Origin of the sequence: Priestia endophytica (genome assembly GCF_026790145.1) — a bacterium.
Lineage (GTDB): Bacteria > Bacillota > Bacilli > Bacillales > Bacillaceae_H > Bacillus_I > Bacillus_I endophytica_A.
The window spans coordinates 458-89,217 of record NZ_JALAMS010000034.1; the positions used below are offsets into that span (position 1 = coordinate 458).

The window sequence follows — 88,760 nt, forward strand, 5'->3', positions numbered from 1 at the left end:
CTTCATTCTTGTATGACATTCTCTGATCTTTTCCTGGATATTTTGATCCTCTAACTGTTTGGGAGAAGGGCTTGTTTGTCGTTTGATCCATTTATAATACCCACTCCGAGAGACACGGGCTAGGTCACACAAGAGTTGAACAGGATATTGATGTGCGAGCTCTTGAATTCCCTTATATCTCTCCCGTGCTGATAGTTCTTCCATTCCTCCTTTCATTTTCCTAAGAACTTTTTTAAGAGTGCATTTTCTGCTTCCAATCGTTTCAGTTTGGTCTCTGTTGTTTCAGGTTGAGTAGTTGGTCTTCCCTTACCAACCCCTTTTGCTTTTCCACGTTTTTCTTCGAGACCTTTTAGTCCCTCAGCTTGAAAGTGCTTCACCCATCGATATATGATGGCAACATCAATTTCTAACTTCTTCGCAATCGTTTTATACCCCATTTCTTCTTTCAGATATAAGTCTACTGCTTTTCTCTTCGTTTTTAGGTCATACGTTCTATTAGTTTTACCCATAAAAAAATCCCCTCCGTAGTAGATAGAATAAAAGGCTCTCTTTTTTCTGTCTACTATAAGGGGATCATATCATTAAGTAACAATAAGTTTGCTCCCTTTCTCTTAGGTATACTTTTATGGATAGGTTTCCAGTCTATGTTTCTGTAAAAACTTCTTAAAAAAGAGAACGAAAAGAACTCATGTTATGAAGGCTAAAAGTCCAACCGTTGTATTGTTGTATGATAAAGACTAATTATAGACAAGTAATGATATTCTTTAGATAAATAAAGAGTGAGAGATTGTTAGCTGCATTATATTTTATAATGCTCTCCCCTATTTTAGTTGTGCCTCCTTCCCGCTGATTGTATAATTAATTCTTGTTCCGTTTTAATATCAACAACGTTAGGACGAGATTTCATAGTAACCATATCTTTGAATTTCTTACACCGGCCCCATAATTACTGTTCTTTTGAAATATTATTATTTCTTTTTACTAAGAGCACGATGGCGATGACAAAAGCAATTACACTATATATCCAGGTAAACATAAAAGCTAATCCCAAACCGATATTGGCATCCACATAATGATTGTTCATATCATCTATGACTAAATAGAGAAGTGGTGCGCCTCCAATAATCAGCAAGGGTATTAAGAGAATATTCTTTTTTGTCTTTCTTGTTGTTAGGAAAATGAGCAGGAAAGACGCTAAAAGAAAAAATTCCGAAGCTATTGTCAAAATTAACAGTTTGTTCATACTAAATTTTCTCCTTTTCAATCGACTTATTTATAAAAACATATGGAATGACACAAACTTATTTAAAAGACAGACAAATGAATGATCCCCCTTTATAAGCATTAGACGATGAAATCATTAAATAGGTTTTTCTCTTTTTGAATATATTTTTCAAAAATGCAAATGACATTGCAAAGTAAGTTAACATAAAACATGCTCTAGAAATTCAAAAATTAGTTTCTTTCATTAACGGTTAATTATGACTTAAAGATTCCATATACATTATGAGCAGAAAAAAACCTTGGATTCTCATGGAATCCAAGGGCTTTGTCATATAACTACTTTGTTATATTCCCTCTTTTCTTTACAAACAAAAAGACCTCACTTAAACCGTAGGTAAAGCAAGATAAGGATTATTAAAATAGACAATGAAAGATACTTATATTAAGAGAAATAAAGAATCCTTAATATTTAGTTTATATAAAATCGATAGTAGTCTTTAAACAGTTTTAAAAAACAAGCAGCACTTTTGTCGCACTGCTTGTTTTAGAGAAAATTACTGGTGAATCTTATAGTTTTACTTTCTGTGTAACACTCTTTCGTATATTCATTGTTCTATTTCTAAGTATTGCTTTTGAAACATACACATTCTTATTGCATTATGATAGCTACCGTCAACGAAAAATTCATCTTCTAACTCCCCTTCAACTGAAAAACCAACCTTTTTGTAAATGTGAATAGCCTTAGCATTTTCTTTATCTACAATTAAATATAGTTTATGCATATTTAATACAGAAAAGGCATATTTCATAGCTAATTTAGTAGCAATCATGGCATAACCATAGCCTTGATGCTTAGGATCAATGATAATTTGAAACTCTGATCTCCGATGAATATAATCAATTTCTACTAATTCAACTAGCCCAATCATTTCACCATCTTTTTCGAGTATAAAACGACGCTCACCTTGATCATGAATATGCTTATCATATAAATCCTGTAACTCTACAAAAGCTTCATAAGGCTCTTCAAACCAATAAGACATGATGTTTGCATCATTATTAAGTTCATGCACAAATTTTAAATCTTCGCGTTCCAAAGGACGTAATTTAAGATCCTTACTCATTTTTTATTTAACCTCCATAAATTTGTGGTAACTATAGTTTTTGAATTGCACCCTTCACTCCTGTTCTTCTTATCCTATTCTAACTTTATAAATTCATAGTTATGAAGTCACTCCAAGACCAACAACTCCTATTAAAATAAGAAACAATGATAAGTACTGAAAAATGCTCAATTTCTCTTTAAACCACAGCATCCCAACTAGCGCGATCCCAATACTTCCAATACCTGTCCATACTGCATAAGCAACCCCAGCTGGGATAACTTGCATCGCCTTTGATAGACATAAAAAGGATAAAATAAAACCAACTGACATTGTAAGTATAGCCCATTTTTTTCTTTTTCCATTTATATATTTCATCGCAATCGTCGCTACAACCTCTTCAAGTCCAGCCAATAATAATAAACCCCAAACCATTACTTTTCACCTCTAGCTTCATATGTCTCTTTTCCTGTGAATACTTTCATTCCTATTATCCCCACTAATAAAATAGCTAAAAAAACAAGTTGTTTGATTGAGAAAGAATCTCCTAAAATAATCCCTACAAGATATGTTCCAACTGTCCCCATCCCAACAAACACAGTATAAGCAGCTGCAATAGGAAGTGATTTATACGAATAAATCAGAAGTATAAAGCTTACTAGAATGAGGATAAAAGTCCCACCCCATTGGAATCCTGTTTCAGCATGTTTTAATCCTGAGGCCCATACTACCTCTAAAAGTCCCGCAATAAATACAAATAACCAATTCATATTCTTTCAACTCCTTATAAAAAATGAATGAATGAATGTCATTCATTTTTTGGTTAATAAAAATTATTGGGTATTCCCAATAATTTTTATTCATTAAGTAATAGTAATGATCTCTTAATAAAATTAAACAACTCTGCCTGGTACTTTTCTAGAGATTGATCTTGTTCTTGGCCTATGTAATATCTTTCAGCTGCATTTTCAATAAGATTGATAATCGTTTTGGATGTCCATTTGACGTTTGTTGTACTTCGAATCTCATTTTGTTTAACAGCCTTCTCCATTACATTTCCAAGCCAGCTATAATAAGGTTCATATACTAACTCCCATTTGTCTAAAGAATGATTAAAAGCAAGCCCAGAATAAACAAGCACAATGATATCCTTATGCTTTTCGGTAATCTTAAAAGTATCAGCAATTAGGACTTTCAAAGTATCCCAGAAGCTCTCTCCTTCCTTTACCTCTTCTTGAACGCTTTTCAATGTGAGAGTTAAAAGGTAATCTGCAATAGCAGGTATCAAATCATGTTTTGATTTAAAGTATAAATAAAAAGTTCCTTGTGCAATTCCAGCTTTTTTAGCAATCTCTGATATAGATGCTTTATAAAGACCTTTCTCAGATATAACTTCTATAGAAGCTTGCAAAATTCTTTTGTATTTATCATCTGATTTCTTTTGCATAAGGCAGCTCCCTTCTTAAATGAATGACGTTCATTCATTCTAACACACTATTTATAGAATTTCTAGTAAGCATACCAAAAAATTCAGAGTGATTACATAACATGAATGAAAATCATTTTCATTACTAATACTACAAATCATAAAAGGTAACCAGACTCCTGGTTACCTTTTATAAAATTAATGCTGTGGTTTAAATGTTTTGCAGTCTGTTTCTTCACTATTTGATGCTTCTTCACCCTTATGACTTACTACATAAATCGCGTCTGCCTGACACTTGTTTCCAGAACCCCAATACGTACAATTGCTGACTTCACAAAGAACATCTTGAGCCATCGTTTCCACCTCCTTTTTTGTTATTATTAACAAATATAATATGGTCAATACTATTTGTGTATCTTATACAAATTTAATTACGATAATGTGATTTATCAGAAGTAGCCCATTGAAATTAATGATTACAAAAAATTTTGTATTAAAAATGATAAATACATTTTTTTCTTGCAATTGTGCTGATTATTGAAGAACAAAACGATTGTAGCTAACTCATACAATGTCAATCATTAAAAATATTTTATTGGATATTTAATAACCATTTGAAGCACAATTTAATTATAGAAATGGAGGTAGAGTATTGTGAAAAATAAAAATTCCATAAGTGCATCAGAGATCGGTACCCTTTGGCTTACATATCAAGAAAAAACCATGATCTTAAGAATATTAGAGTATTTCATTGAAAAAGCTGATGATCAACAAGCTAAAAATATAATGGGAGGCTTATGGCAAGAACTAAGTTACTATGTATCGAAGATAAAGAACATTTTTCAAGAGCAAGGTATAACTATACCTATTGGATTTACTGAAGCAGATGTTAATTTAGAAGCCCCTAAGTTATATGACAATGGATTTGATATTATGTTCGTACGTATTTTAAAAGAAATTAGTATGGGCATGTACACACTTAATATGAATATGTCCTATCAAGATGAGGTTATGGAAATTTATGAAGGTTTGACTTCTACCACCCAAAAAATTTATAAATCATCTACTATTTATTTACTCGAAAAAGGGATTCTTATCCGTCCACCTAAAGTGACAATGCCTAAGTCCTCTGAGTTTGTTGAAAGTAAAAACTATCTAAATGGATTTAATCCCTTTAATAAAAAAAGAGCTTTGAATGACATTGAACTAGGTTATCTTCATCATGGAATCGAGACAAATAATATTGGAATGCAATTGATTACTGGATTCGCACAATGTGCAACAAATAAAGAAGTTAAACAATATTTTGTGAAAGGAAAAGAACTGGCTAAAAAACAGATAAAAGTATTTGAAGACATTCTTCTTCAAAATGATGTTCAGTTTTCTGCAACTTCTGGAAGTACTGTAACAACTTCTAAAGAGGCTCCATTTTCACAAAAACTTATGATGTTTTGCATTTACCTTTTAAATGGTTTTGGCCTTGTAGGAAGTAGTTTTGGAACCATTTTCAGTCTGAGAAAAGATGTATCGATGAAAACGGCATTAATTGCAAAGGATATCTACTTCTATGCTGATGATGGAGTTAAAATTATGATTGAAAACGGTTGGTTAGAGGAACCACCACAAATGGAAGATCGAACAAAATTAATGAAGGATTAATCATAACAAAATTAAATCACATATGAATTGAACACTCTAGAAAAATAAAAAATAGAAGTGAAGAAAATGACCAAAAAGGGATTAGAAAGTATTTTTTCGAGCATAGCATTACCAGGCTTTCCTCAACTAATGAATGGAAAACTTATAAAAGGAATTCTATTTATTGGATTAGAAATATTAATCAATGTTCAGGCTAATTTTAATACAGTTATCATATTAAGCTTTCAAGGAGAAATTGAAAAGGCAATTGAGCAAACTCATTACCAATGGTTAATGTTTTACCCCTGTCTTTATTTCTTTGCAATGTGGGATGCTTATAGAGATGCCGAGGGCGAACATTCTCCTTTCATGTTTATCCCCTTCGTCTTCTCCGCCTATTTTGTTACAGTTGGAGTCATTTACTCCTCTACGTTTACGATAAAGAATATATTATTAGGACCAATATGGCTATCTTTTCTTTGTTTACCAATTGGCTTACTCGTTGGAATAACTATAAAGAAAATAATTCTTTGGAAGATAGAAAACTCCACCTCATAAAAAAGAACAGACAGTAAAAATTCTGTCTGTTTCTCAAAATCTAGCATGTATATTAAAACTAAAATGTGGACCTCTTCTTTGTATGATAATCTATTGAACACAATCAAGAACTTTTCGCGTTCTTATTTACATTGCTATCCTTTCCGTTGTTAGATGTGTTAGTTGCTCTCTTTTTACTATTAGAAGATGGAGAATCTTTTGATGATGCAACAATATTATCTGTCCACTCAAACAGCTCATCTAAATCATAATCTCCACCGTGCGATTGGTCCCAAGGCATAGAGAAATCAACATTGAACCCGCTGTTTTCTAATTTTGCTGATAAAAGAGTTGGAACGGCGAGAGAAGTATCATTATCTACTGTGCCCTGACGAATACGCCAATACGAAGAAGTAGTAGTTCCCTTTGCTCCGATATAGTATAGCGGGTTCATCATTTTTATTAGGGAAGCGTCCGCAAGTGTACTGCTCACTGTGCTATTCTCTAAACTATACTGAGTAAAGTGCTGAGCCTTCGTAGTTGACGTACCAAACAGCTCGTTCTCAGCATTGGTTAAATCCAATCCATCAAACGCAGACGGAGTCTTCATTCTGCCGACATATTGGACGTATTGATCAAAATCAAGATTAGTCACTTTTCCATCTTTAATTGTAATCCATGTAAGAGAAGATAAATCGGTCCCGCTGTCTAGTGCTTTTTGCGCGGAATCCATGACAAAGGATTTAACGTACTCTTTAAACGTACCGTTCCCGTTCTTATTTAATGTTAATGGTGTTCCATTAGAGTCGGTAAGCTTTAGACTATTCACATAGTTAGGGAACAGAGCACTTAGTTCGTTCGAGACTTGAATTTGATCTTCGGTCAACGTTCCTTCCACCATTTCTCTTTGAATGTGATAGTCGGTATCACTAGAAATGACAAGCTTCTTATAATCATTAATACCATTAAACAGCCACTCATAGGCCATATCAGCATGATCTAAATCTGTGATTGCAGCGTAGGAAGATACGGCAAAGATGTCGTCGCGCTCATTTGCTGCTCCAAGTTTCTTTAAATAAGAGTCGTAATCCTTACTATTCCCAGTAGCACCAAGCAAAGCAGAGAGTGCACCACCTGCGCTTGTCCCATTTGAAATAATTTTCTCAGCATCACCAGGCATAATTTTATCGTTATAACGTAAATAACGAACTGCAGCTTTTAAGTCCACAATAGCCGCAGGAGCTTTACCTGTATATTCTCCACTTTCATTTTGTGTTGTTCGACCGCGTGCACCAGGCTCTGCTACCACATATCCTTTTGAGAGTGCTACAAGTGCCGCATTTGGTTCCCCACTTCGTTCATCTAGACCAGGACTTCCAGGCTCTGCAGGCATATAACCCCCAACTGTATTTGGAAAGAAGATAGGCGCGGTATCTGCATTGTAGCTACCAATGGATGTTCCCTCATAATACTCTTCAGGCACATAAATATTCATAATTTCATACTTCGTGTCAACAGGATTCTTAACATAAACGATTTTTTCGTAAGCACGATAGGTAATTGTTTTTCCGTCTACTGTTGCCGTCTCTTCTGTGTAGTTATTCGAGTTAAATTTTAAACTGTACTTTGTAGTTGTATTAGTATCTGAATTAGCAGCAGAAACATTCATCAATGGTGCGCTTAGGAACCCACACATCAAAACAGAAGTAAGTATTTTTTTAGCTTTCATTTTTTAATCTCCTTCTTAAAAACTATACTTTTTCCTTTTAAATGGGCTTCCTATATTAGAGGTGTATAGTACACCATCTTTGTACCCTCTAATATAGATAGCTTATATCAAATTTCTCTCCCATCATTACCTGTACTAATAAACATATTGAAGTGAATTTAAATGGAACTAAACAAAAACTCAACTCCCTTCTTTCATGTGAAACAGCACCTCTAGATTTAAAATTTATTGATTACACGTATTATTGCGAATAAACCTTAAGAAAACCTTAAGATTTTTCTGTTAGGAATTGAAAGCAAAATAAAAAATCACGCTCTGCGTGATTTTTTCATCGAACTCTTTGTTTTCGCATCCACTGAGTAGCAACCCATTTTTCTCCTTTAACGACAGGCGCTCCACCGTGAAGGGTGAGTTCATTAAGTTCAGTATTTTCATAAAAATATTCAAAATATAAGGCCATTCCTTTTTTTGGAGATACGGAGAAACCTAGCTTAGGAAAATAAGTTTCCCCTCCCTCTTCAACATCGTTTAAGTACATAATTAATGTACTAATGCGATTGTTTTTAGATGCTTTGCTGGTAGAAGCAAAATAATCATGATGTGCTTTATATTCTTGATCAGGTAAGTATTTTAAAATTTGGAGGCCTTCAGCATGCTCAATAGATGGGCCCATGATATCAGAACTTCTCATTTCAATTGCATGTACAAGTTCGTTTTCGCTTTCTTCAAAAAACATTCCGCTACTTGTTCTCATATTATTTACTTCACGTGCAGCGCCAATTCTTGAACGTTGCATTTTATCTTTCGATAGTTGTATGAGTTCATCACATTCTTCATTACTTAGGACATTCCCTAACACTAGAACAAGAGGCTCTTCTAAACGAGTGATAATATCAATCTCTCTATCTTTTAATTTAATTTTGCTCCCCGCATGGTTAAAAATTGTTTGTTCTTTAGTCATTAAAGATGTATGATTTAGACTCATCTTTCATCGGCTCCTCAAAAGAATTATTTTCCTGAATCTTCACCTAACTATATGTAACCGCTTACCTATATGGATTATATCATAAAAGACAAGTAAATTCTGCTAGTAAAGTAAATAAAAAGACCGCTCTCATTTTAGAAAGCAGCCTGTAATCTACTCATTCATTTTAAAAAAAATCTCTTATAAAACGATTAATTTTTTTCGGTTTCATATGCTGAGGTGCATGTCCTACAAGTAAAGACCTTTATCATCTTATTCACCTACACCAAACCAAAAATTATCCCATATATTCTGTATTCTTGATTCCATCTTTTCAGGACCATAATAGGAAAATTCAATAAATATGCCGTCAATTAAACATAAATAAGACATAATTAGGTTTTCAATATTTCCTGGACGTATTTCTTTCTTTTCAATACCTTCTAAAAAAATAGCATGTAAAATAGATGAAAAAGAAGCTTCAGACGAAAGAAATTTCTCATTTAGAATATGTTTTAGATGCTTTGGTGGAAAAATCATCGCTCTTTTCAAAAAAGTTGATTCATTTTCATGGTGTTTATAATATTTACATGTATCAAAAAGAATGTACTTTAATTTCTCTTTAGGAGATAACTCATGGATCTCTTCTATAAGTTGATTAATGTTATAAATATGCTCTCCAAGAATAGATTCAAAAAGGCATAAATAAAGATCTTCTTTACTCTTAAAATGATTATATATTGATGGCTTCTGGATCCCTACTATCCTCGCAATTTCTGATAAGGTCGTTCCATCATATCCATACTCAGTAAAAAGTTTTAAGGAAACGGCTTTAATTTTATCCTTTGTCATTGTTACCCTCCATAATTTCTGATATCACTATATAAAATTATAAACACGTTTCCCTTCTAAATCTAATCCTTTTCATCTTCTCTCTTATTATAGAGAATTATCATACATTACCTCATTACGAAGATGTTTCAGAAATCGAGACTTCTTTCTTTTCATAAACAATATTTCCATCCTTTATTGTAAGTTGCACTTTAGTCTCAAGAATCTCATGTGTTGGCACTTCAAAAAGATTCCGATCCAAAACGATAATATCAGCAAGTTTTCCTACCTCAATTGTGCCTAACTCATGTTCCCTAAAACATCCATGTGCTGGTCCTGCTGTGTAGGCTTGGAGTGCCTCACCGATAGTCAACCTTTGTTCAGGAAGCCATGTATGATTTGAATCTCCACTATTATCAATTCGTGTAACTGCCGTATATATTTGTCTCATAGGATTTAGTGATATAGAAATGGGATAGTCTGTTCCCAAACATAAGTGAGCTCCAGATCTTAGAAGATTTTTTGCCTGAAAGATATTTCTCTCCCTTTTAGGACCGATAATAGCAGAATACACATCTCTTGATGAAGCGGCCATATGGTCTGGTTGCATAGAAGCCATAACCCCTAACTTTGAAAAACGTTTCGTATCATTAGGATCAAGAACCTCAATATGTTCTATTGTATGCCTAGAATCTCTTTTCCCATTCTTTTTTACAGCCTCTTCAAAGGCATCTAAAGCTAAACGAATTGCAGCATCTCCAATAGCATGAAACCTTATTCTAAAACCGAGTTTGTCTGCCTCGATAACTCTATTAACTAAAATTTCCGCATCTAGAGCTGGGTGTCCATAAGAATCTGGTTGATCAGAATAAGGTTCTAGAAAATAAGCGGTATGTCCTGTTACTGTTCCATCCACAAATTGCTTTAGACCTGAGAATTGAAGGCTTTTTGATTGATATTTATCACGGAGAACCTTTGCTTTCTCTAAGTCACCATCTAATTCAGGTGTAATATGAAATCGAGTTGTTAATTTTCCTTGTTGGTCAAGTTTTTCATAGAGGCTGTAATCTTGAATAAAATCATCTATTGGAGCGTATAGGTCGTTAACAGAGGTAATGCCATATTGAGCAGTCATTTCTAAAAATTTTTTTAGTAACGTTTCTTTTTTGCTTTGCGTTAATTTTAATGTTTCTTTTAGAACTACCTGTTGAGCTTGTTCATATAAAACCCCTGTGAGTAAACCGTTTTCATCTCTTTCAAAGCGACCAAAGCTTGGATCATCTATATCTTCGTTAATTTCTGCTAAACTCATAGCCTTACTGTTTACCCATGTATAATGACCTTCAGCATGAAAGAGAACAACAGGTTGATTTGGAATCATAGAATCAAGGATTTTGTAATGTGGTTCTTGTTTATCATCCCAATAACCAGCATCCCATTGCATCCCTATAATCCATTCACCTTCATCACATTCTTTTGAGAATTCCCAAACCTTTTTAGCTACATCCTCAGCTGACATAGCGTCGGATAGATTAACACTATTTATACTTAATGAACCAAACATAATGTGAAGGTGAAAATCATGAAATCCAGGCATAATGAGTTGGTTTCCATAATTTAATATTTTAGTCTCATTTCCAATAAGATGTTCAATTTCTGTTTTTGGCCCTACCCCTATAATTTTATTATCTAAAACCGCAATTGAGCCTGAAGTTGGTTTCTCCGTAAGTCCTGTAAATAGAGCATCACTTGAAATCACCATATCTGCTTTTTTCATACCCATATAAATTACCTCTTTCCTTATAAAATGATGGATAAATGTCTATATATAGGCTCTACATAGAGCTTATATTTTTGTTTTGCAAATCAAATTCTGGAGGACGCTTTTGAAACATTTTGGTTAAATATAGTAAATAAACAAAGCCAACCAGTAACCAAGTCCCTCCTAATAATAGAGAGTAAATATTTAACTTCGTTATAAACAGCAAAATAATAACAGCACCTATTAGAGGAATGAGTAAATTAAATATGCCACTTCTCAGACTCCTCTGCTTTCCTCTTATAAAATAGTGAACAATTACAGCGATATTCACAAACATAAAAGAGAATAGAGCTCCAAAGTTAATGAGAGAGGTAGCTGTTTCTATACTTAGAAATATGGCACTTAATGCAATACAAGCAATTATTAATAAGTTATAGATTGGTGTTTTAAAGGTTAAAGAAATATAACCAAACACTTTTTTAGGAAGAACATTATCTCTACCCATCGCATACAATATCCTCGCCCCACTAGTCCCTGAGGCTATAGCAGATGAGATAGAAGAGGTTAATACAACAGAAACAAACAGACTGTTCAGAAAATTACCACCAGCATATTTTATAACATCTACTATAGCAGTATCAGGATTTTGAAACGTGCTAAACTTTGGAAATATAGCCTGTGCAAAATAAGTAGCTATGACAAAGAGTAGCCCTCCTATTAAGGTAATAGCGAAAATAGCCTTTGGGAGTGCTTTTTTAGGATTTTTAGTCTCTTCAGCCAACGTAGTAACCGCATCAAATCCAAGAAAACTAAAACATAGGAGAGGAACAACAGATAGAATGTTATTCCAATCAACACTTGAATTATAAAAAGGTTCTCTTGTAAATAGTTCCCCTGCCCCCTTTCCTGACATCAATCCCTGTATACAAAAGAAACTAAAAATGAGAATGAAAGAGATTTGGAAAAAGACAAGAAAGGTATTTACATTTGTGGCAATTTTAATTCCCAAAATGTTAACTATCGTCACAATTATCACAAAAAATACAATGCAAAGTTCGATTGGAACTTTTGGAAAATACGCATTTAGCATAGTTCCAAAAAGTAAGGAACTAATCATAGGGCTAAACATATAATCTAGCAAGATGACCCATCCTACTAGAAAACCAAGATGTGAATTGATCCCTTTCTGAACAAAAGCATAAGCAGAACCAGTCGCAGGATAAACTTTAACCATTTTGGCGTAACTATAAGCTGTGAATAAGATGACCGTTAAAGCAATAATATAAGCTGTTGGCACCATCCCTTTCGTTTGATTAATAGCAATGCCATATGTGCTAAAAACAGTAATAGGGGCCATAAAAGACAGACCAAATAAAACGATATGCCTTGTATTTAACAAAGGTTTCAGCTCAGATGTTTCTTTTGTCATAACACTCTCCTCCTTCATACGGTAATGTCTTTAAATCTATATAAATCTCTTTTTATGTAAAGACTAAAATGACATCCCCATGATTATCAAAACGATGATATTTATTTATATACTACGAAAAAAATGAGAGTTTTTTAATAAGGAAGCTAGAATATGCTTGTTTTTACAGGATAAGATTTTATAAGTAGGTGTATAGGCGTAGATCATCATTTATTTTTGTTCTAGACATAACACCCTACCTCATATTAACTACCGTTAGTTAGTATAGGCAGGATGTTGATTTATGACTAATCACTTAATTGAGTGTCTTTAATTAAGAAATACTATTGTAAGGCATTTAAAGAGAAATACAGCCGGTTGTTTTGCTGTTTTCCATTCCAAGAATAGCATATAGGGATATTTTATGTTGAAATTTGTCATCTTGCCTTACATAGATAAGATGACAAATTAACTTTTAATATGGTTTTTATTTAATAATTTTTCTGAAACGTAGATGCAGGTTGTTGTTGTGTAATACAATGAATATTTCCTCCAGCTATCGGAAGCTCACGCGTATCTATTAAGATGACTTTTCGATCTGGATAAATTTCTTCAAATTTCTTTCGAGCTTTATCATCACTTGGATCATCAAATGAAGGAACAATTACAGCTCCGTTGCATAGATAGCAATTAATATATGTGGCAACAAAAGGCATGCCTTCTTCACGTTTATAACTAGATGAGGCAAAATCGATATTCTCACTTGCTTCTTTTGAGAGAATGAGTTCATTAGGTAATTCAATTTTATGAATGGTTAGAGATCTGCCCTTTGCATCTGTAGCTTCTTTTAGTATTTCATATGCTTCCTGATGAACATGGTATTGGGGATGATTAACATCTTCTGTCCAGCCGATAGCAACTTCTCCTGGACGAACAAAAAAAGCCAAGTCATCTACATGTCCATCTGTTTCATCTCCTATCAGTCCATCTTTAAGCCATATTACTTTTTCAATGTTTAAATACTCCTTTAATTTATCTTCAATTTCACTTTTAGAAAGATGTGGGTTGCGGTTCTTGTTTAATAGACATTGCTCTGTTGTAATTAAAGTTCCTTCTCCGTCTACAGTAATAGATCCACCTTCTAAGATAAATTCTGTACATTCATAACAGTCTTTATTTTCGATTTCAAGAACTTTCTTTTTTACCATTAAATCAAGATCCCATGGAAAGTATAACCCTCCTTGAAGTCCTCCCCAAGCATTAAATCCCCAGTTTATTCCTCTTACCACTCCCTCCTCATTCTTTACAAATGTAGGACCAATATCTCTCATCCAAGCATCATTTGAAGAGATTTCTACAACTCGAACATGATGAGGAAGCATAGCTCTTGCATTTTCGTACTGTTCCGCGTTCACACCTACAGTAACAGGTTCAAACTCAGCGATAGAACTTACTACTTTAGCGAAAACTTGTTGTGCAGGTTTTGCTCCATTGCGCCAAGTATCTGTTCTGACAGGCCATAACATCCATGTACCTGCATGTTGTTCAAACTCTCCAGGCATTCTAAACCCGTCCTTTTTAGGTGTACGATTTGTAATTGATAAACTCACTGTAAATTCCTCCTTAAACCTTTCAGTTTCTGACAGTTATTTATAATGCAAGTTTTGTGCCAATTAATTTTCAATTTAATATTTAGAGATTAGTAAATAAAAAGTTATGAAATATCATATTTTTTCATTCGACGTACAACAGCAGACTGAGTCAAGCCAAGCTTCTCTGCCATTTTACGAGTAGATTTATATTTAGAATAAGCTTTAAAAATCATCTTACGCTCTATACTATCTAAATACTCAGAAAGGCTTTTTCCTTGTAACTCCTCTTCCTCTGCTCCTAATGAAGCTGGTTCATCGTTAGTTTTTAGCATGTGGTATGGCAAGTCATTTTCTAAGATTTTTTCTTGCCTTACTGTAATAACAAGTCTTTCGATAAGATTTTCTAGTTCACGGATATTTCCGGGCCAGTTATAACGATAGAAAAAAGGTTGAACTTCTTTTGATAGTACGACATTTCTTTGATATTTATAGTTATAAGTTTGAAGAAAGTGATGCGCAAGTGGGAGAATGTCTTCTCTTCGTTCTTTAAGGGAAAGAATCTCTATAGGAATGACATTTAACCGATAATACAGATCTTCTCTAAAACGTTTTTCTTTTACAAGCTGTAATAAATCCTGGTTTGTTGCTGTAATTATCCTTGTATCAGAGTGCTGTAAAACTGTAGAACCAATCGGAAGAAACGACTTGTCTTGAAGAAATTGAAGCAGTTTAGGCTGTAGTTCTAGGGGGAATTCACCAATTTCATCTAAAAATAAGGTTCCACCAGATGCTTCTTCAATTAAACCCGTTTTTCCTCTGCTGTTAGCCCCTGTAAAAGCTCCTTTCTTATAACCAAACAATTCTGACTCAATTAAATTAGCTGGAAGAGCTCCACAGTTTACTTGAACAAATGGTTGATTTCTTCGTTCACTTAGAACATGGACTTCTTTTGCAAACACGCTTTTTCCGACTCCTGTTTCTCCTTGTAATAGAATAGTAGCGTCAAAATTAGCGACTCTTCTTAAAAGATCCATTACTTCATTATGAGCGTCACTTGTTCCAATAAGTCGCTTTTCTCCTGTTTTGTCTCTTTTCTCACTTTTCATTTTCTGTATTTCATTCCAGTATTGACTCATAAGAGTTTCTGCTTTTTTAAGTTTAAAAGCATTTTTAACCATCTCAGAAATATCTTTAACATGCACAATTACGTATTCTTCTCCTGTTTCCTCTAATTCAATTAAACTACCTGTAGCTAAATATTGAATTCCTTTTGAAGTTTGAGCTTTCGATATTGTTTTTCTTTTCTTTAGTACAATTTTTGTTACGGAAGGAGTAAATAAATTTCGTGCTTCTAGTTCATCAGCTGTTTTCCCAATAATATCTTTTCGCTTCACACCTAGTTGTTTTTCACTTGTTTGATTAATCCATAATGTTACTCCATTTTTGTTAGCTATATAAATACCATCTTTTAATTGATCAAGCATCATTTTTATTTCTGAGCTTAAAAAGACAGGGCTCATAGCTTTCACTCCAATCTAATCTGAGTCGATATCGATTTGTATTTGAATCATTATCGATTCATTTTAAAATATTATTCTGAAAATTTCAATTAATCCTTAACTTTTTATGTTGGCACGATACTTGCAACTAATTACAGTACGGAGGTGATTTAACAAATATGAATGGCTTAAATATTAATCAACAAAGGCTGCTCCAGTCTATAAAAGAAAGTTCAGCAATTGGAGCAACTCCTAATGGAGGCCTACATCGTTTAGCTTTATCAATAGACGATAAGCAAATGAGGAATCTACTAATCAAGTGGTTTAAAGAAGAAGGATTATCTATTAGAGTAGATGATTTTGGCAATATGTATGGTAGACGTGAAGGAAAATCTCATCACCAAATGCCTGTTGTCATTGGATCACATCTCGATACTCAGCCTTGTGGAGGGCGTTTTGACGGAATTTTAGGTGTATTAGCAGCTTTGGAGGTTGTTCGTTCTTTGAACGAAGCAAATGTACAAACAGATCGTCCAATTGAGATTATTAATTTTACGAATGAAGAAGGAGCAAGATTTGAACCACCAATGCTAGGATCTGGTGGAGTATGTGGTGTATTTGAGAAAGATTTCATTTATTCTCGCCAAGATAGAGACGGAATAAAGTTTCATGATGCACTTTCAAGTATTGGTTATAAAGGACTAAAAGAGAATAGGTTACAAAAAGCTGAATACTTTATAGAACTACATATTGAACAAGGTCCTATTCTTGAAGAAGAACAATTAGAAATTGGAGTTGTCGAAGGAATCCAAGGAATTAGTTGGATTAGTATTACAGTGGAAGGTGAGATGAATCACGCTGGTCCAACACCAATGGAAAACCGTAAAGATGCAGTTGTAGCAGCAGCAAAGATGATAGAAAGCATAGATAAATTAGCACAGGAATATGAAGGTTTAAAAACTACAGTTGGACAATTAAATGTCTATCCTAACGTACCTAATGTTATTTCAGGAAAAGTTGAATTTATTGTTGATATTCGCCATGAAGAAGATGAACAAAGAGAAAGAGCTCTTGAAGTAATGAAACAGCAATTGAGTACAATCTCAGGTTTATGCAATGTAGAGCTAACTTTTCATACCTCATGGGAAAATGATAGCGTTACTTTTTCTGAAAAAGTTATTGAGACAATTAGCAAATGTGCAGAGGAGAGAAATTTATCTACTAAAAGAATGTTTAGCGGGCCTGGGCATGATGCGAAGTATATGGCTGAAATAACTAAAACAGGGATGATATTTGTTCCAAGCCATCGCGGCATTAGTCACAATGAAGAGGAATTTACGAGAGATGATGACTTAGTAAATGGCGCTAATCTTTTGCTAGATGTTGTGTGTCAGTTATCTGGCGCAAAAATCCCAAAAACTATTTAATGAATAGGAGCGATATAAATGAAAAATCAAACGCTTTATACACTAGCTGAATTGGATAAACAACATATTTTACATCCTTCTACGTCCCCTGCTTTTAATCGTAATAATGGACCTACGATTATTTTTGAGCGAGGTGAAGGACTTCATATCTTTGATATGGATAACAACAAATATATTGATGGTGTGTCTATGCTATGGAATGTAAACGTAGGACACGGTAATAAAGAGTTAGCACTAGTTAGCTTCGATCAAATGCAAAAGCTAGCTTACAGCTCAATGTTTTATGGATATTCAAATGAACCGGCCGTAAAACTTGCTGAGAAAATTACTTCGATGACACCGGGTGACTTAGACAGCGTATTTTACACCTCTGGGGGTTCTGAATCTAATGATACAGCTTTTAAATTGGCTCGTTTTTATTGGGAAAGAAAAGGATTAGCAAACAAAAAGAAAATTATTTCATTAAAAAGAGGATATCATGGTGTAACAGTTGCTGCTCAAAGAGCTACAGGTATTGAAGTATATCGTGCATTTTCAGGCTCAGGAGATCCCGACATCATAAATGCAGAACCCCATTTAACTTCTTGTGAACTTGGTGATATTAATCATCCTTCTTATCAAAATAGTATTCGTGGCACTATTGAGCGAGAAGGCGCTAACCATGTAGCAGCTGTTATTATAGAACCTATTCAAGGTGCTGGTGGCGTCCACGTCCCTCCAGAAGATTATTTACAGGCTGTCCGTAAATTGTGTGATGAGCAAAATATTCTCCTTATTGCAGATGAAGTCATTTGTGGATTTGGTCGTACTGGTCGTTCCTTCGGTGTAAATCATTGGGACATTGTTCCTGACTTCATGTCTGTAGCCAAAGGAATCACAAGTGGATATGCTCAACTTGGAGCGGTTGTGATGCGCACCCCTATTATGGATGCTATATGTGAAGTACCAGATATGCTTGCTCACGGATTTACCTATAGTGGTCACCCTACAGCATGCGCAGTTGGTTTGAAAAACCTTGAAATTATTGAAAGGGAAAACCTCATTGATCAAGCTGAGCAAATGGGGAAACTTCTTTTAAAAGGATTTGATTATCTCAGCGATAAATACCAATTCTTTCATAATGGTCGAGGACGAGGGTTGTTAACAGGATTTGATTTAATAAAAGATCCTGAGCAAAATATCACCTTTACACCAGAGGAAGCTGCCGCAATGAGTATTGTTGAAGAATGTAAAAAACGTGGATTGCTTATCAGAGGATTTGATTTCGAACCTGGGATGAACATTGTAGCTATTGCTCCCCCTCTTATCTCACAACAAGAGGATATCGAGACAATTATCTCAATTGTAGATGAATCACTCTCTGCTTATTCAAAACGACTTGGGCTATAAGGAGGAAACACTCGTGTTGAACATAACAAAAGAAGTATTAGATTTCTTAGAAGAACCTAAAACACTTTTTATTAATGGGGAATGGTATTCATCCCCTATGACTGGTACTTTTGAAACATGTAATCCAGCTACCGGAGAACTTCTCGCTCGGGTTGCTGAGGCAACGGAAGAAGATGTAGATCGAGCTGTTTATGCAGCTCGATCTGCATTCGAACACGGAGAATGGGCTCGGATGGATGGTTCAATTCGTGGTCAATATTTATATAAGTTAGCAAACTTAATGGAAAGAGATATTCGTATTTTAGCAGAAATCGATACATTAGATAATGGGAAACCTATCGCAGAAATGCTAGGTAATGACTTACCAAACGCTATTGAGCAGCTTCGTTATTATGCAGGATGGACAACAAAATGGGGTGGACAAACGATTCCTATGTCTCCTCAATATTTCACTTATACACAGCATGAACCAGTCGGCGTTGTAGGACAAATTATCCCTTGGAACTTTCCTATTATGATGGCTATTTGGAAGATTGCACCTGCTTTAGCTACTGGATGTACGGTCGTATTGAAGCCCGCAGAGCAGACTCCCCTTTCAGCTTTATATCTTGCTAAATTAATTGAAGAAGCTGGCTTTCCAAAGGGAGTTGTAAACATTATAAATGGAAAGGGTTCTATCACAGGTGAAGCACTTGTACAGCACCCTGATGTCGATAAGATTGCTTTTACAGGCTCTACCGCCGTCGGGAAAGCAATCATGCAGAAGGCGGCACAAACACTAAAGCGCGTAACATTAGAATTAGGAGGAAAGTCTCCTAACATTATCTTACCTGATGCAGACTTAACAAAAGCTATACCTGGTGTATTTTCCGGAATTATGGCTAATCAAGGGCAAGTTTGTTGTGCCGGGTCTAGAGTCTATGTTCAAAAAGATTCTTATGACCTCGTTGTTCAAGAGTTAAAACATTATGCTGAAAATGTGAAATTAGGAAATGGTTTAGAAGAAGATACGGAGATGGGCCCCTTAGTATCGAAAAAACAACAAGATACAGTTCTTTCCTACATCGAGAAAGGAGTTAATGAAGGCGCAACACTATTAGCTGGTGGCCAAAAGTTAGACAAAGGTTGCTTTATCACTCCTACTGTTTTTACTGACGTAGATGATGAAATGACGATTGCAAAAGAAGAGATATTTGGTCCTGTTGTTGTCGTTATCCCTTATGATACACTAGAAGATGTTGTGTCTAAAGCTAATAACTCAATTTACGGATTAGCAGCTGGAATATGGACAGAAAATGTAAAAAACGCCCACCAATTAGCAAGTAAATTAAAGGCCGGAACCGTATGGGTCAACTGTTATAATCTTACGAATGCAGCTGTTCCTTTTGGAGGTTACAAACAATCAGGATATGGAAGAGAAATGGGATCGTATGCATTAGAGAATTATACAGAAGTTAAAAGTGTTTGGGTAAATTTAGATTAGAGAGGTTATCCTTGGATGAATAATTCAACTAAACAAGTAGCTCCGGAGCGTCAATTGAGGATGAAACATGTAGTAGCAATTGGTTTTGCTTATATGGCTCCTTTTGCCGTATTTGATACTTTTGGTATTGTCTCACATGTTACAACTGGACTTGTTCCCCTTGCTTATTTTATTGTGTTTATCTCCATTTTATTTACAGCTCTTAGTTATCGGAAACTTGTGCAAAAGTATCCAATAGCAGGTTCTGTGTATTTATATACAAAGAGAATTATTCACCCTTATGCCGCAATCCTGGTTGGATGGGTATCCTTTATCGCTTATTTAGCCTTACCTATGATTAACGCTTTACTAGCTAGTGTTTATTTATCATCAGGGTTTCCAAATGTTCCAAAGTGGGTGTGGGTCATTTCATTAATTACTTTTATTACTTTAATGAACTGTGTAGGAATCAAAATAGCGACAACCCTAAATACTTGGCTTGTTATCCTACAATTCATTGTTGTAATAGTTTTTATAGGTCTTTGTCTCAAAGATTTATTAAATACATCAGCTCAATTTATGCCTATTCATGATTTATTGCCAACACCTAATGAATTTCCTACTCTACTTCCTGGAGCAGCTCTCCTTACGTTATCTTTTGTAGGCTTTGATGCCATCACGAATCTATGTGATGAAACAGTTAGGCCAGAAAAAACGATTCCAAAAGCTATTATCTTACTAGCAATAGGTGGACTAGTCTTTTTCGTTACTGTTACCTATCTTATGCAATCTCTTTTTCCTAGTGCTAGTCAGTTTAATAATTATGAAGCAGCTTCTCCCGAAATTGCCGTTCATTTAGGTGGAAACTTGTTTCTTGCTTTCTTTTTAGGAGCAGCTTTATTATCTTGCATTGCTTCTGGGTTAGCATCACAGTTAGTCGCATCAAGATTTTTATATGCAATGGGACGAGATGGGGCATTGCCTAAGAGAGTATTCTCTTATTTGCACCCTCGTTCTAAAACACCTCTTTTTAATATTCTAATAGTAGGATTACTAGCAGCAACTGCACTTTTTTTAGATTTAGAAAAGGCAACAGCACTCGTTAATTTTGGAGCTTTCTCGGCTTTCACTTTTGTTAACATCTGTGTTTTATATGCATATTTTAAGAGGAAAAAGAAACCCGCTTTTTTGGAGAATTTCCTATTCCCTTTCCTTGGCCTAGTTTTTACTGGTTTTCTCTGGATAAGTCTTAATCCTTTTTCTTTACTTATAGGAGGCATTTGGACTTTGTTAGGGGTAGTTTATCTGACTAGTACAACGCGTTTCTTTAAGAAAGCACCTGTTGAGCTTCACTATGATGAACTAAGTGGCATGTAGGATCAATATGTATACATTCTTTAAAATGGGTTTCACATTTAGCTAATGGTGGAGATTCTAAATTACTTGTTATCCAACATCAACAGGTCACTGAAGAACAGCAAAAGGCTTCTGGTGTAAGGCCCTGCCTATCCACTGGTACAGAAGCTAGTGATGATCTCTTATACTTGATTTAAATCAATCGTTAGAACAGCATAAGTAGAGAATACTTCAAAACAGAATGATTGCTTTATTAACTTACGGTGTAAAAAGCAGGCAGTATCTCTAGGAAACTGCCTGCTTTTTCTATTTTATACTGAGGAAGCTTATCAGTTTCCTATTGTGTAAGACATATATTGTTTCACTGTCTTACCCTAGAATTGTAGTCATAACTTGTTTAAGCATTAAGTTAGGATTCACTATTCTCTCTTTTGTGCGCCATGCTACAAAACCATCTGGTCTTATTAATACAGCACCTTGAGAGGAAATATTGTACACTGCTTCCCAATTCCCCTCATACTCAACCAAATCACTCTCTGAACCAATGCCATAAACATCGATACAAATGCCTAGGTGAGAAGCTACATCCTCAGCAGCAGTGCGCCAACATTTATTATCTTCACCCGTTAATAGAACAAAATTTTCACCTATTAAATCTAAGGTAGATATATACTTATCTTGATACTTCAACCACATATGTGGAGCACGTGTACCTGGTTGTCCTTTTAGCTCTAATCGATCCATTCTATGTGTATTAAGTTTTTCCTCACTGATGGCTCCTGAACTATATTTATATCCTACTGTAATTGCAAGATGATCCATATTATTAAGATTGCTTACCCCTTTATTCACAGCACTAAATAACAAATCACTAGCATATTTCGTTGTTTCTTTTACAACATGATATCTTTCATCATGATAGGTTTGGAGCAATCTTGGATGTGCTTGTTTTTGGATGACTGCTGCCAGTTTCCAAGCTAAGTTATGAGCATCTTGAATCCCTGTATTTGAACCAAACCCTCCGGTAGGCGGCATAAGGTGAGCTGCATCTCCAACTAGAAAGACTCGCTTATCCTGAAAACGAGTAGCTGTCCTTTCTACAGCTGCCCAAGGTAAAATACTTAAAATAGCAATATCAAGATTTGAAACTCCTATAGCTTTTGTTATAATCTTATAGCACTCATCTTCAGAAAAATCCTCTGGGCACTGTCCCTTTGAAGGATCATAGGCTACATGGTAAATCCATTCATCACAATTATTAACTGTAATTAGCGCACCAAATACTTCTGGATTTAGAATTTGGTAGAAACCAAACTGGCTACCTTTCAGAAAATGACTTAGATTCGCCCGAAAATGGATATTCATATAATAGCCGCCTATTACACCTCTTCCCGTCGTTGGAATGTTCGTATGTTTACGAATTGTGCTTTTAGCACCATCTGCCGCTACTAAATAATCACTTCGAATTACTTCTTCTGTTCCTGTCTCTCGATCCCTTATAGTCGCGGTAACCCCTAAATCATCCTGTTGGTATTTTATAAGTTCAGTATTAAAGCGTATATGCCCTTTTCTTTGTTCAATAGCTTGAAGAAGGATAGGCTCTATCTCTGTTTGATAACACGATGCTGCCTTTGAAGGGCTAATTTTTTCAATACTTTTAGCTACCCTTTCGTCAGTTGCCTTTTGTACACTCTCTACCTTTTTTAACTTCGCTAGGTCTATATTTTGGAGTGTTTCCACAGCAATCCTTCCACGAATATGATCTAACGGTTTACTAGCAGTACGAATAGCTGACTCTAATCCAAGTTGTCGAAATAACTCCATCGTACGAAACGTAATTCCTCCAGCTTTTGGATGTATAGCCGTACTAGAATGCTTTTCAATGAGTAAATAATCAATGTTATAACGTGCTAAAAAAAGAGCAGAAGTGAGCCCACTGAGACCTCCCCCCACTATTAAAACAGAAGTATTCTTGTGTGTCATAAACATTTTCCTTTCAATCTTATATTTACCCATGGATACCACTGAATTCAGTAATCAAACTATAATATAAAAAAATATGAAATTGTAGACTTTTATTAAAGCATGTTTTATCATATAGATAGAGTACGCCCCAAATAAAGGGTACTTTTTTCATTAGCAAATAATGCTTATATTCTCATAAAAACGTGTAACGAATACATATTCTAGATAAACTACTCAAAAGCGCTGTGAGACATCGACTAGTCACATGAATATCTAAAAATCCCCCCTCCTCCCCCTAAGAAATTTCTTCTTTTTTAGATGTATACCCTCTATGCTTTTAGTTACCATAACCGCGATAATCAGACATGTTATCAAAAAAGCGAATCTGTATGAAAGCTTAAAAGGAGGGCAAACTATGAAAAAATAGTTTTTATACGGAGGAAAAAGAAATTGCAAGAAAATAACCATTTAACATCGGCTGAAATCGCAAATTTGTGGGCCCACTATATCCGTGAAACCTTATCTGCATGTGTAAATAAATATATGCTTCAAACAATCCAGGATCCTGAAATACATCAGCTCTTTCAATTAGCCTTAAAAATTTCATCTCAACATATCAAAACCTTAGAAAATTTATTTAACCAAGAAAAATTCCCAATTCCTAATGGATTTACAGAAGAGGATGTAAATCTAGATGCTCCTCCTCTATTTACAGACGTTCTGTGTCTTAAATACCTTCATATAATGACTACTCATGGCCTTAACGAATATAGTTTATCGTTTACAGCTTCCATACGGGAAGATATCGTCGAATTTTATCAACAATGTAATCTTGATGCGATGGAGATTTATAAAAAAGCGAAAGATCTTCTTATCTCAAAACAACTTTATCAACGACCACCTACATATGTAACACCAAAGAAAGTTAAGATTATAAAAAACTACAAGTATGTCACAAATATCTTAGGTAAACGTAGACCTATGAATTCCATTGAAAGCGGGCATATTTATTATAATTTAAGCAAAGCCATAACTGCAAAGGCCCTAATATTTGCTTTCAAACAAGTCGCTAAAGACCCAACAGTACGTAACCTATTGGAAAAAAGCCTACAAGTAAAAAATAAACATATCGAAGGATTCTCATCGTTACTAATCAAGGACAACCTTCATCTTCCTCAATCATTGGAGACAGAAGTTACAAATTCCACGGCTTCTCCTTTTTCAGACAAACTGATCCTTCTTCAAACTGGGTTCCTTTTTGGTGTAGCCGTAACTTACTATAATACTTCTGTCATTTCAAGCATGAGAGCTGATATTTCAGCACATTGTGAAAAGGCCGGGCTGAATAGTTTATGGATATATAGTCGTATTGGAAAAAGTATGATTGATCATAAGTGGATGGAAGAACCACCTAGAGCAGAAGATCGTAAAAAATTAGAGGATTAAATCTTTTTTTATGTCTAGTACTTTGAGGAAATCCTTCAAGTTGCTATAGGCCATCTTCCTTTACATAGGTGTATACCATTTACAATTTTAGTTCATTTCATGTTGCTTACAGAGAGCTATAAATTAGAAGAGAAGATTACATTTGTAACCTTCTCTTTCTCTCTACCTGAAAATATTTATTACACGCCTCTATCATCATTATTTTTTAACACAGGTATCCATATCTCACTTCTAAAAGTTGGTGACGTTACATCTTTATGTTCATTCCATAAAATTTCTGGTCCTTCTACTTGTTCATAATTTGAGGATGGAAACCATTCAGAATAAATTCGCCCCCATACATCTTGTAATGCCCCTGGGAATGGCCCAACTGCTTCGAACACTACCCATGTTAAAGCAGGTACTTCAAGTCTCGTCAGATTATCTGGACATTCCTTTGTTGTTGCCACACCAATATAATGGTCAAGCTCCCCTTTTTCCTCCATTCGCCCCTCAGAAAAATTCACGGATGCGCTAAGCAGTCCTAATGGTTCGACATTAGAAAGGTTTTTGAGTTTATTTATCGTTTCTTCATTTAAACTTTCCCACATAGCAGCAATATGTGGGTTAACTCCGTGAAATATGATCGGGACTCTTTCCTTAATACCCACTATACAAAATGCCTCTTTTTCTTCAATTCGATAGTTCATTTCATTTCCTCCTTTAATTGATAACTCGAAGGTCATTCGTGGATAGGCTTTAAGTGAATGGCCATTCTTTTTAGCTTCTGAAGGAGTTATCCCATGTAAATTTTGAAAAGCTCTTGTGAAAGAATCCGGTGAATTGTATTGGTATTTTATCGCAATATCAATAACTTTCATGTTACTATTTTTAAGTTCGAATGCTGCAAGAGTAAGGCGTCTTCGGCGAATGTACTCTGACAACGTAATGCCCGCTAGGAAAGAAAACATTCTTTTAAAGTGATATTCAGAACAAAAAGCCCGCCTTGCTACTTCTCTAAAATCCACATCGTTAGTTAGGTTCTCTTCGATATATTGTAAAGCTCCATTCATATTCCTAAGCAAATTCATTTATATGACCTCCTTATGATCAGAATAGCAGGATTTAAATTGAGCTATCCGACATTTTGTGCACTATTATGTAGGTTTTCTTCTTTCTATGCACCTTGAGCAGCCTTTCGCTATAGTTTTCCTCTATTACACGTAAAAAACTATCTGGTGTGAAGTGAATTCAAAAAAAGTTGGGCGCCTTTTAAGTACCCAACCCTTTTTAGAAAACGCTTCCTAATTTATCTTTCTTATATTATTCTAAGCGAAAAACGAATGTACATGTAATCACTTTGCTTTGAAAAGACCACCCTTTTCCCCTAAACTCAAACCTACTCTAGCCCCCTTACACACCCTTTAATATGATCTATTCATGGGGGTTATTCTTATTAATCGCCTCTTTATGGTTACATTGAGGAAAAGAAACACATCCAAAGAAACGCTCACCATTCCCATGACGTATAACTAGCGAGTTTTCACACACTGGACATGTACGAGGCTCTGGATTAACCTCTCGATAAATATCTTCGGCTGTATGTATCGGATTTACTTCTAGAATCAAAGCTTGAAGAGCATGACGGTCAAATAATTGCACATGACACACTTCGGCCAACACTTTAGCTTGCTTTGTAAAGAAACTATTCGTCACCACCCATGCTTCGTCAGCTTCATAATAGGCTTGAGCGCCATAGACTTCTCGAACAGCCGACTGGCTAACCTTGTTTTTAACGCTGTATCGTTTGGCTTGAATGACAATTTTCTTTTTCCCTTTCATAATTAAATCTGCCCCAAAATCTCCTGATTGAGGGGCAAGCTGTGCCTTATATCCTAACTGCTGAAATAAAGCTTTTAGATACATCTTAAATTGAAATCCGTCCATCTGATCAATGTAAGGAATCCCTGATTGCATTAAACACTTCAATGCTTGTCGTTTTAGTACCGTGCGATAGACATAGCGCATCAGTTGAAATAATACAATCAGGAGAAAAAAAATGATAAAGATAAATACGCTGTTTGCCATTTTGTGCAATCTCCTGTTCGTGTATAGATTTATCCCTTCTTCTCATTTGATGAAAAAGTTCTTGTTATCGTCTTTAAATGCTCTTCTTCAACTCCTCATTTTCATCTTTTTTAGGAGAATAGTAGATTGAAGCATGTAATTTTCTAATGATACCAACTTTGTAGTTCCTCTGGATTGATAATCTCCCTGAACCTTCTTCATTACAACTTAAATTTGAACAAATGTTGTATGTAAATTCATTAAGAACTACATTTCCTTTTCTTGTGCCTCCCTCCATATACGGGAGATTGGAGAAGATGAATTCTGAACACATTCTTTAACGATACATAAAAAATGGAGGATAGAGTACATCACTAGAACTCGCCTTTATCACATCTAGTACTATATTGAATGCAAAACGGACGCTGAACATAATAGCTAAAAAAACAAGCATTCAAGGAAATGAGTACTTGTTTTTCAGCAACCTTCTATTTGATTGACGTGAATTTGTTTATATTCTTTCCACACCTTCGGAATCTTTGTATCCATAGTCTGTTCCCTTAATGTTAATGAGAAGAAGGAAGGAGCCATACAGGAACCTCTCTTGGCAGTGATAAAAGATAGTGTGCATTGCATTCTTCTTTCGTAAAAGGCCCTTCAATAAAAGAAGCAAAGTATTCGGCATCTTCCTGACTTCTCGTACCAAATAACCCTTTAACACTATACTTTAGCATCTGTTGTGTAGCTTCTTCGCCGTATAAGTGCTGTAAAGAAGATAAATGAAGCACCGTAAGAGAGAAATTTACATTATATTTTCTTCCTTCTACTAGGAATAAAGGGAGATGGGGAACCTTGTAGGCTTGAGCTTCATCCATCAGAACATGGATGCCCTTATGATAGAATCCTTGTGCTTCAATCTCCTCGTATAATGTATTTAGCAAGCTGGTAAACGTTTCCTCTCTCTCTTCCTTTCCCTCTCTATGATCAAAATGGAGATAAACTACTGTTTTTTCTTTAACTAGCATCTGTGCTATATGTTTTATTGTTTCTTCATCTAACGAAAGAACACGATAATCCTTTACAATATACCCCTGTTCTTGCTTTTCCCCCTGTGTAAAATGATATCTTGTACCCCGAGGATCAAATACAAGTAAGCTTTTCTCTTTTTCTTCGAGAATATTTGGTAAAACATAAGTAGAAGTTTTTCCTGTAGCTACTTCTCCTATGACCAAAACATGTTTATTCTCTTCTAGTGAACAAGAAGTCTCTTTCTCTGTTACTGCTAATGTAATAACTGATTTCTTACTTTTATCAGTCTTCATTTTATTCTCCTCCTTATATCATAGAAGGGCAGTTGCTTTGCCCACTTCCTCTTTCACCACCTCCTTTTCTTTATGATCTTTTAGAAGGTAGATTTCCTCCAGCGTCAAATCCAATGCTTTGGCAATTTTTCGAATCGTTTCATACGTGGGGTACTTTCGATTTCCTCTTTCAAGTTGAGAAATCGTACATTGAGGAACCCCTGATACTTTCGCTAGTTCTAACTGAGTCCACCTTTTTTTCATTCTCTTTGCTCTGATAATATTAATCTCTTCCACCCCCTTAATTTAGAGCGATTATCTTTAAAGAACACTGAATATGTAGACCATCTAGTCATTGCCTACATGCTTTTGTTGAAGAGTATGGATGAATTTAGATTCTACTCAAAAGAACCCTTTTTTTAAAATTTATAACAAGTAACAAGTCTTAACTATATGGTATAAAGTTTATGCAATTTAAGGTAGTGTCATTTTTTAAGGCTCTACTTTCCAAAGGAGGGTTATAAATGCTCACCCCTTTTTTAGAGAAAGGGCTATAAAAAGTAGTCCCTTTATACATGAAATTATCCCAAAATAAAAAAGGTGATTACGCTTCATCGCGTAATCACCATAAACCTCCTGATTTCACTTTCCTTATCGCCTCTTTGGAATTAGAAACAGACATTTTTTTCAATATATTTTTAATTTGGTTTTTTAGCGTATTATCTGATTTCATTAATTTCTTTTGGATATCTCTTCGTGAGTGGCCTTGTTCTATCAGTTTATAAACTTCTCGCTCTGCATTAGTTAGATCTTTGAGCTGCTCTTCACTCTTCATACGTCGATAGTCTTGTAAAATAACTTCAACTGGATTAGATGGTTCATGATAAATGGAACGAATAATATGTGGTATTTTATGTACATCTTTTTTTAGAATATAATCCGTTGCTCCTGCAATGAATGACTTTTGAATGATATCTTCATCAGACATTGATGTTAACATTAATACTTTCCAATCACCACTACTCTTTAACTCTAATGCTGTGTAAATTCCATCCAAGTTATTATCCGTTAGATTAATATCGACAAGGAAAATATCAATATGGTCAAGAGCCTTCGATAAGTTAATAGCTTCTTCCTTTGTAGTGCCACACCCGACTAAAACGATATCATCTTCATTTCCTATAATTGTTTCCATAATATTTAACCAATCAATATCATCTTCAATAAGAACTACTCTAATGGGATTCATAAGCATCATCCTTTTAATGGGAACGTTAGCGTCACAGTTGTTCCCTTATTTAGTTCACTTTCAATGTGTAGATTACCATTACTTTTTAACATTACATCATAACAATAATGTAAACCTAAACCAAAGTTAGTCCCTCTTCTCCCTTTGGTTGTAAAAAAGGGCTCTGTGACATGTCTTAGATTTTCTTCTGATATACCACTACCATTATCCGTGAAAGAAACCGTAATCTGATTACTAGTGCCTTTAGTAATTACTATCCTTATGTTACCACTTCTATCCATTGATTCTATAGAATTTTTTATTATGTTTAAAAATACCTCTTTTGTATGAGTACCATCACAATAAGCATAGTTATTGGATTCATACACCTTTTCTACAGTTATACACTTTGCTTCAATTTCTTTTTGAACATAATTTAAACTTTCGTCCATTAATTCACTTAAATCACATGCACTTTTTTTAACTTGAATCTCTTGAGTTTGACTTTGCATTCTATCGACCATTTCGATTAAATGGTTAGAGCTTTTATTAATAATCTCAACTGCTTTTTGACACGAGGTATCAAGATTGTGACTGTGAGGTTGTATAATTTGCAGGCTTGAGTTAATTTTATAGATTTGGTTTTTAATGGAATGGTTTAATAAGCTTGTTCCTGAAGTAACGGCTTTACTTGTTTTTTCCCTTGCTTCTCTTTCATAACGTAATTTAATTCCATTTAATGATCCGCTCCCTAGAGCTTTCCATATAAAAATAAAAAACGAGATTATAAGAAAAAACACAACGTATCGCCAAATTTGATTACTACTATTAAAGGCTCGTACGATATAATTTAAAATCAAGGCCGTTAATATAACGGGAAACATGAGAGACAAGGTGATAAAACGACTCTTCTTCTTTTTTTCATCTTTCTCCGTCATATATGTGTAAATGTGGATAATACATGCAATACATATATAAGGGACTGCCCAATAGAGCATAGAATCAAAATCAGGGACAATGTCTGGAACATATACAGTAGTCTCAACCATAAAAGGGATTGGAATTAACAAAATATATTTCAAAGTTCTTATAACTTTAGATGTAAACCTCCCACTATAAACAACTGCATGCATTAAAATTCCATAAGGACAAAAATAAATAGATACAAAGCCCGTGAAAATCCTTAGACTATACAAAAAAGTATTAAGTAAATCAAAGTTCATACCATTCTTGTTTAAGGCCGGGATAAATGATTCTACAATTGCGCGCGATAAACCAGCTAATGACGAACATATTAGCAAAAATACGACCCATCTTAAAGATGGCGATTTAGGATCATAGCGATAACAAAGGATAGCAAATATAGCGCTAACCAAGAATAAAGCAATCATTTATTAATTCCTTCAATAGTTCTTACAATGTCCAAAGGTTCCTTCACTATATAATCCGGTTGGGCCTCTTGCAATAGCACCTCAAAATCATACCCCCATGTAACAGAGATAATTTTAATACCGCTCTTTTTACAAGCGATAATGTCCCGATGTTCATCACCAACAAATATAATGTTTTCTCTTTGAACATTATTACTTTTCACGTAACTATTAAGTGTGATATGGCGACCGAAGAAGCGATGAGATCTTAGAATTTCATCAAAATAATCCATGTCATTTAATTTTAGAAATTTTTTAATGTTTTCTTGCGAATTCGCAGAAACTAATATTAACTGAAACCCTGTTTCTTTTAAGGTTTTCAAAACAGACTTTATGTCATCAATGGGTTCTAAATGTGGAATCTCTTCTTTATATTTCTTCACGATATCAATTGTTAACATCGGGATCTTCCATAAAGGAACATTAAATTTCTTAAATCGTTCTTTAAAAGTGATAGTACGGATATAATCACTCTGTTCTTGGGGCATTTTAGTGTATTTATATTTATCTGCAAAGCTATTAAAAAGATCAAATACTACTTGCCCTGATTCTACAATTGTTCCATCAAAATCAAAAATTACGGTTTTAATCATTTTTCACATCCACTTTCATAATTCTTCTATGTTTAAACAGAACTTACATTATATATTTATAATACCATATTCTCCTTTTAATTCCGTTAAAATAATCTACTATTGTTTGGAGAAATCTTTTTAACAGGTGCTAAAGTTCTTCCCACTACAGGAAGTTAAATAAAAAAGGATTCATTAGCCAAATTGTTCACCTAGTATTATAAGGAAGAATTAAAACTAAAAAACCAAATCGTATTTGCAACGTGGATTAAAACCTTTGGTCAACTTATTAAAATGGTTAATTGCAAAAAGAACAAAGAAATGGAACTACTTATATACCTTGAATTTATTGGTTTCGTAGGCCGTATCTATGTTGTGAAGATATACTAAAAGCCTTAGTTTTCTTAAACCAAGGCTTTTTAATCTATTAATTCACATAAAATTAGCTGTAAGGATAAGTGCGCTTCCTAAATTACCTATCATTGAATGGTTAAGATACACACTACTTCTGCTTATTCTTCTTTTCAAGGCTTAAGCCAATCGCTACTCCAAAGCAAAGGCCCATTCCAATACCTAAACCAATATTATGAAACAGTGAGCCATATAAAGATCCAAAAGATAAACCAATACCTAACCATAGTGCTAAATAATTTGTACTTCTCTTTTTGTCTTCAGACAAAAAATCGCTCCCTTATATTATCATTTTTTCTTATAGTTACTAATACGGAGCAAAACGATATAGGTTTCATAGTTTAAAATGGATAGCATCGTTTTTAAGTCTTCATTTTGAATATGGTCCGTATAAGGAGCTAGCCAATTTAATGATTGCACTCTTAAAGATGCAACTGTTAGCCTGCATGATGATTAGTTTGTTTTCTAGAAAATAGATCTTTCATCGCACCTATAATGGCAGCGGGAAGTAAAGTGACAAGGAATACCGCTGTGAATAAATTGAATGTTGAATTTTCATATGGAACGAACTGTTCGGTAAACAATTTAGCTTTAGAGAATCTACCTAACACTGTTCCCTCGTCATCTCTGAAGTTCATTGACCATCCATTCTTATCACAAACGAAAAAGATTAATTGCAAAACGAGTAATGCTATAAGGGGGCGTACCCATTCTCGTTTTAAAATAGCACGTCCTTTTTTTGGTTTATTTTTCATTCTACTAGTACTCCTTTTCATAATCTAAAATGAGCTAAATTCCCCTTCTTCAATATACTTTATAGTCAATATAAATTATAACAAGTTTTACAAAAAAAGTAATATACAATCTAGAATAAAACTTATATATCACACACACTTACCTTCTTTCCCTACAAATGCAGCGATTCTTTTTTAAGGAAGGAAGCGGAATATAGTAAAAAACATAAAAACAAAAGTCTCTTTTATCAAAACAAATAATTATCTTATTGTTATGTTTCTTAATCAACATAAAAACCTTTCCTCTTCAGTGTCAACTATGACATGACTGAAGAGAAAAGGTTCCTTCAATGTTTAATTCTGACTTTACAAATTGACAAGCTCGATAGAAAATTAGACTTTTTCTATTGTTTCAGTAAAGCTAACTTGTTTTTATTTATAGGGGTATACTATTTGTAAACAAGTGCTCTTATAATATAAATCGTTCGAGAAAAGGTGACTACATCGTTTCTGCTAATCTCCAAATTGCAAACTCTTGATTTTTATGTTTTTCAGCAGCCGTTAACTCCCCATTTGCTGTATCAAGAACTCGCCTATAAATTTCCTCCCCTATCTCTTCGATAGTATTAATCCCTTCTACAATTTTCCCTGCATTTACATCAATATGTTCAGCCATAATTTCATACAACTTAGGGTTTGTGCCGATTTTTATAACAGGTACAATAGGTGAGCCTGTAGGTGAGCCTTTACCAGTGGAGAATAACACAACTTGAGCTCCACCTGCTGCAAGTCCTGCTACAGATTCAACATCATAGCCAGGTGTATCCATAAAAATAAATCCCTTTTCAGTTGGGGGTTGCGCATAATTGACAACTTCCATTAGTGGTGAATCTCCCCCTTTTTTTATACAACCTAATGATTTTTCTTCTAAAGTGGTTAGGCCTCCAGCCATATTGCCTGGCGTAGGATTTGCAGACCTTATATCCTCTCCAGTGTCTCTAATTCTCTTCTCGTAATCTCTTACAATGTTAAGGAAGTCTTTTGCTACCTGGGATGTGACCGAACGATTAGCTAATATATGTTCCGCTCCAATTGCTTCTGTTGTTTCCGCTAGAATACTAGTTCCGCCATCTTTTACAAGGGTATCTGAACAAACTCCTATTGCAGGATTTGCCGTAACTCCTGACCAAGCATCAGACCCCCCACACTCAAGTCCAATCGTTAACTCCGTAATATTGATGATTTCTCGTTGTTCCTGTTTACTCCGTTTTAATGCTTCTTCTAACCATAATTGTCCTTCTTTAAGAATTTCAGTGATTGACTTATCCCTATAGAAATAAATAGCATGAACATGATGGCCCTCATTTTTTAAAAGCTCAACCATTTCTTCAGCAGGGTCTCCTTTTCCCATTCCTAAAAATAGTGCGGCACTTACATTCGGGTGTCCAGCAGTTCCTTTTAAAGTTCTCATTGTCTGTTGAAGGTCTTCTGGAAATTGCGCTTTTCCCGTTTGATGAGCTACAGGAATAACTTCTGGTACAAGCTGTGCTAGCTTTTTCGTGAAACTAGCTAACTCGCCTACCGTATTAATCACAATAACATGATTTCGAACTCCTATTTTCCCGTTCCTTCTTCTATATCCTTCAAATGTTTTCACAAATTTTTACCTCCTCCATAACTTTCTACCTATTGATTAGTCCCCTACCTTTTTTATGCATGAAAAGAAGTTGATTGTTTGAGTATATCTAATCGCTCTTCTTCTTTCAGTCCTCGAACATTTGATGTATGAACATGGTATCCTTCATAGATTGCTTCTGTCGTAATTCCCATACATTCTCCATACTTTATAACTTTCTCTTCTTTCCTAATAAAAACAGTTGCAATTTTATGTCCATAAGGAATGTTCTCCATCACTTGTAATTTATCGTCTTTCCCTTTAATAGAAAGATACTCTCCTTGCTTGATATTCGTTAGCGCCACGGCAACGTTATCAGCTTCATTTAACTTAATTGCATTGAATTTTTGAATCACTATATTCCCCTCATTTCTTTATTAAAATGTAGTTCCTATATGAGGGATAGCAAACTCGCCTAAGCCAAACTTTTCAAGACTCGTTTGCTTCCCAGAACAAATATCTATCATCATCTCAAGCACTTTTTCCACGTGATTAACATTTATATTTTCTGAAATAGTATAGTCCGTCAGCTCATCAAAAGATTCATGAGAATTCTCTGGGGTAATCATCATACAAGGTAGTGCAATGGAACTAGCGAGTAAACCTCGATCGCTTACAACCATCACCATGTTACAGCCGCTTGCAGCCATATTTGATAAGGCTTCTACTAAATTACTTGAAACGGTTAATAGATGAAGACCTTTTTGATTAGGTTGTTCCGTATAGTTAAGCCAATTTTGAATAGACTTAGAGCCTGTTAGACACGCCTCAACAGCAGCATAAGATTTCTCTGATGGTGAAAATGTGTCACCATCACTTGACGTGTTCTTAATTTCTTTCCATCGCCTACGTTTTAATCCCTTTCCTGCTTCTTGAAGCCTTTGTTGTAACTTTTCACTTATTGCCCGTTTAGACAAGAGGGCACTTGCTGGTTCTAAAGATTTTGACATTCCTACAATCACTGTTGCCTTGTGGTCAACTAAGGTATCTATAACACTTCCAATCACAGATGTTACTTTAGTTAATGATTCTTCATCTATATCAATAGCTAATACACCTACGGTTAGAGAAGATAGAGGCACCTCTACTCTTTTTTCCTTTTCGACTTCCTTTGCCCATCTTTCCACAATTGTGCTTCCCTTAGTTACTGTATTGCTACCTCCAGCTAATTGTTGAATTCCAATTCCTTCAATAGGTTTTGTTTTAATGGCGCTCTCAAGAAGCCCGCTCACTTGGTTTGTTTCACATCCTAGTCCTATAAAAAGGGTTGAATGAAGATTAGGATTCGAGGCTACGCCTAGCAACGTATTTTTAGTTAATTGAAAATCGTCTCCTAATTGAGCACAGCCATTTGTATGAGTAATAGGGATAGCTGCGGGTACTTTGTCTGCAATCTCTTTTGTAATAACACTCGAACAGACGACTGAGGATACGACTCCAATATAATTTCTGATTCCTACCGTTCCATCATTCCGTGCAAACCCCTCAAAAGAATAGCTCATATTTAGCTCACCTTTCTTTTATAAAAAATAATGAAATTTTAATTTGAAGTCTCTTGTCATCATTTGCATGCTAACTAAGATCAGTTGGAGGCATTTTACCGCTAACTTTTATTTTGTTGGTAGAATGATTTTCTACTTTTCCATCAATCCCTCTTTTTCTTTGATATTTATCAGCTAAAATAACAGCAATCGGAACAAGGACGGCTGTACTAATTGAAGCAATCGAAATTTGTGCTGTAGCGACACTAGCTGTACTTTGGTAGGTTTGAGCTTCTGCAGCTGTCATTAACCCTGTGCTACTTGCTACACTAGCTGCTGCTGCAATAGCCGCAGGGGTTGCTACTGCATTTCCAGCCGTTGATGATTCTGCCCAAGGTGCAATAACGCTTTTTTCTCGGAATACTTTAAAAGTAAGAGCCATTACTCCTCCTGAAATAAATACTGTCATGAGAGCTAAAGCAATGCCAGCTCCCACTACTTCAGGATTGAAAAAATTAGATAGATTCATTCCTGCTCCTAATGTAAAGGCAAAGAACGGAATAACAAGCGATTCTCCAGCAGATAAGAAAGCGCGGATTTCACTATCAAGGTTTCCTAATATCATCCCTATTAAAATAGGCAAAAGGACGGCAACAAAAGCGATGATTGGAAAGTTAGCTCCCATCATCCCAAGCGCCATTAGTGTGAAAAACGGACCATCATTAAGTGAGAGAACAGCCGTCGCCCCTACATCAGAACGATTCCCATATTGTCCTGTTAAAGCAGCGAACATTCCGCCATTTCCATTTGTCATAGCTGCAATGATTGCCATTGTGGATAATCCAAGGAAGCCATTGACTGGGTCGGACATATAGCCCCAAAGTAAACCAGTTCCAAGTCCAGCTAAATATTTAGAAGTAGTCAATAAAACCCCTTTTTTTAAAGCTCGCCCTCCCACCTTAAGGTTCATTTGACTACCGGCACAAAACAAAAACAATGCACATAATGTAAGGGCCCCATCCTTAAATAGAGCTTGTGAGAATCCCCCTATTTTAAAAAACTCATAGTAGCCCTCTTCTGTAGGAGCAACCCCTATACTCTTCAAGAAATTCATAATAAACGGTAAGTGAAGTTGATCAATTGTATTTATTAAAGCACCAACAAACAGCGGAACAACCATCAAACCACCAGGAACTTTATCAATCCTTTGCTTGATTTTCATCGCTTTAATCAATCCTCCAATTTATAAAATCTTTCTTTCGAACTCGAGGCTTAAAGCTTAACCAATTGGCACAAGTTGATATTTGTTAACGCCTACATATTGATCTTTAATAAACTAACTTAATGCTTACCTGCTGTTGAATTTACATAAGAGGGATGCTTTTTCACAGAATTGTTCAGGGTTCCGATTCTTTCAATTGTAATCGACAACTCATCTCCTTCTTTTAACCATACTTGTGGAGTTCTGCCTATTCCTACTCCAGAAGGTGTACCTGTTGCAATTACATCACCAGGCTTTAGCGTCATTGATTGTGATAAATATGAGATAATGTATGGAATCGTAAAAATCAAATTTTTTGTATTTGATTTTTGCATTACTTCACCATTTAAAGTCAGTAAAATGTCTAAATTATGAGGGTCCTCTATTTCATCTTTCGTTATAATATAGGGACCAATCGGCGCAAACGTATCCGGTGATTTTCCGCGTGTCCATTGATTATCTGCAAACTGAAGGTCTCTTGCGCTTACGTCGTTCATAATTGTATAGCCAAAAATATACTCATCTGCTGTTTCTTCTGTAACACATTTTGCCTTATCCCCAATAACCACTACTAATTCTGCTTCAAAGTCCACTTGATCCGAATTAACAGGGAGCTCAATAGCATCGTTATCTCCAATAATTGCATTTGCGTATTTTGAAAAAATGACGGGCGTTGGAGGTGGATCCATCTCTGTTTCTTTGCAATGATCAAGATAGTTTAATCCAACACAAATGATCTTTTCTGGCTGTGAAATAGGAGGAATGATTTCTACTTCTGAAAGAGAAAATGTAGTTTTTATACCGCTTGTTCCATGGTTTTTATGATATTCTATCAACTCTTTAATATAAGGAATCATAGTATCATGATTTTGAATCAACGTTTCCATCTTATTCGAAAGAGTAGAACGGCTTGCTACTTTATGTTGATACAAATCATGAAGAATTGTTAAATTCACAATCTTATTGTCTTGTAAAACACCTACATACGTATGGGACTGAGAACGAAATGATAGAAGTTTCATATTTTTTCTCTCCAACCTTTAAAATTTTTTAAACACCGCTCTGATATTTCCACAGAGCATAAAAACTCGTAAATTACTCCTTTATGACTTTAAGCTATGGGAGAAGAAACTAGTGTGGGAATACCGAGGTCTTTAGTGCCGAGTTTGGATGTTTTCGCTTCTGGGCAATAGCGCTCAATCATTTGAATCCCTAATACAGCACGGTGGACTCGTTCTTGCACTAATGAAATGTTGGTTGCTTCCCATTGCTTTCCTGAAGGATACACATCTGGATGATTACGAAGCCCAAATTTAATATATACGGGTGCCAGAACGCGAATGATTTCAGGTATTTCATAGTATCTTAGGAACCCACCAAAGTTGTTTGGAACTTCAACATATAAATCAATTGGTATATCAATGGATTGACGAATGGAGGCAAGTTTAGCTAAAGTGAGGGCTGGTGGAACATTATAAGTGTCTGCCCCTAAGTTCTGCATCAACTTTACGGAAACTGGATTTGCTGATCCCATTTGCACTGAAACCTTTACAACAAAATCTTCTGGAAGGTGACCTTGCTTTTTCATTTCTTTTGTAAGCAATAAAAGTCCCTCATCTGCAATAAGAGCACCACGAAGACCCAAATTGGCTCCCCTTTTCAAGTCTTCCATTGCATAAACTAACTGATCAGCCCCTTCATGACGTAAACCCTGGGCCTTACCAGCGGATGTTAGAGGACCTGCGCTAATATCCCACGTTCCCCTTGGCCCAACAAACAAGCTTAACTCCATTCCTCTTTTGGCAGTTAGTTCACACATTTGTTTGATTTCATCATCTGTAAGAAGCATAATTCCGCTTCCTTGTGAGATGCGATGAATCGTTAATCCATAACGATCAATCTCTTTTAACATCTCCCTTAAAGCAACGGGACCTTCCGTACTAGGAAGTTCTATACGGTACTGAGCGCCATCTGGAAATGTCTTTGTAGAAGTTGGAAGGTCTCTTAGATCTGTTGAAGGATAACCTAAACTTTCTAATAATTCCCGAGATTCTTTCATAGTCCTATTCCTTCTTCCTTTTTAAATTTTTTTAGGGATAGCGAGAAGGTTTATTTTTATAATGTTCTTTATCTAAATAATGTTTGTATAGAAATGTTCCTCTTCTTAAACTTTGAATACGCTTTCATTTTTTGAGATAGAAATTTAAGAAGTCTCTTAAATTTCTAGTAAAAAGATCTATTACTCAATATTTTGTTTTACCTTTCCTGTATAGCCGGCAAGCTGTGATAAGCGATAGGCTAGTTTTATAATTTCTTCTTGTGCAGCGTCTTTTTTTACATTCCAACTATTCTCTAACATTGTAAAGCTCACACCAGCAATTATCTTGTTCTCAAAATTATAAATCGGGGCGGCTACACAGTGAAATCCAATTGCTGCTTCCTCATTCTCAGTAGCATACCCTCTCTGTTTTGCTCTTTGGACATTATCATAAAGTTCCTCAATATTTGTAATTGTATTTGGTGTCTTTTTCTCTAACTTATGAGAAGCATAGATTTGTTTTAGTTGTTCTTTACTATATTGGATAAGCTGTATTTTACCGATAGCAGACGCGTATGCCGGAAAACGCATGCCAGGATCTGTTACAAGACGGACTCTTGAATCTCCTTCCATTTTTCCTAAATACACCACATCTCCTTCTTTTAGAATACCTAACTGGATATGTTCATTAATACTTAAGACAGATGAACTCGCCTCTTTATAAAAGACTTGCAGAATATCAAACTGGTGAAAGTATCCTGCACTAAGTGCTCCTAATGAATGTCCAAGTGAATAGGTATCTCCTTTTTCTTTAGTAATCCAACCTAAAATTTCAAGCGTGTTTAATAAAGAGTATAATGAGCTTTTGCTAATTTCTAGCTTTTTAGATAAATCAATTAAACGTAGCTTTTTTGGATGTTCACTAATTTCTTCTAGTACTTTGTGTGCTCTTTCTATTGCTGGGACCCAATACTTTTCTTTCATAAATTCTTTTTCACCTTCTAGTTTAGTTATAATTACAATCAGGTTCATTATAGAGAACTAGGTTCTGTACTTAAAACTAATCCAATTATAACATATTATTTTGAAATTTCAATTAATTATAACCATTTTTCCTAAAATAAAAAAATGAGCAATGCCTATTGTGTGAAAAAAATTTGCTGTCCCTTCCCTTTTCCTTTATCACCACTGTATATCATACTTTTTACATCTTACAAATAGAGGGCTGGCGTGAATCATAAAATATGAGATGACATGTGGAAATTAGGAGATTTTTTAATAAGAAAAACTCTCTTTGGCAATAGGAAGTTCTTTCTGTTTTTCAGCTGTATCTAATATTGATTTCTAGCTGAAGTAATCTAAGTTCTCAGAAATGTATCTTTAAAATATTCTCTAATTCAAAAGACAGCACCTACTAAATAGGTGCTGCCTTTTACAACTCTTAGGTTCATTTCTTTATATTCATCCTCTTTTTGTAGAAATTCCACTGTAGCCATGGCATGAGTAGTATGTATATACCCAGGGATTTTTATAAAGAGGAATGGAAAAAGTTTATCAAATATTTTAGAAAAGAAAATAGAGAGGTAATTTATAACGTTTCTAACATAAAAAGCAACCAAGACTTTTAAGAAGTACTTGGTTGCTTAATTAACCCTGGATATATTGATGGAACAAAATCCAATCTATATAGGAAAATCCTTCCGAACGCAAATTCGTTTTACTTTTTAGGGGTGTTGACTAGAGGTTAGCTAAATAATGTTTTAATTTCAACGAGGCATCTTAATCTAACATGTTTTGCAAATATCTTCTAAAATATATAGGGATTTTTATTCAAATTTATGAGGATTACAATTGAAAGTCTTTTCAGATACTTTAATTGATCCTGTTGGGCATCCTTCTAAAGCATCCATCATATCATCTACCAATTCATCAGGTATAATAGCTGTTCCTTCATTATTATCTAATCTAACAGATGCAATACCTTCTTCGTCATAATCGTAAATGTCAGGGGCAGCAGCCCCGCATGCTCCGCAACCAATACAAGTTTCTCTATCTATAATTGTATACTTTTTACACATCTTCATTTTCCTTTCCCCTCTCTCAGCACCCTGTTTATTAGCATGCCTTTCTAAATAAGATTTAGAAATCTAAGATAATGTCGATAGTTTTCATTTATCTATTTTCATTGAGGAATTCCATAATTCTTGAATTAAACACTTTAGGTTCTTCTTGATAACACAAATGTCCAGATTTTGGAATAATCACAAACTTGGAGTTTATTAGTTCCTCATGAATAGCCTTTGATTCGTTTACAGGAGTAACAGTATCAAGTTCGCCACAAACAACAAGAACAGGAACTGTTATATGAGATAACAAACTCATTTGATTTAGATGATAAAGTGAATATGCTACTGAACGATATCCTGCCTGTCTTACTTGTGACATAATCTCTTTTACTCTCTTATACACTTCTTTTGAAGCATAAGGAGATAACAATGCTTTTATTCTTTTATCTGCTATCTCCTCTGGAGAAAGATTTTCAATGGAAAATAATCGATTTTCTAACTTCCTCTTATTCTCTTCTTCATTCAAAGTAGCAGCCCCTCTGGTCGGGTCCGCTATAATAAGTTTTTCAATTCTATTAGAATAAAAGTTACAAAACTCTATTGCAATGGCTGCCCCCATTGAATGACCGAGAAGATAGATTTTTTCTAGCTTTAGCTCATCTATCATGCCTTTCAAAATGTGGGCAAACTCTTCAAAAGATCTCAATTCTTCAGCTGGATCTGAACTTCTCCCATAACCTGGAGCATCCCAAGCAATCACCTTATAATTATTTTTTAATTCACGTATTTGTTCTTTCCACGACTGTGAATTGTTGCTCATTCCATGAAGCAATACTAATGGCTCTCCATTACCTTCTATCTCATAATAAATATTTAAGTCTTTTACTTGTACATAAGGCATAATACAAGTCTCCTCTATTCATTCTAAATTTTAAGAAGGATATTTAATTCTTAATTTTCAGAATCCAAATTCTTTACTTTTCTATAAAAAAAGGTTAACTCCCATAATATTTAACCAAGTCCCCGTACTGCCAATCCGCCGTCACTAGAAATGACTTCACCTGTAATTGCACGTGACTCATCAGATGCTAATAACACATACGCTGCAACGTGATCTTCTGGTAGCTGAGCAAGTTGAAGAGGGTTTCGTTTTTTTATGTTACTTGCTTTAGTATCATTATCTATAATTTTCACAAATGGACTTAGCGGTGGAATGACTGATAGTTCTGTCAGCGTGCCTCCTGGTGCTACTGCATTGACTCTTATATGAGGGGCAAGTTCGAAGGCAAGCTGGCGCATTAGTCCGATTTGAGCGTGCTTGCTCGCTGTATACCATACACCACCACCATCAGGATAGAAACTTGCACCAGACACAGAAAAAATCATATTTCCATTTGTTTTTTTCAACTCTTCAAGTGCTGCTTTTGCTCCGAAAAAAGAGCCTTTCACATTAATATTAAGAAGAAAATCATATGCTTCAGCAAGTGCATGAGGAGGCACATCGGCGAATTTAGCAAATCCATCAAATACACCAGCATTAGCAATAAAAACATCTAGCTTGCCGAATTCGCTAACAGTAGCTTGGACAGCTTGATCATTGTCTTCGTAATTACTGACATCTCCTTGGTAGGTAAGAATGTTCGTTCCAAATTCTTCTTTCATTTTTACTAGCTTTTCCTTAGAGCGGCCCATAATGCTCACTTTTGCTCCTTCTTGTATAAAACGGCGTGTGACTGCTTCCCCTATCCCCGAAGCTCCGCCTGTAATCAACACTACTTTATCTTTTAGCATCATTGCCATTGGACACAACCTTTCTTATTATCTTTTATACATAACGAACTGTTATACAAAGATGGCAAGGTTTCTTGTATTTATTGTTGTTTGATCTACAATAAATACACGCTTTGAAAGTTTCCATTTTCCATCTTCAAATGCAAACTCATCATTTCGTTCACCAGAGATTAAATCATGGTGAATATCTTTGCTTCGGCTTCGATAAATAAGTAAATAGCTTTTTACGACTGCTTTTTCTCCTTCAACAAAATCTTTAACACATACATTGCTAACAAAACGGCGTGTTCTTGAAGGAGGAATTTCCGCCCATGCATAGTCCGTTTTTAAACGTTCTACACGAAGCTTTAGCAACTCAATATCATCATTAAATGTGAACATATCTGTTGAATAGTCTGGACGCTCTGTTCCTTCTTTATTGACACGTACAGGCATTTGATAACGCAAACTAGAATGCATTAAGCTAAACCAGTCATCAAATTCAATATCATCAAGTAATTGTGCTTCATGATATAACCATTGTTCAAACTCACATTTCACTAGCATTTTTTCTATATTCATTTTTCCCTCCTCCTCTCGCTTATCACTTTGTCATTAGTTCCATCCAGTATTTATAAAAATTACGCTGATTTGCTTCTGTAAATTTGTCATCATAAGTAACACCTGGTCCAATAAATTCAACAGGTTCACGATGCAAACCCATTGTGTAGTTATAAGTTAATTTCTTTTGAAAAGGCATAGCACCTTGGGCAGCTTCTGTAATATCTGTAAATACTTCTGTATCATCTTGTTCAAAAATTCCGGACGGACTAAATGTCAAAATAAACGAATCTCTTGAGCGCTCTTTCCACTCTTTTGGGGCATTCTTTTCAACAAACATCCAAGCAATCACTTCCATCTTATTAAGACCAATTGGCCGCCACATTCTTACAGAAGTGTTAGAGATTAAATGATCTTTTATTTTTGTATGTGAAATTAAAAACGATAAGTTTGGAAAAACATTTCCAATCATATTTTTTAAGTTTGATAGCACTTCATATTGTTCTGGGGACAAATTTCTTTTATACTCATCTTTTAATTCTTCAGGAAAAGCAAAGTCTGGGTTAGGGGTTCCGAGGTTTAGACCATGTCCGTTTTCTGTATGAATTTGAAAACCGCGTTTGGAATACGTTGCATTTGGCACCATTCCTAATTTCGCAATTGAACCATGTGTAACCATCGTATGGTAGGAATCACCAACAAAGTTATCAGAACCAACTTTCCAGTTAGAATGAACAACAAATCGTTGCGGAGCTCCCACTACTTCCATTTCGGCACGTCCTACAAGGATATCTAAATACCATCTGAAGTCACCTAGAAAATCTTCAAGCGGTTCTGCATGATCATTCCATGTTCCAAATAAAAGGCCTTTGTAAGATTCAAGTCTCACTTGATGGAGCCCCATTTTAGAACGGTCTATCTTTCCGCCATAAGTATCTTTTTGAAGAGGAACTCCAACAAGATCACCAGTATTTTTAAAACTAAATCCATGATATGGGCATGTAAATAAAGATTTGTTCCCTTTATCAGCTCGACATAGTTTCATGCCACGGTGGGTACACATATTATAAAAAGCATGAATTTCATCATTACTATCACGTGTAATAATAATGGAGTATCCGGAAAGTTCACGTGTCATAAAGTCGCCTTTATGAGGAACTTCGGATTCATGACCAACAAAAACCCACGTTTTTAGAAATATTTTTTCGTGTTCTAAATCATAAACCGTTTGATCGCCTAAAAGGTAAGCTGGAATAACTCCTTCCTCAGGTTTGACTGTCTCATTCAAATAGTTAATAACTTGCTCTTTCGACATTTCCTCTAAAGGTCTATCTGTTTTAATCATTCTTATCCTCTCCCCCTCGATGAGCTTCATTATCCAATTTGAATCGTTCTCTCTTTGTTTTGCAACGTAGCCAATATACTTAATGCAGCTAAATAACTTGTTTTTAGATTATTTGGCATTGGATCATTCTCAATTTCAAGCTTAAAGTTTCCAAACGAACCCCACGCTTCAATAAGATGATTATTTTTCACGACATTTGGGTCAGCAATAATGGTGACTTTGGTGTTTTCAACACCAAGACCAGCTAAAGATAATACAATCGCAACATTAATATTTCTCGGAAACTGCTTAATGGCTTCCGCTGCAGAGCCTTCAAATAAAACCGTTTCTTTTTCTAATGAAACAGCTTCTGTCAAGGCACTTGGTGGTTTTCTCGTTGTAAGAGATACAGACTTAAGCCCGTTCACAGCTTTTGCGGATTTAAGGATATCAAGTCCTCCAATTGCTCCAGAAGGAAGAAAGACCCTTACCTTGTTTTTTCGACAAAATTCTCCTGCTTTTTCTTCAAAAGTAGCATTTGCCATAACTCCTATGCTACTTAATAACAAATCTTTTCCACCTTCAAGTACTTTCAATGCATACTCTTCAGCAGCTTCAATGGTTGCTACCTCAATGACTAAATCGACGTCAGAGTTAAGAAATGATTCAACATCAGGATAAAACTCTGCACCAAATGCTTTAGCTAGTTGAGATGTACTTTCTTTACGACGTGTATAAATTGAACTAATCTTCCCACCAGGGAGAAGCTCATCCTTATTTATGGCCTGAAGCAGAAATTTACCGATATTCCCACATCCAATTAACCCTAATTTCATGTTCTTTCATCCTTCCTTAATTAGCAAAACCATAGGAGTCTGTGAAAAATTCCAGTCCGCAATGTCTTGTTTCCCGAGAAACACCGCTTTCTTTTAAACCTGGAAAATCAAGAGCCAAATCGTTAAAAATAGTATGATTGTTATGGAAAACAGCTCCTGCTTCAAGACGATCAGCTATCTCAATAGCTAATTCTTCGTTTTCCGTCCACACAGAAGCTCGCAGACCAAATTTGCTATCATTCGCTAACTTTATAGCTTCATCAACAGTAGTGAAAGGCAAAATAGGGATAACTGGTCCAAACTGCTCGTCCTGCACGACCTCGCTTTTTTGATTTACTCCTGTAACAATAGAAGGAAGCATATAATAACCTTTATCCCATGTTTCTGGATTAAGTTGAATACCAGCAGTGACCACTTCTGCACCTGAACGAGCTGTACGTTCAATCAACTCACTCACATAATCAAACTGTGCTTTATTATTTAATGGCCCCATTGTTACATCCGGTTGTATCCCATCACCTACAACAACTCGTTCAAATTCTTTTGTTAATTTTTTCACAACCTCATCATAACGTGATTTGTGGACATAGACTCGTTTAATAGCTGAGCATACTTGGCCTGCTGCTCGTAAAATACCTGTTTTGAGACGTTTGATTGCTTCTTCATCAAGGTTAGCATCGGCCAAAATAATGGCTGGATCATTTCCCCCTAGTTCCATATATACTTTTTGGAGGTTTTCAGCAGAATTCTTCATAATATCTTTTCCTGTTGTTGTGCTGCCGACAAAAGCGACGGTACGAACACGGGAATCAGAGCAAAGGGTGTCACCAATTACTTTTCCTGAACCTGTTACAATATTAATGACGCCTGGGGGGAAATGTTCGGCAACTACTTTTAAACAGCTCATAATTGTTAAGGGACAATTCGTAGCGGGTTTTACAACAACCGTATTACCAGATAAAACGGCTGGGATAACTCGTTTAAATGTTAAAATCATAGGAGAATTCCAAGGGGTAATCACGGCTGTAACGCCTCTTGCCCGCCGTCTAATTTGGACTTTTTGGGTTCCTGTAAGTACTTCTGGGTTCCACCAGTTAAGCAGTTCTGCTGCTCCACCTTTCATAATTTCAACACAACGTAATAAATCTTTCTTAGCTTCTACAAGTGCTTTGCCATTTTCCCTCACAAACAAGGTGACATTTTCTTCGATGATATTCGCTAGTTTTTCTGCCGCTTTGTTCATTAGAGCGGATCTGTCTTCTACATTAGAGCGAGACCACATTTTATAAGCTTTCTCTGCCGCTTCTATTGCTTCATTTACCATTTCCTTAGAACATAGTGCAACTTCCCCGACTACTTCTGACGTGTTTGCAGGATTGATGACATTAGCTGTTTCTCTTATTTCTTTCCATTCTCCGTTAATAAGATATTTTCCCGAAATAACTGGATATGTCGAAATCATTTTTATGTCCCCCTTTATAGTTTTTTTGGTTTAAATGCTTCCGCTGCTCCTGGGGGTCCGCCGAACGGCTTTGCCATTGGTCCAACAGCTTCCATATCAACTACAATCATTGAAGGGTTACGTCTTTCTTGTGCCTTCTTTAGTTCGTTGACAAATTCATCTCCAGAACCAATTCTCACCGCATCAAAGTGCATGGACTGAGCAAGCTTCACAAAGTCTGGGCTTAGTAAATCAACAGCTACTTGACGTCCATATGCAGCTTCTTGAATATTACGAAGAACTCCGTACCCTGAGTCATCAAATAATACAATAATAAGAGGTAGCTTTTCTTCTGCTGCAGTCACCATCTCTCCAACATTGAGCATAAAGCCTCCGTCTCCAGCCATCAGCACAACTGTTTGATCTTGACAGCCTATTTGTGCACCAATTGCTGTTGGAAGGCCTTGACCAATTCCACCTCCTGATGCATGAATAGAAGTTCTTGGTTCATAAATTTCAAATAAACGACTTCCCCAAACATTTGCCTGTACAGTTACATCTCGAACTAGAATCGTATCTCGTGGCAATATGTCTCTCATTCCATCTACAAATTGCTCATATGGTCCAAGCGTTTTGCGAAGGTTGCCACGAACTTCATTTCTAAGAGAATCTATTTCTTCTATATAAGTAGAAACTGGGGCAATCGATTTTTCTTCAAGTTTTTGAATAAGAGCTTTTAACATTTCTTTCGCATCGCCAACTAATCCAAATGTTGCTTTATAGTTGCGGTTAATTGCTTGAAGATCCGCATCGATTGCGATATGTTCTTCTGGCACTACCGCTTTCCAATTCGATGTTTCATTGCCTCTAAATCGCACTCCTACACTAATTAACAAATCTGCATTTCGTAAAAACTCTCTTGTGGACTCATATGCCATAAAATGTCCTATGCATTGCTTATGGTCTTCTGGAATTGAACCTTTTCCTGATTGACTTGTTATCACTGCGGCCCCAAGTATCTCTGCTAATTTTTGTAATTCTTTTGAAGCATTAGCAGAAATGACACCACCACCTGCCCAAATTACCGGTCGGCTTGCTTCTATAATTTTTGTCACGGCTTGTTCGGGAATTAATGCTGCTAATGATGTTTTAGACGCTACAAGCTGTACTTCCTCAATAGAAAGATCTTCAATAATTGCTGATTGAAAGTCGATAGGGATTTCTAGAGATACAGGCCCCATAGGTGCAGTTAGAGCTTCTTTAATGACCTTTCTCACTACTGAAGCTGTTTGCTCAGGATTTCTAAGCTGAACAGCCTTTTTACATGCACCGCTCATCATTGAAAGTTGATCTTTACATTCATGTATGTAGCCTCTCCCTGTACCAAGATACGTAGAGGCTACTTCACCAGTAAGATGAAGTAGTGGAACACCCGCAGACCATGCTTCTACTAATGAACCAGCCGCATTTCCTGCCCCTGTTCCTGTGCTTGTAATTATTACACCTAACTTCCCAGTCGCGCGAGCATAACCATCTGCCATATTAACGGCACCACTCTCCCCACGCGAACAAATCAGTTTAATGCTTCCCTCTCTAAGAATGGCATCATAGATAGGCATATTATGAATACTGACTACACCAAAAGCAGCTTCTACGCCTGCTCGTACTAATTCTTTTACAATGGCATCAGCAGTTGTAAACTCTATTATTTCTTGTTTTTTCATTTTCATATCCTACCTTTATTGAGTGATATAATTAAAGGGCTTTGCCAATTGCTCCTGCAGTTTCAATTGTTGAACCAGCTACATAACTTGCTTTATCTGAACCGAGAAACACAATCACACTAGCAACCTCTTCTGCCTCCCCAACACGACCGAGTGGAATATTTCGTTTTTCTGCAAGCTCACTGTAATATCTTTCCGGATCCATATTAGGCGCATTTTTTAACCTTCTGCGTTCCCATTGATCCGTCCGAATTAATCCGAGGCTAACGGAATTTACTAAAATGTTGTCTGTGGCCAGTTCTTGAGAAAGCGTTTTACTTAAATTTAAAAGACCAGCTCGGGTAGCGGCTGTAGCAATCATATGACGCTCAGGTTCTTTAGCTAGTGTAGCGTTAATATTAATAATCCGTCCTCCACCTCTTTTAACAAGATGTGGATGAGCTGCACGAACTGCATAGATGATAGCGAAATACTTTAATTGAATTTGTTCTTCCCACTGTTCATCCGTGATATCGAAAAAGTAACCCATCACACTTTGTCCCGCTGCATTTACTAATATATCGATTCCACCAAATCTTTCAGCTGCACCGTTAATAAATGAATCAACGTCTGATTTCGAAGTAACATCACAAGTTAATGTGTAAATATCTTCTTTATCGCCATATAAAAGCAATTGACTTTTTGCCTTTTCCAGGCGTTCTTTGTTCCTTCCACAAATCGCTACTTTTGCTCCTTCGTTCAAAAACATTTCTGCAGCTTTTAATCCGACACCAGATGTGCCACCCATAATAACAGCTACTTTTTCTTTTAAACCTAAGTCCATCTCATCATTTCCTTTCATAAGCAGCTTCTCTCTAAACGTTATATTGTTGGAAAATGAACAAGATGCGAAGTCTTACTTACAACTATAACGTCTTGTTTAGATGATAATAAGGTGAAACATTTTTCTAAATTGTTTCTTTATCAATCCTATTTTTTAGTTATTCTTTTCGTTTCATTAACGAACGTCAACTGTTTCATCTACCCATCCTGGATCCGGCTCTCCCTTCATTGCTTTACGGGCTTCGGGTTTTGGTGGCCCTGCAATTCCCCACTGATCCATTAAATGAGGCACACGTTTCCATACACGTGCTCTCCACTCAGACTCATCTTCAATTGTCTCAAGATAGCACGTATACTCCATAACGAAACCACCTGGATCTTGAAAATAGCAGAAGATGTTATCTCCTGGTCCATGACGTCCAGGTCCCCATAGCTCTTCTAGTCCTGCTTTTCGAACGTTGCTTATACCACGCATTAGTTCATCAACTGAATCCACCTCATAAGCAATATGATTAACTGAAGCATGTTCATCTTGATTGAATGCAATGGAATGATGTTTTCTATTGCATCGTAAGAAAGACATTTGATGCTCGCTCCAATCTGTTACTTTAAAGCCAAGTACATTAGTATAAAATTCTACAATCATATCTAGGTCTTTTGTGTTCATCACAACATGATTTAACTTCACAGGATCTACATTTTTCTTATTCCAAGTAGACGTTTGAACTTCCACCCAAGCTGAAAGTTCTATTACACGGTTTTCCGGATCTACAAATTGAAGGCCATATCCAGCTCCTGCTTCATCTAAATAACCTGGTTCTTTGATAATACGTACACCTTTTGATGTTAATATTTCAGCTGCCTGATCGACGGCATTCTTATCGACCATTCCAAATGAAATGTGGTGTAACCCGCGCTTTTCTCCTTTATGAAGGCTTACAATGTGATGTTCTGGTCCTGCACCGCGAAAGTAAACTGTATTTTTTTCTTCTGGAACATCCACTCTATCCAAACCCCAAACCTTCTCGTAAAAATTAGCTTGTTCATCAAAATTTGGAGTAATCATACTGATATGTCGCAAATGAGTAATTCCAAGCACTATTTATCCCTCCTACTAGATGGATTCCCCTTCATAGAAAGCGCTATCATTTATCATTCTACTTAAAAGGAGTACTGCATTATTTTCATAATGCAGCCCTTCCTCCTCTACTTCTCTCATTAATCTTTAATAATAGCTTCTCTTTCTTTAGCACGTTGTTTACGGAGTTCCTCAAGTTCGCTACCTTCTGGATATGTTGGTAGATTCGGTTTTACCGCTCCAAGCATAACAAGCATACGTGCCTCTTCTTTTCCATCGTTTCTAATGCCGCGATATACTCCTGGCGGGCTGCTAATGCAGTCTCTCGCACTTAGTTTAATTTCATGCACCTCACTGTCGCTATCTTCCTGAATCAATGCTGTAACTTCTCCCTCAAGGATAAAGAACACTTCTTCTACATCGTCGTGGAGATGTAATGGTCCAATACACCCTGGAGGAAGAACCATTGTACTTAGAGTAAAATGTTCTGCTGTAATAACATTTGAATCATTATTAGCTGTAGCGCCGCGCCCGATATACCTCATTTGTGCACGTCTATAAGCTGGATCAATCTCTTCTTGGAACTTTAACACATTCCAATCAAGTGTACGATCTTGCAAGCGAGCCACATATTTCTTTTCAAATTCTTTCACGGAAAAAGTTGCTTTTGTCATTTTAAAAATCCTCCCTTTATTAGCTATATATAAAACTCTATTTTGTTTTATATATAAAACTATGTTTTATCTTTGAATTAATTCTAAAATGAAAATATTCCATTGTCAACAAAATTTTCAGATAATTTAAAATTTTGTTTAGATAAATCATTTTTGTAAAAAAATCTAAGTAGCTAGTTTAAACTGTTAAAATACAACCAAGCAGCTTATCATCTCTAACAAGCATAAAAAATCCATCTAGAAAGTTGCTCTTCAACCTTCTAGATGGATTTACGAACTGATAAATATGCAAAAAGTGCACAAAGCTCGTGATCGTGAAATCTTCATGCATACATAAATTTATCTTCTTTTAAACAAAACAAGTGTGATTCCTCTTAACAATTGAGGATTCACACTTGTTGAATAAACGATTATAGCACCGTTTTACTTCCACTGTAGCCCATATAATCTGATAGTAAGTGAGCCACTTCAAGCAATTTTGGCAATGCAACTTTATCAATAAAGTCTTCCTGGTAAACCGATTCTACTGCTACGACATTTAAAGCAGCTACAACTTTCCCTGTCCGGTCAAAAATTGGCGCTGCAACAGAGTAGATATCAGGAAGGAATTCCCCACTTGTTATCGCATATCCTTTTTGACGAATAGATTCCAAATGCTGCTGAAGCTCACCTGGGACTGTTGGAGTTTTATCCGTATAAGGAGTAAGATTTGAAATATGAAACATTTCCGTTACTCTCTCTTTCGGTTCATATGCAAGTAGTAATTTTCCATTGGCTGTTGCATGAGCTGGGAGCCGTAAGCCAATATTCACATTAACAACAGATATTCCTCTAATCGGAGCACTTCCTACATATACAACTTCCTGTCCATCCAAAATGGATAAATGACAAGAGGCACCGATTTCATCACGTAATGTTTCCATATAAGGCTGAGCAATCTCTGGGAATTTTAAACTGTTTAAATAACTAAAACCTAATTCAAGTACTTTTGGCGTTAGACTATAACGCTTTGTATTTTCATCTTGGGCTAGATAACCTAGGTTTTGAAGTGTAAATAACAAACGATATGGGACCGTTCTGCTTACGCCCAAGTGTTTCGCTATTTCTGAAAGCGACAAACTAGGCTGCTCTTCATTGAAAAGCTTTATAATTTCTAACCCTCTTGTTAATGCGTTGGCGCTATATTTTTCTTTCTCTACGCTTGCCATTTAAGTACCCCTCCTGTTGTTTATTATTCTAACTTTCTGACACCTTAAGCTTATATAGAAGTAAACTACCTTTACCTTTCTTTCTCTAAAAAAGGTAAAAGCACCCCTGACAGCCTCTTTTTATCAGACCATCTATTGTCACTATAAATAAAAGTAAAAACTAAGTGCCTCTAACTTCAATATGCTTTAGTTAATCATTTTTCAAAAGGTTTATATTAAAGAGTTATGTACAACATTTCTAGTTTTCTTTGCTTAAACCTCTATTTAACCTCTGATTATACAATAATTTCATAGTTAATCGTTCATATCCAAAACATTATTTATATGTAAATTATAGGTTTTTATAAGTTTGAATTCAACACGAATAAACAAGAATCCTTAACAACTTATGGATTCCTTACAGTCTTAATATTATTTTTTGTAATTACAAGAAATGAAGTTTTCGATGACATGAATTTATGTAAAAATAGGATTTCTTAAAATATTGAATTTTCAAAATATTAAATTGACAAATGATTTTGGTTATTTTATTGTTAAAAAATAAAAACAAAGTTTTATAAGTAAAACACAAATGGTATTTCTACTTATCGTGTTTTCATAGAAAAGTAAAGAATGAGGAGAATTATTAATTTTGCTGAAGAGAATAAATCTTTCTTTAGTGAATTCCCCTCTATTCATTTGCTTTTCGCTTTATATCATAAGGAATTTAATATTTAATAGGGAGAGGATAAGATGTTACAGGGACAAAAAAGATGGTTGTATATTATCGTACCCGTTTTCTTTTTTTGGTTCTTCGGACAAATTGACAAAGTTGGGATTTCTGTCATTCAAACAGACCCCGAATTTTTAGATGCACTTGGGATAACAGGTGAAAATAAAAATGCAAAAATTGGCCTCCTTTCATTTGTCTTTACTATTGCATATGGGGTGTCAAATCTCTTTTGGGGCTTCATTATCGACAAATTAGGTGCACGAAAAACTGCTATTGCCGGATTATGTGTTTGGACGCTTACTATGATTTCGTCAGGTCTCAGTACTTCATATGAAATGTTTTTAATAAGCCGAATTATTCTTGGTTTTGGAGAAGGAATGATGATCCCTGTATCTGGTAAGTTTATTTCTGCATGGTTTAATAAAATTGAATTAGGACGTGCTCAGGCATCATGGCTTACAGGAAACTATTTAGGGCCTGCTATTGGATCTGTTGTACTTGTACTCGTTATTTCATCATTTCACTGGCAGGCAGCTTTCTTTATGTTAGCAGCCTTTAACTTATTTATTAATATCCCCATGTTTATCTTCCTGACAAGAAATACACCAGAAGAACACCCGGGAGTTAGTAAAGATGAACTAGCTTTTATCCGTCAGTCAGATTATGAGAAAGAAGAAAAAATAACCGAGAATAAAAATTTTGCTCAAGATTACCGTTTCTGGCTTGTCTGGATTGGGATGCTAGTAAATTCTTTTCTCTTCTTCGGAATCAGCATTTGGCTCCCTACATATCTCATAGAAGCCAAAGGATTTGAGCAAGAAGGCATGTCAAGTATTACTTCACTTTCCTGGTTATTTGCGCTTGGGTTTGTTTTAGCATGTGGTTTTCTTGCCGATAAAACAAATCGGCCAAGTTTAATGGCAACCATTTTATTTTCAATGACAGCCGGATTTTTAACACTAGCTGTTTTTATCCCTAATCCAATTTTAGCGGGAGTTTGTATGGGACTTGCAATGGGCTGTCAAGGAGGTGTTTTCCATCTAAGTAATATGCTAATAGTAAAATATTCAACACCTAAAACAGCTGGACGGGCAGCTGGTTTGTTAGGTTTTGCAAATATTATGGGCGGCTTTTCAAGCTATATTATGGGATGGCTTCGTGACCTATCAGATGGTGACTTCAGTATATCAATTGCTATGTTAATTTTTGCATCTCTTCTAGGTGTAAGCGCTTACGCATTTACTATTAAGAAAGAATCTACTGAACTTCATGAAAATTACGTGCCTATTCAAAAAACGAATGGTCCTGACTCTAAAACTCTTTAATAGCACTACAGAAACTTCATAGTCTTCACAATGACAAATCATATCCAACATAAAATGAGCCCCTTTTTTAATAACACAATCATTATTATAGATACCTTATTCGTCTAACCTTTCATATTTTTAAAATTTCATCTTTTCCTCTTTTAACTGTTTAATAGTTAATCATTAGACTCTTATTATGTCTAATAATAGGTAAGAGGTAGAATGACGAACAGCCAAGGCTATTTTGAAAAAGCACTTGGCTTGCTAGGTATCACTAGATTTATCTACATGAAAGGCAACCTCCTTTATTCTTGAATAAACGAACTGATGTAAATATATTAGGAGGTAATGAACTGTGCTATTTCGTTTTACATTCTTTTTATGTATATAAAGCAGCTAAAAGTAAATACTGTAACTGTTATAAATGAAAAAGGAGGCTGTCAACATGGATGCACAAAGAGCACAAGAAATTTCTAATTCAACGAACATGGCTAATATAATGTATAATGGAAAAAATGTTTATATTGAACATGTAGATCAAGAAAATGGAACAGCTACAATTCATAATATTGATGAACCAAATAATAAACAAAGTGTTTCTATATCAGATTTAACAGAACAATAATTTAGTTAAAAAAGATATATAAGACAATGTGTTTCTTTTAAAAGACTCCTTAATAAGGAGTCTTTTCAGAGCGTAGACAAGCCCCATCCTAATCTAAAGTTAGGATGGGGCTTGTTTGTGTATCTGACAAAAGACTCTGTTGATTAGGCTAGACATGTTTCTCACCATGTGCAATTAATCATTTAAGAGTAAATTGGCCTCTATATGAAAGCATTTACGATATCTTCTGTCTTTAGTTCTAATAATTTCTTCAGAAATTGTATAGTTTTCTTAGTACCTTCGTTTTCTTCCATATTAGGATTGTTTTGTTCAAATTCAGTAAGAATTTGAGTAATTGCTGTTTTATAACCTGTTGTTTTGATAAACCATTCACCTAAAAGTTGCTTAGTAGCTTCTCGTTCTTCTTCATTTTTAACAGCAAATAAACTTTCCATCTCAGGTTCTTTTAATGTAATTGAACTGAGATTTTCGTCCATAACAATCCAAAAAGAATTTTTTTGATGTTCATAATGATGCTCATAATGTTTGTGTTCTTTTAATAACAAATAATCAATTTCAAGCTTAACCCCATAAAAAGGATTATTTACAGTTGGAATAAGAAGTTCTTTAATATTAACGTTCTTTACAAGGTCCACATATAGTTCTACACCATGTGTAGTTTGAATTCCTTTAGCATCTAACAAACTCATCACACTGACCCCCAGTCATATCAAAATAAAATACCCATTTAATTAAATTAATTTAATTTTTAACTGCTTTTTCCCAATCAGCTGCAAATTTTTCAATTCCTTGCTCAGTTAAAGGATGCTTCACTAATTGCTCAATGACAGCATAAGGGATTGTTGCAATATGAGCTCCTGCAAGTGCCACACGCGTGACATGATCAGGATGCCTTACAGATGCAGCAATAATTTGAGAATCTATATTTTGAACTCGGAATAATTCGGCAATTTTAGATACTAAATATACTCCATTTTCAGAGATATCATCTAGGCGTCCTAAGAATGGAGAAACATAAGTTGCACCAGCACGAGCTGCCAAAAGAGCTTGGTTCACTGTAAAAATAAGGGTTACGTTTGTTTTTACCCCCTTCTTAGAAAGATAACGTGTCGCCTCTAATCCCTCTAATGTCATAGGAAGTTTAATGGTTATCTTTTTATCTCCATTGTTAATTTTAATTAATTCTTCAGCTTGAGCAATCATTTCTTCGGCTGTAACAGCATCTGGAGTTACCTCTGCAGAAACGGATTCAACCTCTGGTACTACTTGACAAATTTCTTCAATACGGTCTTCGAATTTTATACCTTCTTTTGCAACTAAAGATGGGTTCGTTGTCACCCCAGATAAAATACCGATTTTGTATGATTTTTTAATATCCTCAAGGTTTGCAGTATCAATAAAAAATTTCATAATTTCATTCCTCCATTATTTTAAAATTCATATGGGTATATCTTTTTATTTTTTTTCTACAGCATGTCCGCCAAATTCGTTTCGGAGAGCTGCTACAACTTTTCCTGTAAATGTGTCGTTTTCTAACGAGCGATAGCGCATTAATAGAGACATCGCAATAACTGGAGTAGCTGTCTGCAAATCTAAAGCTGTTTCAACTGTCCATTTTCCTTCACCTGAAGAATGCATAATACCTCTAATACCATCCAACTTGGCATCTTTAGAAAAGGAATTTTCTGTTAGTTCCATAAGCCATGAGCGAATAACCGATCCATTATTCCATACTCTTGCTACTCCTTCATAGTTATAATCAAATTCACTTTTTTCTAACACTTCAAATCCTTCACCAATTGCTGCCATCATTCCATATTCAATACCATTATGAACCATTTTCAAGAAATGCCCACTTCCCGCTTTTCCTGCATAAAAATATCCATTTTCTACAGCCGTATCACGGAATATAGGTTCGACCAAATCCCATGCTTCAGGATCTCCACCAATCATATAACAAGCCCCATAACGAGCCCCTTCTATTCCCCCTGAAGTTCCCACATCCATAAAATGAATTCCTTTTTCTTTTAACTGATTATAACGATTAATAGATTCTTTATAGTGAGAGTTACCTGCTTCGATTACAATATCCCCTTTTTCTAACAGAGGCGTAATTTCATCAATAACTGAATCCACAACAATATGGGGAATCATCATCCAAAGAACTCTAGGTGTTTCCAATGAGTGAATGAGTTCCTTTAAACTAGATGTACCTGTACCTCCATACTTTCTCATTTCTTCAACAGCATCTGTATTTACATCAAATGCTACAACCTGGTGACGTTGGTCTAGTAGATTTTGACCTAAATTTATACCCATTTTCCCTAAACCAATTAACCCAATTTTCATCATGATTGCCTCCTACCATTAATATTTAGCTAAATAAAAATTGTTATTTTCCACTTAACGGTCTGGCTTTTTCTATCTTCAAATACTTGGTATAGAAAAGTTGTTGTGCTTCTTGTCTTTACATGATTTTGATTTAGGCATGTATTATACTTTTATTAATGTGAAGAATATTTTCAAATAATTCGCCCATAAAGCATATGTCATAGGCGTACCACCAATAGAAATCCAAGATAACCAGATTTCTCCTCATTAACAGTATCGGTAGATAAAGTTCGAATGGTATTTATAGCAAGTGTTTCAATGTTAGTATTCATAGATATTATTCCTTCCTAACAACTTTCTTATTTTGTTTTAAAGCGGTCAAACTAATTTTTACGTTCCGAGTATTCTTCATCAAACCACCATTTGAACCCGTTCTCTTCTAGTAAACGATTAGCTTCATCTGGGCCATGGGAACCTGATGAGTATGAATAAAGAGGCAAAAGATTTTCTTCAAAGGCTTCTAGTATTGGCTGAATCCATTCCCAAGCTAATTCAACTTCTTTCCAATGAGCAAAGAAGGTGGAATCACCTGTTAAAGCATCGAAAATTAGACGTTCATAAGCTTCAGGTGCCCCTTTTTGATCTGCTGCAAACTCCACTCTAACCGGTTCGATTTTTCCATTTTTTAATGGGTTTTTACTATTCAACTGTAAGGCTACATTTTCATGTGGGTTAATTTCAATAATTAAGAGATTTGGTTCAACTATCTCATCCTGATTTTCGTACAGATCTTTTAAGTAGTTTTTAAATTCAATGACAATTCGAGTTGACTTATCCTTCATTCTTTTTCCAGTCCGAATGTAAAAAGGTACTCCATTCCAAAAGGAATTATCAATCCATAAGCGTGCAGCTACAAATGTATCATTTTGAGAAGAAGAATCAATTTTAGGTTCATCGGTATATTTCACAACTGGTTGACCATGAATTTCACCTGCATCATATTGACCTCGGATAATATGCAGACCTACATCTTCTTTCTTTATCGAACGAAGTGAATCCATCACTTTCCTCTTTTCATCACGGATTTCGTGTGAACTAAGTTTTTTAGGAAGATGCATAGCAGTCATCATTACGAGTTGTAGCATGTGATTTTGAACCATATCCCGAATTGCGCCTGTTTGATCATAATAATCAGCTCTTTTTTCTACTCCGACCGTCTCACTTGCTGTAATCTGAACATTAGCAATATGTTGGTTATTCCATAATGATTGAAGAATAGGATTGGCAAATTCTAAAGCCTCCAAGTTTTGAACCATCGATTTTCCAAGATAATGATCAATTCGATAAATTTCATCTTCTTTGAAGGCTTGACTTAATTTTTCGTTTAAGTCTTGCGCAGATGCCAAATCATGCCCAAATGGTTTTTCAATAATGAGACGCTTCCACCCTTTTGTAGAACCTAATCCACTTTCTTTGATGTTTAATGCAATAAGATCGAAAAAATCTGGTGCTACCGATAAATAGAACATCCGATTTTCCGGAATCCTTAGTTCTTCTTCACGTCGTTGAACAAGCTCTAATAAATCTGCATAATCTTTATTATTTGTCGCATCTAAGGCTTTGTAACAGAAAGAGCTTATAAAATCCTCTATTTTTGAATGATTATTTATCAATCGTCGAGAAAAGGTTTCTACTGATTGTCTCACCTGATTTTGAAAATCTATATCAGACATTTCTTCTATACCTGACCCAATAATAGAAATAGATGGAGGTATTTTCTCATCTAAAAACAAATTATATAGAGCAGGAAAAATTTTTCTTTTAGCCAAATCCCCTGTCGCTCCAAATAAAACAAAAGTCATCGAGTCCATTCCACAATCCTCCTTTTAATGAAATTATTTATTTGGTTTTTTACATTAACTGCAAAGAACTATATCTAATTTTGATTCCGTTTAAATATTTCTTTATTGATTTCACTAGAAACGATTTCATGAGAAGATACCCATAACCGATAAACAAACCCCCCTTGTTTTTAGGAAGTTTTCCCACTTTGAAAAGTTTGTCCTTTTGTTTTATCAATTATGTACATGATAGTAAGAAGGACAAATGATATCAGCAAAACAAGACAATGCTTCTTCCCCTTTCTAGGCTTAAAATGTTCTATAAGAAGCAGAAGATTTATTTCTTACTGAACTAAAGGATATTAATGTAAACAAGTAGCAAAAAAGGACCTTCAACTGAAGATCCTTTTTTCCCTACTAAATATTTTATGATTTAATTCTGCTTATTTACTATTTATCATAATGACAAGCTTTTCTTAGATAGATACCATTTGAATGTAAGCTTAACGTCTAAAACCATCCGCGTATTGTTTAGGAATTTCAGTTTCTTTGTTTAATTTTTTCGATGCTTCTAATGCCCAGTAAGGATTTCTTAACATGCCTCGGCCAATAGCAATAAGGTCTGCTTCCTCATTTCCAATCACTGCGTTAGCAAGTGTTGGTTCATCTAATCTTCCTACAGCAATAACAGGAACATTAAGCGCTTTTTTTATTTCTCTTGCAAGAGGCACTTGGTATCCTGCGTGTGTTCCAGGACGTCCCCCTGCCCCGATTGGACCTTCTCCACCTGAAGAGATGTCAAAGATATCAACGCCTTCTTCTTGATATTTTTTCGCAAATTCGATGCTTTCTTCGATATCATACCCATCTTCTACATATTCTTTTGCAGAAATACGCATTATTAATGGCATATCTTCTGGCATTTCCTCTTTAGCTGCGCGAAGAACTTCACGACCAAACTTCGTTAAATCTTGTCCATACTCATCGTCACGTTTGTTTGTTAATGGAGAATGGAATTGATGAATTAAGTAGCCATGAGCACCATGAATTTCAATCGCATCAACGCCTGCTTTCACTGCACGTTGTACCGCTTTACGGAACTTTTCGACCATCTCTTTTACTTCTTCAGTTGAAAATGCACGAGGTTGTTTATAATTTTCATCAAAAGCAATGGCCGACGGTGCTACAGGAACTTCTGCATCTTCTGCTTTACGTCCTGCGTGGGCAATTTGGATGCCTACTTTCGCTCCGTATTTGTGACAAGCATCTACAATGCGTTTGAGTGCTGGAATTTGATCATCAGACCATAAACCTAAGTCGTAATCTGAAATTCGTCCGTCTGGTTCTACATCTGTCATTTCAATTATAATAAATCCAGCTCCACCAATTGCCCGACTTACATAATGTAGATAATGAAAGTCTGTCGCAATTCCATCTTTCGCATTTACTGAATATTGACACATGGGAGGCATAACAATACGGTTTTTCATCTCCAGCCCTTTTAGTTTATAAGGCGCAAATAAATCGTTCATTCTAAAAACTCCTTTATCATTTTTTTCTGCTTTAATGAACACCCAAAACAAATGGAAAGTGAAAAATCTTCTCCACATCTGACATCAGCGATCATCTTTTGGACTATTTATTGTCCATACGTTTTAATATGCATGTGCACGCATTTAAATTACCATCTCTATCATGCATCTATCAAATGATATTTCATCATTCAATATAGTTCAAAGACCAACCTATATAAATACCGCTAATGTTAAAAGTGATGAATTCAATATGCATGCGCACGCATATAATTTACCATCTTATTTTTCTTCTGTCAAACGTTAATTCTACATAAACTTTAGTAGAAATTCATGTATCACTATAACGATTAAGTTAATACTTAAATATTAAGAATTTCCATTCAATATAAAGTAAAATGGGCAGGAGATAGAATCAAGAACATCCTCATATTTATTTCTATCTTCTTATACCCATATCCTTTATTATTGAAATTTGTTTAGGAACGATTGCCACTCACTCTGCATTTTTCCTTCTGCTAAGATGGATTGAAGGATTTCTTCAAAAGTAGCTAAAGCTTTGTTTAATTTTTCTTCCCCTAGCGGTGTTAACCGAGTATAAATACCTCGACGGTCATCTTCACATAGGTGTCTCTCTAATGCTCCACAGCTTTTTGCTTCCATTCTTCCAACTAACCTTGAAATCGCACTTTGACTCAATCCAACCATCTCTTGCAACTGCTGAAGTCTTAATTGCTTATCATCTGTCTGTGATAAAAAATAAAGAACATAAAACTCTTTTAATGATAGACTGTATTGTTCCTCTAGCGCACGTTCTAATGTATTTGCAATGTTTGTTTGTACATTAATGATGGATAGCCAATTATCTAGAAGATTATGTCTTTGATTGCCCTCCATACAAACCCCTCCTGTTTTATCTAAATCATTTGTTAGCTCACTGAACTACATAATAGTTACTATAATAGCATATAACTTACACTCATTATTAATATTTTATTTTACTAAGTCAAATTTATAGAAATAATCGAGAGCTATTAATATGATCATGTTTAGCTTACTAAAATATGCTGTCTTCCCTAAATATACATTTTTGAACAACGTTTTTCTATCGTACATAAAGTGAAGTAACATGCTCAAGATGGGCGAGAATGAGATTGATTATAATATAAAAGCCGATTCCCCTCTGTTAAGGAATCAGCTTTTTAAGAAAGGATAACTTATAGACGACCTATATTTCAAATTCTTTAATTTTTGCATTAGGTCTTAAAATTTCTTCTTGATTAAACTCTTTTAATTGTTCACCATTTCTTACTTTTCGAACCCAATCTTGGTTAGCAAGCGCTCCTTTTCTTTATATCGATTTAGTTAACATAATAATTTTATAGGAAACTATAATGTATGGGGATTTTATTATTTCTTAAAGTACGGTTCTTTCAAAAGTTGATTTACCTTATTTACATTCTCCACCATACTGAAGATGAATGTGATATCTCTCCTGTTAATTCAATAGTTTCTCCAATCTTAGGAACTACCATATTCACGCCCTCCTTTTGTGCTTCTATTAAGGCTCGTTCTACAGGTTCCGTCCAAGGATGAAAAGCAAGCGTAAAAGCTCCCCAATGGATTAACATCATCCGCTTTCCACCTACATCGATATTAGCTTGCACAGATTCTTCAGGCTTCATATGAATATCAGACCAGCGTTGATCATATTGGCCACCTTCCATTAAGGTCATATCAAACGGTCCATATTTTTTTCCTATTTCTTTAAAATGTTCATCATATCCCCCGTCTCCACTCGTATAAAAACGTGTTTTTTGTCCAAGAACGACCCATCCTCCCCATAGAGTCGTGTTTCGATTAAAAACTCCTCTTCCTGAAAAGTGTTTTGATGGTGTTAGCGCTACTGTTAAGCCCTTGAACTCCCTTTCCTCCCACCAATTCAGTTCAGTGATTTTTTCTTTGACAATGCCCCATCGAAGAAGGTGTGGGCTAACACCGAGAGGAACAAAGAAATGTTCCACTTTATTCTTTAACTTTCGGATTGACGGATAATCAAGATGGTCATAATGGTCATGAGTAAGAAGGACAGCATCAATACGAGGTAATCTCTCAATAATTGTTAATGTATCTTGGCTATAACGTTTACTTCCTACAAACGAAACTGGTGAAGCCACGGAACCTAACATTGGATCGACGAGCAGTTTCTTACCATCAATACTAAGTAAAAAAGCAGAGTGACCAAACCAAGTTAAACTATCTTTTTCACTGTTGACTTTATTCCAATCAACCTCAACAATAGGGAGGTTTCGATTCGGTTTGCGCTCTTCTCTATTCCTAAAAGAATCTTTAAGCATAGAGAACATATCACCAACACCCATATTCTCATTCGTTGGTACTAAATTCATAAATCTTCCATTTTGATAATTATTGAGGCTACTATAATTATCCTTTTGTTCTTTCTTTACACTTCCTCCAAATACAGGATGAAAGTTGATAAATGATACAATGGCCAGACATAATACAAGTAAAACAGCGATTAAATAAATCATCACTAGTTCCCCATTCCTTTCAACTTTAGCTATGTATTTTTTGAAGATGTCTCTTGCTTCTATTAGTATACTCTTATTCTTGTAAATTCAGAAAATAAAAAAGCCTAACAACCATCATAAAGAGGTGTTAGACTTTTTATTTCTATACGCTCAATTTAGTTAAATGAAATTTCTGACTTTTAAACTTGTTGATTCTCATTTTTTGAAGCGCTTACAAATATAGCATTCGTTTCTTTATATTTTTGGTTCTTACACCTTTTTAAAATTACGCTCAATTTGTTCTAATGATAGTCCTCTTGTTTCTGGCAAAAACTTAGCAATCACGGTTAAACCGATAATACCAAAAACAGCAAATACGAAAAATGTTACGGAAATTCCTACCCCGCTAAGTAAAACAGGGAAAAACAATCCAACTAAGAAGTTTGCAAGCCATAAACATAAAACAGCAATTCCCATGCCAAGACCACGTAAGCGAATAGGGAAAATTTCAGAAAGCATTAACCATGTTAATGGGCCAACTGCCCCTTGATAAAAAGCTAAATAAACAACTGTTAAAGATAATGTGATATATGGCAGTATTGAAGATCCTTCAAGGATAATAGAAGAAATACCAATCAAAATAAGAGATAGAGTTACGCCTGTTAAGCCAACTAGAAACATTGTACGTCTATTTACTTTATTCATCAACGACATCCCAATAATGCATGCAATAACCGCAATCAATCCATTAGCTACATTGCCAATTAAAGCTGCTTTTGTTCCAAAACCGGAATCTTGAAGGATTTTGGTTCCATAGTACATAATAGAGTTTATACCTGTAAATTGTGAAATGACACCAATGCCAATCCCAAGGAATACAATACGGCGAATCCATGGCGTATTTAAATCTTTGAATCTAATCTTTTCTATTTTTCGCTCTTCTTCAATATATCGATTAATATCATTCAATTCTTGTTGTGCATGCCCTTCTTTACGAATTTTTTGAAGGACTTGCAGTGCATCTCCTAGTTTCCCTTTTGCTGCTAACCAGCGCGGACTTTCAGGTAGAACGGCTACTCCAATCCATAAGGCAATGGCTGGTAATGCAGCAATAACTAACATATAGCGCCATACATGCCCTGTGTCTCCAAAAGCATTTCCAATAACAGCGTTAATTACAAAAGCAAGAAACTGTCCTGTTACAATCATCAATTCGTTTTGAGTTACCATTCTACCACGCCTATCGGCAGGAGACATTTCAGCAAGATATGATGGAACAATAACAGAAGCGCCACCAACAGCTAGGCCTAATAGAAAACGAAAAAATACAATGACAGCTAAATTTGGTGAAAATACACAACCAAGTGTAGAAAAGAAGAAAAGAATGGAAAGATACATAAGGCTTTTGCGGCGTCCTTTATTATCTGATAAACGACCACCAAAGAGTGAACCAAAAGCAGCCCCTAATACTAAAGAACTTGCTACTATTCCCTCAGTAAAAGCTGTAAGATTTAACTGATCAGGTTGGGCCATAAAAGGAAGTGCTCCATTTACAACTCCTGTATCATATCCAAACAATAACCCCCCAAAAGTCGATACAATAATGACTAATGTTAAAAACTTTCGAGGATCTTTTTTCTCAGGAACTTTTACTTGAATTGATTCCTCGGAAACCTTGACATTTCGCATAGTTAAAATCCCCTTTTAGTAATATTGATTTTATCTATCTCTTTATCTCGTTAGCAGTCGTAAATGCGCTTCTACATATCCCCTTTTTAAAGCTAATATTTATTTTAAACATGTAATAGGTATAGGAAGGAGCCTATTTCATAGGCTCCGATACATTAACTCATGCCCATAACTTTTAAGTATTCTCTCGTTCTTTTCGCAATCGGGAACGGTTTGTCAAATGGGGCAGGATACATATCCTGTTCTACAATTGCCCAACCTTTGAAGTCAATGCTTTCTAACACTTCTACAAATGCTTTCATATCAACAACACCTAATTCTGGCTCACACATAATATCATTGCTTACTGCTTTAGCGAACGGCCAATTTTCTCTCTGCATTTTTTCTCGTATTTTTAAATCACAACTCTTTACATGTAAGTAAGGTATTCTTTTGTGGTGTTTTTTCATAAATGCCACAGGATCTCCATCTGCATAGGCATGATGACCTGTATCAAGGCAGAGATTAATATCCGTATCATCTAAAAGACGCTCGATTTGTTCTTCTGTTTCGATATGACTTTGAGCATGTGGGTGGAATACAACTTCTAGGCCATGCTGTATTTTTGCATAATCGCGTATCTTCAGAATGTTATTTACAAAATTACTCCACTGAGCCTCGTTCAATGTTCGCGGTCTTACTAGTTCACCTGTAAAAAGGTCTGTGTAGCAGTCATCAATTAAAACAACATATTTTGCACTTTCAAATCGGAGCTGAAGTTTAGCCATCTCATCTAGTAGATCCATCATCTCTCTTGTTTTTTCTTCAGACATAAGATCTCCTACAAGTGTTGTTGCCGTCAATTCGAGATTCCTTTTTTCAAGTTCATTTTTTAACTTCTCATACTCATTCGGAAGATATCCCCATGGCCCTAATTCAATACCTTGATATCCTGATTCCGCCATTTCATTCATACATCTTTCCCAATCAATTTGCTTCTCGTTTTCTGGAAACCATACTCCCCAAGAATCTGGTGCTGTACCAACTTTAACTTCCATTTTATTTCTCCTCCTTTATTTCACTTCTACTAATGTTTGAACGTCTACCCACGATTGTTCTGAAGCAGATTTTAAAACAGCGCTTACAATCTCATCAATTTTCCAACCAAATTCAAAATCGCATGCATATGGTCTACCTTCTGAAATGGCAGCAAGCAGCTCATGTACTTCTAAAACTTTCATGTCATTGTATCCAATTGCAATTCCTGATGCTGGATAGAATGCACTGTAACCTTTGTGATCTGGTCCAAGGAATACGGTTCTAAATCCTCTGTCAGCGCTATCATCAGATGCAAAATAAACATTCACTTCGTTCATTCTCTCTAGTGAATAGAAAACAGAACCTTTTGTACCTTGAATTTCAAACGTTAAGTAGTTTTTACGCCCTGTTGCAACGCGGCTTGCTCCGATTGTACCAACTGCCCCGTTTTTATACTCGGCAAGAATCGTAATCAAGTCATCATTTTCTACATCCGCTAACTCTGTTGAACCAGCTTGTACGGGTCTTTGTGGAATAACAATTTTTGATAAAGCGTTTACACGGCTAATATCACCAAGGATAAACTGAGAAACGCTAAGTAAGTGAGAACCAAGATCTCCAAGAGCACCGCTTCCAGAATGTTTGTTAATATGACGCCATGTGATCGGCAATGTCGGGTCTAGCAGGCCGTCTTGATCATATGTTCCAGAGAATCTCATAATCTTACCTAATTTTCCGGAAGAAACAAGTTCTTTAATATAAGCGTTTGCAGGATTCATTACGTTATTGTAACCAACATAATTGACAACGCCTTTTTGCTTAGCAAGCTCGGCTAATGTTTTAGACTCCTCTGCAGAAAGCGTTAGTGGTTTTTCACAATATACATGTTTACCATTTTCTAACGCTACTTTTGCTACTTCGTAGTGAAAAGCATTTGGTGTCGCAATATCAATGACATCCACATTTGGATCTGTCACAACTTCTTGCCAATTATTTGCCCATCTTGCAAAACCTAATTTCTCACATGCTGTTTTCGCTGCTTCAATGTTTACATCTGCAACAACTTCAAAAACAGGTTTTCCTGCTTGTGGTCCAAACAGCATTAGTGCGTTTAAAAATGCATTAGTGTGAGCCTTCCCCATCCATCCAGCACCAACAAGTCCTATTCTAATTTCTTTCATATGTATCTCCCCTTTTTTGGAATATTACTTTCACTTATTGCTTTCTGTAAATTCATTTTATTATAATAAAAACACAAATACACTAAGTTATATTGCTTAGTAACTTAACAATATTGCTATCAAAGGAAGCGTTTTCAAACATTTAATAGATCTACATTATAATGAAAATAACATTATTTCTATAGAAGGAGAACGAATATGAAAATCATTGAAAAAGGTGTATTAAATCAATCTGAAATCTTCTTTCATATCCCGAGCGAGTTTGCAAAGAATGCCCTTTACTGTTTGCATGACTCAGGGCTATTCTACTGTAACAATACATATTTTATAGAAAGAGAGCATTATAATAACTACCTAATGATGTTGATCAAAAAAGGATCAATGACAATTCGATACCAAAACCAGGAGTTTCAAGCCCCAAAAGATACGCTTGTTTTTCTTAACTGCTGTCAACCCCATATGTATCAGGCAAATGAAGATGTATTTTTTGAATGGTTTCATTTCTCAGGCATATCTAGTGAGCATTACTTTAATTTACTCTTTGAAAAAAGCGGCTGTATATTTTCAATTAAAAACAATTTTGTAATTCCAGAATGCATGAATCAAATTGTCCGCATGGCGGAAAAAGCCAATATTAATGAACATCTAATCTCTATGAATATTCATAAAATCATGTATGAATTGAATGAAGTCACACACGAAACAACGGATATTCAAGAAAGAGTAATCAAACACGCTATTTCATATATTGAAAATCACTTTACAAAAGAGATTAACCTAAAAGAGTTAGCTCAGTATGTTCACTTAACTCCTTTCCACTTTTCCCGTGTATTTAAAAAGCACACTGGATTCTCACCATATGAGTACATTATCAACTTCCGAATCAACTATGCTAAAAAGTTACTTCAAAACACAAACATATCTATTAAAGAAATTTCGATTGAAGCTGGATTTAATAGTGACACCCACTTTATGACAACCTTTAAAAAACATACAAGTTTAACTCCAAAACAGTTTAGAGAAATTCAATTTTAGAGACTCTGTATAAAAGCATAAGTGATAAAGTTCTTATTTAAATCTCTATAAATAGAAAAAAGCAGCATCAAATTTATTTACTTTCCATTGTGTTCCCGCTTTGTAGAATGTTACAGTACGTTTTACAGTTGCTCCATCAACTGTTGGAACTGTAAACTCATAAGAACGAACTGTTGATGTTTGATAAACAAGTTTTGCTTTCGATTTTGTCCACTCTAGCATGCTGAATCCATCGCCAACTGGGTGAGCAAGTTTGCCATTGTATGTGATGTAGCTGTATTTTGTTAATCCTTTTTCAACTGCGTTATTTGTAAATGTTTCAGATAAGTAGTTTGTTAATTCTGCTTTAGTATCAAATTCTGGGCAAAGGTATGTGTACGGTGTTCCTTTATAGTTAAATGTGCCTTGTGTACATGGTGTTTTTTTATAACCGTGTAGGGCATTCCAGAAATGATCGCTGGCGCTAGCGGCGATTTTAATCGCATTTGCATTTGTTAGTGTTTGAGAATTTGTCTGTGCTGTAGCTCCTGTGCTTAGAGCAAAAAACATTGCGATTGATGATAATACTAGTCCAATTTTCTTCATTTCTAAATCACTCCTCAATTTTAAGTTCATATCTTTATGTAACGTAAATTTATTTTATATTACTTTTGTTACACTTATATTACAACATTTTTTTAAAAAAGAAAAGGATTTTCTCTCTTTTTATGAAATTTATTTACTATTTCTCTATTTATTACGTATTATGAGAGAATTTTTGATTGAATTTAAAAATCAAACGATTTTTATATGACAAAATTGTTACAATAAAGACATTTTCCGACTTTTTTTATTTACCCTTTTCTTTAGAAAAAAAACTAATAAAAACTACTCTTGTTTATTTTCTGCAAAAAATTTAGTAAAGATTCTTAGTTTATTCTTGCTCTGATGCCGTATTCCTTCTTCTTTCTTTTCTTTATTTCAAATTCTGTAATCTTCCTTATAAAAAGAGAGTTATATTTTTGTTAACGCTTACAAATACCTTTCCCATCTTCTTCTATCTCAAAACCACCTAGTTGCCATGTTTACAACATAAAATTCATCTTTGTTTCATTGTAAAACTAAACGTGTAATGTACTATATAAGTTGCTTTATGTTAACAAGGAGGAAGAGAAGTGAGTTCTTCAGTTAAAGGGCTAATTTTCGATGTATATGGTACATTGTTTGATGTTAATTCGGTTAAAACAAAGTGTGACACACTATTTAAAGAAAAAGGAAAAGAAATTAGTACATTATGGCGCCAAAAACAAATAGAATATTCTTTTTTACGACAGCTTATGGGTCAATATAAACCTTTTTCCGAGATAACGTTACAATCATTAAAATATGTACTAAATCAACTTGATATCTCCTATACCAAAGAAGAGATCACAATATTAAGGGAAACGTATAAGGAGCTCACCCCTTATTCAGAGGTAGAAGATGTTTTACAAAAGCTTGAGCATAAAAAGCTCGTTTTTTTCTCTAATGGCTCACAGGATATGCTAGAACCACTTATTGAAAACCCTTCCATAGCTCGATGCCTTGATATGACAATTAGCGTTGATGACATTAAGCAGTACAAACCAACACCCGCCTCCTACACGCATGCGTTAAATATGCTTAATTTGAAACGCGAAGAAATCCTTTTCTTATCATCAAACGGTTGGGATATATCTGGAGCCAAAAGCTTTGGATTTCAAACTGTATGGATTAACAGAGCACGTTCTCCAATTGAAGAATTGGATCAGAAACCACATTATATTTATCAAGATTTAAATGGAATATTAGCGTTAGTATGATATAGTGAAATGTAAATTCTTTCGCAAACAAAAAGCGACGATGATAAAAGTCATCGTCACTTTTTGTTTTTTAAAATGGAATAGCTCCTGTTAAAACAGCTATTACCGTCATAACTACAGTTGTTCCGATTGCCCATTTTAACAAGAATTTTTGATGTTCTCCAAAATCCACCCCTACAAGTCCGATTAAAATAAATGTTGCTGGAACAAGAGGAGATAAAGGAAAGCCTACAGTTGAATGTCCTAAAAGAGCAGCTCTCCCCACTTCTGCTGGATTTACGCCAAAGTTTGCTGCTGTTTCGCTTAAAATCGGCAAAATTCCAAAATAGTACGCATCAGGAGAAAAAATAAAGTTAAGCGGAAGACTTGTTAGAGCTACAACTAATGCCAAGTGCGGTCCTAACCAATCCGGAACAATTGAAACAATAGAATTTGCCATAGCATCCATCATTTTTGTACCGCTGAAAACACCAATAAAAATACCTGCTGCAAACACAAGAGTACTGATTGTAACAAAGCTATGAGCATGACTCAAAATTCTTTCTTGCTGCTCTTTTGGATTTGGAAAATTGACAAATAGAGCGATAGTAAAAGCAATCGCAAATAAAATTTGAATTGGCAATACTTCCATAACTAAAAGAACCATAAGCGTTAATGTAAGCAATAAATTAAACCAAAATAGGCCTGCTCCCCCTTTTTCAGCTGCTACAGCTTGTTCTGCGAGACCTTTTGCTTGGGTTGTTTCTAGATTAATAACGCCTAAGCGATCACGTTCTTTTTTGCCAAGTATATAAGCAGAAAAGAGCGTCCATAAAAGGCCTGAAATCATCACAGGAATAAGCGGGATAAATAGATCTGATACTTCAACCCCAAGGCTTGCAGAAGCTCGCACTAAAGGTCCTCCCCAAGGAATAATGTTCATAACGCCCGCTGCTAATGCAACAACACAAGCTAAGATAAGTCGATTCATCCCTAAACGTTTATAAAGAGGGAGCATGGCTGAAATTGTAATCATAAAAGTAGACGAACCGTCTCCATCAAGCCCAACAATGATTGTAATAATAGCTGTTGCCATTACAACCTTCAGCGGATCTCCTTTTACAAACGTAAGAATACGAGAAACCATTGGATCAAATAGCCCTACATCAATCATTAATCCAAAGTATAAAATAGCAAAAACAATCATAACCGCTGTTGGCGCGACAGTTATAATCCCGTCCATCATCATCTCGCCCATGTTTGCCCCAAATCCCCCAATTAGAGCAAAAGCAACAGATACAAACACAAATGCAACAACAACTGAAAGCTTTTTAAAAATAACGAAAAAAAGAAAAGTAGCAATCATACAAAAACCTAACATCGACAGCACGACCCAAATCCCCCTTTGTATATAAAACAGAAAACTTAGAAATCCACTTTTAAAAGACTAAATATTCTAAAAATTTGACCTACATATGTTCTTCCCCCTCACTTTCTTTATAATAGTGGAACTATTATGTAAGCCTTATCATAGAAGATTAATGTTCATTATAGCATCTCTGTTAATCCTTTTTCGTAGAAAAGATAAATTTTTAAAACTTTTTAGGACGAATCTCGTCAAAAATTATATATCTATAGATAAGGAGAGAGAAAATGGAAAATTTTATTTTAGCTGTTTTCATTTGTATTATCTTTATATTAAACATTTGCTCTTTTATTTTTTTGGAACGATCGCGCTGGCGATTTGTTTTATGGGGACTCTCTATCATGCTCTTGTCCCCTATCATTGGATTTTTAAGCGGCAGTTTGCTCTTTCATTTTCAACATCTTGAACAAGGGGAAACTGGAGAAGGAGCTGCTTACGGAGGCGCTATTTTAGGGATTTTTACATGTGCGAATGGATTTCTAATGGTAGTAAGTGGTTTTATATATGTACTAGTCCTTAAACTTCGTACGCGTAAGGTAGTATAATGAACGTAGTTTTATGAAAATTTATGATTCTATTTAAGGCTCTTTTAATTTGGACCCTATTTTGGCTGAACTAATACAAACTAAACCTCTTCAAAGGCTTAAGAATATTCACCAGAGAGGTGCTAGTTATTTGGTAAACCTAAATTGAAATGTGACTCGCTTTGATCATTCTATTGGGTCTGTGTTATTAATAAGAAAATTAGGTGGTTCTATAGAAAAACAAATAGCTGGTTTAGGAACCTTTGTTAGAGTTCCTAATCCTTAATAAAAAGAGAAAAGAACCCTATTTGATTCAAATAAGGTCCTTCTATGTGCCGATAACATGGTTTACGTTAACGAGTCTTATATATCATATACATAGGTGTAACTTTCAATTAATTTGAAATAGCAGGAGCTTTATTTCATAAAAAAGGATTAAATTTAACTCCTTTCGTTTGCTTACCATGAATAGCTATATTTTTAGTAAATATACTTACAATAAACGTTACTATTAAATTTATTAATAAAGCTATAATACCTGTACTAATATCATTAATTACATGTGGCACATTCGGCAGAAACGTAGCAATCTTTACGCCTGAAATTGTCGCATATAAAACTATAAGCACCCCTGAAATAATTCCTGCAATTGCTCCATACTTATTAATAATATTGTTCTTAGGTAGGCTAAAAAACAACGCTGGTGCTAATTGAGTAATTAAACTATATGACATGATATTCAAAATAGCTAATGCGTCTCCGCCTGTGATAGTTACTATTAAAGCAACGACAGATAGACCAATAATAATTAGTCTTGAGACAATTAGTTGCTGTTTCTCCGTAGCTTCCGGTACCAGAGTTTTGTAAAAACTGTTTGTTAACCCAACTGATGCAGCCATTAGCATAACGGAAGCTGGCACTAAAGCCGTTAGTAAGCCAGCTGCCCCAATCAAGCCAATTATCCATGGATCAAAGGTTTGAACTGATAATCTTAAAAGAGAAAGATCTCCATCAGCTCCTTTCAAACCTGGAATTTGCACAATAGCTGCAAAACCTATGAAAAAGACAAACAGTAGTAACAAGGTGTATAAAGGTAAAGCAATCGCATTTTTACGAAGCGTTTTTTCTCCATTTGATGATAAGACCACCATGAAAGTTTGAGGTAATAAATAAAAACCTACGGCTTGTAACAAAACAGTGGAGATAAACCAGGATTGACTTAACCCTTTGTCTGACAATGTAAACATTTCAGGTTTAACAGCCTGAACGGTCTCAAACATTGGCTGAATCCCTCCAAAATAGTGAAAAGGAATATATATACCTAAAAATATAACAACTATCAAAATCATAAAATCTTTAACTATAGCAGTCCAAGCAGAGCCATGGATACCTGATATCATTACATAAGTAGTAACAACGATGGCGCCTATAATACTCGCGAAAACTGGTGAAATAACCCCGTAAGAAGTTTCTGAAACAATTATTCCTAATCCCTTAATTTGTATGACGATATAAGGTATAAGGGCCAAACTTCCTAAAATAGCCACTATAATCCCCATTGTACGACTTCCATATTTAGAGGCAAAATAATCGGGCTGGGAGATAATAGAATGTTCTTTAGAATATCTCCAAATTTTTGGCAATAACCAATAAGAAAGTACATAGGCTAAAAAAATGTATGCAGGAACATAATAAGCAGCTGCTCCTTTTGAGTAGGCCCATCCACTTCCACCTAGAAATGTAAATGTCGTATAAATTTCACCAGCAATTAGTAAGAAAACAAAAAATGTTCCAAAACCTCTGCCTCCTATAGAAAATTGTTCCATATTCATGTCCTTCCCTTTTCTTGCTTGTATGCCTAAATAAAGGGCTAGAACTAGGAAAATAAAAATAATAAATAAGGGCATATTCATTCTACATCACAACCTTTGTTATCAGGATCAAACCTATATACAATTGTTAAAATAATGGAGGAAAGCACCATCCAAAATGCAACCCAAAATAATAGAAAAGGCATGCCCAATACGTAAGGTTCAATTTTATTTGCAAATGGCAAGAAACCCAAGAATCCAATAAACGGAACGAAAATTAAAAGTTTAATAGCTTTCAAATTATACCTCCTTGGTGGTTAGTCGATATTACAAAAATTACGTAGGGAATAATTAATGCCATATTAGATTTTTATTAAATTCCCCCTCTGGTAGATAATCTCGCCATCAATAATCGTTGTTTCTACTTTTAAATCTTTAATTTGATTTGGATTGACACGTAAAATGCTATCATTTAATATAACTAAATCCGCCAACTTTCCGACCTCTATACTTCCTTTTTTCTCTTCATCAAAACTCGCATAAGCGCCATTCCAAGTAAATAGTCTAATGGCTTCCATTACGCTGATAGATTGATTATCACCAATTTCCATTCCGGACTGACTTTTTCTATTAACAGCAACGTGAATTCCTAATAAAGGATCATAATCAGTAACTGGCGCATCCGATCCACCTGCTGCCATGATGCCACTATCAATAAAATCACGAACAGCATACATGTGATTGACACGCTCACCATAGTGTTGGACATATATCTCCCCAAATTCATAAGGAAATGAAGGATTCGGAATAGGAATAACCTGGAGTTTTTTCATTCTCTCTTGTAAATCTGGTGACGAAATCCCCGCATGTTCAATCCGGTGGCGATGATTTTTTCTTGGTGAGTCCTTTAACGCCTTTTCTACACAATTTAAATACATTTCAATAGCTTTATCCCCTTGTGCATGTACAGTTATTTGATAACCTTTTTTATGGGCTTCACCTAAAACTTCGTAGATTTCTTCCTCACTATAATAAAGAATGCCAGAATTACCAGAATCACTAGAGTATGGCTTACGAGTTGCAATTGTAGGTCCGGTGCTACTCCCATCTATAAACAATTTTGCTGGTCCAACTTTGAATCTCTCATCTCCTGTACCAGTTACTACACCGGCTTCGACCATTTTATTAACAAATTCATGGGAGTTATTTAACGCCCCTATCATTGCATATATACGGACACGAATATCCTTACTCATTACAGCTTGCTGCAGTAAACGGTAACTTTCAGAGCCATATCCACCTGCCTCATGTATACTTCTGCTGCAATGAAATGATCTGATGCAATTTTCACAGCTTTCATTAGTTTACTCTCTGTATAACTCGCAACCTCGTTCATTGCCATATTTGCTGCTTCAATTAACCTTCCTGTAAGCCTTCCTTCCTGATTCTTTTCAATAACTACCCCATTAGGATCCGGTGTATTTTCGTGAATTTGCGTAATTTCTAACGCTTTGCTATTCACCACGCTTATATGGCTACAAGTACGAGATACAATAATGGGATGTTCTGTTGAAATTACATCAAGCTCAGCGATCGTTGGATAACGCTTTTCCTTCACAACGGTTTCATTGAAGCCCCACGCACGTATCCATTCCCCTTTTGGAGTTTCTAGGGATTTCTTCCTCAAGTCATCTAACAAAGACTCAATAGAGTCCATATGTTCAGCTTTACAACTTACCGCTAACTGATTAACTCCATATAAAATAAGGTGAATATGAGAATCAATGAATCCAGGAAGAATCGTTTTTCCTTGTAGATCTAATATATTTGTTTCTTCTCCTATAAAACTCTTAACCTCCTGATTTGAACCGACAACTATGATACGATTATCTTTTACTCCCACAGCTTCAACTACTGTATTCTTTTGATCTACTGTAATAACTTCTCCATTTATCAATACAACGTCAGCTTTCATAAACATACCCCTTTTAGAATTACTCATTTTTTTGACTAGCTAATTCCAACCATCGATCATTAATGAAGTGCTTTACTGTTTTAATTTCTTTTTTCACTACCATCAAAAACCCCTTTTAACTAAAAAACAATTAAATATTCTGATAATACAATCATAGTAGTGTATAGTTTCTCTTTCATTGGACAAAATGTAAAAATATTAGAAAACAAATACAAATTCTTTAATTAAGTGAATATTCAGTTAAATTATGTTGAACATGGAATCAAACAAAGCGTCCGTAAAAGTATACATATAGGAAAAGAAAAAGCGTAAACCCATTTTTGCTCAATGGATTTACGCTTGTTTTACTTGTTACTTTTTAATAAAGTTTGATTAAAATACCCCTTTTGTATATTCACCATTCAAAACTGACCGAAACCAGGAAGAGCAATGTTCCATAATGACGTTTCTTTTTCATTCGCCACATCATTCTAACCCTTCATCAAATCTTCACGGTCATCTGCCTGTGGAGGTTCCTCCATCCATCCATTTTTAATCATAATATTGGCTCCATCTTCAGCGTAAAGTGAAATTTCTGGAATTAATGACTCATATTTTAATCCTAAATCCCTTCTTGGACTTGTTGCTATCGCCATTCCAAAATTTCCGATCCCTGCTGCAATCATCGCCGATACATGAAACATGATGAGCTTGTCAGAAAAAACACTTGTTGTACTATCTGATACAGCCGAATCCCAAGCCATTGGAGCAGGTAAGTCCTCTTTTACTAAAAAGTCGCTAAATATCTCTATATATTTTTGAGAAAGGTGCTTTCCTCTTAACAAATATTGTTTCACTTCTTTATTTTGGGAAGTTTAAGCAAATCCTGTTATAAGGGCTTTTCCAATGGCATTCGTTTGAATATTAAAAAACAAATGGGTGATTTCCATTGAAGTAATCGATCTTTTTTTTCCAAAAAATCCACCTAAAAAATGTTGTTTCTCCACAAAATCCACTTCGTCAGGAGTAGGTATATAAGGGGGTCTTACATAGGTACCTTGCTTCAACATTAATTCTCGTGTTTTATCCAGCCCATCAACACCTGCGTTTAACACCTTTTTATAAAAAGTAACCACATCAGGTCGAGTTGCTAGGCCTAATGCAGCATTGTTCGATCTCATTGCAAGAATAGCCATGTGTTGTAAATACATTAAGATAAATGTATCAGAAAAGAGTCTTGGAGCTTGTAGATTTACATCCTGATCCGTAAATCCAATAGGGATAGGGAACTTTTCTTTTGTGAAAATACCTTTCATCATTGAAAGATTGTTTTTAGCTATATTTAATGTCCAGTCGATAATAGGACGTACTTCCGTATCTTCCACCTTTTCTAAGAAATATGTATTCACGCAGACTGCTAGTGTGTCATTTATATATTGTAACCATAAGCTAGACATTTCTGCAGCAGTTAATCGAATGTTTGTTTTATCTTTCATTTAAACAACCTCCTCTTTAATATATCAAAGAGTAATATACCCATTATTGAAAAATATATGAGAGAACAACTACCAAGAATAATATTCGAATGAAAAGGGACTCATCGGGTGTGAACTGTACTCCGATTGTTAGACACAATCTAACAATCGGAGTTTGTAGAATTATTACAAACATTGGACAGTATCAAGATTCCAAGCATTTGCATTGGCATGTAGCTTATGGGAAAGTAATAAGATCAAATTAGCTTCCTGGGATTTACATTATGGTAACAAGGAATGAATACAGTATACAGACTAAAAATACACAAAACTACTCCCTCTTTATTTGACAGTAATTTTTTTATTTTTAGTCTCTGTAAAATGGTGATCTGGTGGAATTCTGAATAGTGTGCTCGATATATAGAACTTTATTTCCCCTTTGTAAAAAGTTTATGTTCGGCTTTACATATCCACTTATAATATTTTAATACAATAAAAAGAAGTAGTGGATCGAGAACTGCAGAATATCCCAGGTTCCACCACCCATAATGAAAGTAACCCCAAGGTTCAGGAAGTAATGTGATGATTTCATAAATCAAAATGCCTATTATCCAGAAGAAGATATAAAGGATTTGTTTGATATGCGTTTTTTTAAAAGGGTACCAATTTAGAAACATCATATTCACTGGTGGAACTAATAATAATAATGCAGGGACTGTTTTCCAATCAATTTCTAAAGAAAAGTACCAATATCCATGGTATCTTGCATCTACATATGTATCAAAGACTGCCTGTGCAGCTATAGTAAACGACCAAATGTGAATAATTTGATTAGATGTTAATCTTTTATTTGTTTTAAATGCAATAAAATTAAAAATAATAATAGCAATCCCTAGTCCAACCATATCAATCATTTCCATTTTTTTAATATAATTTTCTTAATAAAATCCTTTTATACCTTTAAATAAAAGAAAAAAGCAAGATTAAGCTTGCTTTGATTCCAAATCGTTACTTCTAACAATTGGCGTTATATGAATTGAGAAATTATACGTTATATATCAGAACAAAGCTTACAACTAAAGGAAGATTTGTTCTTAGGATTTGTTTCGACTTTAATGAATTTATAAATAAACCACTATCCAGTCTTTTATCGGGGTTTCCTAAGTATAATAGGGATTAAAAACTAAGTTTAAAGTGAATAAAACACGTAAAAAAAACTTATCGAAGTTATTATCTTTCATAATAAAGCTCCTTTCGTTGTTAGTATGCTCCATTAAAGATAACAATATTACATATTTTAATTCTCTTTACGGATTAGAGTACAATAAGTTGATCCTATAGATGGCTCTCATACAACGAAATCTTTATCCTGTTCTATTCAAAAGAAAGTAAATACATAAAAGGTGTTCAACCTCTTTTTATTGTTATATCCCTTTACAGGAAATGAAAAAAGTTGTAAGTAATAATCCATCCGTAAAAGTATAACTTTGTGCTTTTTTTCTCCTCGAACATATTTTATGTAAACTAACTTTGTATACGGTAAGCATTCATAGTTAATAAGAACGTTTACTTCATGGGGCTTTGAATATGACCATAATAACTTATGTTAAGAGTTACAGTGAAATAAACTTTGCCTTGATATTATCCAATCAGAAACATAATTCATAATAAAGTGGAAAATGATAATAGTAACCTTATAAGGAGGTTAGATGATGAGAGATAATGATGATCAAATGAACGAAGGGTTAAATCAAATAATTGAAATCATCAATGCAAAAGGAGATACAGGGGAATTAAATCAAATAGTGAAGAAGTCCAATAGCGATCCTAATCAGGACAAGGGCGATACTAAAACATAAAACAATGAACAAAGTGCTTTTTATTTTCTATAAATTAACCCTCCCCTCCATAAAAGTATAACTATGTAAAAAGAAAAAGCACAAACTCGTTGGTAATCAACAGGTCTGTGCTTTTTTACTTCCTCGAACATGTTTTATGATAACTAATCATTGTTGAATTCCCTATAATAAAAAGAACCCCCTTTACCCAGCATTAGCAAAAGGTTTTTTTATAATGATAAGTCCCATCTAAATGTAGGATAGAGTTAAAATATAGTTGTTTAATCGCTGGGCTCATTGTCCTTTTTCGTTTATTTCATCCATTCACTAAGGTAAATACTTTTTAAATGTACTGCGTAAGGTGTTCTGCTCTCCCCACCAATAATACCTTCTGATGTAATCGCGACCGCATTAGGCCCTTCTGCTTTTACAAGTATATCCAAAAATGATGTGTTACACAAAGAAAATGCATCGAGTTCGATTTTTATTCTATGGCTACCACAATCTAATTCTGAACCATCTTGATTAATTTTATAGATATGATAACGGAACTCAGTGTCTTTTCCTCCCCCTCCCATGTCCGTAGATTTTATTCCTTCACTTTCCTGTTCAGGTTCTAGTATTATTATTTTGGGTTCATCTTCTATGTCACCAGTCCAAATTACTTTTAACGATTTATCTGTCTCATTTTTCATTACATAATGACAATAGTTAGGCGCGTCTTTCCTTTCATCTTCCAATGCTTTCACCTCTACAACAAGTTTTCCCATTGTGGAATAAAATATGTCCATATCCAGTTTTGTATTGGGCTTCTCATTACATTAAATGGTTCAATTGTGGGATAGCATGACTGGCGTTTATTAAACAACTCCATTGTTACTTAACACCCTCGTATTCCTTCACTTTCTTCATTCTAATCTCGTCCATAAACTTCACAGTTATCTTAGTCTTTAGCAAATGCAGTTTTTCAGTGTCTGAAATTGCAATCTATTAAAGTCTTTATCTTATCCCTAAAAAAACGTTCGTTAAAATATACTTAAAGGGCAAGAAAAAGCACAAACTCGTTGTAATTCTCCATTCAATGCAAAATTTGAGCCCTACAATAAATGTTATATCAACTGAATTTGTATCTATCAATCTTAAAACATAGTTTTGCTTTACAACCTCTTCTAAACACTGTTCTATACAATATTTGGTTTCTGAATTTGAAAGTAGAAACTGAACATTAATTACTATACAAAATAAAAAAAGCGTGAAGCCAAGCCTCACGCTTTTTTATTATTTATCAGACTCTTTTTGCAATGGCGATTTCTCAATCGAACGTGTAAAACGATAGACATCAAGTTCTTGTCCTATTTCAGTAGGAAGATACCCGAACGTCGTAAAGCTGTCTACTGATTCAGGCTCAAGCGATAGAGATAATAAATTGTTTTGAGGCTGTGACGTTAAAAAGACGTAGCTTCCCTTTGGAAACGAAACGTTTTTTTGTTTTAGGCTTGTTTGTACTTCTATATTTGGTCTGTTTTCATATGCTTCATTTTCAATACGACTGCTGACGTTATAAGCCTCTACTGAAAGAGCTGTTTCTTTGGATAACTTGAATCCTTTTACTCCTTGCCCTTGCAGTTTTGCAGCTAGACCTTCATAACCTGGTTTTAAAATATAAGCAGTCGGACGTTCACGGACAAGGGTCGGCGTAGCTTCTTTTGCATTGTAGTATGTCACAGAAATATTTTTGACAGAAGCACTTTCAACATCCACCATTTCAAGAGTGGAGTTTGGTATTTTCTTATTTTCACTATTCACCACAATTGGATCGTGGTCATTGGCATTCTTTCCTTTTCGAACAAGAGCTGCTTTTTCTTTGGCGACAATCGATTTGATTTGTTTGGCGTGCAAGGCTGTTTGTTTAATCAGCTTTTCCTGCGTCGCAACTTGCGCGCCTACTCGTCGTCCGAAATCTTCACGCCCAATGCCAATTCCGCGGCTTTCTACTAAAAATGAAAACGACGGATACAATCCTAATGAATTTCGACCGATCCTCGGTTCAACTGAGCCTTCCTCAATCTCAAGCTGTCCTTGCTTGTTGACTTGAGACGTATAGTATACCTCTCCCGAATATCCTTGCTTTTTAATATCATGAAGTGTACTGTTCACAAATAACTCATCAGACACTTCTCGAATGCTTTTCGGAATATTTAAGTTTCGGCCAGATTGAAGTAAAATATCATGATACTTCCACACGCCTTCTTTCCCGATATTTTTAAAACTGCTGCTGTAAGGAGTATATTCATGGGCGTCAATGACGACTTCTGGTGAAAAACGATTAAATTCATTTCGCAAGCTTTGTACTTCTGGACTTTCAAGTTTTATGTAGTCGCGGTTTCCATCTAAATTATTCGCAAGCTGACGTTTAAACGCATATGATCCGTCTGGATTAATGCGCGGAACAACAACGATGTTAACCTTATTCAGTACATCTTTTCCAAAGTCTTCTGTTAAACGAGTTGCTACGGCTAACACAGATTCGCCACTTGCCGGTTCATTTCCGTGAATTTGACTTTGAAGCCAAACGGTTGGCTTTTTCGATGCTTTTCCATCCACAAACTTTTTCTCTTTTGAAAAATAGAGCACTGGAATTTCTCTTCCTTCTTGTGACTTGCCAATAGTTTTAAGCTTTACATATGGACTTTTTTTAGCGAGCTTTTGCATATAGGCCATCATTTCTTCTTGCGTCGTAAATGCTTCTTGCCCTTTCGTAAACGCAGGTGTCGCTTCTGCTGGCACTACTTGTGGATAAAGCCCTATAATTTTTTCGGGCTGACTGTAGACCTTTCCATAGTAAGGCGTATCAGCTTGTACCGAAAATGGCGATAGCAATAATCCGAGTGATAAAATAGCCGGCAGGGTTGTCAGTTTTACACTTTTTTTCATAATGTTCCTCCCCTTGATTATAATATTATATTTTCTAAAAATTTAAAATATTATATAAATAATTATAACATTTAAGGAAATAACTTCAAGGTAGGGAACTAAACCTTTTTACCGGCGCTCACAACTAAATTCAATATAATAGATAGATTTCTAAAAATTAGATTATAAGAATTTTATTCAAAACTATTAGTAGTTTATATTTTCAAATAGTATATACCTCTTTGTTCATTTCCTTATCGTTGAAAGATCCTAGAAAGTTTGATAAATCAGGGATGCTTTCCCCTCAATATTATAAGAATGAAGGTGCGGTATTTAAATTTATAAAAATAGAAATCTCAAGAATAATTGATGATTATATCGTGAAACTAGATAACCTAAGCGTATCATAAGTTTCCACATTTCGTATTAGATTTCCTTTAATAATCAAATCATTCATAGTGCCTTTAGTTTTCCGGTGTTGAATACTCTCTAATACTTGAAACCTAGTAAGGTAATTGTTCAAATATTTAGTTGCAACTCCGTTAGTTAAATCGTTGTATCCACCCTTTGAGCCTGCGGTGGTAGTTATTGACGTTCTGAATGTGATAGAGTCCTTTTGTTCGAATCTTTCCATCAGATTTGAACTGATAAATTTTCATACCTTTTTCGGTAGCATATGTTTTAAAGGCACGCCAAGAATCGGTACGTAACACATTTCCTTTTGAAAGTTTATGCCCGATTGCTTTGGTGCTAACTGCTATTATCCCAAGATTCCCTGTTTCTAAGAAAGGTACGTCCGCAAAAGTATACTTTTATGAACGTTACATTTACTTCTGTTTCGAAACGTGAAGGGAATAAAGTCAAGGAGTTTCTTTGAATTATTGAATTTTTTTTAACGCCACCAAAACAAAAAAGTAAATTAACCCTTTTTGCTTTTTGCTAATTGAAATCCTAACAAAAGAAACGGATCTACCATTTAAAGTGGTAGATCCGTTTCTTTTGTGTCCACACATTTGCTTTGTAAAAAGGTATATACTATGCAAAAATTTATATCTAGTTTCTCTATTTTAACTTAGTCTAGTTATTTGAAAAGAAGCATTCACGACCGTGGCACCATCTGCCGTAGTGTTAAAACTATCGCTTGTAGCTCCTATATTGCGAATGGTCAGTGTGGCTCCACTTGGAATCGTTAAAATCGCAGAACCCACTAAAATCGGACTAAAAGAAGCTGTGTAAATGACACCATAAGTGGTAGAAGTCTGATTTACATTATTTAATCGAAGAGCATAAGCTGCCGTAGTATTTGCTAGCGTACTAAATAATGGTACAATTTCATAAATCACCTGATAAACTCCTCCATTAGCCACGGTTATCGTAGAAGGTGGTGTAAATGAAACACCCCCGGCTAGAGGACCTGTATTATTGAATACAACATCTGCATTTGCATTAACAGTTTGGGCACCGGTATTAAACACATAACCATATGAGCTAGCCATAGTTCCGGTTGCTCCAGTGATTCCGGTTGCCCCGGTAACTCCAGTGGCTCCAGTAACTCCAGTCGCCCCGGTAACTCCAGTGGCTCCAGTAACTCCAGTCGCCCCGGTGACTCCAGTGGCTCCAGTAATTCCGGTCGCTCCAGTGGCTCCAGTAACTCCAGTTTCCCCGGTGACTCCAGTGGCTCCAGTGATTCCGGTTGCCCCAGTAACTCCAGTGGCCCCGGTGACTCCAGTGGTTCCAGTAATTCCAGTGGCCCCGGTGACTCCAGTGGCTCCAGTAACTCCAGTGGCCCCGGTGACTCCAGTGGCTCCAGTAATTCCGGTTGCCCCGGTAACTCCAGTTTCTCCAGTAATTCCGGTTGCTCCAGTAATTCCAGTGGCCCCGGTGACTCCAGTGGCTCCAGTAATTCCGGTTGCCCCAGTGACTCCGGTTGCCCCAGTGATTCCAGTGGCCCCAGTGATTCCGGTCGCTCCAGTGATTCCGGTCGCTCCAGTGATTCCAGTGGCTCCAGTGATTCCGGTTGCCCCAGTAACTCCAGTCGCCCCGGTGACTCCAGTGGCTCCAGTAATTCCAGTAACTCCAGTGGCTCCAGTAATTCCGGTCGCTCCAGTGATTCCGGTTGCCCCAGTGGAGCCGGTAGCTCCATTATTACTTATAGCTAACACAGCGACATCATCTACTAAAATATCCGAAGTTTCCACTTGTGGAAGAGTATTGATGACAATAAATGCTTGTGTGGAACCCGGTGGGGCCGTGGTCGTAGTTTGATAGTTTTCTAGCCATATACGATTTTCTACATTAGGGATTTGATTGCCTGAGACCGTAGTAAGAAGTCCATTTTCAAGCAAATTAAGCTGACTGTCATAGTAAAACGCTTGGATAGTAATCGAAATAGCTGATGCTTGTCCTACTGTGGCTAGAGAAGCCAAAATCTCTAAGCTTTCCCCTGGTTCAATTGGAACAAATTGTGAAATATAAGAGAAGGTTGCCCCTCCTTGTAATCTCGCTGAATAAAATCCTAAATGCGAATATTCACTGGTAATTACTGTATTAGCAGTTATCCATGGTGCGAGCGTTCCTGTTTCAAATCCCCCATTAATGATTAAGTTTTGAATAGACATTCAATTATTTTCCCCCCACTTCATTAAATGACTTTTCAGGAATTCATGCATTTTCGTTCTATGGTATTTTCTACTTATAAAAATACTTTACAAGGATATACATATGACTAAAATCCAAAATGTTTTACAAGTGTTTCAATAGAATTATTGCATATATACAAAAATAACCTTTTTTACTAACTATTCATATGACAAAATTTAAGGTTAATATCTTAGTGAAAAATACATATGATGAGCTATGAGAAAATGATAATTCTTAAATTTTTTCATTATTCACTTCACATATACTGGTACTCTAACTCTTGATTGATAAATTTACATTACTTTAGAACGAGACTTCTATTTTTTCTATTTATAAAAATGGATGATAACCACACATGTATTAAAAATTTATAGGAGGCACAAGTTATGATTTCTATTAGTTTGTGTATGATTGTCAAAAATGAAGAAAATTCGATTGGACGCTGTTTAGAGACTGTTTACCAATTAGTTGACGAAATAAATATCATTGATACAGGTTCCAACGATCGAACAAAAGAAATTGCTAGTAAATATACAAATCGAATTTATGATTTTGAATGGATTTACGACTTTTCAAAAGCACGTAACTACGCTTTTGAGAAAGCCACCAAAGATTATATTTTATGGTTGGATGCGGATGATGTTTTTCTAAAAGAGGATCAAAGGAAATTTATGACATTAAAAATGAACCTAGATCCTTTTGTTGACTCAGTAACGATGAAGTATATTTTAGCTACAGATGAATATGGTAACGTTACGTCAAGTTTAAGAAGAAATCGATTAGTAAAGAGAAGTAATGGGTTCCGTTGGATTGGTTCTGTCCACGAATACCTTGAAGTATGGGGAAATATTATGAATAGCGAAGTGGCTGTAACCCATAAAAGTATTCACCACGACTCTGACCGTAATTTAAAAATCTATGAGAAAAAGCTACTTACTGGTGAAGAGTTTTCTCCAAGAGATTTATATTATTTTGCAAATGAATTAAAAGATCATCGGCAATTTGCAAGAGCGATTAATTTTTATGAAAAATTTCTTTCAACAGAAAAAGGCTGGATTGAAGATAATATTGCAGCATGTAGGAACCTAGCAGATTGTTATCACGAGGTTTTGGACAAAGAAAGAATGATTAAATCTTTACTACGGTCTTTTACTTACACTACTCCTCGACCCGAAATTTGTTGCAGATTGGCGCATTCTTTTATTGGAAAAAATGATTATCATTCGGCTATTTTCTGGTATGACCTAGCAACAAAAACAGAGGTTTCACAAGATAATTGTGGAATTCAAAATTCATTTTTCTCTACATGGATTCCTCACATTCAACTATGCGTTTGTTACGATGCTTTAGGGGATTATGAAAAGGCAAATCATCATAATGAATTAGCAGGTACTTACAGACCCAACAATCCCAAATACCTGCATAATAAGGAGTATTTAAAAACAAAACTCCCAATAGAAGATGGTGTAGGGAGTGGAGCATAAACAAAGGGTACTAATCGCAAGTCCTGTTCATCAAAATCCAGAAATTTTAACTTTTGTCAGAGATAACCCAAAACAAATCAGTTAACATAACACTTTTTATCGGCAATCCCTATTCCATTGCAAGGTAAATAAGACCGCCTTATCTGCTTACAGATGATAGGCGATCTTTGTTATGTTTATTTTTTAATTTGTATTATACTTTAGTTTCATCAAATACGGTGTCTTGCCATTTTTGGTACCCATAAATAATAAGAGAAACCAAAGTCATAAGAAGAAACAATTCAAAAGCGTTAATTTTATGTAGGTCATAAAGACCAACCTTTATAAAAAGAAAGGGACTTATAATGAATGCTTGTATGGCCTTGTATGGCATCGATGATAAGATTGGCAATCATATAAAATAAAAAGTTTGGGTAAGAAAAATAAAAAACAAGGATAGTGGCTACGATAAAAAAGCCATATACAAACGATAAAATACTAGTCAAAAAGAATATATTATTATTTATAATCCACCAGTTCTATTTTTCTGCTATTTGAAAAATGATGGTAATAACAAGAGCTGAGAATAGACCTACTGGAGCAAAACGTTTTACACGTTGTGAATCTAAAGGGCAGAGTAAAACCCAAGGTAACAGGAAGAATATCCATGAGATGGCTTGAGCCATTCTTTTTGTACCTCCAAAAATGATGATGTTAGTTTGTGAAAAAATAATGGATATCATTCATGTGTTTTTATGGTAAATAACACCTTAAGAGAACCGTTTATGACATGAATATCCTATGTATTTACAGTTAACATAATGTTGCTTATCAGAAATTACATGCTGACTACCTCTTTTATTAAGAAAAAATTCATATCTATTGGTGAATCGGCAAATATTATCCAAGAGGTGATAATGTGGATAAGAATAAGTTAAAACTCACATCTTCCGAAATAGGAACACTATGGGGAGAATATATAAACGGAACAATGACAGATGTAGTCAATCGATATATGTTCTCTATTGTTGAAGATGAGTCAATCAAGACCATTTTTGAAGATGCTATTAAGACCTTTGCAAAACAAAAGAAACAAATCGTAGCTTTTATAGAAAACGAAGGGTTTCCAGTTCCCATTGGATTTACGGAGTCTGATCTCTATAAAGGTACGGAGAAATTGTTCACGGATATCTTTTGCTTGAATTACTTACATATCATGACGTTACACGGCTTGCTCGGGCATACCACTGCATTAGGTGTTTCGGTTAGAAAGGACTTAAGGGATTTTTACGACTCTTGTGATAGTGATGCCAAAAGAATGTATCATCAAACGATTGAGTTATTGCTTGAGAAAGGGAACTTTCAGAGAGATCCTTTATTTTATCCTGCCAAAAATCCTGAATTTATTTCTAGTCAAGATTTCACAGATGGCATTTTCGGAAAAGGAAGACGCTTATCTGCACCAGAAATTATAAGTATTTCGTTCAACTTGAAAAAGAGTATTATGGCTAAAACGCTTTCTATCGCTTTCAGTCAAGTCGCTCAATCAAAAGAAGTAAGAAAGTTTTTAGAGGATTCCCAAAACACGGCTGATAAACAGATACAAGCCTTTTCAAAAATCATGCACGCGGATAATTTACCTGTTCCTCGATCGTGGGAAACAGAAGTGACCATTTCAACCGACTCCCCTTTTTCCGATAAGTTGATGTTGTATCATATTGGTTTCTTGTTCCAAGCTGCACAAGCGTATCACGGAACCGGTTTAGCATCAGCCATGCGAACAGACCTTATAACCACTTATGAAGGCACCATTCTGAAAAATCTAATGGTAACTAAAAAATGGTTTAATATTATGGTGAAAAATAAATGGTTAGAACAACCGCCACTTGCTCCGAATAGAAAGGAAATTGCAAAAGAACAATAATTAAAATACTATTTCTAGGGTAGATTTAAGTGAAGAATAATCCATTTGAAAAGTTAATGTGGAGTATTGCACTTCCTGGATTTGGCCAATATTTAAACGGTAAATATGTTAAAGGCACAGTTTTACTAATTCTCGAATTTTTGATTAATGTACAAGCGAATTTTAACGAAGTCATTATTTTAAGTTTTCAAGGGGATATTTTATCGGCTATCCAACACACGAATTATCCATGGTTGATGTTTTATCCGTGTGTATACTTTTTTGCGGCGTGGGATGCTTTTAAAGATGCCGGAGGAGGAAAAGACGGATATTCTTTTCTTCCGTTTGTATTCAGCGCCTATTTTGTAACTGTAGGAGCCATTTATTCCTCAACATTGACAATCTTTGGGGTGTTATGGGGTCCTGTGTGGCTGCCTATGTTATTTGTACTTCCCGGCGTAGTAATTGGTTTAGTTGTTCAAGTCCTTTGTAGATGGGTCCTTTAATAGAGATCAGAAAAAGGAATACTGTATAATATCCCATCCTTTACTGCGAGGTATAAGGTACCCTTTTGAGTAGGAATATAGGTAATGTCACCGACCCATATTTTATTTCGTCCGTCTGTATGAAAAACTTGATTTAAGAGGTTGGGTCTTTCTATAGAAGGTGATTTCTTATTATAACGCTTATAGCGATACCGACTTCCTTTCGCATACACGTTCATTTGACGCATTAGTTTGCCTACTCTTTTTCGATTTACCTTGATTCCCTTCT

At 35.3% G+C, this 88,760-nt stretch carries 80 protein-coding genes and 5 pseudogenes; 17 read left to right on the forward strand and 68 right to left on the reverse strand.

Annotated elements, in window-relative coordinates:
• The 8 genes from MOC86_RS21080 to MOC86_RS21115 form a co-directional block, all read right to left on the reverse strand.
• On the reverse strand, positions 1-204 hold a 204-nt coding region (locus MOC86_RS21080), incomplete at its 3' end, for a transposase (protein ID WP_268585945.1).
• Positions 205-212: 8 nt separating this feature from the next.
• Positions 213-509: a helix-turn-helix domain-containing protein gene (locus tag MOC86_RS21085; protein WP_197234561.1), complete on the reverse strand. Its 297-nt coding sequence runs from the start codon at positions 507-509 to the stop codon at positions 213-215.
• Positions 510-946: 437 nt separating this feature from the next.
• A complete protein-coding gene (locus MOC86_RS21090; RefSeq protein ID WP_268585946.1) occupies positions 947-1,243 on the reverse strand; it encodes a hypothetical protein in 297 nt (98 codons plus the stop codon).
• A gap of 586 nt (positions 1,244-1,829) precedes the next feature.
• Positions 1,830-2,348: a spermidine N1-acetyltransferase gene (gene speG, locus MOC86_RS21095; RefSeq protein ID WP_268585947.1), complete on the reverse strand. Its 519-nt coding sequence runs from the start codon at positions 2,346-2,348 to the stop codon at positions 1,830-1,832.
• Between the two features lie 99 nt (positions 2,349-2,447).
• Positions 2,448-2,762 (reverse strand): DMT family transporter, encoded by a 315-nt coding sequence (locus MOC86_RS21100; protein ID WP_268585948.1) that lies wholly within the window; start codon positions 2,760-2,762, stop codon positions 2,448-2,450.
• Complete coding sequence (locus MOC86_RS21105; protein ID WP_124050794.1) at positions 2,762-3,097, reverse strand: DMT family transporter; 336 nt, start codon at positions 3,095-3,097, stop codon at positions 2,762-2,764. The genes MOC86_RS21100 and MOC86_RS21105 overlap by 1 nt, the downstream gene beginning before the upstream one ends.
• Before the next feature lie 86 nt (positions 3,098-3,183).
• Positions 3,184-3,774: a TetR family transcriptional regulator gene (locus MOC86_RS21110; RefSeq protein ID WP_268585949.1), complete on the reverse strand. Its 591-nt coding sequence runs from the start codon at positions 3,772-3,774 to the stop codon at positions 3,184-3,186.
• A gap of 177 nt (positions 3,775-3,951) precedes the next feature.
• Entirely contained in the window at positions 3,952-4,107 is a 156-nt protein-coding gene (locus MOC86_RS21115) for a DUF1540 domain-containing protein (protein WP_082023575.1), read from the reverse strand.
• 300 nt (positions 4,108-4,407) lie between these two features.
• Between MOC86_RS21115 and MOC86_RS21120 the strand changes: the two genes are divergently transcribed.
• Together MOC86_RS21120 and MOC86_RS21125 are read left to right on the forward strand one after the other, a co-directional pair.
• A complete protein-coding gene (locus tag MOC86_RS21120) occupies positions 4,408-5,412 on the forward strand; it encodes a DUF3231 family protein (RefSeq protein ID WP_268585951.1) in 1,005 nt (334 codons plus the stop codon).
• Between the two features lie 66 nt (positions 5,413-5,478).
• On the forward strand, positions 5,479-5,949 hold the full coding sequence (locus tag MOC86_RS21125; protein WP_268585952.1) for a hypothetical protein: 471 nt from the start codon (positions 5,479-5,481) through the stop codon (positions 5,947-5,949).
• Positions 5,950-6,052: 103 nt separating this feature from the next.
• On the opposite strand, the gene MOC86_RS21130 is transcribed toward MOC86_RS21125, so the two are convergent.
• The 7 genes from MOC86_RS21130 to MOC86_RS21160 form a co-directional block, all read right to left on the reverse strand.
• Positions 6,053-7,657: a subtype B tannase gene (locus tag MOC86_RS21130; protein WP_268585953.1), complete on the reverse strand. Its 1,605-nt coding sequence runs from the start codon at positions 7,655-7,657 to the stop codon at positions 6,053-6,055.
• A 328-nt stretch (positions 7,658-7,985) separates the two neighbouring features.
• The gene (locus tag MOC86_RS21135; protein ID WP_268585955.1) at positions 7,986-8,642 is read right to left on the reverse strand and encodes a 2OG-Fe(II) oxygenase; all 657 of its coding nucleotides are present in this window, start codon (positions 8,640-8,642) and stop codon (positions 7,986-7,988) included.
• A 252-nt stretch (positions 8,643-8,894) separates the two neighbouring features.
• Entirely contained in the window at positions 8,895-9,473 is a 579-nt protein-coding gene (locus MOC86_RS21140) for a TetR/AcrR family transcriptional regulator (protein WP_268585957.1), read from the reverse strand.
• A 115-nt stretch (positions 9,474-9,588) separates the two neighbouring features.
• Entirely contained in the window at positions 9,589-11,235 is a 1,647-nt protein-coding gene (locus MOC86_RS21145) for an amidohydrolase (RefSeq protein ID WP_268585958.1), read from the reverse strand.
• 52 nt (positions 11,236-11,287) lie between these two features.
• Positions 11,288-12,643: an APC family permease gene (locus MOC86_RS21150; RefSeq protein ID WP_268585959.1), complete on the reverse strand. Its 1,356-nt coding sequence runs from the start codon at positions 12,641-12,643 to the stop codon at positions 11,288-11,290.
• A 470-nt stretch (positions 12,644-13,113) separates the two neighbouring features.
• Positions 13,114-14,232, reverse strand: coding sequence for an agmatine deiminase (aguA, locus tag MOC86_RS21155; RefSeq protein WP_268585960.1), 1,119 nt, complete (start codon positions 14,230-14,232; stop codon positions 13,114-13,116).
• 104 nt (positions 14,233-14,336) lie between these two features.
• Positions 14,337-15,734: a sigma-54 interaction domain-containing protein gene (locus MOC86_RS21160; RefSeq protein ID WP_268585961.1), complete on the reverse strand. Its 1,398-nt coding sequence runs from the start codon at positions 15,732-15,734 to the stop codon at positions 14,337-14,339.
• Positions 15,735-15,892: 158 nt separating this feature from the next.
• Here MOC86_RS21160 and MOC86_RS21165 point away from each other — a divergent pair, with 158 nt between their 5' ends.
• Genes MOC86_RS21165 through MOC86_RS21180 form a run of 4 tightly spaced genes read left to right on the forward strand, consistent with a single transcriptional unit; the run spans position 15,893 to position 21,368 of the window.
• Positions 15,893-17,140 carry a M20 family metallo-hydrolase gene (locus MOC86_RS21165; RefSeq protein WP_268585962.1) on the forward strand — a complete coding sequence of 416 codons (1,248 nt, stop codon included), beginning with the start codon at positions 15,893-15,895 and terminating at the stop codon, positions 17,138-17,140.
• 18 nt (positions 17,141-17,158) lie between these two features.
• Entirely contained in the window at positions 17,159-18,529 is a 1,371-nt protein-coding gene (locus tag MOC86_RS21170) for an aspartate aminotransferase family protein (RefSeq protein WP_268585963.1), read from the forward strand.
• Positions 18,489-20,012: an aldehyde dehydrogenase family protein gene (locus tag MOC86_RS21175; protein ID WP_268585964.1), complete on the forward strand. Its 1,524-nt coding sequence runs from the start codon at positions 18,489-18,491 to the stop codon at positions 20,010-20,012. Before MOC86_RS21170 ends, MOC86_RS21175 begins: the two co-directional genes overlap by 41 nt.
• A gap of 15 nt (positions 20,013-20,027) precedes the next feature.
• The gene (locus MOC86_RS21180; protein WP_268585965.1) at positions 20,028-21,368 is read left to right on the forward strand and encodes an APC family permease; all 1,341 of its coding nucleotides are present in this window, start codon (positions 20,028-20,030) and stop codon (positions 21,366-21,368) included.
• Between the two features lie 348 nt (positions 21,369-21,716).
• On the opposite strand, the gene MOC86_RS21185 is transcribed toward MOC86_RS21180, so the two are convergent.
• Positions 21,717-23,330 carry an FAD-dependent oxidoreductase gene (locus MOC86_RS21185; RefSeq protein WP_268585966.1) on the reverse strand — a complete coding sequence of 538 codons (1,614 nt, stop codon included), beginning with the start codon at positions 23,328-23,330 and terminating at the stop codon, positions 21,717-21,719.
• Positions 23,331-23,762: 432 nt separating this feature from the next.
• On the opposite strand from MOC86_RS21185, the gene MOC86_RS21190 reads away from it, so the two are divergent.
• The gene (locus tag MOC86_RS21190) at positions 23,763-24,758 is read left to right on the forward strand and encodes a DUF3231 family protein (RefSeq protein WP_268585967.1); all 996 of its coding nucleotides are present in this window, start codon (positions 23,763-23,765) and stop codon (positions 24,756-24,758) included.
• 179 nt (positions 24,759-24,937) lie between these two features.
• On the opposite strand, the gene MOC86_RS21195 is transcribed toward MOC86_RS21190, so the two are convergent.
• The 28 genes from MOC86_RS21195 to MOC86_RS21330 all read right to left on the reverse strand — a co-directional run bounded on the left by MOC86_RS21195 (position 24,938) and on the right by MOC86_RS21330 (position 52,439).
• Positions 24,938-25,828, reverse strand: coding sequence for an AraC family transcriptional regulator (locus MOC86_RS21195; RefSeq protein ID WP_268585968.1), 891 nt, complete (start codon positions 25,826-25,828; stop codon positions 24,938-24,940).
• A gap of 343 nt (positions 25,829-26,171) precedes the next feature.
• On the reverse strand, positions 26,172-26,825 hold the full coding sequence (locus tag MOC86_RS21200) for a restriction endonuclease (protein WP_268585969.1): 654 nt from the start codon (positions 26,823-26,825) through the stop codon (positions 26,172-26,174).
• A 545-nt stretch (positions 26,826-27,370) separates the two neighbouring features.
• Positions 27,371-28,126, reverse strand: coding sequence for a type IV secretory system conjugative DNA transfer family protein (locus tag MOC86_RS21205; protein ID WP_268585970.1), 756 nt, complete (start codon positions 28,124-28,126; stop codon positions 27,371-27,373).
• 18 nt (positions 28,127-28,144) lie between these two features.
• The gene (locus MOC86_RS21210) at positions 28,145-28,402 is read right to left on the reverse strand and encodes a helix-turn-helix domain-containing protein (protein ID WP_268585971.1); all 258 of its coding nucleotides are present in this window, start codon (positions 28,400-28,402) and stop codon (positions 28,145-28,147) included.
• 325 nt (positions 28,403-28,727) lie between these two features.
• Entirely contained in the window at positions 28,728-29,354 is a 627-nt protein-coding gene (locus MOC86_RS21215) for a response regulator (protein WP_019391033.1), read from the reverse strand.
• Between the two features lie 5 nt (positions 29,355-29,359).
• Positions 29,360-30,724, reverse strand: coding sequence for a sensor histidine kinase (locus tag MOC86_RS21220; protein ID WP_268585973.1), 1,365 nt, complete (start codon positions 30,722-30,724; stop codon positions 29,360-29,362).
• Complete coding sequence (locus MOC86_RS21225; RefSeq protein WP_268585974.1) at positions 30,721-31,356, reverse strand: HAD-IA family hydrolase; 636 nt, start codon at positions 31,354-31,356, stop codon at positions 30,721-30,723. The genes MOC86_RS21220 and MOC86_RS21225 overlap by 4 nt, the downstream gene beginning before the upstream one ends.
• A gap of 481 nt (positions 31,357-31,837) precedes the next feature.
• Positions 31,838-32,014: a glycine zipper family protein gene (locus MOC86_RS21230; RefSeq protein ID WP_268585975.1), complete on the reverse strand. Its 177-nt coding sequence runs from the start codon at positions 32,012-32,014 to the stop codon at positions 31,838-31,840.
• A 169-nt stretch (positions 32,015-32,183) separates the two neighbouring features.
• Positions 32,184-32,501 carry a YfzA family protein gene (locus MOC86_RS21235; RefSeq protein ID WP_268585976.1) on the reverse strand — a complete coding sequence of 106 codons (318 nt, stop codon included), beginning with the start codon at positions 32,499-32,501 and terminating at the stop codon, positions 32,184-32,186.
• Positions 32,502-32,979: 478 nt separating this feature from the next.
• Positions 32,980-34,137: a UxaA family hydrolase gene (locus MOC86_RS21240; RefSeq protein WP_268585977.1), complete on the reverse strand. Its 1,158-nt coding sequence runs from the start codon at positions 34,135-34,137 to the stop codon at positions 32,980-32,982.
• A 53-nt stretch (positions 34,138-34,190) separates the two neighbouring features.
• Entirely contained in the window at positions 34,191-34,511 is a 321-nt protein-coding gene (locus MOC86_RS21245) for a UxaA family hydrolase (protein WP_268585978.1), read from the reverse strand.
• A gap of 21 nt (positions 34,512-34,532) precedes the next feature.
• Entirely contained in the window at positions 34,533-35,657 is a 1,125-nt protein-coding gene (locus MOC86_RS21250; RefSeq protein WP_268585979.1) for a UxaA family hydrolase, read from the reverse strand.
• Between the two features lie 70 nt (positions 35,658-35,727).
• A complete protein-coding gene (locus MOC86_RS21255) occupies positions 35,728-36,858 on the reverse strand; it encodes a 2-keto-3-deoxygluconate permease (protein ID WP_268585981.1) in 1,131 nt (376 codons plus the stop codon).
• Between the two features lie 119 nt (positions 36,859-36,977).
• Positions 36,978-37,919: a fumarylacetoacetate hydrolase family protein gene (locus MOC86_RS21260; RefSeq protein ID WP_268585982.1), complete on the reverse strand. Its 942-nt coding sequence runs from the start codon at positions 37,917-37,919 to the stop codon at positions 36,978-36,980.
• Positions 37,920-38,008: 89 nt separating this feature from the next.
• The gene (locus tag MOC86_RS21265) at positions 38,009-38,956 is read right to left on the reverse strand and encodes a U32 family peptidase (protein ID WP_268585983.1); all 948 of its coding nucleotides are present in this window, start codon (positions 38,954-38,956) and stop codon (positions 38,009-38,011) included.
• Positions 38,957-39,136: 180 nt separating this feature from the next.
• On the reverse strand, positions 39,137-39,919 hold the full coding sequence (locus tag MOC86_RS21270) for an IclR family transcriptional regulator (protein WP_268585984.1): 783 nt from the start codon (positions 39,917-39,919) through the stop codon (positions 39,137-39,139).
• Positions 39,920-40,761: 842 nt separating this feature from the next.
• A complete protein-coding gene (locus tag MOC86_RS21275) occupies positions 40,762-41,019 on the reverse strand; it encodes a ferredoxin (RefSeq protein WP_268585985.1) in 258 nt (85 codons plus the stop codon).
• Between the two features lie 88 nt (positions 41,020-41,107).
• Positions 41,108-41,902, reverse strand: coding sequence for an alpha/beta fold hydrolase (locus MOC86_RS21280; RefSeq protein ID WP_268585986.1), 795 nt, complete (start codon positions 41,900-41,902; stop codon positions 41,108-41,110).
• A 110-nt stretch (positions 41,903-42,012) separates the two neighbouring features.
• Positions 42,013-42,801 carry an SDR family NAD(P)-dependent oxidoreductase gene (locus MOC86_RS21285; RefSeq protein WP_268585987.1) on the reverse strand — a complete coding sequence of 263 codons (789 nt, stop codon included), beginning with the start codon at positions 42,799-42,801 and terminating at the stop codon, positions 42,013-42,015.
• A gap of 42 nt (positions 42,802-42,843) precedes the next feature.
• Complete coding sequence (locus MOC86_RS21290; protein WP_268585988.1) at positions 42,844-43,353, reverse strand: aromatic-ring-hydroxylating dioxygenase subunit beta; 510 nt, start codon at positions 43,351-43,353, stop codon at positions 42,844-42,846.
• Between the two features lie 22 nt (positions 43,354-43,375).
• Entirely contained in the window at positions 43,376-44,677 is a 1,302-nt protein-coding gene (locus MOC86_RS21295) for an aromatic ring-hydroxylating oxygenase subunit alpha (protein WP_268585989.1), read from the reverse strand.
• Positions 44,678-44,706: 29 nt separating this feature from the next.
• Positions 44,707-45,492 carry an aspartate dehydrogenase gene (gene nadX / locus MOC86_RS21300; RefSeq protein ID WP_268585990.1) on the reverse strand — a complete coding sequence of 262 codons (786 nt, stop codon included), beginning with the start codon at positions 45,490-45,492 and terminating at the stop codon, positions 44,707-44,709.
• A gap of 16 nt (positions 45,493-45,508) precedes the next feature.
• Entirely contained in the window at positions 45,509-46,954 is a 1,446-nt protein-coding gene (locus MOC86_RS21305; protein ID WP_268585991.1) for an aldehyde dehydrogenase family protein, read from the reverse strand.
• A 14-nt stretch (positions 46,955-46,968) separates the two neighbouring features.
• Positions 46,969-48,657 (reverse strand): thiamine pyrophosphate-binding protein, encoded by a 1,689-nt coding sequence (locus MOC86_RS21310; protein WP_268585992.1) that lies wholly within the window; start codon positions 48,655-48,657, stop codon positions 46,969-46,971.
• A 31-nt stretch (positions 48,658-48,688) separates the two neighbouring features.
• Positions 48,689-49,498 carry an SDR family oxidoreductase gene (locus MOC86_RS21315; RefSeq protein WP_268585993.1) on the reverse strand — a complete coding sequence of 270 codons (810 nt, stop codon included), beginning with the start codon at positions 49,496-49,498 and terminating at the stop codon, positions 48,689-48,691.
• A gap of 156 nt (positions 49,499-49,654) precedes the next feature.
• Entirely contained in the window at positions 49,655-50,578 is a 924-nt protein-coding gene (locus MOC86_RS21320) for a VOC family protein (RefSeq protein WP_268585994.1), read from the reverse strand.
• Between the two features lie 119 nt (positions 50,579-50,697).
• Positions 50,698-51,231: a cupin domain-containing protein gene (locus MOC86_RS21325; protein WP_268585995.1), complete on the reverse strand. Its 534-nt coding sequence runs from the start codon at positions 51,229-51,231 to the stop codon at positions 50,698-50,700.
• Positions 51,232-51,641: 410 nt separating this feature from the next.
• The gene (locus MOC86_RS21330; protein WP_268585996.1) at positions 51,642-52,439 is read right to left on the reverse strand and encodes an IclR family transcriptional regulator; all 798 of its coding nucleotides are present in this window, start codon (positions 52,437-52,439) and stop codon (positions 51,642-51,644) included.
• A 732-nt stretch (positions 52,440-53,171) separates the two neighbouring features.
• Here MOC86_RS21330 and MOC86_RS21335 point away from each other — a divergent pair.
• Together MOC86_RS21335 and MOC86_RS21340 are read left to right on the forward strand one after the other, a co-directional pair.
• Entirely contained in the window at positions 53,172-54,476 is a 1,305-nt protein-coding gene (locus tag MOC86_RS21335) for an MFS transporter (protein WP_268585997.1), read from the forward strand.
• Positions 54,477-54,903: 427 nt separating this feature from the next.
• Positions 54,904-55,083 carry a small acid-soluble spore protein H gene (locus MOC86_RS21340; RefSeq protein WP_019391006.1) on the forward strand — a complete coding sequence of 60 codons (180 nt, stop codon included), beginning with the start codon at positions 54,904-54,906 and terminating at the stop codon, positions 55,081-55,083.
• 200 nt (positions 55,084-55,283) lie between these two features.
• Here the strand turns inward: MOC86_RS21340 and MOC86_RS21345 are convergent, their stop codons facing one another.
• The 10 genes from MOC86_RS21345 to MOC86_RS21395 form a co-directional block, all read right to left on the reverse strand.
• Positions 55,284-55,772: a hypothetical protein gene (locus tag MOC86_RS21345; protein ID WP_268585998.1), complete on the reverse strand. Its 489-nt coding sequence runs from the start codon at positions 55,770-55,772 to the stop codon at positions 55,284-55,286.
• Between the two features lie 52 nt (positions 55,773-55,824).
• Positions 55,825-56,493, reverse strand: coding sequence for a fructose-6-phosphate aldolase (fsa, locus tag MOC86_RS21350; protein ID WP_268585999.1), 669 nt, complete (start codon positions 56,491-56,493; stop codon positions 55,825-55,827).
• Positions 56,494-56,538: 45 nt separating this feature from the next.
• Complete coding sequence (gene gnd, locus MOC86_RS21355; RefSeq protein WP_268586000.1) at positions 56,539-57,432, reverse strand: phosphogluconate dehydrogenase (NAD(+)-dependent, decarboxylating); 894 nt, start codon at positions 57,430-57,432, stop codon at positions 56,539-56,541.
• Positions 57,433-57,797: 365 nt separating this feature from the next.
• Positions 57,798-59,285 (reverse strand): glucose-6-phosphate dehydrogenase, encoded by a 1,488-nt coding sequence (gene zwf, locus MOC86_RS21360; protein WP_268586001.1) that lies wholly within the window; start codon positions 59,283-59,285, stop codon positions 57,798-57,800.
• 473 nt (positions 59,286-59,758) lie between these two features.
• Positions 59,759-60,787 carry an NADH:flavin oxidoreductase/NADH oxidase gene (locus MOC86_RS21365; RefSeq protein ID WP_268586002.1) on the reverse strand — a complete coding sequence of 343 codons (1,029 nt, stop codon included), beginning with the start codon at positions 60,785-60,787 and terminating at the stop codon, positions 59,759-59,761.
• Between the two features lie 465 nt (positions 60,788-61,252).
• On the reverse strand, positions 61,253-61,684 hold the full coding sequence (locus MOC86_RS21370) for a MarR family winged helix-turn-helix transcriptional regulator (RefSeq protein WP_019391000.1): 432 nt from the start codon (positions 61,682-61,684) through the stop codon (positions 61,253-61,255).
• Positions 61,685-62,241: 557 nt separating this feature from the next.
• Entirely contained in the window at positions 62,242-63,339 is a 1,098-nt protein-coding gene (locus tag MOC86_RS21380; RefSeq protein WP_268586003.1) for an MBL fold metallo-hydrolase, read from the reverse strand.
• A 249-nt stretch (positions 63,340-63,588) separates the two neighbouring features.
• Complete coding sequence (locus MOC86_RS21385) at positions 63,589-65,007, reverse strand: sugar porter family MFS transporter (RefSeq protein ID WP_243520081.1); 1,419 nt, start codon at positions 65,005-65,007, stop codon at positions 63,589-63,591.
• Positions 65,008-65,162: 155 nt separating this feature from the next.
• A complete protein-coding gene (locus MOC86_RS21390) occupies positions 65,163-66,044 on the reverse strand; it encodes a sugar phosphate isomerase/epimerase family protein (RefSeq protein WP_268586005.1) in 882 nt (293 codons plus the stop codon).
• 15 nt (positions 66,045-66,059) lie between these two features.
• Complete coding sequence (locus MOC86_RS21395) at positions 66,060-67,205, reverse strand: Gfo/Idh/MocA family protein (RefSeq protein WP_268586006.1); 1,146 nt, start codon at positions 67,203-67,205, stop codon at positions 66,060-66,062.
• Between the two features lie 198 nt (positions 67,206-67,403).
• Here MOC86_RS21395 and MOC86_RS21400 point away from each other — a divergent pair, with 198 nt between their 5' ends.
• Positions 67,404-68,240: an AraC family transcriptional regulator gene (locus MOC86_RS21400; protein WP_268586007.1), complete on the forward strand. Its 837-nt coding sequence runs from the start codon at positions 67,404-67,406 to the stop codon at positions 68,238-68,240.
• 45 nt (positions 68,241-68,285) lie between these two features.
• Here MOC86_RS21400 and MOC86_RS21405 read toward each other — a convergent pair whose 3' ends face one another.
• Positions 68,286-68,825 carry an IseA DL-endopeptidase inhibitor family protein gene (locus tag MOC86_RS21405; protein WP_268586009.1) on the reverse strand — a complete coding sequence of 180 codons (540 nt, stop codon included), beginning with the start codon at positions 68,823-68,825 and terminating at the stop codon, positions 68,286-68,288.
• Between the two features lie 569 nt (positions 68,826-69,394).
• On the opposite strand from MOC86_RS21405, the gene MOC86_RS21410 reads away from it, so the two are divergent.
• The gene (locus MOC86_RS21410) at positions 69,395-70,060 is read left to right on the forward strand and encodes a haloacid dehalogenase type II (RefSeq protein ID WP_268586010.1); all 666 of its coding nucleotides are present in this window, start codon (positions 69,395-69,397) and stop codon (positions 70,058-70,060) included.
• A 70-nt stretch (positions 70,061-70,130) separates the two neighbouring features.
• Here the strand turns inward: MOC86_RS21410 and MOC86_RS21415 are convergent, their stop codons facing one another.
• Positions 70,131-71,429, reverse strand: coding sequence for a citrate:proton symporter (locus MOC86_RS21415; RefSeq protein ID WP_268586011.1), 1,299 nt, complete (start codon positions 71,427-71,429; stop codon positions 70,131-70,133).
• Positions 71,430-71,692: 263 nt separating this feature from the next.
• Here MOC86_RS21415 and MOC86_RS21420 point away from each other — a divergent pair, with 263 nt between their 5' ends.
• Positions 71,693-72,010: an inner-membrane translocator gene (locus MOC86_RS21420; RefSeq protein WP_268586012.1), complete on the forward strand. Its 318-nt coding sequence runs from the start codon at positions 71,693-71,695 to the stop codon at positions 72,008-72,010.
• Positions 72,011-72,059: 49 nt separating this feature from the next.
• A pseudogene (locus MOC86_RS21425) lies at positions 72,060-72,245 on the forward strand (hypothetical protein); the annotation flags it as partial.
• Positions 72,246-72,411: 166 nt separating this feature from the next.
• On the opposite strand, the gene MOC86_RS21430 reads toward MOC86_RS21425, so the two are convergent.
• The 6 genes and pseudogenes from MOC86_RS21430 to MOC86_RS21455 all read right to left on the reverse strand — a co-directional run bounded on the left by MOC86_RS21430 (position 72,412) and on the right by MOC86_RS21455 (position 78,134).
• Positions 72,412-73,902, reverse strand: a complete 1,491-nt coding sequence (locus tag MOC86_RS21430; RefSeq protein WP_268586013.1) for a sodium:solute symporter family protein — start codon at positions 73,900-73,902, stop codon at positions 72,412-72,414.
• Positions 73,899-74,099 (reverse strand): DUF3311 domain-containing protein, encoded by a 201-nt coding sequence (locus tag MOC86_RS21435; RefSeq protein ID WP_268586014.1) that lies wholly within the window; start codon positions 74,097-74,099, stop codon positions 73,899-73,901. Before MOC86_RS21435 ends, MOC86_RS21430 begins: the two co-directional genes overlap by 4 nt.
• Before the next feature lie 63 nt (positions 74,100-74,162).
• Positions 74,163-75,775, reverse strand: a pseudogene (locus tag MOC86_RS21440) (amidohydrolase).
• A gap of 470 nt (positions 75,776-76,245) precedes the next feature.
• Positions 76,246-76,614, reverse strand: a pseudogene (locus MOC86_RS21445) (DUF3231 family protein); the annotation flags it as partial.
• Between the two features lie 15 nt (positions 76,615-76,629).
• The gene (locus MOC86_RS21450) at positions 76,630-77,250 is read right to left on the reverse strand and encodes a DUF3231 family protein (protein WP_268586016.1); all 621 of its coding nucleotides are present in this window, start codon (positions 77,248-77,250) and stop codon (positions 76,630-76,632) included.
• A 407-nt stretch (positions 77,251-77,657) separates the two neighbouring features.
• A complete protein-coding gene (locus MOC86_RS21455; RefSeq protein WP_268586017.1) occupies positions 77,658-78,134 on the reverse strand; it encodes a hypothetical protein in 477 nt (158 codons plus the stop codon).
• An 807-nt stretch (positions 78,135-78,941) separates the two neighbouring features.
• Here MOC86_RS21455 and MOC86_RS21460 point away from each other — a divergent pair.
• A complete protein-coding gene (locus tag MOC86_RS21460; protein WP_268586018.1) occupies positions 78,942-79,088 on the forward strand; it encodes a hypothetical protein in 147 nt (48 codons plus the stop codon).
• Between the two features lie 290 nt (positions 79,089-79,378).
• On the opposite strand, the gene MOC86_RS21465 is transcribed toward MOC86_RS21460, so the two are convergent.
• The 4 genes and pseudogenes from MOC86_RS21465 to MOC86_RS21480 all read right to left on the reverse strand — a co-directional run bounded on the left by MOC86_RS21465 (position 79,379) and on the right by MOC86_RS21480 (position 84,598).
• Positions 79,379-79,837: a hypothetical protein gene (locus MOC86_RS21465; RefSeq protein ID WP_268586020.1), complete on the reverse strand. Its 459-nt coding sequence runs from the start codon at positions 79,835-79,837 to the stop codon at positions 79,379-79,381.
• Between the two features lie 508 nt (positions 79,838-80,345).
• On the reverse strand, positions 80,346-82,001 hold the full coding sequence (locus MOC86_RS21470; protein ID WP_268586021.1) for a M14 family metallopeptidase: 1,656 nt from the start codon (positions 81,999-82,001) through the stop codon (positions 80,346-80,348).
• Between the two features lie 352 nt (positions 82,002-82,353).
• Positions 82,354-82,726 (reverse strand): annotated as a pseudogene (locus MOC86_RS21475) (IS1595 family transposase); the annotation flags it as partial.
• 321 nt (positions 82,727-83,047) lie between these two features.
• The gene (locus MOC86_RS21480; RefSeq protein WP_268586022.1) at positions 83,048-84,598 is read right to left on the reverse strand and encodes an NTTRR-F1 domain; all 1,551 of its coding nucleotides are present in this window, start codon (positions 84,596-84,598) and stop codon (positions 83,048-83,050) included.
• 408 nt (positions 84,599-85,006) lie between these two features.
• Between MOC86_RS21480 and MOC86_RS21485 the strand changes: the two genes are divergently transcribed.
• A complete protein-coding gene (locus MOC86_RS21485) occupies positions 85,007-86,104 on the forward strand; it encodes a glycosyltransferase family 2 protein (protein ID WP_268586023.1) in 1,098 nt (365 codons plus the stop codon).
• Between the two features lie 518 nt (positions 86,105-86,622).
• On the opposite strand, the gene MOC86_RS21490 is transcribed toward MOC86_RS21485, so the two are convergent.
• The gene (locus tag MOC86_RS21490; RefSeq protein WP_268586024.1) at positions 86,623-86,769 is read right to left on the reverse strand and encodes a hypothetical protein; all 147 of its coding nucleotides are present in this window, start codon (positions 86,767-86,769) and stop codon (positions 86,623-86,625) included.
• A 233-nt stretch (positions 86,770-87,002) separates the two neighbouring features.
• On the opposite strand from MOC86_RS21490, the gene MOC86_RS21495 reads away from it, so the two are divergent.
• Together MOC86_RS21495 and MOC86_RS21500 are read left to right on the forward strand one after the other, a co-directional pair.
• Complete coding sequence (locus MOC86_RS21495) at positions 87,003-88,007, forward strand: DUF3231 family protein (RefSeq protein ID WP_268586025.1); 1,005 nt, start codon at positions 87,003-87,005, stop codon at positions 88,005-88,007.
• Positions 88,008-88,063: 56 nt separating this feature from the next.
• The gene (locus MOC86_RS21500; RefSeq protein WP_268586026.1) at positions 88,064-88,492 is read left to right on the forward strand and encodes a hypothetical protein; all 429 of its coding nucleotides are present in this window, start codon (positions 88,064-88,066) and stop codon (positions 88,490-88,492) included.
• 41 nt (positions 88,493-88,533) lie between these two features.
• Here the strand turns inward: MOC86_RS21500 and MOC86_RS21505 are convergent.
• Positions 88,534-88,760: pseudogene (locus MOC86_RS21505) on the reverse strand (IS3 family transposase); the annotation flags it as partial.

Coding starts and splice junctions, on each gene's coding strand:
- MOC86_RS21195 (WP_268585968.1), bottom strand. CDS start 25,828: ATGAATTTGCTTAGGAATATGAATGGAGCTTTACAATATATCGAAGAG.
- MOC86_RS21260 (WP_268585982.1), bottom strand. CDS start 37,919: ATGAAACTTCTATCATTTCGTTCTCAGTCCCATACGTATGTAGGTGTT.
- MOC86_RS21330 (WP_268585996.1), bottom strand. CDS start 52,439: ATGGCAAGCGTAGAGAAAGAAAAATATAGCGCCAACGCATTAACAAGA.
- MOC86_RS21160 (WP_268585961.1), bottom strand. CDS start 15,734: ATGAGCCCTGTCTTTTTAAGCTCAGAAATAAAAATGATGCTTGATCAA.
- MOC86_RS21370 (WP_019391000.1), bottom strand. CDS start 61,684: ATGGAGGGCAATCAAAGACATAATCTTCTAGATAATTGGCTATCCATC.
- MOC86_RS21470 (WP_268586021.1), bottom strand. CDS start 82,001: ATGAAAAAAAGTGTAAAACTGACAACCCTGCCGGCTATTTTATCACTC.
- MOC86_RS21480 (WP_268586022.1), bottom strand. CDS start 84,598: ATGTCTATTCAAAACTTAATCATTAATGGGGGATTTGAAACAGGAACG.
- fsa (WP_268585999.1), bottom strand. CDS start 56,493: ATGAAATTTTTTATTGATACTGCAAACCTTGAGGATATTAAAAAATCA.
- MOC86_RS21180 (WP_268585965.1), top strand. CDS start 20,028: ATGAATAATTCAACTAAACAAGTAGCTCCGGAGCGTCAATTGAGGATG.
- MOC86_RS21200 (WP_268585969.1), bottom strand. CDS start 26,825: ATGGCAAACAGCGTATTTATCTTTATCATTTTTTTTCTCCTGATTGTA.
- gnd (WP_268586000.1), bottom strand. CDS start 57,432: ATGAAAATTGGGTTAATTGGTTTAGGGAAAATGGGTATAAATTTAGGT.
- MOC86_RS21170 (WP_268585963.1), top strand. CDS start 17,159: ATGAAAAATCAAACGCTTTATACACTAGCTGAATTGGATAAACAACAT.
- MOC86_RS21340 (WP_019391006.1), top strand. CDS start 54,904: ATGGATGCACAAAGAGCACAAGAAATTTCTAATTCAACGAACATGGCT.
- MOC86_RS21395 (WP_268586006.1), bottom strand. CDS start 67,205: ATGAAAGAAATTAGAATAGGACTTGTTGGTGCTGGATGGATGGGGAAG.
- MOC86_RS21500 (WP_268586026.1), top strand. CDS start 88,064: ATGTGGAGTATTGCACTTCCTGGATTTGGCCAATATTTAAACGGTAAA.
- MOC86_RS21345 (WP_268585998.1), bottom strand. CDS start 55,772: ATGAGTTTGTTAGATGCTAAAGGAATTCAAACTACACATGGTGTAGAA.
- MOC86_RS21420 (WP_268586012.1), top strand. CDS start 71,693: ATGGAAAATTTTATTTTAGCTGTTTTCATTTGTATTATCTTTATATTA.
- MOC86_RS21090 (WP_268585946.1), bottom strand. CDS start 1,243: ATGAACAAACTGTTAATTTTGACAATAGCTTCGGAATTTTTTCTTTTA.
- speG (WP_268585947.1), bottom strand. CDS start 2,348: ATGAGTAAGGATCTTAAATTACGTCCTTTGGAACGCGAAGATTTAAAA.
- MOC86_RS21135 (WP_268585955.1), bottom strand. CDS start 8,642: ATGAGTCTAAATCATACATCTTTAATGACTAAAGAACAAACAATTTTT.
- MOC86_RS21325 (WP_268585995.1), bottom strand. CDS start 51,231: ATGACAAAAGCAACTTTTTCCGTGAAAGAATTTGAAAAGAAATATGTG.
- zwf (WP_268586001.1), bottom strand. CDS start 59,285: ATGGACTCGATGACTTTTGTTTTATTTGGAGCGACAGGGGATTTGGCT.
- MOC86_RS21115 (WP_082023575.1), bottom strand. CDS start 4,107: ATGGCTCAAGATGTTCTTTGTGAAGTCAGCAATTGTACGTATTGGGGT.
- MOC86_RS21125 (WP_268585952.1), top strand. CDS start 5,479: ATGACCAAAAAGGGATTAGAAAGTATTTTTTCGAGCATAGCATTACCA.
- MOC86_RS21295 (WP_268585989.1), bottom strand. CDS start 44,677: ATGATTAAAACAGATAGACCTTTAGAGGAAATGTCGAAAGAGCAAGTT.
- MOC86_RS21225 (WP_268585974.1), bottom strand. CDS start 31,356: ATGATTAAAACCGTAATTTTTGATTTTGATGGAACAATTGTAGAATCA.
- MOC86_RS21465 (WP_268586020.1), bottom strand. CDS start 79,837: ATGGGAAAACTTGTTGTAGAGGTGAAAGCATTGGAAGATGAAAGGAAA.
- MOC86_RS21380 (WP_268586003.1), bottom strand. CDS start 63,339: ATGATTTATTTAATCGCTGTTTTACTTGTATTATGTCTGGCCATTGTA.
- MOC86_RS21485 (WP_268586023.1), top strand. CDS start 85,007: ATGATTTCTATTAGTTTGTGTATGATTGTCAAAAATGAAGAAAATTCG.
- MOC86_RS21145 (WP_268585958.1), bottom strand. CDS start 11,235: ATGGGTATGAAAAAAGCAGATATGGTGATTTCAAGTGATGCTCTATTT.
- MOC86_RS21100 (WP_268585948.1), bottom strand. CDS start 2,762: ATGGTTTGGGGTTTATTATTATTGGCTGGACTTGAAGAGGTTGTAGCG.
- MOC86_RS21130 (WP_268585953.1), bottom strand. CDS start 7,657: ATGAAAGCTAAAAAAATACTTACTTCTGTTTTGATGTGTGGGTTCCTA.
- MOC86_RS21205 (WP_268585970.1), bottom strand. CDS start 28,126: ATGAAGACTGATAAAAGTAAGAAATCAGTTATTACATTAGCAGTAACA.
- MOC86_RS21280 (WP_268585986.1), bottom strand. CDS start 41,902: ATGCCTTATGTACAAGTAAAAGACTTAAATATTTATTATGAGATAGAA.
- MOC86_RS21385 (WP_243520081.1), bottom strand. CDS start 65,007: ATGCGAAATGTCAAGGTTTCCGAGGAATCAATTCAAGTAAAAGTTCCT.
- MOC86_RS21285 (WP_268585987.1), bottom strand. CDS start 42,801: ATGGCAATGATGCTAAAAGATAAAGTAGTGTTGATTACAGGCGGAGCT.
- MOC86_RS21215 (WP_019391033.1), bottom strand. CDS start 29,354: ATGAATCCCATTAGAGTAGTTCTTATTGAAGATGATATTGATTGGTTA.
- MOC86_RS21235 (WP_268585976.1), bottom strand. CDS start 32,501: ATGAAAAATAAACCAAAAAAAGGACGTGCTATTTTAAAACGAGAATGG.
- MOC86_RS21105 (WP_124050794.1), bottom strand. CDS start 3,097: ATGAATTGGTTATTTGTATTTATTGCGGGACTTTTAGAGGTAGTATGG.
- MOC86_RS21140 (WP_268585957.1), bottom strand. CDS start 9,473: ATGACAAAGGATAAAATTAAAGCCGTTTCCTTAAAACTTTTTACTGAG.
- MOC86_RS21315 (WP_268585993.1), bottom strand. CDS start 49,498: ATGAAAGGAAATGATGAGATGGACTTAGGTTTAAAAGAAAAAGTAGCT.
- MOC86_RS21275 (WP_268585985.1), bottom strand. CDS start 41,019: ATGAAGATGTGTAAAAAGTATACAATTATAGATAGAGAAACTTGTATT.
- MOC86_RS21305 (WP_268585991.1), bottom strand. CDS start 46,954: ATGATTTCGACATATCCAGTTATTTCGGGAAAATATCTTATTAACGGA.
- MOC86_RS21310 (WP_268585992.1), bottom strand. CDS start 48,657: ATGAAAAAACAAGAAATAATAGAGTTTACAACTGCTGATGCCATTGTA.
- MOC86_RS21405 (WP_268586009.1), bottom strand. CDS start 68,825: ATGAAGAAAATTGGACTAGTATTATCATCAATCGCAATGTTTTTTGCT.
- MOC86_RS21335 (WP_268585997.1), top strand. CDS start 53,172: ATGTTACAGGGACAAAAAAGATGGTTGTATATTATCGTACCCGTTTTC.
- MOC86_RS21265 (WP_268585983.1), bottom strand. CDS start 38,956: ATGAAAGAATCTCGGGAATTATTAGAAAGTTTAGGTTATCCTTCAACA.
- MOC86_RS21220 (WP_268585973.1), bottom strand. CDS start 30,724: ATGATTGCTTTATTCTTGGTTAGCGCTATATTTGCTATCCTTTGTTAT.
- MOC86_RS21185 (WP_268585966.1), bottom strand. CDS start 23,330: ATGACACACAAGAATACTTCTGTTTTAATAGTGGGGGGAGGTCTCAGT.
- MOC86_RS21270 (WP_268585984.1), bottom strand. CDS start 39,919: ATGAAAGAAAAGTATTGGGTCCCAGCAATAGAAAGAGCACACAAAGTA.
- MOC86_RS21085 (WP_197234561.1), bottom strand. CDS start 509: ATGGGTAAAACTAATAGAACGTATGACCTAAAAACGAAGAGAAAAGCA.
- MOC86_RS21365 (WP_268586002.1), bottom strand. CDS start 60,787: ATGAACGATTTATTTGCGCCTTATAAACTAAAAGGGCTGGAGATGAAA.
- MOC86_RS21455 (WP_268586017.1), bottom strand. CDS start 78,134: ATGGTTGGACTAGGGATTGCTATTATTATTTTTAATTTTATTGCATTT.
- MOC86_RS21490 (WP_268586024.1), bottom strand. CDS start 86,769: ATGGCTCAAGCCATCTCATGGATATTCTTCCTGTTACCTTGGGTTTTA.
- MOC86_RS21450 (WP_268586016.1), bottom strand. CDS start 77,250: ATGAAAGATAAAACAAACATTCGATTAACTGCTGCAGAAATGTCTAGC.
- MOC86_RS21250 (WP_268585979.1), bottom strand. CDS start 35,657: ATGAGCTATTCTTTTGAGGGGTTTGCACGGAATGATGGAACGGTAGGA.
- MOC86_RS21255 (WP_268585981.1), bottom strand. CDS start 36,858: ATGAAAATCAAGCAAAGGATTGATAAAGTTCCTGGTGGTTTGATGGTT.
- MOC86_RS21390 (WP_268586005.1), bottom strand. CDS start 66,044: ATGGAAGTTAAAGTTGGTACAGCACCAGATTCTTGGGGAGTATGGTTT.
- MOC86_RS21460 (WP_268586018.1), top strand. CDS start 78,942: ATGAGAGATAATGATGATCAAATGAACGAAGGGTTAAATCAAATAATT.
- nadX (WP_268585990.1), bottom strand. CDS start 45,492: ATGAAATTAGGGTTAATTGGATGTGGGAATATCGGTAAATTTCTGCTT.
- MOC86_RS21165 (WP_268585962.1), top strand. CDS start 15,893: ATGAATGGCTTAAATATTAATCAACAAAGGCTGCTCCAGTCTATAAAA.
- MOC86_RS21150 (WP_268585959.1), bottom strand. CDS start 12,643: ATGACAAAAGAAACATCTGAGCTGAAACCTTTGTTAAATACAAGGCAT.
- MOC86_RS21290 (WP_268585988.1), bottom strand. CDS start 43,353: ATGAATATAGAAAAAATGCTAGTGAAATGTGAGTTTGAACAATGGTTA.
- MOC86_RS21400 (WP_268586007.1), top strand. CDS start 67,404: ATGAAAATCATTGAAAAAGGTGTATTAAATCAATCTGAAATCTTCTTT.
- MOC86_RS21175 (WP_268585964.1), top strand. CDS start 18,489: ATGAATCACTCTCTGCTTATTCAAAACGACTTGGGCTATAAGGAGGAA.
- MOC86_RS21110 (WP_268585949.1), bottom strand. CDS start 3,774: ATGCAAAAGAAATCAGATGATAAATACAAAAGAATTTTGCAAGCTTCT.
- MOC86_RS21430 (WP_268586013.1), bottom strand. CDS start 73,902: ATGAATATGCCCTTATTTATTATTTTTATTTTCCTAGTTCTAGCCCTT.